The sequence below is a fragment of the Paenibacillus sp. BAC0078 genome (assembly GCF_054483875.1).
Window position 1 is genome coordinate 518,218 of the sequence record NZ_JBTLRW010000001.1, and the last position, 115,343, is coordinate 633,560.

Sequence of the window (115,343 nt, forward strand, 5' to 3'; positions counted from 1 at the left end):
TTCTTCAGCGTAATGCCGCGTTTGACCATCTTCGACTGCAAAATATCAATGACCGCATTAAGCTTGTATTCGTCCTCTGAAGCAATAATAAGCGCATCCTTCTCCAGCTTCAAGCTGCTCTTGCTGTTCTTGAAATCAAAGCGGTTATCAATCTCTTTCTCTGTTTGGTGAACCGCATTCGTCAACTCCTGCATATCCATCTTGGATACGATATCAAATGAACTTTCCGAACTCATTACTCCACGTCCTTTGCTAACAATTATTCTGTTCCTATTATATGAGAAAGCAGCTCTCAAGTCTAATTATGAACTGGAACCGGTTATATCGTAAAACATATAAAGTCTTATCTTTCCAAACAAAACAGCCCCACAATGTGGAGCCATTCTTGTTAAGCAGGCGGGCTATTGTCTGCTGCGCGCAGGAGCCCGGAACATACCCAGAATCCCAAGCAGAACATGCGCCAGTCCGAACCCTAAAATTCCATAACCCCAGGCACCCGGTATCAAATAGTACCCAAGGAGACTGACGATGATACCCAGTGCTGTTATGATCCAGCTAACGGTCATGAGCGAATGCACCCCGCTTTGGCGTAAGAACTGTAAATCATTCATAGGTTCTCCAAAATACCAAAGCCTATACTTCAAGCGCACTTATGGGGTAGTGACGTTCTCCTGGGTCGGTGTAGCATTGTCCTGTGTTCCTGTACCTTCATCCAGTTCAAGGAGGAGGCGGGAGGAGCTTTTGCCATCAGTGATAACTTGTCCATTAACTGTTATTTCCGTAGCAGGAGAATATCCGGATTTGATATACATCCCTGCACTGTCAAGAGTAAAGGTCAGATTGTCACCGGCTGCCGTATTGCCGAAGCTCAGCTTCTCGCCTTTGGAGTTTACGCCCTTGTAGACCTCAAGCCAGCTCACCCCGGTTGCGGCAATCTGAACCTGCACCGCGCTACCGGCAGGAGCAGTAACCTTGAACACCGTCGTTTTGCCCGATTTCCGGTCCTGCGCAACCGTAATTCCTCCTTGTGCTGAAGGCGACGGAAGCGGCGTTGATGAAGGAGCAACGGTTGTCTCAGGAGTAGCTGTAGCGGTATCCGTCGATGCCGAAGCTGAAGGAATTGCTGCTCCGCCTCCTGCCGCCGTCGGCGATGGCTTCACCGCCGAAGGGTCCTGTGTCGCAGCGGTCAAGTTGGCTGTATCGGTTTTATTGGGATCAGACTTGTTCATATTCGAAGAGGCATACCAATAAATAACCACAATAATCAATACAGGAAAGGTCCACATCAGAAGCGTAGGCAGCCACTTCGCATTCCGTTCGGTTTCAGGCTTGCGGCTGCGCTTCTGAATAACAGTCTCCATTGTGGTATCTTCCGGAGGAGCAGCAGCAGGTACGCTGCCATGTTCCTCTATCAGCTCATCGGGATTGACACCGACCGCCTCTGCATAGGTTTTGATGAATGCCCGGACATAAAAACTTCCCGGGAGCACCTTATAATCCCCCGCTTCGATGGCTTCCAAATATTTTTTGCGAATTTTCGTTACTTCCTGGACATCATCAAGGCTCATCCCTTTCTGCAGACGCGCCTCCTTCAAATGCCGGCCCAGTTCCGACATACCATCACCTCCTAAAAGTTTTGTGAGCATAGCTGCTTGATTCGCTTCGTACAAAACTCGCTTCGTAAGCATAAGCTAAGTTTTGTCAGTATAACTTGTGTTACTATAGATCATCACTGTAGCTCGTCGTAAACGAGTCGTACAATATCTCTTCGCTGGGTGTGTTACGCAGCTCGATAATGATATCAAAATCATCATAGGTGTAGCCGGATTCCCGCACAAAAATATCCGGGTGCTCGATCACCTTCGTGCTGGGCATGTTCATCACATGCTGCAGCAGGTTGTAATGCTTCTCATTGGAGCGGATCGTGCTGACAATACCGTCAATGATGAACACATTATGCGGATTCATCTCATCCTCGGCAAGCTGGCTGCGAACCGTTTGCCGCAGCAGAGTCGAAGAGACAAAGGTCCAGCGTTTCATGGCGCAGACGCTGCCGGCGATAATGGATTCCGTCTTGCCGACACGGGGCATGCCGCGCAGGCCAATGACCTGATTTCCGTCTCTCTTAAAAATCTCACCAAGGAAATCAACCAGCAGCCCAAGCTCATCCCGCGTAAAACGGAAGGTTTTGCGGTCATCCGAATCACGGTCAATATAACGGCCATGCCGGACGGCCAGCTTATCCACAAGCCGTGGCGAACGCAAGGCCGTAACCGTTATATTATCTACTTTTTTGAGCATCTCGCCCATCAGCATGATCTTCTCATCGTCGCTGGTTTCCAGCAGCATCCCACGGGTTTTGCCTTCTACCCCGTTAATGGTCAGGATATTGACCTCCAGCATTCCAAGCATTGAAGCGATATCACCAAGCAGACCGGGTCTGTTCTTATGTATCTTATACTCCATATACCATTGTTTATATTCCACGATTGCACCTCATAGATTCCTTTTCCCATAACTTTGCTATACGTCAAGAAGAAACGGTTATGCCGTCCAAAAGGACGGCATCCGCAAAGTGTTCTGAAACACGGGTCATGTTAATGATATATAAAATGAAATTGAAAGGCAAGTTCACCTCTGTAATAATTGCAGAAAAGCTCCCTCAGAGGGAGCTTATTCCGCATGCTATGCGTTTTTCTTCGCCAGCTTGACCATGAGGGAAGCAATGGTGTGCTTCTCGTCATCCGTGCCGACATCCCACAGCTCTTTGATCGCCCGGTTGGAATAGTTCCCCGGATCAACTTTTTTATCAAGGAATTCCCCGATTTCAAAAGCCAGCTTGGAAATGGTCTCTTCACTCATCCCCATTTTCTCAGCCTGAATGACCCGTTCACCCAAGAAGCTTTTCCAGGTATCAAAGTTTTTCACTACGGAGTCTGTTGACATCTTAAATCCTCCTCAGAATGTTATTGATTACGTGAGATTTAAAAGCAACAGTTATAATATGTCTCGACCCGGACGTTCTTATGCTGGAGCATTTCTCCAAGCAGCACATGGTAAGCTTCAGGTAATCCATCCGCCGTTCGGACTGATGATCTGCCCGGTGATATAGCCGGATTCGGGGAGTGCGAGAAAATACACCAGCGAGGAAATTTCTCCAGGCGTAGCCAGACGTCCCGCCGGAATCTCCTCCTCCAGCATGCGCATTTCATCCTCCTGCAGATTGGCCAGCATCGCCGTATGAACCGCTCCCGGTGCTACGGCATTGACCGTAACCCCTGAAGGGGCCAATTCCTTAGCGAGCGCTTTGGTAAAAGCATTCACACCGCCTTTGCTGGCAGAATAGGCCACTTCGCAGGAAGCGCCGGAGATGCCCCAGACGGAAGAGACATTGATGATCCGTCCGTAGCGCTGGGAGATCATATAGGGCATGAAAATCTGGCTGCACATAAAGGTGCCCTTCAGATTAACTGCCATGATATCATCCCATTCCTCCTCCGTAACATCGGCAAGCATGCCGTAATGCGCCTTTCCGGCATTATTCACCAGAATATCCGGCTGCATGCCGCTGCTCTCAAGTCTTTCCGCCATACGCTCAAGCTGGCTGCGGTCTTTCATATCCGCCGCCACCGTCATTACCTTGGCCCCAAGCGCCATACAGCGCCGGGCAACATCATTCGCCGCTTCATGCGAGTTCATATAATGAATCACAATATTCATTCCTACGGAAGCAAAACGCTCGGCAATCGCACCGCCGATTCCCCCGCTGCCTCCGGTAATAAGCACTGTCATTTCCCCGATTGGCTTGCTGTTCTCTCCCGAAAGCGCCATTAAGGACTCACCACGAGTGACACGGCCAGTTGTTCCCAGTCCACATGCGCGCGCAGGCGGGCATTGACTTCTTCAAGCGTGATCGCTTCGTACAGCGGGAGCACTTCGAACAGATCTCCGCCACGGAACTGGTAACGTGTGAATTCATGGGCGATGCTCTCCGGCGAGTTCAGCATACGGAGATAGCCGCCGATTTTCTTTTTGCGGGCACGCTCGAAATCCTTCTCCGCAAAGCCCGATTCAAGCACAAGATTAATCTCTTCCTTGATCCGCTTGAGCAGCAGGTCCGGGTCCTTGGTATCCCCGCCGATGGCTGAAAATGCATATTGCGGTGAACTGTTGAATTCATGCCCGAAGCTGTCAGAGATGAGTTCCTCGTCATAGAGCTTCTGGTACAGCGACGTACTGCTTCCCAGCAGCAAATCAAGCATCAGCTTGGTCGTCAGATCGCGGCGTACTGCTGCTTCTCCGGTGAGCCCCTCCACCTTCTCCTTAAATCCGAAGAGGAGCTTCGGCATCGACACAGCCAGCTTGGTTTCCTTCACTTTGGTAGCCACCTGAACCGGCTCTTCCTCGAAGAGGCGCTTGATCTCACCCTGCTTGCCGTAGGATTTGGCTTTCTGATTGCTGCGTACCAGCTCGAATACCTTTTCCGGCTCTACGCCGCCAACCACAAACAGCAGCATATTGCTGGGATGGTAAAAGGAATTGTAGCAGGTGTACAATGTTTCTTTGGTGATTGTTGCAATGGACTCGATGGTTCCGGCAATGTCGATATGAACCGGATGTTTGGCGTACATCGCTTCGATCAAGCCGAAGTACACGCGCCAATCCGGATTATCCGCATACATATTGATTTCCTGGCCGATAATCCCCTTTTCCTTTTCCACATTCTCATCGGTGAAATAAGGCCGCTGCACAAAATCCACAAGCGTACTCAGATTGGTCTCGATGTTCTCTGTAGCAGAGAAGAGGTAAACGGTCTGATCAAAGCTGGTAAAAGCATTCGCTGAAGCCCCATTAGAGGCAAAAGTGGCAAAAATATCGCCTTCCGGCTCCTCGAACATTTTGTGCTCCAGAAAGTGGGCTATGCCGTCAGGCACTGTCGTTTCTTCGCCGCCCGCAACCTTGAAGTGATTGTCCACAGAGCCGTATTTGGTGGCAAAGGTCGCATAGGTTTTGAGAAAAGCCGGCTTCGGCAGCACGTACACCTGCAGGCCGTTATCCATAACCTCGTGATAAAGTGTCTCTTGAAGCTTCTCGTAATGGATCTTTTCCACCGCTATTCCCCCTTCCCTGTCAGGAAATAAATCGTATCCAGCTCGAATGTGCCTGCCGCAGCCTTCACATCCTCCGCTCCCATGCCATCCACCTGGGTAAGCAACTCCTGTGCAGAGCGGTCTTTTCCGGACAATTGGCGGTTGAAATCAAAGGAGATCATTTCAAAAGCGGAATCCTGGATTTCGGAAAGCAGATTGCGGATCATGGCTTTGGTCTGGCTAAGCTCCAGATCACTGATATTGCCGGCCTTCAGCTCATCAAGCTGTTTGCGGATAATATCCACCGCTTTGCCGTAATTCTGCGTTTCAATTCCCGATTGGATCGTGCCAATGCCTTTATGCCCGTCATAACGCGAAGAAGCGTAATAAGCCAGACTCTCCTTCTCGCGCACATTGACAAACAGCTTGGAGTGCGGATAGCCGCCCAGAATGCCGTTATATATCAGGGCAGAGGCGTAACGGTCGTCCTTATAAGTGATTGAAGTGCGCAATCCCATATTGAGCTTGCCCTGGTTCACATCGAGCTTCTCTTCGACCGTCCGGACTTCAGCAACCGTTACCGGTGTAAAATCCGCGGAATAGGCGGCAGTTTCTGTATGGGCACGGCCAAAATGGCGGACCACCAGCTTCTCCACTTCCTCCGGCGTTGTGTCACCGACCACATACAAATCCAGTATGGCTCCGTTCAGCCATGAATTATAGGACTTATACAGCGATTCCGGCGTAATTCCGTCAAGATCGGCTCTTTGGCCGAGCGGATGCAGACGGTAAGGCTCCTTGCGGCACATTTCCTCGATGCAGCGCTCCGCTGCATAGCGGATTTTATCATTAACGATTGAATCCAGCTTCTTGCGCACCGTCTCGCGTTCTGTAGCTACATAGGAAGCGCGAAAGCTTCCATCCTCCAGCAGTGGCCGGGTTAATACCTCTCCGAGAAAAGCAAAGGATTCACCAAGAAGGCTCTCCTTGCTCTGCACGAAGGAATCATTGATCGTATCCATGCGGAATTGAACAATCTGGTAATCGCCTCTTTTGTAAATGTCAAAGCCGAATCCGGCACCGTATAACTCCTCCAGCCGTTCACGGAACTGGGTTGTTTCCGGGTAAGCCGATGTGCCTCTTCGCAGCACGAAGGGAACAAGAGCCGTAGAAGTAACCGTACTCTCATCGAGTGGAACGCCGGCATAAAGTGAGATGGCGAATGTCTTAAACGCCTTTGTCGGCAAGACATGAATACGCATGCCTGCAGCGCTGCCATGTTGAAATCCATTATTTGTCAAGTCCAAAACTCCTTTACGGCGTGGATAACTGCAATATAAGCTGATCTTAAGAAGAGGGCAAGCCGAATTCTTAAGTTCACTCTCTATACAACAAGTTTATGAAGTATTATCCATTCTAAACCATTCCAAAGTAAGGAAGCAACCGGAAGGAACATACCGGTTGCTCTAAGGCCCACGTATTCATGGTTACATGCAGAAAATATGCTGTCCAATCGTCTTCACTTGCGGACGGGACCAGATCCATTTGGAGGTGGCCGTCTTCGGATTAAAGTAGTAGATGCAGCCGCCCGAAGGGTCCCAGCCATTGAGTGCCTGCTGCACAGCCTTACGGGCTTGTTCGTTGGGTTCCAGATAAATCTGGCCGTCAGCTACCGCCGTGAAGGCGCCTGGCTGAAAAATCACACCGGAAGGCGTATTTGGAAAGTTGGGCGATTTGACGCGGTTCAGAATTACGGCAGCAACGGCGACCTGACCTTCGAAGGGTTCCCCCCGCGATTCTCCGTACACCGCGTTCGCCATAATCTTCAGATCATTTTCAGACAGCCCCATAGTGTTGCCGGAGCTCAGCTCCGCTGTGTTCGAGGTACCTGCATTAGCATTGTTACCGCCTGTATTATTTGCCGTTTCGGTGGGCGGCTCTGTCGGCCGCCAGGCTTTTGTGGCATTATACAGCTTGAGCTTTGTTTTAGCGCCTACAACGCCATCTGCCGGCATGCCAAATTTCCACTGGAACCAGGTTACCGCATTTTTGGTCTTGCTTCCAAATTCACTGTCTATGGCTCCTGCATAAAATCCGAGATACTTCAGCCTTCCCTGCAGCTCATAAACATCCTTTCCGGAAGAACCCAACTGAAGCGGAGTTGTTCCGAAAGCGGGCAAAACCTGCCCCTCCGGTACAGTATTTTCCTTCATACCAGACGCGTTATTTAGCTGATTTGCGTAGACTACGCCATGTTCCTTAACGAACGTGCCTGCAAACGGCGCTGCCGCCAGCGTAAGGGTTAGCGCGGCAATTACCCACTGCTTATGCTTTTTCATAAGGGATCGCTCTACCTTTCTCTTGTAAGTTCTGCATGGATGGATAAAGTTATTATGACGACTGGCAGGACATCCTATGCATTACTTGTCTGGAATGACGAGATCTAAGGCGCTCTACCCTTGCACCGCAACAAAAAAGCACCCTTTCCGCTTGGGAAAGAGGTGCTCGGTAAAGACGATCCATAACTATTATGAACTGATCCGGTTATGCTGGAATTGCTCCAGGGACATCAGCACCTCACGCGGCTTGCTGCCCTCGTACGGCCCGATGACCCCCCGGGCCTCCATCGAGTCAATGAGTCTGGCCGCGCGCGTGTAACCGACACGCATGCGCCGCTGAAGCAGCGATACGGAGGCCTGCTTCGCTTCCAGCACAATCTGTACCGCCTGATCATACAACTCATCCTGGGGCTCCTCATCCCCCGTCACTGTCTCATCCACTTCAGGCACGATGGATTCATCGTAATTAGCTTCGCCCTGGCTGCTGACATACTGCACAATGGTTTCGACTTCCTGATCGCTCATAAAAGCGCCCTGCACACGTGTAGGCTTGGAGGCGCCCATCGGCAGGAACAGCATGTCCCCACGTCCAAGCAGCTTCTCTGCGCCAGGCATGTCCAGAATTGTCCGTGAATCCACATTCGAAGATACGCCGAAGGCGATGCGTGAAGGAATGTTGGCTTTGATCAGCCCGGTAATAACATCGACAGAAGGACGCTGGGTGGCAATAATCAAGTGAATTCCCGCTGCACGCGCCATCTGTGCAAGCCGGCAGATTGCATCCTCAACATCGTTCGCCGCAACCATCATCAGGTCGGCAAGCTCGTCCACGATAACAACAATATATGGCAGCACCGCCGCCGGATTATCCTTCATGAGATTGTTGTAGCCTTCCACATTGCGAGTGCCTGAATTGGAGAACAGCTCATATCTTTTCTCCATTTCCACCACAATCTTCTTCAAGGCGAGACTCGCACGTTTGGGGTCGGTGACCACCGGTGCAAGCAGATGGGGAATCCCGTTGTACACATTAAGCTCGACCATCTTGGGATCGACCATCAGAAATTTAACCTCATTCGGCTTGGCCTTGTATAAAATACTGGTAATAATGCCGTTGATGCATACCGACTTCCCGGAGCCTGTTGCTCCTGCAACCAGGAGATGGGGCATCTTGGCCAAATTTCCCACAATGGTCTGGCCGGAAATATCACGCCCGAAGGCGATCGACAGCCTGGATTCGGCATCCTGGAAAACCTGCGTCTCCATAACCTCGCGCATCGTTACAATAGAGACCTCGGGATTCGGCACCTCAATCCCGATGGCCGACTTGCCCGGGATCGGCGCTTCCATACGGATATCCTTGGCTGCAAGCGCAAGCGCAATATCATCGGTCAAATTAACGATCCGGCTGACCTTCACCCCAATATCGGGCTGAATTTCATACCGGGTAACCGCCGGTCCTCTTACGACCTCAAGCACCTTGGCCCTTACTCCGAAGCTTTCCAGCGTTGCTTCCAGCTTACGTGCTGTCTGCATGTAATCATTCTGGTCACCGGCTTTGCCTCCGTTGTTAGGCTTCGCCAGAAGGCGGAAAGGAGGCAGCTTGTAGGGCTTAGGCGGCGGAGGAAGCGGCGGAGCGGGAACTTCTTCCCCTTCTGGAGCCGAATCCAGCAGTCCATCCAATTGAACCGTAACCTGCTCCTCCGGCAATTCGTCATCCACAGGCTGAGCATTTGGAGGGCTGCTAACGGGATCAGCGGCTCTGATGCCTCCGTTCCGCGCAGCAGGCGAGAACTCACCCCACTCTTCACGGTCTTCCGCATTCAGTCCTTCCGAGCGGATATGCTCGAAGAAATCGCGGATAATGGGGGATACAGGCTCTGCATCATCACCGAAATAATCATCATCATCGTCAAGCTGGGACAGGTCATCATTACGAATCCCCGAGATAATTGGCATCGAAGGTGCACCTGCCGCCACAACATCAGAATCCGTCTGATCCTCCGGTTCGGTCTCGGCTGCAGGCTGGCCGGTCCGTGGAGCTCCGCTGAACCAGCCCCCGATTCTCTGCAAGAACTGCGGCTGGCTCCGGCGCGGCAGTTGCTCATCATCCTCTTCATCCTCATCGTCATCCTGCACAGGCTGCGGAGCAGGCGCCCGGCTTGCTCTAGCAGCTCTGGAGGTCACCGGTACCGCAGCAGGCCGGTTGGCAGCTCTCCGCCGGATGCCCTCCACCAGCTTCACCGCCCGGCTCCGCAGCAAGGCGAACAGCTCAACATAAGAGAGGTTCGTAATCAGCATGAAGCTGATCGCCAGCATGACAATCATCAGGAGCTTGGCTCCAAGACTGCCGAACAGCCACAGCAATACCGCATACTCCAATGCTCCGAGATATCCTCCGCTGATATCCTTGCCCAGCATGTACACATTGCTGTCGCTGGAGCCTGGCGAGAGCGCACCCGACAGGTCGTTATGTATTTGCGCAAGCACATTGCCTGGATGCAGCATCGACAATGGCCCCAGCTTCTGCTCCATTGCCGATATCGTGCTCATCAGGCACATGGACAGCACTAGCAGCAGCACGCCGGAATGGCGGCTGTTCCAGGAGGAAGGCCACCTTCTGTGAATCATCACCATCAAGCCGTAAAATATGCCGGTCAGCGGCAGCACAAAATAAAATCTCCCGAGTAAATACCCTGCCATGCTGGAAAGGGAGCGCCCTACCGCCGCCTCACCGGATAAAGCAATGACGGATAATGTAATAAGCATAATCCCGTAGATTTCATATTTTAAAACGCTGCCGAGCAGCGCTTTTTTCTTCTTCTTTCTTCTTCGTTTAGCCACACCAGCCACCCCCGGAACACTATTATACCATATAATGGCGTGGCGTACCTATGTTCTCTTTTGTAAAAAAATGCATCTTCCTGGCACTCTGTTCGCCTTTTCTTATAGGCTCCGGGATGAACTGAATTATTTATCGTAGCTGATAATCGCTCCCGGGGAGAACGCCGGGTCGAGATATTTCTGCAGCGGGCAATCCAGCAGTCTGACGATCCGCGCCTGGCCCCGTTCCAGCGGCTCCACCTGCATCAGCATACCCTGGATGCTCACCTCCTGCAGCGGCTGGACAAAGCTGATCGCACCCTCAAACACCTGCTCCACCGGTACCACAGAATACAAGGTCATTGAGTCAACCCTCCCTGTATCAAAGGCTCCGAAGCCGAAGAAATATTTCCGGCGATCATACCATTCAGCCGGTTCAGCGCGGCGCCGATGCCGCCAACCTCATCCATCAGGCCGTATTTGACAGCATCCGCTCCGCCCACAGCCGTACCAATATCGCGGTTCAGCTCGCCGGTCTGGAACATCAGATCCTTGAACTGCTTCTCGGAAATCCGTGAATGTGAGGTTACAAACCGCACCATCCGCTCCTGCATCCGCTCCATATATTCGAACGTCTGCGGCACTCCGATCACGAGACCGTTCATTCGGATGGGATGTATGGTCATCGTTGCGCTCTCGGCAATAATGGAGTAGCTGGAGGATACCGCAATCGGAACGCCAATGCTGTGGCCGCCGCCGATCACTACCGTTACTGTCGGCTTCGATAAAGAAGCGATCATCTCCGCAATTGCCAACCCGGCTTCTACATCACCACCAACTGTATTGAGGATAATCAGCAGGCCTTTAATATTTTTGTTCTGTTCAGCGGCCACCAACTGAGGAATAATGTGTTCGTATTTGGTCGTTTTGTTATGCGGAGGCAGGACGAAATGCCCTTCAATCTGCCCGATAATTGTCATGCAAAAGATATCCGGTTCTCCGGCTGGAACCGCCGCCACGCCAAGCTCCTTCACAGTGCCCGCCGCTTCCGGGAGAACAGGCTCAATGCTTCCCGGTTTCCCCTCGTCAGGAAGAGTCTCCTCGTTTAAGGCGTTATTAATTCCTTTTGTTACATCCATCGTTCGCAGCACTCCCTTTCCGCCTGCAGCACTTTTTAGCTGGAGGCATGCTAATCTTCATTAGTATGACATTCCAAGTGACTCCGTTATGCACTCCTTAACATACAAAAACCCCTTCTCCCCTGGAAACCGTCCAATATTTCCGGGGAGAAGGGGCCTTGGCCCTGCTTATTTATTTGTTAATCGTTAGCTTCTTAAATTACACTTCCATGATAATGGGAAGGATCATCGGTCTGCGGCGGGTTTGCTCATAGAGGAAACGTCCAAGCGAATCCTTGACGCTTGTCTTGAGCGATGCCCATTCATTAACCTTCTCGCTCATCAGGCGCTGGAGCGTGCCGGATACGATACGGTTGGCTTCGTCAAGGAGTCCTTCGGATTCCCGTACATAGACGAACCCGCGGGAGATGATATCCGGTCCGGAGACGATAGCGCCATTCTGCTTGCTAAGCGTAACAACCACTACCAGGATACCGTCCTGGGACAGCAGCTTGCGGTCGCGCAATACAATGTTGCCTACATCGCCTACACCTAATCCGTCGATCAGTACATTGCCTGCAGTCACCTTACCGGCTCTGCGTGCCGCACCGCCGGAAATCTCAATCACTTCACCCAGCTCTGTGATGAAAATATTGCTTGGATCTACACCAACGGATTCTGCAAGCAGTCCATGCTTGCGCTGCATCCGGTATTCACCGTGAATAGGAATGAAATACTTCGGCTTCATCAGGTTGAGCATCAGCTTCAGCTCTTCCTGGCTGCCGTGGCCGGAGACGTGAACGCCGGAATTGGAGCCGCTGTAAATTACGTTGGCGCCAAGGCGGAACAGCTCATCAATCGTACGGCCGACATATTTCTCATTGCCCGGTACCGGTGTTGCGGCAATAATTACCGTATCGCCCGGCAGAATATCCACCTTGCGGTGGCTGGAGCGCGCCATGCGGGTAAGCGCCGACATCGGCTCTCCTTGGCTGCCTGTGCACAGTACTACTACACGGTTGGCGGCCATTCTGTTCATTTCCTCAGGTTCGATCAGCATGCCGTCCGGCACGTTCAGGTATCCCAGCTCGGAAGCGATGGATACTACGTTAACCATACTGCGGCCGATTACAGTAATCTTGCGTCCCGTTGATTCCGCAGCATTAACCACCTGCTGGATACGGTGCACGTTGGAGGCGAAGGTTGCCACAACCACCCGCTGATCTGCCTTGCGGAAAATATCCTCCAGAACGATGCCGACATTCTTCTCCGAAGGAGTGAATCCGGGCTTCTCAGCATTGGTACTGTCCGAGAGGAGCGCAAGCACGCCCTTCTGCCCGATTTCAGCCATGCGGTGCAGGTTGGCATATTGACCATTGACTGGGGTGTGGTCAAATTTGAAGTCGCCTGTATGAACGACACTGCCTTCCGGTGTATCGATGCAAATGCCGACTGAGTCAGGAATGCTGTGATTTGTTCTGAAGAAAGTCACTTTGAGCGAAGTGCCCAGCTCAATTTCCGAATCTTCATTGATAAGAATACGTTTTGTTTCACCGAGCAGGTTCGCTTCCTTGAGCTTATTCTCTACAAGCCCCAGGGTAAGTCTTGTGCCGTAAACCGGAACATTCAGGTTCTTGAGCACATACGACAAGCCGCCGATGTGATCCTCATGGCCGTGGGTAAGCACAATCCCTCTTACCTTGTCACGGTTCTCTGTCAAATATGAGATGTCAGGGATAACAATATCAATACCGAGCATATCCTCTTCCGGGAACTTAAGCCCCGCATCCACGACTACAATGTCGTTTCCGTATTGAACCACATACATGTTTTTCCCGATCTCGCCGACTCCGCCCAAAGCGAAAATCGTCAATTTATCGTTGTTGTTTTTTTTGGACAAATGAATCTAACCCTCCTATGATGTTGGACGTCATACTTTTTATTTGCAAAACAATAAGCTTCATTATTTCAGCGGCGCTGAACACATTTTCAAATTGCTAATAACTTCCATAAAAAACAGAAATTCCATAAGTCTATACAATTCCGCACTGCAAATAGCTCCCGAATCGGGCAGTGAATACATTGAATGAAGCGGACAAACGCCGTCAAAATTCACCGTCCGCGCCCCTTGCGCGGAAATCTGGCATCATTAGCGCAGACTTAATCAAGGACCTATCCTGTCTCACAATGTAAAATCCATTGACGGAAGATTACCGCATATTTAATTTTAACCGCACCCAGTCACTTAAGGACATTATACATGATTTTTTTGGCAAAAGACAAGTCATCAACTTCGAATGCCTATTCTTTCCTTAGGGCTCGGACTTTCCGGGCGAAAAAAAACTACAGAAACCTGGGGTCCAGCGTTAATGCAGCGTTTACGATTTTGACATTGAACAAACATAAAAAAGGCCGGCGCTCCTAGAATAGGAATGCCAGCCTTTGAATTCAAACCCCGTCTTATTTCAGCAGCCCCGCGATAAATACCGCCTCTTCTTCAGTGGGTGGAATGAGCGGAAGCCGTACAGAGCCGACATTCTGCCCGCGCAGCCCCAGCGCATATTTCACCGCCGATGGATTCGGCAGCGGCTGCGGACATTCAAATAAGCCCTTGAACACAGGAAACAGCTTGCGGTGAAGCTCACCAGCCCGCTGTACATTTCCTGAGATAAAGGCGTTAATCATCTCTGCCATCTCCGCCCCGACTACGTGGCTGGCTACACTGATGATTCCGTACCCTCCGACAGCAAGCGCAGCAAGACCTGCAGAATCATCCCCGGAATAGACGCGGAAATCAGGCGGACAAGCAGCAGCAATCAATGTAACCTGGTCAACGGAAGCACATTCTTTGGTAGCCACAATGTTCGGGATTTCAGCCAGCCGCAAAGTGGTCTTCGCACTCATGCTTACACCGGTACGGCTGGGCACATTGTACAAAATAACCGGCAACGAAGTCTCACCGGCTATGGCTGCAAAATGCTGGTATAGTCCTTCCTGGTTCGGTTTGTTGTAATATGGAACGACTAAAAGCACGCCGTCCACACCGATTTTCTCCGCTTCCTTCGTCAAATGTATAGAATGTCTGGTATTGTTGCTGCCGGTTCCGGCAATGATTTTGCAGCGTCCAGCAGCCTTCTCCAGTACAAAAGCAAACAGCTCAAGCTTCTCTTCATCGCTTAAGGTGGGGGATTCTCCGGTCGTTCCGCAAACTACGAGCGCTTCGGATTTCTGCTCCTCTATGAGGTAATCGACAAGCCGTGAGGCGGCTTCCCAGTTGATCTCTCCAGCCCCGTCAAAGGGGGTCACCATGGCGGTTATTAATCTTCCGAAGTCCACTTTGAATTCCTCCTTGTCAGCGGTGTAATTCAAATTTGGCATGCAATGCGCGCAGCGACTGCACCATGTCTTCCTTTTTGACCAGAACCCAAATGGTTGTATTGGAGTCCGCTGACTGCAGGATTTGAATATTCTGCGAGCTTAGCGCTTCAACGATGCGGGCCATGATGCCGGGAACGCCATTGATGCCGCCGCCGATGACAGAGACCTTAGCGCAGCCGGACAGGCTTGAAGGACGCAGCCCCAGCTCCTGCAACGCGGCAATCGCTTGCTCCGACTTGTCGTCATTTACGGTATATAGAGCCTCGCTTGGCGTCACATTGATGAAGTCCACGCTGATGCCGTTGTCGGCCATGCTTTTGAAAATTTGCAGCTGCACGCCGGTTCCGTTGCCTTCCGGACACTCCACCGAAATCTGGGTAACATTGCTGACATAGGCGATCCCTGTGACATACCGGTCCACAACCCCATTCGAAACATCGCTAAATCCTTCAGGATGGGTTACAAGTGTACCTTCGGCTTCGGAAAATGTAGACCGTACGCGCACTGGGATCTGAGCCTGCATCGCAATCTCAACGGCGCGGGGGTGAATCACCTTGGCCCCTTGATAAGCCATGTTGCAGATCTCCGTGTAGCTGACATAGGTCAGCTGCTTGGCATCCTCGACAATCCGCGGATCGGCGGTAAGAATTCCATCGACATCCGTATAAATGTCAACCATGTCCGCACGCAGTGCAGCGCCGAGCGCAGTTGCTGACGTATCGCTTCCGCCGCGTCCAAGGGTCGTGAAATCACCGGCTTCGGTCTGACCCTGGAACCCGGTTACAATAACTACCTTTTGTTCGCGCAATTCACGCAGAATGCGTTCGGTCCGCACATCGAGAATTCTTGCATTGCCGAAGCTGTTATCCGTGAGAAATCCCGCCTGTGCACCTGTCAGCACTGTCGAGCGGATGCCCTCCTGCTCCAGCAGCCCGCACAAGGTTGTTGCCGAGATGATCTCTCCGCAGCACATCAGCAGGTCCTTCTCCCGGTCCGGCAGTGAATTTCCGTTCTGCACCGCCCAGTCCAGCAGTGTATCAGTCGCATAAGGCTCACCTTTGCGGCCCATGGCCGACACTACAACAACCAGGCTGAAGCCGCTGGCCAGCTCCCGTTTGACATGACGGATAACGTGTTCTCTGGCCGCAGGTGTGGAGAGTGAGGTTCCGCCGAATTTTTGCACCAAAATACCCATGAATAATTCCTCCATTACTTCTCTAAGCAAGCACACTAATATGTACGCAACCCATTATTCCATGAATGGAATAAATCAGCTTGCGCCTGGTCTTTTAAAGTGTTGAACCGCCCTCAGGTTGAGGACGGCTTATATGAGCCTTATAATCGGAGTGCCTGCATAAAACGAATCTGTTGTCTATGCTGAATGAAACCGTTCGATAATCATGGGCTGCAGCTGATTGCCCTGCAGCGCCGCATAACAGGCCTCGGGAATGAGATCCATCTGCGCCACAAGTGAATTAGGCTTGCCCTGCGGGTTATCCTGGCCGAACGGCACAAAATAAATATTCTTGGTTACCAGCAGCTTCGCAATGTTCGCCGCGTTCAGGCCCAGCCCATCGTTGGTCGAGATCGCCAGCACCAGCGGACGCCCATTGCGCATTTGTGACTTGGCAGCCATAAGCACAGGGCTGTCTGTCATGGCGTTAGCCAGCTTGCTCGTCGTATTCCCTGTGCAGGGAGCGATAGTCAAGACATCCAGCAGCTTGGAAGGACCCAGCGGTTCCGCTTCAACAATTGTAGAAATGATATCATTCCCTGTTATTTCTTTCAACTGTTTTAGCCAATTTTCCGATGTGCCGAAGCGGGTATCCGTATTTAGCACGGATGCGGACACAATCGGGACCACTTTGGCTCCGCCATCCATAAAACGCTGAATCTGCGGCATGACCTCCGCAAACGTGCAGTGGGAGCCGGTAATCGCATAACCTACTGTTTTTCCATGCCAATCCATTTATTCGTCCCCCCTGTTCAAACTCTCGTCAGATATCGACTGTACCAGCGCACCTGCCATAATGATGCCGGCGCTTTTGGGAGCAACGATCCCGGGCAAGCCCGGTGCCAGCATAGCCTTGATCCCGCGTTTTTCCGCATAGCGGAAATCGCACCCGCCCGGAGCGGAAGCCAGATCAATAATTACACAGTGCTTGGGAAGACGCGAAAGCACCTGTGCCGTGATGATCATACTTGGAATTGTATTGAAGATGAGATCCACCTCAGCCACATGAGCCAGCAGCTCTCCGGTCATAAAAGGCTTCCAGCCCATCTCCTCGGCGCGTGCGTAATGCTCCTGTTTTCTTACCCCTACCTTCACGCTTGAACCTAAGCCCTGCAGCGCCCTTGCCATTGTAAATCCGGTTCTGCCCATGCCCAGCACCATAGAGGTAGAGCCGTGAATAGTAAAATCCGTATTCTGAATGGCCATGACCAGCGCACCTTCCGCTGTAGGGATAGAGTTGTATATAGCCACATCGTCCCGGTTCAGCAGCTCCACCAGCTTAATTGAATTCTTAGCGCACAAACCGCGCAAATAACCTTTGGCCATGCCGGTATAAACCGTACAGCGCGCCGGCAGCGCCGCAATATGCTCCTCCCGCAGCTGTAAACGGTGATTGGAGAACAGCGCATTGATATTCCCTTCGTCATCACAGCCTACCGTAGGCAGCACCAGCACATCCGCACTGCTTAGCAGCTCTGCCGACATCTGTTCCAGGCTCACCCCTGGGCTTGGGGCATCCCACTTTTCGAACCCGGCAGCGCTTACCGTCGCATCCATTTCCACACATTTCCGAATCACTTCAATCTGTCTCGCGTCCCCGCCCAGGAACACGATCCTGATGCCAGTAAGCATAGGGATGACGCTCCTTTCAACATGCACACTATTGACTATAGAGCATCTTATGCCGCAGGCTGCGGATGGGTGATGAGCGGAGAAGAAATACTGGGCACTCCAAAAAGATCACAGAAATCTTACCGGGATCATTCTATAGTTAACTAAAAATGTAAAAGGAAGGATTCCGGTGCACAACATGAAAAACAAATGGACAACCTATGCGCTTCCGCTGCTGGCGGTGATCATGATTGCAGCCGCTGTGTTTTTCACCACCAAAAAAGAAAAAGCCCTTCCCCCTTTGCCGTCTTCAGCTCCAACTGCCCAAGCCGTATCCAGTCCTCAGCCAAGTGCTGCATCTACTCCCGTACCTGACGAAAAGAAGCTGACCCCTGAACAAATGAAAGCGGATCTGAACTTTCTGGTGCAGACGCTGGCGGAAATGCATCCGCGGCTGATTAACGGCTGGAATGTCGGAGAGAAAAAAGTGATTGCGGAAGCCTACTCCAAAATCCGGCAGCCACAGACACCGGGAGAGTTCTATTTCATTGCCGATGAGATTGTGTCTCTGCTGCACGACGGACATACATACATTTACAGCTTCTCAGCACGGCGCCTGCTGGATTTGCCCTTGTACTGGAGCCGGGAGGGATTGGTGGTGACTGAGGATAGAGGCGTCCTCAAAACCGGCGATATTGTGACAGCCATAGGAAACCGCAGTATTAATGAGCTGGAGCAGGAACTGGCCAAAGCCATACCGGCGGAAAATAAACAATGGGTGCGGGAGCAAGGCACAACCTTTGTAATATCCGATATTTTTCTGAACCATTTAGGGCTTACCCGCGACAATCAGGCCACAGTTCAAGTAAAACGGGGAGTTCAAAACGTAGAAGGCACCTTTACATTTACAAGCGACAACTCCGGGAAGTTCTATAATCCATATCCGGGCGCCGAGACTGATGTGAATTATTATTTTGATAAAAAGCTGCCTTTGGGTGTTTTTGAATTAACGACGTGCAATTACGATGATCACTATGTTCAGATGGTTAAGGATTTTTTCGCTGAGGTTAACAAACGGGGAATACGATACATAGCGGTCGATTTGCGAAACAACGGGGGCGGAGACTCCAGAGTAGTGGATGAGTTCATGTCCTATCTGAAGGTGAAGTCTTATCGTACTTACGGCGCAATATTACGCTTTTCACCACAGGTTCATGCGGCATACGGCGGGCAGGAAAGCGGTACTGCAAAATATGCTCCCAGTGTGACTGATAACCCGCTGAAAACGGCGCAGCCCTTCAAAGGAAAGCTGTACATTCTAACCTCACCGCGAAGCTTCAGCTCCGCCAATATGTTCGCCGTGACGGTTCAGGATAATCAATTGGGCCTGATTCTCGGGGAAGCCACCGGAAATAAGCCTTCCTCCTATGGCGACGTCCTTCCTTTCAAGCTGCCATCATCAGGCCTTGAATTTCAGGTTTCCTTTAAAAACTTCACCCGTCCCAATCCGAAGCTCGATCCTGCGGATGCAGTCTTTCCGGATATTGAAGCTTATACCACCGTCAAAGATATCATCAAGCGGCGGGATGCCCAGATGGAGAAGTTGCGCGAGGTAGTTGAAGAGAATCTGCAGACGAAAGTGTCAAAATAGAAAAAAGCTTGCGGACAATGCCGTTACCGGCGTTCTTCCGCAAGCTTAGTGTGTAGTGTACGATGAAACGGTACAGCTTCTTATTTGCCCGTATGCCCGAAGCCGCCTGCTCCACGCTCTGTTGCGGACAGCTCCTCCACTTCGACCATTGTTACGGACGGCACCGCCTGGAAAACCATTTGGGCAATCCGCTCATTGCGGGCAATGGCAAATGGCTCCTGCCCCAGGTTGATCAGGAGCACCTTGATTTCGCCCCGGTAATCGGCGTCGATGGTACCCGGTGTGTTCAGGCAGGTGATGCCGTGCTTCAGCGCCAGGCCGCTGCGCGGACGGATCTGCGCCTCCAGGCCGTCCGGCATGGCCAGCGATATACCGGTAGGGATAAGTGTGCGCTCTCCCGGAGCAAGCACGACAGGCTCGCCTACAGCAGCGTACAGGTCATAGCCTGAGGCTTGCTCCGACATTTTGCGAGGCAGCAGCACATCCTCATTTCCCGGAAGCTTGTTAATTTGAACGTAATAAGACAAGATCATCTCTCCTAACATTGGCTATAGCTTTGTCTGTAGAACCTACCATCGCCAGCGCGAGCGGCTCGGCAAACATATGGTCCAGCAATTGATTGACGTCATCCATGGTCACCTGCTGGATTTTGGCGATCATCTCATCCAGTGTATCATGTCTTCCAAGCATCAGCTCATTTTTGCCGAGACGGTTCATCCGGCTGCTTGTGCTCTCCAGGCTGAGGATCAGACTGCCTTTGAGCTGCTCCTTGCCCTTTCTCAGCTCGTCCTCGCTCAGTCCCTTGACCGCAAGCTCATACATCATCTCTTTGATCAGCTCAGTCACCGCTTTGGTCTGTTTCGGCGCAGTCCCGGCATATATAGTGAACATCCCGCTGTCTGTCTGTGAGCTGTGGTAGGAGTACACCGAATAGGCCAATCCGCGTTTCTCGCGGATTTCCTGGAACATCCGTGAGCTCATCCCGCCGCCGATGGCATTGTTCAGCAGCACCATTGGATATTGCAGCGGACCACCGCTTTGGACGCCCGGCAAGGAAAGGCAAATGTGGTTTTGCTCGGTTTTCTTGCGGTGAAACAGCAGCCCGCCATGAAAATCAGGTGCTGTCAGCGTGGAGGTTTCTCCGTGATTGTCGAAAGATCCGAAATGCTGCTCCAGCAGCTCGATTAATCCGTCATTGATATTGCCGGCTACGCTGATGACCGTATTCTCTATCGTATACTGCTGCTTCATATAAGCGCGCAGATCGTCGGGTGTCATCTCCAGCAGCCGTTCCTTCAAGCCCAGGATAGTATAAGCAAGCGGGTGTTCCCCGTAGGCGGCGGCACACATCAGATCATGCACCAGATCATCCGGCGTGTCCTCGCACATGGCAATTTCCTCAAGGATGACGTTTTTTTCCTTCGCCAGCTCTTCTGCATCCATCCGTGAACGGAAAAACATGTCCGCCAGCACGTCGACGGCAATCGGCAGATGCTCATCGAGCACTTTTGCATAATAGCATGTATATTCCTTGGAGGTAAATGCATTGACGTTGCCGCCAATGGCATCGAACTGTTCAGCAATATCCTTGGCGCTATAGCGGTCGGTTCCTTTAAAAAGCATATGTTCGATAAAATGTGAAATCCCGTTATTAAGCGGGTTCTCGTTCCGGGAGCCTGTTTTGACCCAGATTCCGAAGGAAACGGACCGGCCGGTGGGAATGGTTTCGGTAACCACCCGCAGACCGTTTGATAATACTATTTTTTCCACTTCTAAGTCCTCCTGGCATAGACCTGTTTCTATCTGTATTTGGTATTCGCGCCTCTTATCCTACCAGAAATAAGCGGCTCACTCAACATCTGCGGGGATCAGGCGCTCCGCTGAGAGCGTTTGACTGACTGTCCCAAGCTGCAGGCCTTTGGCTCTAATCCCCCGTATCATGCCCCGGAGCGCCTTAGAGGAAGAGTCTGTCGGATGCATCAGGATCAGAGTTCCCGGCTCCACCTTGCTGCTGATTTTGGCTATAACCGATTCCGGTGAAGGATTGCGCCAATCGACCGTATCGAGCGTCCACAGCACTGTTTTCAGCCCCAAGGAAGCGGCGATGTCCACCGTCTCCTGATCAAAATCTCCCGATGGCGGGGCAAACCAGGTATTGGTGACCCCAAGGCTCTCCTTCAAGAGCTTCTGTGTCTTCTCAATCTCGGCGGTGGCCCGTTCCCGGCTTAAGGTGCTCATATCGGGATGGGTATAAGCGTGATTCTCCATTTCATGCCCGCGCTTCAGCATTTCGGCGGCAAGCTCTTTATTATGGCTCAGCCAGCTTCCGTCCAGAAAAAAGGTAACCTTCACCTTCTCCTGATCAAGAATATCGAGCATCGGCATAATATATTGATTGCCCCATGCCACATTAATCATCAGTGAAACCATCTGCTTGGCCGGGTTGCCCCGGTAAATCGGCTGCGCTCCCAGGTCGTTCAGCGAAACCTTGGGCGGTATTTGCCGGTACAGGAGCTTCACAGGATCTTTTGCCCCCCGAAGCAGTGCCGTCTGGTATGTAGCCTCAATGTCCACCTCAAGCCCGTTATAGCCCGGAATGGCTTTCCATACCCGGTCAACCGTGGCATCCACCGCAGGACTGTTCAGCTTGGCTGCCTTGTTCTCAATCAGTGTGCGCAAAGCATCCCTCGGCTCTGTGGCAGTATTGCTCCATACAGCCAGTCCAGTCTGCGGTTTAAGCTGGGCCAGCATGTCCTTCAGTGGTCCATAGGTGCTGCCGATACCGATTACCACAGCAATGCAGGCTAGAATAATCGCCGCTTTATCCGTCTTCATGACGTCCTTCCTCCCTGGCAGAAACGGTTCGTTGGTCCGTCCCGCACAGGGTGAGTGCACAGGACGCTTTGTCCCAGCCTATGTATCCCCGGAAGAAAATATGCATATAAACGCCCAGCAGCAGCACTCAGCGTGGATCATTGCATTTTCAAATTCCTATTTCCCGCATTTTCTCAGTGACTTTTTTAATCCTGTCGTCAATACTTGTGCCGCTCAATTTCGGAATCCGTATCTCGCTCACAATATTTCCGTCACGCATAAACATAATCCGCTCCGCCCGGGCCGCCACCTTTGCATCGTGAGTTACAAGCATAACCGTGGTGCCTTCCGCGTTGATTTCGGAGAAAATGTCCATAATCTCCTGTGCGGATTTTGAATTAAGCGCGCCAGTCGGCTCATCACCGAAAATAATTTTTGGATTGTTCATAAGCGCACGGCATATACCCACACGCTGAAGCTGCCCTCCCGAAACTTGTGTAATATCACGTTTTTCCAGTTCCGCAATACCTGTCTTTTTCATAAGTGCTTTTGCTTTCCCGGTAATCTTCAGGGCGCTTCTTCTGTTGTCCCGCATTGAAGGAAGTATGATGTTGTCGAGGATATTCAGATTCTTCAGTAAAGTCGGCTGCTGAAATACAAATCCCATTTTTGTTCTCCGTATATCTGAAAGCTCATTTTCCCTCAGTGCAGATAAATCCCTGCCGTCAAATGCAATCTTTCCGCCGTCAATGCCATCCATTCCGCTCAGCGCAAACATCAGCGTCGATTTTCCTGAGCCCGAAGGCCCCATAACCGCAACGAACTCGCCTTCGTCAATTTGGGCAGAGACTCTATCCAGAGCAGTGTATTTTTCCTTGCCCTCGCCAAAAGATTTTACTATATTTTCACCGATAATAATCTTCTTCATAAGCTACTCCTTTATATTTTCGGATATTCTAATTTGCTGCGCACCCGATGTGCCGATTATGGTTGCGATAAGTACAGAACACACCATCATCAGCGGATACAGCAAATACGCCGAAAGCGGATTGACCACAAATTTAAACGACGAGGCTCCAAACGAGGAGATCACCGCACCTGCAAGTATTTCTCCCAGAGTATTTGCGAGTAGCGTACCGATAACAATTCCGGCAATCAGCACGAATACCGAGCGGGAAGCATACTGCGCCATTATATCCGAGCTTCTAAAACCTAATGCTTTCATTATGGCAATGGAATGTCTGTTCTTTACGACAAGCAGCTTCATAAACAACAGCGTAACCAGTACCGTTATTATTAACGCGACGGCAATTGCGACACGGGCGGCTGTCCCGACGGAGTCTATGGTTGAGCCGAAGGTCTGAGCAATATATTCATCAATGCCCGATACCTTTGCAAAATCATATTTTGCCGCATATTCCGAAACCTTGCTGCCCACAACAGATTTATCCGTAAGCTCCGCACAAATCACGCTCCACATCGTATCCGCCGAATTGTCGGCGAAAACAGCTTTTGCAGTTTTGCCGCCATTGGTGATGTCAGAATAAATTCCGCTTACCGTGAGCTTCTTCTCCTTCCCCTGGGCCACCAGTGTCATGCCATCACCGACTTTTTTGCCAAGCTCATCGGCGTTCATGGTTGAAAGGGCAATTTCATCAGCTGCGGCGGGCGCTCTGCCTACGGAATATTGCAAAGGGAAAATCGAATGATCGCCTAGCTCAATTTTGATCCGTTCCTCTAAGCCGCCCTCTGTCCTCACTGTAAATGTCTTAGTCGTAAGCACAGTGAATTTGGAGATGGCCCTGTCGTTCTCCAAGGCCCTTGCAATTTCGGAAACTTTTCCGGGAATATTACCGGTCTGCTGAAGGTCAAAACGCATATCACTTTTTCCCATTCCCATATATGTGATGAAGCCTTTTGAGGAAATCGTGTTGTACAGGTTATGTGGAACAAGCATAATAAAAGCCGAGATAACAAGCACCGCAAGCATTGTGGCGTAAAGTCTTTTACTGGCAAGAACATCTTTGATGCCGAGAAAAATATTCGTGTTAACCAGTCTGTTTCGGCTCAAGCGAAAATGCTTCGCGCCCGCAGATTTTTCCTGTGAAGTACCGAAGCGTATAGCTTCCACTGCGGATATTTTCTGAAAACGCTTCAGCACTCTGCTTACATAGGCAATAATTGTAAGGAAAACCAGCAGGACACCCATGATTCCGATAAACAAGCCAACGAAAGAATTTCTGCTTTCCCCCATATAAAGCCTTATATTCTCTTGAAGATTGCCTCTGAACACAAACGAAAGTGCAAATCCAAGAAAACAGCCAGCAGCCGCAAGCGCAGCGTATTTTGCAAGATATATTTTCTTTATATCGGAGACATGCAGCCCGATTGCCTTCATAACACCTATTTCGCGGTAGTCGTCCTCGATTTTTGCGAGCAGCGTGAAGCGTATGCACATCAGGGCAACTGCAACGACAAGCATGCTTACAAGAAGGATTACGGCGATCATTAGTCCGTCGGAAATTGCGTTAAGCATTTTGAAAAGCGAATATGTAATCGTAGGCCCGCCCGCTTCAAGTCCGGCAGAGGTGTAAGCGGTCTGGAATGCGCCAAGCAGGGACAAGTCTTTTAATCTGAATTCAATCAAATATTCTTTGTTTCCGAAATCCTTGATTTCAGCATAGTCATTCTCACTCACAAGAAACCTCTTTGAGGAAGCGAGCAACGAGTTCATCTGCGAATCGCGTAGAAATCCAGCAACAGTAAATTCCTTACCGGATATCACAGCCTTGTCGCCAATCTGTGCGCTGCCGTTCTTCATGTAGCTGATCGGGACGTAAAGCTCCCCATCGGATACCTGTATAGGCTTTCCGTTAAGGTCAAGAAGATAATCGAATTTTTTGCTTTGCGTGCTGAATCCGTTGTCCTGAACGCTGTCCGCAAGCGATCTTCCGCCAATCACAATCCGCACACTGTCAACGTTAAGAAATTCAAGCACCTGAAATTCAGCGACATTACTATTCTGCTCTGCAAAAGCCGCAAGCCGTGCAGTATCAATTACACCCGAATGCATCTGCATAAAATGCGGGGTTTTCGCCTGAGTGATCAATGAATCTATCGCACTGGATAAATTTACGACAAGCATGGCCACAAGAGAAACAAGCATGGCAGCAGCTGCTACAAATCCCATAGTTATCAGCGTTATCAACTTGCTTTTCGAAAAATCATTACGAAGGATTCTATAATACATAATTCCCTCCATGTTCGAGCTTTGCAACCGATTTTATGTTATATAGAATTACTGAAGTCACACATGCCAGTACTCCGGCGATGAAAATAAGTAATCCGGCGCCCCTGCCGCTGCCCGTGCCGATGATCCTTCCCACACTGTCATCAAACCTTCCGCCGTCAACCAGCAAAGGAGTGAATATATAATCGGTAAGTACACCGGATAGCGCATAAGCGGCAACAAAGCCAAGCTGAGAAATGACACCAATAAGTCCCCACGCTCTACCCTGAACTGAATTATCAATGTTGGTGCGAATCAGAAAATCCAGACATGTATTTATAATGGGGAGCATGGCGAAAAATAAAAATCCGGAAACACAGATGAGCACAATATTTTCACGCAGTCCGAACATCGCCATAAATATCCCGGTGAAAAACATGGATACCGAAAGTATTTTCACATAGCCTTTTTTTATCGTAAAAATTCCTATCAACACGCTGCTCAAGAGCATTCCCAAGGCGATTATGGTTTCAACCGTTCCTAATGCGTAGCTGTCCGAAAAAGCGAGGATCATGGGGGTGGAAAGTGTCTCTATAAAGCCGAGGAAAAAGGTCAAAACCGAAGTCATTATCACAAGAACAAGCACTCCCCTGTTCCCGGAAACGGCGCTCCAGCCTTCTTTGAATTCACGGGTCAGTGATTTTGCCTGTTCATATTTCTTTGCAACAAGACCACTGCGTACAACAAACGTTGAAGCAACCGTTACAAAAAAGGTGCAGATATCGATAACCAGCAGCAGCTTTATATTTGAAACGGTAAGCAGAAATCCCGCAATCACTGGCGAAATCAGATATTTGGCCGACCCGGCCACCTGAACAAAACCGCTTGCCTTGGTATATTGCTCCTCCGTAAGCAGATCTGTAACTGTAGCTTTATATGCGGGATCAAGCAATGATGAAAACACCGAGCTTATGGTAACTCCCACACAAATCTGCCATAACTCAGCTTCTCCACGGAACATACACATCAGAATGAATACAAGCCCCAGGCCGGAAAGACTGTCACCCAGCATCATTAAAAGCCTGCGGTCATAGCGGTCCGCCAGCACTCCCGCCAAAGCACTTAAAAGAAGTGCCGGCAAAAACGCAAGCAAGGTTACAAGCGCCGTTGCCGATGCCTTGCCCGTCTGCTCAAAGACATAAATTCCAAGCCCAAACGATGTAAGCCCACTGCCTACTGCTGAAATAAACTGTCCCGACCACAGAAGAAGGAATTTCCCGAACGATTTACCGGAGTTATTCATGGGCTGTCTCCACTTTCTCCGCCAAACATCTGCATTACGTGCATTAGACTTCCGTTTTCGGCACCGAGCAGCCTTTCTGCGTTGAATGCAAACGCCTGCAGTCGTGAAAGGCGTCCCTCATCCGTCATTTCCACCATGTCGTTATCAAAAATGGTATTTAAATAGATTACAATCATCTCCATGCATTCATGTGGAAACGGTGTTTTGAAGAGGCCCTGCTCAATCCCTTCCTGGATGATCCCCCCCAGAATCGGCGGAACGCCGCTGATGATAACCCTTTGTATTTTCTGATGCATAAGCGCGTTCTGCGGCTTGTGAATATGCTCCATAATTTCCTGAGAGCTATTGCCGCTTATGTTCAGTGCCATTACAACGCGCATAATGCGCTCATATACAGGGATGCTCTTGTCTAAGGCAATTTCCTGCGCTCCACCTATAAGACGGGTATTATATCGTTCAATCAGCGCATCCATAATATCCTCCTTCGACTTGAAGTGGTAATATAGCGTACCCCGCGCAATTCCTACTTTTTCGAGAAGATCATTTGTACTTGTACCGTCAAAGCCCTTCTGCCCAAACAGCTCATCCGCTGCATCGAGGATCTCATTTCTGCGTTCTCCAGCCTCTTTTACTGTTCTCATTTTTCGTACGTCTCCTATTCGTAGACCGACTGTCTGTCGGTAATATATTAGCATACTGCTTTTTAGCTGTCAAAGGGGGGTAAGCTCAATGGACTAAGCTATAAAAAAAGAAGCCGTTCAACGGCCCCCTGTGAAGTAAAAAAAGAGCCAGAACGCAATTGCTTCTGTCTCTTCTCATTCATTCAATTGACTTCGATACTATGCTTATAGCGAAATTACGCTTTGGCTGCACCTTCAGAGGTCAGCACAGCTTTGCGCGACAGGTTGACGCGGCCCTGCTGGTCGATTTCGGTTACTTTAACAGTAATCGTGTCGCCAATGGCTACAACGTCTTCCACTTTGGCTACGCGCTCAGTAGACAGCTGGGAAATATGCACCAATCCGTCTTTGCCGGGAATCAGTTCGACAAAGGCGCCGAACTTCTCAATGCGGCGGACGGTACCCACGTAAATTTCACCGACCTGAACTTCCTTCACAATACCTTCGATAATGCCGCGGGCTTTCTCAATCATCGCTTCGTCGGAAGAGCCGATAAATACGCGTCCATCCTGTTCAATGTCGATCTTTACGCCGGTTTCTTCGATGATTTTGTTGATGATCTTGCCGCCTGCACCGATAACATCGCGGATTTTGTCCGGGTTGATGTTGATGATGATAATCTTAGGCGCGTATTTGGACAGGCTTGCTCTAGGCTCGGAGATGGCTTCCATCATTTTGCCCAAGATGAACATACGTCCTTCTCTAGCCTGCTGCAAGGCTTCCTGAAGAATCTTGCGGTCGATACCGGCGATCTTGATATCCATCTGAATCGCGGTAACGCCTTCAGCCGTACCTGCTACCTTAAAGTCCATATCGCCCAGATGGTCTTCCATACCTTGGATGTCCGTCAGAATCGACACATGCTCGCCGTCCTTGATCAGACCCATCGCTACACCGGCTACAGGCGCTTTAATAGGCACACCTGCATCCATCATTGCCAAGATGCTGGCGCAGATACTGGCTTGAGAGGTAGAACCATTAGATTCAATAGCTTCTGAAACCAGACGAATCGTGTACGGAAATTCAGTTTCACTAGGAATGACTTTGGACAATGCGCGTTCCCCAAGGGCTCCGTGTCCAATCTCACGACGACCCGGTGCTCTAAGCGGACGGGCCTCCCCTACGCTGAACGGCGGGAAGTTATAGTGATGCATGAAGCGTTTGGTTTCAGCCGGATCTATGCCATCCAGAATCTGCACATCTCCAAGCGCGCCAAGCGTACATACGCTAAGAATCTGCGTTTGTCCACGTGTAAAGAGTCCGGAACCATGTGTGCGCGGCAGTAGAGCTGTGTCGCATTCAATTGGACGGATTTCGTCCAACTTGCGTCCATCCGGGCGGATTTTGTCATGAGTAATCAGACGTCTTACTTCATCCTTGACGATATCGTGGAGTACTTCCTTGACATCCTTCAAAAGCTCAGGTGTTTCTATGTATTTCTCAACGAAATACTCCACCGTCTCATTGTTGATCGCGTCGATGGCATCCTGACGGGCATGCTTCTCGGCAATCTTCACTGCTTCAACCAAACGGGTCTGCGCATAGGCACGAACCTCGGTATTAACATCGGCGTTAACCGCATGCAGCTTCACGGCCATTTTTTCCTTACCGGCAACGGCAACCAGTTCTTCGATCACAGCTACAATCTTGCGGATTTCATCATGCCCGAACATAATCGCTTCCAGCATTACATCTTCCGGCACTTCATTGGCTTCTGCTTCCACCATCATGATAGCGTCCTTGGTTCCGGCCACCACAACATAGATGTCGCTGACCGCTTGCTGCGCAACATCAGGGTTAATAATGAATTCACCGTTAATTCGGCCTACAGCCACACCGCCAATAGGTCCATCAAACGGCACATCGGAAATGCTGAGCGCTGCGGAGGTACCGATCATGGAAGCAATGTCAGGAGCGCAATCCTGATCGACGCTCATTACCAGATTAAGCACTTGCACATCGTTGCGGAAGCCTTCCGGAAACAGCGGGCGGATCGGACGGTCCGTCAGCCGGCTGGACAGAATGGCTTTCTCGCTCGGTCTGCCTTCCCGTTTGATAAATCCGCCAGGAATTTTACCTACTGCGTATAATCTTTCCTCATAGTTCACCGTAAGCGGGAAAAAATCCAGATCTTTAGGCTCACTGGAGGCCGTAACCGTACACAATACTGCAGTATCTCCGTAACGGACCATAACAGCGGCGTTGGCCTGCTTGGCGAGACGTCCTGTTTCCAGCACGAGGCGTCTTCCGCCAAGCTGCATTTCTACACGTTTTTCCATAAAATCCCTCCTTGAATCTAAAATGAAACGGAATCCATATTCCCAAAGGAAAATGACCGGTTCTGTATGGTTTACAAGCAAAAACGGCTTGTCCTCTGTGAGGTTAAATAGCCGTTTTTACAAATCATATCTACTTGCCTCTGCCATAGTTTTCCCTAAATTTTCAAAAAGCAACCCGGCTGTCCCGCTGTCGCTCGTAAGAAGGACATACGGTATACAACCAGGCTGCTTTAGGGTCATGCTTATGGAAAATTAGCGACGCAATCCCAGTTTTTCGATCAGGGCGCTGTAACGTCTGATGTCTTTGTTCTTCAAATACGCCAGCAGTTTACGACGTTGTCCAACCATCTTCAGCAGTCCGCGGCGGGAATGGTGATCCTTCTTGTGCGTACGCAAGTGGTCAGTCAAATTAACGATATTCTCCGTAAGGATAGCAACTTGCACCTCAGGGGATCCAGTATCGGATTCATGAGTTTTGTGCTCGTCGATCAATTGGTGTTTACGCTCTTGAGTCAATGCCATCCTGTTCACCTCCTTCAATATAATCGCCAGTAGCCTCGTCACCGTCGGTGAGAACATGCAACCAAGCTAAGGTTATGGTGCTGTCATTCCAGCAACGTTAATCAGTATAGCACCTTCGAACGCAAATGTAAACGGCATGTCCGGGCATAGCTTAGGATTGATAATTCAGCAAGCGTTTTGCTGTCTCTGCATCGTCACCAATTTGCGCGATCAAGGCGCCAATCGAGTCGAACTTCCGCTCAGGACGGATGAATGAGACCAATTCCACCTTAAGCTCCTGCCCATAAATATCCCCTGCAAAATCAAACAGATGAACCTCGAAGCTTGGAGCAACAACTCCCTCGTGGAAGGTTGGCTTCACCCCGACGTTCATTACACCGTAGAGCACTTCAGCTTTATGATAAACTCTAACCGCATACACGCCCTTTGCCGGAATAACATAGCGGTCTTCAAGTTGAATATTCGCAGTAGGGAACCCTATGGTGCGTCCGCGCTTCTCTCCATGCACTACTGTGCCCCGCAGATGATAACAGCGTCCGAACCATGCATTCGCGAGGTCAAGCTCCCCGGTCTGGAGGCTTTTCCGTATGCCGGAGCTACTTACCTTCTGACCTTCAATCAAGAACGGAGCTGTAGTCTCCACAGTCATCACGCCCTGGCCCAGTTCACGAAGCCGGCCAGCATCGCCTTCACCTTTGTACCCGAAACGGAAGTCGAAGCCTACTACAGCTGTAACAATATGCAGCGGAAGCAGCATAACGGAGACAAAATCCTCAGGACTCACCCGGGAAAGCTGCTCATTAAATTCCATGATATACAAAATATCGACGCCCATGCCGGCAAGAATATCTTCCTTGTCCTTCGGCGGGGTTAAGTATCCATCATAATCGCCTTTGCCCATTACATCCTTGGGATGCGGATGGAAGGTCAAAACTGCTGCCGGTACACCCTCTTGGCGGGCCAAAGCTACAGCAGATGCAATGACGCTGGCATGTCCGAGATGCAGTCCGTCAAACTGCCCCAGTGCGACCACTTGCGGCTGAGCCCACTGTGCTGCCGTCTCCGGCGGCATGGGATAGCTTAAGGTTACGGTTCTCACGCTGATTCTCACCTACAATTCACAAATGAAATTAAGAATTACGCTTGTGCAAATACTTTAACAGGTGCAATCGCACCCATCTCATCCAATTCATAAATACCCAGGAACTCGCCAAGAAGATCATAGAGGCGGAAATGTCCGGCCTGCTTCACTTCCGGCGCAACATGGCGGACAGAAAGTCGCTGCCCCTGCAGAGCAGCCTTCTTCTTCTCCTCCATCACCGTGTACCTGGGCAGATGGGAAATAGCTTCATCGGCAGCAATCAAATGCTTTTCAAGCGTTCCAGCTTCCTTATGGGCAGCAATTTGGTCCAGCGTCAGGCAGTGGCTGGCGGTTATTCCGGCGGACATTGTCCGCTCGAGCTTCACCATCACACCCGGAAGTCCAAGCGCCTTGGCAATATCGACACATAGGGTGCGGATATAGGTTCCTTTGGAGCACAGCGCACGAAATGTAATATCGGGATAATTGCCGCTCCAGACCATGTCTGTCATTTCAATCTCATAAATCTCGACCTCACGGCTTTTGCGCTCTACGGTCTTTCCTTCTCTGGCGAGTTCATAGAGACGCTTACCGTCTACCTTCACCGCAGAATACATAGGAGGAACCTGAGAAATCACGCCTTTAAAAGAATGAAGCACAGCGAGTACCTCGGCTTCCGAAACGCGCACCTCATCTACAGATTCCGTAATCGTTCCGGTTAAGTCCTCCGTATCACTGGATAATCCAAGTCTTAAGGTGGCGACATATTCCTTGGGCAGCTCCTGGATATATTCCACGACCCGTGTGGCCCGTCCGAGACAAAGCGGCAATACGCCCGTTACCTGGGGGTCAAGCGTTCCGGTGTGGCCGATCCGCTTCATGCCAAGTATGCGCCGGGCCTTAGCTACTACATCATGCGAAGTGAACCCTGCAGGCTTATAGACAGCGAGAACACCTGTAAGCTCACTCATAGATGGCGTCTAACCTCCTGAAGCACGAGCGGAATCGCTTCTTCAAGTGTTGCATCAATACGCGCACCTGCAGCCCGGGTATGACCGCCCCCGCCAAAAACTTGCGCCAACGCTGCAACATCCACTCTGCCTGCAGAACGCAGGCTGACCTTCACCGCACGCTCATTAATGACCTTGAACAGCATGCCAACCTCTACACCGCGGATGTTGCGCGGATAATTAACAATTCCTTCGAGGTCTTCATTCGCAGCATCACAGTCCAGCATATCCTGCGGCGTCACACTCACCCAGGCAACATCACCTTCCGGGGATAGCTGCAGTGTGCTTAGGGCACGGTTCAGCACCTTGACTTGCCCCAGTGTCAGCTCCTCCAGCAGCGTTTCCGCCAGCTCAGGGCCATTAACACCGAGTGCAAGCAGCTCCGATACAGCTGCCATCACTTTCGGCGAGGTATTGGTGTAGCGGAAGCCGCCGGTATCCGTGAGGAGGCCCGTATAGATTGCCGTGGCAATATCAATATCCCATTCCACCTCAAACGTCTTCAGCAGGTCGAACAATATTTCAGCAGTCGCAGCAGCGTCCGGTTTGATCAGCGTAGCATAGCCATACCCGTTGTTAGTGGGATGATGGTCTATATTCAGAATGAGGGCATCGCTGGCAAAAAAACGCTGGGTCAGTCCAACACGCTGAAAGTCGGCACAGTCGACGCAAATGACATGACGGTACTGGCGGGGCAGATCGCCCTCAGCCAGATTGACAATCTCATCGGCATGCCATAGGTACCTCATACGCTGCGGGATCGGTCCTTCGTTCAGCATAGTATATTTTTTGCCCAGACATGAGAGAAGCCAGCCCACCGCGAGGGTGGAGCTGACTGCATCTCCGTCCGGCTGAACATGCGACACTACAAGATAATCGTCGTGTTCCAGCAGAAACTTACGGGTCTGCTGGAGACTTTGTTCATAGCTCTGCATTCGCCGTCTCCTTTATGTTTCCTAGCTTTCTTCGTGTTTGCCAATTTCACCAAGCAGCTTCTCGATATGACTTCCGTATGCAACGGATTCGTCAATCTTAAAGATCAGCTCAGGGGTATGGCGCAAGCGGATCGCTTTGCCAAGCTCTGTGCGGAGAAAGCCGTTCGCTTTCTCAATCGCTTTGAGAGAACCTGTAACCTGCTCCTCATCCCCGAATACGCTCAGGTATACTTTGGCCTGCGACAAATCGTTTGTCACATCTACGCCGGTTACTGTTACAAACCCGACACGCGGGTCCTTGAGTCCGCTTTGGATGAGCTGGCTCAGTTCTTTTTTGATCTGCTCGCCAACCCGTCCGGCTCTGATTTTAGACATCTATATTCACCTCTTCGCTTAGCGCTCTACCGTTTCCATAATGAACGCTTCGATAATGTCGCCCTCTTGGACGTCATTATAGCGTTCCAAAGTTATGCCGCATTCATAACCCTGCGCCACTTCTTTGGCATCATCTTTGAAACGTTTCAAGGTGTCGATCTTGCCTTGGAAGACAACGATACCGCTGCGGATCAGGCGCATTTCGGCATTGCGGGTAATTTTGCCGTCTGTAACCATACAGCCTGCAATGTTGCCCACTTTGCTGATTTTGAAGACATTGCGCACTTCGGCATGACCGATAACGTTCTCTTTGTAGATGGGATCAAGCATCCCTTTCATGGCACTTTCAATTTCTTCAATTACGTTGTAGATAATATTATGCAGACGAACATCCACTTTCTCCTGCTCGGCAGCCGCTTTGGTCTGGGCATCCGGACGTACGTTGAAGCCGATAACGATAGCATTCGAAGCAGCAGCCAAAGTAATATCGGATTCCGTAATCGCACCGGCACCGCTGTGAATGATCTTCACACGCACGCCTTCGACTTCGATTTTGGCCAAGGAGCCTTTGAGCGCCTCTACCGAACCCTGCACGTCACCTTTGATGATTACGTTCAGGTCTTTGATCTCGCCTTCCTTGATATGCTTGAACAGGTCATCCAGAGTTACACGGGTATTCGTGTTCAGCTCGGATTGGCGCTGTGATGTTGAACGTCTGTCTGCAATCGCACGTGCTTTACGTTCATCTTCGAACGCCATAAACGGATCGCCAGCCTGCGGTACTTCAGTCAGACCGGTAATTTCTACAGGAGTAGAAGGGCCTGCTTCCTTGATCTTGCGTCCTTTGTCATTGACCATAGCGCGTACACGCCCGAAGCAGTTACCTGCGACAAAAGCGTCTCCGACCTTCAGCGTACCGTTCTGTACGAGAACGCGGGCCACCGGTCCACGGTTCTTGTCAAGCTCTGCTTCGATGACGGTACCGCGTGCCCGTTTGTCCGGGTTCGCTTTGTACTCATTCACTTCGGCAACGAGCAGGATCATTTCCAGCAATTCTTCCAGGTTGATGCGCTGTTTGGCCGACAGGTTAACGAAGATGGTATCGCCGCCCCATTCTTCCGGCACCAGCTCATAGTTGGTAAGCTCCTGCTTCACTCTGTCAGGGTCTGCGCCCGGCTTGTCGATCTTGTTGACTGCAACAATGATTGGTAGACCAGCCGCCTTGGCATGGCTGATTGCTTCTACCGTCTGCGGCATTACACCGTCATCGGCAGCTACAACGATAATCGTCATATCTGTAACCTGTGCGCCACGGGCACGCATTGCGGTAAACGCTTCGTGGCCCGGCGTATCCAGGAACGTGATTTTTTTGTGGTTGATTTCAACTTGATACGCACCGATATGCTGTGTAATCCCGCCGGCTTCGCCGCCGGTTACATTCGTTGAACGGATAGCATCAAGCAGCGTTGTCTTACCATGGTCAACGTGACCCATGATGGTTACGACCGGAGGACGCGTCTGCAAATCCTCTTCGGAGTCGTTCTCTTCCACGGTTTCGAAGCTGTCCTCGTCCACAGGAATCTTAACTTCCACTTCCACTCCGAATTCACCGGATAAAAGCAAAATTGTATCAATATCAAGCTCCTGGTTGATTGTCGCCATTACACCCATTAAGATCAGCTTCTTAATAACTTCCGAAGCGTCCTTATGAAGCAGTTTGGCAGTTTCTCCGACAGTCATGTTGCCGCGGACAATAATCTTTTTTGGAGTGTTATCAATCTTTTCACGGCGTTCCACCGGCTGATTGTTTCTGCCACGGTTGTTCTTGTTGCCGCCACGGCCGCGGAAGTTTCCGTTTCCGCCTTTGCCGTCTTCAAAACGTTTTTGATTGCCGTTATTGTTCGGTCTGCCGCCAGTTGCATTCTTCTTAGGACCTCTGTCACCGCCGCGTGAGAAATCTCCGCCGCCTTGTCCTTGCGGACGGCTGTCAGCAGTACGTGCTGCGCCTTGTCCTTGTGGACGGTCGCTGGAGCGCGGTGCACCGCCGCCCTGTCCTTGCGGACGATTGCTTGAGCTGCCCTGCGGGCGATTTCCGCCAGCGGAGCCGCCTTGCGGACGGTTGCCGCCAGTGCTACTGCCTTGCGAGCGGCTACCGCCGCTAGTGCCGCCTTGAGGGCGGTTGCTGCCGCTGGAGCTGCCCTGAGGACGGCTGCCGCTGGAGCTGCTTTGTGAACGATTGCCGCCGGTGCTGCTCTGCGGACGTGAATTTTGTGTGGAGCCTGAAGTTGTTCTGCGGGAATCTTGTCCGCTCTGGGGCCTTGGGGACGTCAACGATTGGTTGTTGTTTTGGTTACTGTTCATACCTACCTGCTTTTCCGGTTGATTTTTGTTGGCATTCTGCGCACTGTGGGGCTCGGCGGTTGCCGTTCCGGCTGGTGCCGGACGGCTGCTGGTGCCGCTGTCCCGCTTGGCTGCAGCGTTTGATTTGATATCCTTGAAAAACTGCTCTACTTTGGTCACGGAGTCATTCTCCATCACACTCATATGATTATTCACAGGGACGTTCAAACGCTTCAGAATGGTGATGATTTCTTTACTGCTCATATTGAGCGATTTCGCGTATTCATAGACGCGCAGTTTATCCTTATTGTCTTCTTTAGTCAATAACTCCACCTCCGACAGTATCTCCAAGCCCTTTGGAGATCATTTCCGCGAATCCTTTATCCGTAACGGCCAGCACCACGCGCTGGTCTTTACCAATACTTGCACCGAGTTCATCCCGGTGAAATGCGATTACTAGTGGAATATCGTAGGTTCCGCACTTGTCGCGGAACTTTTTTTGAGTATTAGCTGAAGCGTCACCCGCCAGGACGACCAGCTTCGCCTCCGAAGACCGCACCACTTTCAGTACAGCCTCGTCGCCGGTGACAATCTTGCCCGCTCTCATGGCAAGCCCTAAATAAGAAAGTGCCTTACTCATTGTCCTCACTATCCTTTGCTGCCAAAAACTGCTCCTCCACGGATGCGAAATCCCTGGCAAGCTGGGCATAGATTTCAGGACTCACCTGACATTTCAATGCACGGTCAAGTGCTTTATTCTTTTGTGCCAGCTTAAAACATTCCAGCTTGCCGCAAATATAAGCGCCCCGGCCCGACTTTTTGCCTGTCAGATCAATCAGCACTTCGCCCTCAGGCGTTCTCACCACGCGAATCAGCTCTTTTTTGGGCATCATCTCCTGGCTGGCAACGCATTTGCGCAGCGGCACCTTGCGCTGTTTCATGTTAATCGCCTCCCCTCTCGAATAGAGCAGGTAAATTAGTCAATGGAGACGGAATCCTGATGCATTTCATCACTGGAGGTTCTTGGTCTGCCGTATTCCTGCTCCGCCTGGCTTTCGCTCTTGATATCAATTTTCCAGCCGGTCAGCTTGGCGGCAAGACGGGCGTTCTGCCCCTTGATGCCGATTGCGAGCGACAATTGATAATCAGGAACGATAACCCGCGCCATTTTCTCCGCTTCAAAGACTTGAACCTCGAGCACCTTGGACGGACTGAGCGCATTCGCCACATATTCCTGTACTGACTCGGAATAACGGACGATATCAATCTTCTCCCCGCGCAGTTCGGTAACGATCGTCTGAACACGGGTGCCTCTTGGGCCTACGCAGGAGCCGACCGGATCTACTTCTTCATTACGCGAGTATACGGCAATCTTGGACCGGAAGCCGGCTTCACGGGCTACAGAACGAATCTCAACCACGCCGTCAAAAATTTCCGGAACCTCAAGCTCGAACAGCCGTTTCAAGAGGCCGGGATGGCTGCGGGACAGCATGATCTGCGGTCCTTTAGTCGTATTCTCAACCTTCGTGATGTACGCCTTGATGCGCTCACTTTGCTTGAACTTCTCGCCAGGCATAAGCTCGCTCAGGGGCAGAACCGCCTCGATTTTGCCAAGGTCAACATAAATGTTGCGCATATCCTGACGCTGTACCAGACCGGTAACAATGTCTTCTTCCTTGTCGATAAAGGCGTTATAGATAAGTCCGCGTTCCGCTTCCCGTATACGCTGGGTTACGACCTGCTTGGCCGTCTGGGCGGCAATGCGGCCGAAATCACGCGGCGTCACTTCAAGCTCAGCGATATCCTCAAGCTGGAAATGAGGGTTGATCTCCCGTGCAGCCGGCAGCGAGATTTCAGTCCGGGTATCCAGAACCTCCTCCACAATCAGCTTGCGGGCAAACACCTTGATTACGCCTGTGTTGCGGTTCATGTCCACACGCACGTTCTGCGCGGCATTGAAGTTGCGTTTATAGCTGGAGATCAGCGCAGCTTCGATGGCTTCAAACAGCACATCCTTGCTGATGCCTTTCTCCCTTTCCAGTTCATTCATAGCTTCGATAAAATCCATACTCATGAAATTCCGGTCCCCCTTTCAAGACGTTAAAAAATAATGGCCAATCTCGCGCTGGCGACTTTGGCATAAGGCACAACATGTTCTTTTTTGCCCGCGGAGATGAGCAGTTCCTCGTTCTCGAACGAGAGCAAACGGCCTTCGAATTCTTTGAGTCCTTGAATCGGCTCATAGACCGTCACATATACGTCCTTGCCTACCGCTTTGGCAACATCCGCAGCTTTTTTGAGCGGACGTTCAGCGCCCGGCGAAGAAACCTCAAGAAAATAAGCTTCAGGTATAGGATCATTCTCATCCAGCTTTTGGCTGAAATATTCGCTGATGGCACCGCAGTCATCAATGTCAATGCCGCCTTCTTTGTCTACGAATATCCGCAAAAACCAGTTGGAGCCTTCCTTCACGTATTCAACGTCCACCAGTTCGAAACCATTGTCCTCAAGATAGGGACCGAGCATCTGCTCTACCGTTTGTTTGATTTTGGATTTGGGTGTGCTCAAAAGAAAATAACCTCCACGAACTTGTCTTTTGCTATATACCAAAGATAAAGAGTGGGTTTCCCCACTCTTTACACAACGGACTTATCTCATTATTACCAAAAAAATTATAACATAGTGCGTGTGCACTGACAAGTGCCAGCCCTTGACTGCCTTATCCGGCAGGCGATAAAAGGCTGTTAAAAAAGGGAAAGCTGGTTACTCTCCGGAAGACCGCGGAAGCAGCCCATGCCGGTCAGCAGCTCAATGACTGTCTTGCTCGCCTTCGATTTCTGCTGGAAATCCTCAATGGACAGGAACTCTCCGGCATCCTTGGCTGCGGCAATATTAATGGCGGCATTCTCGCCGATTCCCGCAAGTGAGGAGAACGGAGGAATCAGGCTGGTGCCATCCACTGTAAATTTGGTAGCATCCGAACGGTACAAGTCAATATTTTTGAAGGTAAAACCGCGCGCAGTCATCTCCAAAGCCATCTCAAGCACCGGGAGCATCGCTTTTTCCTTCGGCAGTGCCTGAAAGCCCTTCTGCTCAATGTCTACAATTTGCCGGCCTATAGCCTCGTAGCCCTTGCAGCATAACTCAATGTCAAAATCCGCCGCCCGCACCGAGAAATATGTCGCATAATATTCAATCGGATGATACAGCTTGAAGTAGGCGGTACGCACTGCAGAAATAACATAAGCGGCCGCATGCGCCTTAGGGAACATGTACTGGATCTTCAGACAGGAATCAATATACCATTGCGGAACCTTGCATTTCTTCATTTCCTCGATCCATTCGTCAGACAAGCCCTTGCCCTTACGCACGCTCTCGGTAATTTTGAAGGCCAGGCCCGCATCCATTCCCGCCTTGTAAATCAGGAAGAGCATGATATCATCACGGCAGCCGATAACCGTCTTGATGTTGCAGGTGTTATTCTTAATCAGCTCCTGGGCATTGCCGAGCCAAACCCCGGTGCCGTGAGACAGTCCCGAAATCTGCAGCAAGTCGGCAAAGCTGGACGGCTTCGACTCCACAAGCATCTGGCGGACAAATTTGGTCCCCATTTCCGGCACCCCGTAGGTTGCCACCGGCGTGCGGATCTGCTCAGGAGTGACCCCCAGCGCCTCTGTAGAGTTGAACATGCTCATGACCTTGGGATCATTCATTGGAATGGTCGTCGGGTCAACTCCGGTCAAATCCTGAAGCATACGCATCATTGTCGGATCATCGTGCCCCAGAATATCGAGCTTCAGCAGATTGGCATCGAAGGCGTGATAATCAAAGTGGGTTGTTTTCCATTCTGCAGTTACATCATCGGCAGGGTACTGCACAGGTGTGATATCCTCAATCTCCATATAATCCGGTAAAACAACGATACCGCCGGGATGCTGGCCCGTGCTCCGCTTGACCCCTGTGCAGCCTGCGGCCAGACGCCCGACCTCGGCTCCGCGCCAGCGCTTCTGATGATGCTCCTCATATTTCTTCGCGAAGCCAAAGGCCGTCTTTTCCGCAACCGTACCGATCGTTCCGGCGCGGAATACGTTGTCTGGACCGAACATCGTCTTCGTAAAGTTATGGGCATTCGGCTGGTATTCACCGGAAAAGTTAAGGTCGATATCGGGAACCTTATCGCCTTTGAAGCCAAGGAATGTTTCAAACGGAATATCCTGGCCTTCTCCTTTAAGCTTGCCGCCGCAGTTCGGACATACCTTGTCCGGAAGGTCGAAGCCGCTCGGCACACTGCCGTCGAGGAACCATTCGCTGTGCTTGCATTCCGGATTTACACAAATGTAATGGGCCGGGAGCGGATTAACCTCGGAGATGCCAAGGAAGGTTGCAACGACTGACGAGCCTACGGAACCACGTGAGCCTACCAGGTAGCCGTCCTTATTCGATTTTTTAACCAGCCGTTCGGAAATCAGATAGTTGGCAGAGAAGCCGTATTTGATGATCGGCGCCAGCTCTTTTTCCAAACGGGCGACGACTACCTCAGGCAGCTCTTCGCCATAGATGGATTTTGCCGTATTATAACAGGTACTGCGGATTTCTTCGTCGGCCCCATCAATGATCGGTGTGAACAGATCGCTTGGGAACAGCGGATAATCCTCGAACCGTTCAGCCAGCGCCACCGTGTTGGTGACAACAACCTCCATCGCTTTTTCCGCGCCAAGAAATTCAAATTCAGCCAGCATTTCGTCCGTAGTCCGGAAATGGGCATCCGGCTTCTGCTGGTCCTTCAGCGGGCTGAAGCCGGTAATTCCATGAATCGTAATATCGCGGAACAGCTTGTCCCTCGGTTCAAGATAATGCACATTGCCTGTGGCGATAACCGGCTTGTTCAACTGTTCGCCGATTTCGCATATTTTACGCACAACACCCCTTAAATCCTCGGGACTGGCCACAAACCCTTTGTCCACCAAGTGCATATACATCGTCAGCGGCTGAATCTCAAGAACATCATAAAATTGTGCGACTTCCATCGCTTCTTCCACAGTCTTGTTCAGAACCGTCTCGAAAAACTCGCCGCGCTCACAACCGGAAATGACAAGCAGACCGTCCCTGTGCTCTTCGAGCTTGGACTTCGGAATGCAGGGCACCCGCTTGTAATATTCGGTGTGCGACATGGAGATCAGCTTGTACAGATTCTTTTTACCCGCTGGATTAAGTGCGTAAATACCGCAGTGAAACGGACGGGTGTTGGAGAGATCATTGCCGACATAATCATTCAGCCGGTCCAGCATGGTAATCCCCTTCAGCTTCTCCGCATCGGCCAGCAGGCCGTTCAGGATGCCGCCCAGCGCAATGGTATCATCCACCGCACGGTGATGGCTTTCCAGCAGCACTTTATATTTATCCGCAAGTGTATTCAGCCGGTGATTCTTCATCGTCGGGAACAGCAGACGCGCCAGCTCCAGGGTATCCAGCGAAGGGTTAGGCAGAATAGGCCTGCCCAGCTTCGCCAGCGAAGCCTGAATAAAGCCCATATCGAATCTGGCATTGTGGGCAACCAGGATGCTCTCCCCAACAAACTCTACGAATTCCTCCAGCACAGGCGCAAGGTCAGGCGCATCCTTAACCATCTCATCGGTAATATTGGTTAGCTGCTGGATATGGTAAGGAATCTTCTCATGCGGATTCACAAACGTCGTATAACGGTCCAGCTCCTTGCCTTCGCACATCTTGATCGCCGCAAGCTCGGTAATGTTGTTGCGCGTAATCGATAGACCGGTGGTTTCGATATCGAATACCACATAGGTAGCTTTTTTCAGCTCCAAAGGCTGCGGATTCTCCACTATATTTACCGAGTCATTGACCACGTTGGCTTCCACACCATAGAGCATTTTGATTTTGTGCTTATGGGCGGCGTGGTTCGCATCAGGAAAGCTCTGCACTACACCGTGATCGCTGACGGCTATCGCCGGATGCCCCCATTTTGCGGCTGTTTTGACATAAGCATCAATCGGTGTCACCGCATCCATCGTACTCATCGTTGTGTGCAGATGGAACTCCACTCTTTTAACCGGAGCGGTATCCTTGCGGGCAGGCGGCGCCTGAACCTCGGATAAATCCGATGGAATCATCACCAGCTCAGGAATTTGCATAAAGCGGTCATATTCCACCTTGCCCCGTGCTCTAACCCACTTGCCGTTAGCCAGCTGGCCCATGATCTTCAGATCCTCTTTGGTCTTCGCGAACATCTTCATCTGCAGCGAATCGGTAAAATCAGTGATACAGAAGGTGAACAGCGTATTGCCGTTGCGAAGCTCCTTGCTATCAAGGCCAAAAATAGTTCCCTGAATCGTGATCTTCTTCTCTTCATCCTGAATCTCAATGATCGGCACAGCCTGCTCCTTGATTTCATAGCCTACCTGGAGCTTAATAACCTCGTTCGGGTCCCCTATATCTTCAGGCTCTTCCGGCTCACTTGCCATCATCATCATTTCTACCAGCTCACGCTGCTCCTGCTGCAGCTTCTGCTGGAATTCCTCCATGACATCTGCTTTGCTCTCATCTTCAGCAATTTGCAGCTTGACCTTCAAGGAAAGACCAAAGAACTTGTCGTAAAATTTAACGATAGCGCCTTCGATCCCTTTTTTGCGGGCCAATTCAAGCGACATGGAATCACTCAGGCTCAGCACCAGCGTACTGTCCTGCAGCTCTTGGCTGGAGCGTGTCAGCCAGCCGTTAACGGAAGGAATCTCCCGCTGCACCCACTCCAGAAAAAGTCCCCAATATTCCTGAACAAGCTCCGCCCGGCTGATTTTCTCGTCATATAGGAACAAGAAGCTGACTTTGGCAATATGCTGCAGCTTCTCACGCATTCTTAGCACAAAGGTCCGGTACGTCTGGGCCGGCACCAAACTTTCTTTGGCAATAACAATATGCCAGTCATGATTCCCGCGGCTGATCTCCACCCGTTCAATATATCCATCCAAAAAGTAGGGATCAATGATCGCGGGAGGTATTTCTCCCTGCTTCATCAAGAGCTCGAACCGCTTTCTTCTCTCGACGTTCTGTTCCATGCTTCCCCCACCTAACTATTAAACAAGATTGTAAAAAGCTTCCGGCTTAAAAAGCATTGGGTTCTTTCGGCCCGCCGACTCCTCTCACCAGAAGCTAGATTTAAGTACCAGAATCTTAATAACAAGCAGAAACGGTTATAGCGTCCATAAAGGGACAGCATCCGTCTCAAATCTGAAGCAAATTAGTAGGCTTTGGCAAAAACAACCGTATGCTCGGCCGGCTTGCCGCAGCAGATGCAGACCTGCTTGGTCTCCGCCGGGTTAAACGGAATGTTGCGGCTGGTTGCGCCGGTTTCTTCCTTCACCTTCGACTCACATTCCTCGGAGCCGCACCAGCCTGCCAGCGCAAAGCCGCGTTTCTCCTCCATCGAGGCCTTCATCTCATCCAAAGTGTCAACCGAATAGAAGTGATCCTCACGGAATTTCAGCGCGCGCTCGAACATTTCATTGTGCACTTGCTCCAGCATGGCCTGTACTTCTTCCACCAGGTTCGCCTGTTGAATGACTTTTTTCTCTCCGCTGATACGGGACACGAGCACACAGACGCCGTTCTCCATATCGCGCGGTCCAAGCTCCAGGCGGACAGGAACACCGCGCATTTCATATTCGTTGAACTTCCAGCCCGGTGTTACGTCCGCACGGTCGTCCACACGTACTCGAACGCCTGCACTTTTGAGTTCTTTGAACAGCTCATCCGTCCGTGCGATGACTGCATCGCGTGTTTTTGGAGGGCCTATCGGGATCATAATGACTTGAGTTGGTGCGACTTTTGGCGGCAATGCAAGTCCGCGGTCATCGCCATGAACCATAATCATCGAACCGATCAGGCGTGTGCTTGTCCCCCACGAAGTGGTGTGCGCATACTCAAGCACGTTGTCGCGGCTCAAATACTGGATTTCAAAAGCAACCGCAAATTTGGTGCCCAGGTAATGCGAGGTTCCCGCTTGTACTGCGCGTCCATCCTTCATCATCGCCTCAATCGAATACGTGTCTACCGCACCGGCAAACCGCTCCGAAGGAGTCTTCTGTCCGGTGATCACCGGAATTGCCAGATGGCCTTCGACAAAATCACGGTAGATTTCCAGCATCTGCATCGTTTCTTCACGTGCTTCCGACTCGTTCTCATGGGCGGTGTGGCCCTCCTGCCAGAGGAACTCACTGGTACGGATGAACGGCAGCGTGCGTTTCTCCCAGCGGACCACGTTGGCCCACTGATTGATCAGAACCGGCAGGTCGCGGTAGGATTGAATCCATTTGGAGTACATATGCCCAATCATTGTTTCCGAGGTCGGACGAATCGCCAGACGTTCTTCCAGTTTATCGCCGCCCGCTTCCGTTACCCAAGGCAGCTCGGGATTGAACCCTTCAATATGATCCTTTTCCTTCTGGAAAAAGCTCTCTGGAATGAACATTGGAAAATATGCGTTCCGGTGGCCGGTTTCCTTGAAACGGCGGTTCATTTCCTCCTGAATATGCTCCCAGATTTCAAAGCCGTCCGGCTTGAAAACGATACAGCCCCGCACCGGAGAGTAGTCCATCAAATCCGCTTTCTTGATTACATCAATGTACCAGCGTGAGAAATCCTCGCCCTGCGGCGTGATCTCTGTAACGAACTGCTTATCTTTGGTCATGTAATGAAACTCCTCCTAATAAATAACCCCACAAAATGTTAAACCAATACAATCAACCGCTGATCAGACGCAAAATATCGTTATAGGTAACAGCAATCATGACCAGGAACAGCATCGCGAAGCCGACAAAATGAACCATCCCTTCATGGTTCGGATCAACCGGCTTGCCGCGCAGCGCTTCAATACCGAGGAACACAAGCCGGCTTCCATCAAGAGCGGGTATCGGCAGCAGATTAAAGATGCCCAGGTACAGGCTGAGTATTGCTGCCCAATAGGTTAAATACTGAATGCCCTGCTGCGCAATCTGGCCAGTCATTTTCGCCGTGCCCACAGGCCCGGAAATATCATTCATGTTAAAATTATTGATCAATTTCTTAAAGCCCTGGAATATCGCCTTGGTTGTATCCACCATAGCTACTCCTGATTTCGTGATCGTCTCGCCAAAACCTGCTTTACGCGTAGGTAGCTCTGGAGTGATACCCACTTTACCACCTTCTTCGCCTTCCATGCTGCGGGGAATCATGGTGACACTATATGTCTCTTCGCCGCGCTGCAGCGTCCATTTCATCTCCTTGCCTTTGGAAGCCGAAGTTAGCGAGATCATCTTCTGATAATCGCCGCCAATGGCCTCCCCGTTCACCGAAACAACGATGTCACCCTTCTTGAGCCCAGCTTCCTGTGCCGGCATGTTTGCACTGACATCACCGATCTTCACATAAGTAGGATTCTTAATAGGGATTCCGGCCATTTGCAAATGAAGGGCGAACAGCACAAAGGCCAGCAGGAAATTCATCACCGGTCCCGCAAAAATCGCTATTGCGCGTTGTCCAACGGTTTTACTGCCAAATTGGCGGTCCTTAGGCGCAATCTGCGTCTGCTGGGTGCCTTTGATCATCATGGCTTGCGGGTGGACATCGTATACCGTTACTTCTCCGTCCACATCAAGCCGGATCTTCAGTTCATCCTCAAGGTCAGTATATTGCGCTTCGCCGCGAATCACATTTCTGCGGGTATCGAGCGAATCCAGATAAATATTCTTAACCTTGTTATCCTGTCCCAGCCTCACGGCGATGGTCTGTCCGGAACCTATCTCAATAATCTCGGGATCTTCACCAGCCATACGCGCATATCCGCCAAAGGGCAGCAGACGAAGCGTGAACTGGGTTTCCCCACGTTTATAAGAAAACAGTTTCGGACCGAAACCGATAGCAAATTCCCGTACAAGAATACCGGCGCGCTTGGCAAAATAATAATGTCCCCATTCATGCACTGTCACCAGAACAAAGAACATGAACACCGTCAAAAAGACGACTCTTACCATTTCCATGCGTAACATTCCCCCTTTAGGTGTAAGACCGAAGTATGTCCTCTTAATTTATCATTATTCTCCGATCAGGCACAAGAGAATCAACAGTCCCAGCCTATTTTCCAGGGTAGAGCAAATATTCCAGTCAAATCACTATATCCATGGATCAAAGCTTAGCCGCAAGCTCGCGGGTCAAACGGTCACACTGCTCTATTTGCTCCAGATTCGGGTAAGCAACCAGCTCATGGCGCTGGAGCACATCCTCAATAATCTCTTCAATCCGCAGGAACGGAATTTCACGGCGCAGGAAACGCGCCACTGCAACTTCGTTGGCAGCATTAAAAGCGGTGGTACTCGTTCCTCCAGCCTTGCCGCATTCGATCGCCAGCCTCAGGGCCGGAAAGCGCACATAATCCATCTCACGGAAGGTTAGCCGCCCGGCTTCAGCCAAAGACAAGCGTTTGGCCGGTGATGCCCACCGTTCCGGGTAGGTAAGCGCATATTGGATAGGAACGCGCATATCAGGGGTGCCCAGCTGGGCTATAATACTGCTGTCCCGGAACTCCACATACGAGTGAATTATGCTCTCCGGATGGAGCAGCACATGAATCTGTTCATAAGGCAAGCCAAACAGCCAATGGGCTTCAATGACCTCTAGCCCTTTATTGACCATGGTCGCCGAATCAATTGTGATTTTGGCCCCCATGCTCCAGTTCGGGTGGCGAAGCGCATCCTCTACTGTAACATTCTGCAGTTGATCACGGGTGTAATCCCGGAAAGAGCCGCCAGAGGCGGTAAGTGTGATGCTGGCAATATCCCCACGGTTCTCTCCGTTCAGGCACTGAAAAATAGCGGAGTGCTCGCTGTCGACAGGCAGCAACCCGACTCCTTTGCGACCCGCAAGCTCAGTCACCAAATGACCGGCTGTAACCAGCGTTTCTTTGTTGGCCAAGCCGATATGCCGGCCCGCTTCAATAGCCGCCAGCGTAGACTGCAGGCCAACGCTGCCCACAACCGCCGTTACAACCGTATGAGCGTCTCCGCCAGCAGCGATTTCAACCAATCCTTCACTGCCGCTGTAAAGCTCAACCCCTGCCGGCAGACTCGATTTAATCTCCTCGGCAAGCGCCTTCGTGGATACAGAAACGCGGCGCGGCTTGAAGCGCTGAACCTGCTCCAGCAGCAGAGCGGTATTGCTTCCCGCCGCCAAGCCCTCCACTTCAAAGGCTTCCGGGTGCATGGCAATCACGTCCAGTGTCTGCGTGCCAATTGAACCGGTAGAGCCGAGAATACTAATTTTCTTCACAGTTGAACCTTCTTCCTGTCGTTAATAGTAAGGCATAAGCATTACGATATGTACGAAAGGAAATACGATAATCCAGCTATCGCAGCGGTCAAGAATACCTCCATGACCGGGCAGCAGCGAGCCTGAATCCTTAATACCGTACACCCGTTTATAGGCTGACTGTACAAGATCTCCAAGCTGACCGAGAACCGCGCAGGAAAGTCCAATTAGCAGCGCACGCCAAAGGGTCAGCAGATCTGGAACAAACAAGTCAAACACAATCGCAATGACAATGGAGATGAGCACCCCACCAAGGGCTCCCTCCACTGTTTTGTTGGGGCTAATCGCCGGCCACAGCTTATTCTTGCCGATGCTTCTGCCTACAAAATAAGCGCCGGCATCACTCCCCCAGATACAGCACAGCAGAAGGAAGGTCCAGACCAAGCCATGCCCATCGCCTGCTGCGCGGGCAATCGCCATATAGGAAAACCCCATTCCTATGTATACAATTCCAGTGAACATAAGAGCAGTGATTTTAATATCCAGCTTATTCTTACTAAATACTGTAACTAAGAGGAACAGCAGCAGCAGCAGCCAAATTCCTTGTTCCCATGACAGAACCTGGGAGACGCCAAGTAATTCCCAAGGTATCATAAAGCATAATACAGATAGATAACCAATTATGGCAGTACCGCTAAAGGGTTGTATCCCCATCATTTTCACAAATTCATAATAGCCGATAAGGGCCATGGCGGTAAGCAGCATCTGATACGGCCAGCCACCCCAAAGACATAAACCCAAAAATACCGCTCCGGCAACTATCCCGGTGATCAATCGCTGCTTCAAAGGCTCCCATCTCCCATCAGGCTACTTCAGTCCGCCATAACGCCGTGTGCGGCGCTGATATTCCGCCACAGCCTGCAGCAAATGCGACTTGTCAAACTCCGGCCAGTAAGCATCTGTAAACCAGAACTCACTGTACGCAATCTGCCAGAGCATAAAATTACTGAGCCGCATCTCCCCGCTAGTACGGATCAGCAGATCCGGATCGGGCAGCCCGGCGGACAACAGCCTGTTGTTAATCAGCTCAGAAGTAATCTCATCCGGAGACAGCAACCCAGCCTGAATATCCCGGCCCATGTCGCGCATACAATCCTCAATCTCTTTACGCGAACCATAATTGAGTGCAAAATTTAAGACAAGTCCAGTGTTGTGCTTCGTCCGGGCAACTGCTTCTTCCATCGCGTTGCGGGTATGTGCAGGCAATGCATCGGTATCCCCCATTACGCGGACTTGTACATTTTTTTCGATAAGCTCATCCAGCTCAAGAGCCAGGAACTCCACAGGCAGACGCATCAAGAAATCCACTTCGTCCTTTGGCCGTTTCCAGTTCTCGGTAGAGAAAGCGTACATGGTCAAAAACTCCACTCCCAAATCATTTGCTGCAATTGTGGTGCGTTTGACCGCCTTCATCCCGTTCTGGTGTCCAACAATGCGCGGCAAGCCACGGCGTTTGGCCCAGCGGCCATTGCCATCCATAATTACAGCCACATGCCGGGGAATGTTATCCGGTGAAATCTCAACTGGCTGCTGCCTGTCTTTACGGCTCAACCACGCTTGAATCCGTTTGATCATTTCCGTTTCCTCCAAGCTCTTATCAGAAAGAGACAAACCCCACCATAAACGGAGGGGCCTGAAGTCTCTTGAATTTCTTTATACTTCCATGATCTCTTTTTCTTTAGCCAAGAGCACTTTATCAACTTCAGCTATGAACTTATCCGTTGACTTCTGAATGTCCTCCTGGTGCCCATGGGATTCATCTTCCGAGATGCCGTTTTTCTCCATCTTTTTGATGTCATCATTCGCATCGCGGCGGATGTTGCGAATCGCCACCTTAGCTTCTTCACCAAATTTTTTGGTAAATTTTACGAGCTCACTGCGGCGCTCTTCGGTAAGCGGCGGGATAGAAAGGCGGATGACGGAACCGTCATTGGCAGGTGTAATCCCAATATCGGATTTCATAATCGCCCGTTCGATGTCGGACATCGAGGTTTTATCCCAAGGCTGGATCAGCAGTGTCCGGGAATCCGGTGTGCTGATGTTAGCCAGCTGATTAATAGGGGTAGGCGCACCGTAGTATTCAACTTGGATGCGGTCGAGCAGCGCCGCAGAAGCGCGTCCTGCTCGCAATGTTGCCAGATCGCGTTTCAGCGATAGAATCGCTTTTTCCATACGCTCTTCGGCATTTTTCTTGACCGATTGTGGCATTAATCTACACTCCCTTTAACAATCGTCCCGATTTTTTCACCCAGAACGACACGTTTGATATTGCCTTGCTCTGTAATGGCAAACACAATGAGCGGTATATTGTTATCCATGCACAGTGAGGAAGCGGTGGAATCCATGACGCCAAGGTTTTTGTTCAGCACTTCCATGTAGGTAAGCTGCTCGTATTTCTCGGCTGTACTGTCTTTGAAAGGATCGGCGGAATATACTCCATCCACTTTATTTTTCGCCATCAGGATGACCTCTGCCTCAATCTCAGCGGCTCTAAGCGCTGCTGTCGTATCGGTCGAAAAGAACGGGTTACCTGTACCTGCGGCAAAAATAACCACACGGCCCTTCTCCAAGTGCCGAATCGCACGGCGGCGAATATAAGGCTCGGCAATCTGCTGCATGGAAATCGAAGTTTGCACCCGTGTCGGCACATCAATTTGCTCAAGCGCATCCTGCAGAGCGAGGGAGTTCATTACTGTTGCCAGCATCCCCATGTAATCGGCTGTTGCCCGGTCGATACCGCTAGCACTGCCCGCGATTCCGCGCCAGATGTTGCCTCCGCCACACACAATAGCAACCTGAACTCCAAGCTCGACAACTTCCTTGACCTGCTCCGCGATGGAAATAATCGTATCGGCATCAATACCATATCCGTTTTGTCCTGCAAGTGATTCACCGCTAACCTTAAGGACTACTCTCTTAAATACCGGCTGTTCCAATTGTATACCCTCACTTTCTTACAAAAGACGGAACACTACGTGTACGTGTTCCGTTCTTTTGATGCTTGCCTTTATTCAATTCTATATGCTATAAGCAGCTATCAATTATTGATTTACTTGTGCCATTACTTCTTCTACGAAGTTGTCGACTTTCTTTTCCAGACCTTCGCCCAGCTCGTAACGGACAAAACGGCGGATGGAGATGTTTTCGCCGATAGTGCTGATTTTTTCGTTCAGCAATTGGGAGATCGTCTTGTCTTGGTCTTTAACGAAAGATTGTTCAAGCAGGCAGTGTTCTTCATAGAACTTGCTGATGCGGCCTTCTACCATTTTTTCAACGATTTTCTCAGGCTTGCCTTCGTTCAGCGCTTGAGCCTTCAGGATTTCTTTTTCTTTCTCTACTGCTTCTGCAGGTACTTCTTCACGACGAACATACAGCGGGTTTGCTGCTGCGATCTGCATAGCAATATCACGTGCGAATTCTTTGAAGGCATCTGTTTTGCCTACGAAGTCAGTTTCGCAGTTGATTTCAACAAGTACGCCGATACGTCCGCCAGCGTGGATGTAAGACTCAACAACGCCTTCAGTGGCAATACGGCCAGCTTTGTTGGCTGCTGCAGAAAGACCTTTCTCACGCAGTAATTCAGCCGCTTTGGTGATATCACCATTAGCTTCTTCCAGCGCCTTTTTGCAATCCAGCATACCTGCGCCTGTTCTTTCACGAAGTTCTTTTACTGCTTTTGCATCTACTGCCATTGTTTATTCCCTCCAGATAATTGTCGTTATGTTGCACGGCTTCAAGTTCATTATCCTAAAAAAAGGGCAGTGAGAGGTTATCCACCTGCCAACCACCCTTTTCATTTAAGTTCTTGTTAAGTTCCGGCTACTGCTTAGGCTGTAGTTGTATCTTCGCCCTGATGAGCTTCCACAACAGCATCAGCCATTTTACCAGTCAGCAATTTCACAGCGCGGATAGCGTCGTCATTGCCTGGGATTACGTAGTCGATTTCATCTGGATCACAGTTGGTATCAACGATAGCTACGATAGGAATACCCAATTTGCGAGCTTCCGCAACAGCGATACGCTCTTTACGCGGGTCAATGATGAACAGCGCGCTAGGCAGACCTTTCATGTTCTTGATACCGCCCAGGAATTTTTCAAGACGATCTTTCTCTTTGCGGAGAAGGATAACTTCTTTCTTAGGCAGTACTGCAAAGGTACCGTCTTCTTCCCACAGCTCCAATTTCTTCAGGCGGTCAATACGCTTCTGAATAGTCTGGAAGTTGGTCAGTGTACCTCCGAGCCAACGTTGGTTAATGAAGAACATACCCGAACGTTCAGCTTCTTCTTTTACGGAATCCTGTGCTTGTTTCTTAGTTCCTACGAACAGGATTGTTCCGTTGTCGGCAGCTACACTCTTTACAAAGTTGTAAGCTTCCTCTACCTTTTTAACCGTTTTTTGCAGGTCAATAATGTAAATTCCGTTTCTTTCAGTGAAGATATAACGATCCATCTTTGGATTCCAACGACGAGTCTGATGACCGAAGTGTACCCCAGCTTCGAGAAGCTGTTTCATGGAGATTACTGCCATCTTCACACACCTCCTAGGTTTGGTTTATTGTGTGTCTCCTCCGCCGAGTGTCATTTCTCTGCAAGACTTTCTTCAGAAGAAAGCACCCCTTACAGAAATCAACCGGCGTGTGTTTTAACACCGTCAACTAATATACCATAATAAAATAACGTATGCAACGCTTCGTGTAAATTTCTTCATTTCCCTGCACAGAACCAATATTTATCTCACAGTGATCAGCTTATCAATGATAGAGTTAATGCTCTCGCCTTTTGCAAAAGAGTAGCTGCCGTACTGAATTCTGGTGTTGGCTTTACGGTCTTTAGCAGTCTTCAGGAACTTCTCCTTTTCCTTAACAACTCCAGCTTCGATCAAAAGATCTGCGGTTTCGGTGAGTGTAATTCCGTTTGGAATCTTTACAGATACCGTTCCGGCAGCCACAGGCTCAGGGGTAGAAGGCGGGCTCACTGGTGAAGCCTTAACTTGAGGTTTGGCCGCAGCAGAGGAGACTGGAGAGCTCGGCGCTGCCGGCTCCGCAGGTGTTGAAGCTGCAGTCGGCTTCGAAGCAGCCTTTGGGGATGCTGCAGGAGACGCTTTCGGCGATGCCGAAGGCTGGGCAGAGCCAGAAGGAAGAGCGGACGCAGAATTATCCTTTGCGGCATCCTGCTTGCCCTGCTCAGCAGCCTGTCCCTCTTCAGCCTGGTCCTCCGCCGCTTTATCGGCTACTGTCAAATTAAGCTTGGCCGCTTCCTTGACCAGCTGTTCTTTGGACATTGGAGCGGCCCCCGCAGAGATCATCAGTTGAAGCAGCAAAGCGCCGATAATCAGCCCGGCGCCAAGACCAAACATGAAGGAACGATTCTTGATCATACGGATTCCTCCTGCTTGGCAAGCTGCAGAATCAGTTGCACTTCACCACGCTGAAGCCCAGCTGTCTTGGCAATAGAGTCAATTGACTTGCCTTGCTCATGAAGCTCGAACAGACGCGGATAGCGCAGCTTAATAGAACTGACTGGTTTCGGCTTCGGTTCAGGCAATTCCACAGCCGTTTCCGCAGTCGCTGTCTTTGCGGCGGCCGAATCTTTGCTGTAAGCAGCCGATAGCTGAAGCAAGCTCTTTTCTTCTGCTGTCAGTCTGGCATCAAGCATCACCGAGCTTTTTTGCAGCTCAGCTATCTGCTCCCGCAAAGCGGCAATCTCTTCCTGCAGTACCTCCCTGTTATTCTGGGATTGTTGTTTGATGCCGCTGACAAGCTGCAGCATTTTATCATTTTCACGCTCGATGTCTGCCATATACAGCTCAAGTGCGGCCTCTGTTTCCTTCAGGCTCTGTTTCTCCGCTGTTTCGTTAGTGCGCGAAGGCAGTCTTAGGGCATAAACGATAGCGACAGCACCTACCAGCACGATATATACCCATGGTTGCAAGTGTCTTATCTCCTTTTGCTGTTCAATTCATTTACAAGCTCTAAAGACTAAGATCAATTCGGTGTCCCTTGTACGGGTGCTCGGCATCATGGCTGGTCTCCGGCTTCTGTTCTTTCTGTGAGGAAGCATGGCCTCCCGCATGTTTCCCCCGGCCGCCATCGTCCCGCAGCGCGGATTCAGCGGACTCATCCACTTCGCTGCTCCGTTGAGCCAGCGCCTCGGCTTGTTTCACATTTTGTCCTGCCAGCTGCTGCTGATCCAGTGCAGGACGATGCTGCAGACCATTCTGAATTTTCCCTGCTTCCGTTGTCCGGGGCAGAGCAATCTGGAGTTCAACTGGCTTCAGACTCATGATAACCCTCTCCTAACTGGAATGGACTTACAACCGAGATTTGCTATCCTAACGCCAAGGAATGGCCGGCCGCTGCCGCTGCCCGCCATTTTATACGTAAGGCGTAATCGTTATATCGCCTTCGCTATAAATAAATATAACACGTTCGGTCGGATCCTTAACGAATCGGGTGTATCTGCCAATTACGATTTTGGAGCCTCCATAAATTGTCTTGATTACCTCAACTCTGGCTCTGCCGGTATCCTCAAGCATTCTCTCAATTTCCAGCACGCGTTCTTTAAGCTTCTTTTCTTCACGCATATGAGATTGCTTGGTAGCATTCAGCTTGACGCGAAGAGCCACCTTGTCGGGTGAGAGCTGACCATTGTTCGCGAGCTGATTGAGCAGATATAACGCTTTGTTGGTCTTGTCCTCATTTTCCAGCAGATGGCGAAGCTCCTGACGAAGCTCGTTAATCTCATTTCTCAGCTCGGGAACAACGCCCACCTCTATTGCCGTTGCGGTTGACATCGTATTGCCGATGGTCCGCGCCACCACCCGTTCACCCGCCTGCACAATTCCACCCACGATCAAACCCTTGGCCCCATTGCACAAAACGTCCCGGCCAGCACGAATGTTGGAGTGCATCACGCTTTGCGACACAATGACATCCTCACCGGCAACCACATTTCCATCCTGGATAAAGGAGACCTTTACATTTTTGCCTGCGCTTACAAGTCCTTTGTTGTAGCCGATGATTCCGCCGGTAATCTCGATGGAACCTCCGGATATCAGCTCCGCTCCTTCAACGCCGCCAACCACACGGATATCTCCGGCAGACTTGACGGTAAACCCGGTCAGTACGTTGCCGCGAATAACCACTGTGCCAACAAAATCAATATTGCCCGTGCTGTAATCGACATCCCCATTGATTTCGTATACCGGGAATACATTAATCTTGCCTTTGTCGGTTAAAGTAACGAGACCGTCAATCGCCGCATACATGGAGGTTTCTTCTTGATCGACAAGCACATTTTTGCCGACTTTGAAATGTGCCTCCCTCCCTGCCTTGAAGGGCAGCTCCGCGCCGGTAACCATTTTGCCGTTTTTTCCTGGCTCGGCCGGGATGATTTTGGCGATCAATTGCCCTTTTAGAACATTATGAAGCCGAACCAGATCCTTATAATCGACTTTCCCATCCGCCTTTTCCAAGGGCTTACGATCCTCTTCCAGATCAACAGTGAGCATTACTCTGCCGTCTTTTCCGTTCACAGAGGGTTCTCCTATGGCTATAGGTACTCTGCTGAAAAAATACTCCTCTGGATTGCTGCTGATGCGTTGAACGATGTCCTGTTGAATACCGTAACGAATCTCGTGACTGTGCAGGAAGCTTTCCAAATCTTCAATTGTACAGGAGAAATTTTCATCCTTCTTAATAAACTGGAGGTAAGCAATCCCCTTATCCTCCGAAAAGCTGATGCTCACATATTGGCTCAAAGCATAATGACCAATCAACTTCTGCTCCCCCTTGTCACCGTCGCCCGGTTAATCATTTTGCATGAGAAGATCGCGGTTTTTCTCAAGCGTCCCTCTCAGCCGCAAAATGGCTTTCGAATGAAGCTGCGAAATCCGTGAAGGCGACAGTGACATCACCTCGGCGATCTCGCTCAAAGACAAATCTTCATAATATAAAAGGGACACTACTGTCCGTTCTTTCACTGTTAGTTTCTCGATGCCTTTGGTCAGGGTATCTCGCAAATAAAACTCATTTACTTTACGATCCGGATTCTTGGCTTTATCGTCCACCAATATGGACATACGGGTCTCTGATTCTTCTTCACGAATAGGATCCTCCAACGAGCAGAGTGACATAACCGCTACATCCTGGAGCATATTTTGAAATTCCGACTCCGTAATATTCAGATATTCGCTCATTTCCTCGTCACTGACAGATCTTAAATATTTCTGTTCCAACTGCTGATACGCATCTTCGATCTTTTTGGCTTTTTCCCGCACGGATCTGGGAACCCAGTCGCTTTGCCGCAAAGAATCAAGAATCGCCCCACGGACACGCCAGGAAGCATAGGTCTGGAATTGAAACCCGCGTTTGTAATCGAACTTCTCCATGGCATCAATCAATCCCATTACACCATTGCTGGCCAAATCTTCCTTTGATACATTTTTGGGCAGTCCCACTGCCAAACGGCTGGATACGTAATCAACGATATGGAGGTAACTCTCAATCAGCTTTTTTTTGGCCTCAGGGTTTCCGTGCACTTTCCACTGTTCCCAGAGCTCGTCAGTTTCCGATTGAGTAGCTTTTTGCTCGTTCAACGGCTTTCACCCTTCCCAAAGTTTAGTCAGCGGGCATATTGCGGTACAAAATAACCGCTTCGCCACAGAACCCGCTTATTCTTCTTTCAGGTGACGAACGGCCTTGGCCAATTCTTCAGGATCCTTCATAGAAACCAGCTTCGGAGGCTGCAGCGGCATAAATCCACCACTGCCCTCGCCCCCTTCTCCCGGAGTCTGCTTCAGCAGGTTTATTAATTCCTCGTCCTCATCCGGAGTAGTGATATCAAGCTTGGCCCCAATTACCTCACCGCTGGGATTTTCCCCGAGGCTTTCCGAAGTACCGGATTGCTTCATAATAAAGCTCACTACCAATATCAAGAGGAAAGCAAGCAGAAACCAGACAATAAACCCAAACATCCCCCGAATCAGGCTGGTCCCAAGTAAATTATGCCCGTAATTCGTAAGAAAAGTAAATACAAAGCCAATCAATCCGACCAACAGACTCAGCAAAATTTTTCGATTCATCGCTATATTTCCTTAGTGCCTTTTTGCACACTGCGGATATAGAGTACTCCGGTGTTGCAGGCGATTTCTATCGTACGGCCAAAATTGCCGCCTGTGTCTTCCGCAATCAGCGGAATTTTCAAAGCCTCCAGAGCAAGCTTGCAGGATTCCACATTTCGAGGCCCGATCCTCATGGTGTCACTCCCCCCGGCAAAAGCAAACATCTGTGAGCCTCCGGCCATCTTGGCCACGATACGGCTCCGGACTGCTCCAAGCGCAAGCAGGCGGGATAAGAGCTCCGGCACGGCGGTATCCGCAAATTTGGCGATATTCATCTGTCCATCCCGGGCGATGTCTGACGAGGGCAGCATTACGTGTGCCATCCCCGCCAGCTTCATTCCAGGATCGAACATTGTAAGGCCTACGCAGGAGCCAAGACCGGTTGTACGGACAAGACTGTCTTGACTGCCTACGTTGAGATCCGCCATGCCTACTTTTATTATGCTTTGTTCTTCAATCATTTTCAAAAGGTACTCCTAAAGATTTGAAGATTTTCGGGAAAGATTCCGGATCGGGAATAAGGAAAAATTGCCCTTCGATTTCATTCTGCCCTTCAAGAAAAGTTGTGTCAATGAGCAAAGCATCATCCCCCATTTGCCCGAACTGCAGCAGACCATAGCTCAGAATCGCTCCAGCCATATCCATAGCCAGTGCAGGAACAGTCGGATACATTGAAAGGGAAGTGAAGTCCGCTAGAGAAGACAGATAGGAGCCTGCCAAAATATTGCCGATTTCGCTCAGTGCAGAAAGCTCCATCTCCCCCAGTTCTCCCTCATTCGAAAGCTCGATGCCTGCTACCCTGCTAAGAAGGTTCATCGCCGCTTCCGGTGTAAGAATGAAAAACAGGTTGCCCGGAGCTTGGCCTTCAACACGCAGGAACACAGCATACACCAACTCCTCTGCTCCGCCTACCTTTTCGGTAATTTCTTCAAAGCTTAGCAGTTGCACCTTAGGAACTGCCATATCAATCGGCTTATTCAGGAGCTGCGATAACGCGGTGGCAGCGTTGCCGGCTCCGATATTCCCCACTTCCTTAAGTACATCCATTTTGAAATCCTTGAAGTTTTTGAATAGCTCCACAGGTTAGCCCTCAAGACTTTCCAACTGCACGATTTCGCTCTTGTTCAACACTTCGGTCAAGTTGAGCATAATCAGCAGACGGTCTTCTCCGATTTTCGCCACCCCGTCCAAGTATTTCGCTTTGATGCCACCTACAACATCCGGAGGTGTATCAATGGAATCCCGGTTCAAGTCAATAACGTCATTTGCTGAATCTACGATGAAGCCTACTTCCATTTCATTCACAGCTACGATGATAATACGTGTCTGATCCGTATGTTCCGCCTCTGCAATGCCGAACCGGCCGCGGAGATCAATAACAGGAATGACCACACCGCGCAAGTTGATAACCCCTTTGATAAATGCATAGGTTTTCGGTACACGGGTAATCGGCATCATACGCTCAATGGTTTGAACTTTTTCGACCTCAATGCCATATTCTTCAGATCCTAGTTTGAACACAATCACCTTGATATCTTCAGCCATGGAATGAACCTCCCTGTTCTATCCTAATTATTTAATAAAAGCATTCGGATCAATAATGAGTGCGACTTGTCCGTCACCAAGAATAGTAGCGCCGGAAATGCCTTGAACCTCCGGCAAATATTTGCCGAGATTCTTAATTACAATTTCGTTCTGGCCGATGAAATCCTGCACCGCCAGGGCTACCAGACGGTCTCCCTTGCGAATGACCACAATTTCGGTTTCCTCTTCGGTGCTTTCATCATAATCCGGTATTGAAAAAATCTTGCTGAGTGAAACGATCGGAATATGACTGTTACGGAATTCCATCATCTTGTTCCCGTGAATGGTGCGAATCTGGGATTGCTTCACAATTCCCGTCTCAACAATGGACGAGAGCGGAATAGCGTACTTCTCGGCGCCAATCCGAACCAGCATTGCCGCGATTATAGACAGGGTCAACGGAAGCTGAACCGAGAAGTTGGTTCCCTTGCCCGGAGTGGAATAGATGGTTACGTTCCCGCCCAGCGAAGCGATCTTCGACTTTACTACGTCCAGTCCCACTCCGCGGCCGGACACGTCGGAGATGACTTCCGCCGTACTGAAGCCCGGGGCGAACAACATCTGATAAGCTTCGTCATCCGACATGGCCGCAGCCTGCTCCTGGGTAATTACACCCTTTTTCACAGCGGACTTCAAGACCTTCTGCGGATAAATGCCTGTCCCGTCTTCTTCAATTTCGATAAAGACGTGGTTGCCGCTATGGAAGGCGCGCAGATTAACCGTACCTGTCTCCGGCTTGCCTGCAGCAATGCGGTCAGGAATGGATTCAATACCGTGATCGACTGCATTGCGCAACAAATGCACCAGCGGGTCTCCGATTTCATCAATGACCGTGCGGTCCAGCTCTGTTTCAGCACCGGTAATGATCAGGTCAACCTTTTTATCCAGCGATTTCGCGAGGTCGCGAATCATCCGCGGGAAACGGTTAAACACGGTATCTACCGGAACCATGCGGAGCTTCATGACGATATTCTGCAGATCGCCGCTGACCCGGCCCATATGCTCAACTGTTTCTGTAAGATCGGTATTTTGCACTTCTGAAGCAAGCTGTTCCAGACGGACACGGTCGATCAGCAGTTCGCTGAACAGGTTCATCAGCACGTCCAGCCGCTCAATATCCACACGAATTGTCCGGGAAGGCGCTGCGCCGGTTCTGGCTGGTGCGGCTTTGGCTGTTTCTTCTTTGGCAGGTGCCGCAGAAGCCGGAGTGCTCGGGGCGGATGCAGAGGCTGCTTCTTTAACTGGAGCGGGCGCCTCGGCGGTTGCCGCTACCGAATCTTGTCCCATTTGACGCAAGGATTCCTGATCGAGAGCCACCGCAGTAACCTTGTCTATCTCTGACAGATTCAGTATCATCGCCTGAATCTCGCTTGCTTCCTTTTGAGTTATGTAATAGAGGGAGAAGCTGTAATCGAACTTCTCCTGCTCAATGTCCTGAACCGAAGGGAAGGATTTGACGACCTCTCCAGAACGCTCCAGGAGATCAAAGACCATATAAGCACGCACGGCCTTAAGCTGGCAATCCGTACGGATGGCCACATCCACGTACAGGACCTTGTGGCCTTCCTGCAACGACTGCTCCAGAACCGAGTATTGGAACTCATCGAGAAATACCGGAGCGCTTGCCGCATTTTGGGGCGCAGCAGCAGTAACCTCGGCAGCAGCTCCAGCAGCGGCAGGAACCTCGCCCCGGACAATGGCCTGCAGAGCAGCTACAATTGCCGAGACATCGGCCTTGCCTGCTCCTCCGCTTGTAATGTCCTGAACCATGGATTCCAGGGCGTCCAGACTTTTGAAAAGCGTGTCAAAAATGAAATCCTGCATCCGCAGCTTGTTGTTGCGCACCAAGTCCAGAACATTCTCCATTTGGTGCGTAAGTGAAGCCAAATCCTCAAAACCCATTGTAGCCGCCATACCCTTTAAGGTATGTGCGGAGCGGAAAATGACCTGTACAATACTTAGATCTTCAGGATTTGCTTCCAGCCCCATCATATTTTCATTCAATGACTGCAGATGATCATTTGACTCATCAATAAACATGGATAAATATTGATTCATGTCCATGAGCGGGCACCTTCCCTTCAAGTTCGCATTTCCATTATTTTACGGCTTGCACCAGCCTTGGAGCAATTTCTTGCAACGGCAGGACATGTCTAACGCACTGCAATTCCACCGCAGACCGCGGCATCCCGTAAACCACACAGGTTTCTTCACTTTCGGCAAAGGTAGATGTAACACCCGAATCGTAGAGTGCTTTCATCATTTTGGCACCGTCACTGCCCATCCCTGTCATAATCACTGCATGGCGCTCCAGTGAAGTAAGCGGCAAAATCGACTCGAACAGCGTGTCCACAGATGGACGATGTCCATTGCGGGCTTCCTCTTTCGTAAGGTCGATGGCATACTGGCCGCCGGCTGACGGAACAACCTTGAGATGATAGCCCCCCGGAGCAATGTAGGCTGCTCCTTGCCGTAAGATCATCCCCTGCTCCGCTTCCGCTACATCAAGCGGACTGAAGGTATTCAGGCGCTGAGCCAGCGATTTGGTGAAATTAGGCGGCATGTGCTGCACAATGACAATCGGAGCCGGGAAATCCGCCGGAATGTTTTCCAGGAATGCCTTTAGGGCACGCGGGCCGCCTGTGGAGCAGCCAACGGCGACCAGTTTGCGCAGCCCTTTACTCGCAGGCTTGCGGTCGGCTGCAACTGCAGGAGGGTCAATAAATGCACCGGATGCCGTTTCAGGCACAGGACGAGCTTCAGGAAATGCCGGCTTAGCTTCGGTTCTGGTGCGATTTCTAAGCTTCTCAGAAGCCGGCGGCGGGGCAGCAGGCGACGCCTTGGTTAAATCTTGAGAAGGAGTCTTATCAGCAGCAATTCTGCCTGGAGTTTTCCCCTTTGTATCCTTCTCAGGAGTGAGCCTCGTCTCCGGTTTTAGCTTCGTTTGCTCAACTGATGACTTACGTGGAAGCTCTGGTGCTTTCTTCGGAGGCTCCAGGGTCCGTCTTACAGATTCGCGAACAGGCTCAGCCGGCACTCTCGTCTCTGCAGCAGGACTCTCAGGCGCTTTAAGGGAAGAAGCTCTGGCTTCACGCTGCTGGCGGGCCAGCATAGCTTCTTTCATTTGCTCTCTGAGCGATTCCCCTACGGCCATTATATCCTGTGAGTTAGAGATGGATGGCTTGCGGATAAAATCAAAAGCCCCCCACTCCAATGCCAGAATCGTTTCCTTCATGCCTTCTTCATTGATGCCAGATAACATAATTACCGGCAATGGACGCTGGGCCATAATGATCTTGAGCGCCTCCAGGCCGTTCATTTCCGGCATCTCCACATCCATGGTTACCAGATCCGGGGAAAGCGCATTTACCTTCTCAATAGCCTCCCGGCCGTTTGATGCCGTTGCCGTCACCTGAAAATTAGCGTCACTTTCAATCAAATCGGAAATGATTTTGCGCATAAATGCAGAATCATCAACGACCAACACTTGATATGGCTTCATATCATTTCCACCTCTGTTCCTCAAATTCAGAACAATTATTGTTTTCGCTTCAACCACTTATTGATGAATCCCTTGATGCCTTGTACTTTAGTGATGTCCGCCGAATCAGCGGCCAGATAGCTAAACGCTAGGCGTTGCACATCTTTGGCTGCCGCACTGTTCGGAAAAGCCACCGAGAATGGAATTTGCTTTTTTACTGCTTGTACTACATGAGTGTCGCTGCTAATAAATCCGAGAAAGGGAATATCCAGATTCAGAAAGCGGCTTGCAGCCATTCGGATTTTTTCACTGGTGCCTCTTGCCTCTCTCTCATCCCCCGCCTGATTGACAATCAGCTTGAATGGAATCTCGGGATGAGAATTATTCACTACCTTCATCAATGCATAAGCATCCGTTATTGCGGTAGGCTCAGGAGTTGTCACCACCAGGCAGTCATCCGCAGAAGTAATGAACTTCATCGTTTCTTTGGAAAGTCCCGCCCCTGTGTCAAACAGGATAAAATCCATCGTGTCAGCAATCCTTGCAATCTGGTCTGTAAAGTAACTTAAATCCGCCTCTGAAAGCGAAAATAACTCATCCATTCCTGAACCGCCTGCGATAAAAGGAAGCCCGTTCGGACCGTTTTGAATGATCTGCCCGATTTCCGCTTCTCTTTTTAACAAATGATAAAGATTGTATTTTGCCGACACACCCATAAGCACGTCTATATTGGCCATTCCAATATCGGCATCGAACAAAAGCACTTTTTTACCCATCGCTTTGAGTGCGAGTGCAAAATTCAGTGTGAAATTCGACTTGCCGACACCACCCTTTCCGCTGCAAACGGTAATAATCCGGGCGGAATTCCCGCCCCCGAGTACGCGTCTGGGATCCTGGCTGGATACAAGCTGCCTTAAGGATTGCGCCTGATCCATCACATGCCCCCTGTTCCCAAAAGCATCCCGCGCAACTGCTCCTTAGTAGCAGTGAGCAAATCGTCGGGAACATTCTGGCCGTTGGTTATATATGAAAGCTTAAGCGGGAAATCATTCAGGACATTGAAAAGCGGTCCATAGCTTCCCGTCTCATCCAGCTTCGTAAAAATCACCTTATCGAGCTGATAACGGCCAAAATGCTCAGCAATCATTTTCATATCACGGCTTTTGGAGGTCAGGCTAAGCACCAGAATAGTTTCACTCTTAAGCTCCTTGGCCAGCAGGCTCTGAAGTTCAGCAACTAGCATTTCATTCCGGTAATTGCGGCCTGCTGTATCCATTAACACAAGATCACAGCTCTCGAGCCGGAACAAAGCTCTCTGCAAATCACCGGGTGACTGAACAACCTCCAAAGGCATATTCAGAATGGCGGCATACGTGCGCAGTTGCTCCACAGCGGAGATGCGGTACGTATCTGACGTAATGAGCCCCACCTTGCGGCCTTGCTTGAACAGTTGCTCTGCAGCCAGCTTGGCAATTGTTGTCGTCTTGCCGACGCCTGTCGGCCCGGCAATATACACAATCCGCGTATCCGGTGCAATGCCATTTACAATGCGTCCAGATAAAAAGCCATCCACCTGCGCTTCCAGCATTTCGCTGAATTTTTCCTCAGTCCAGGTGCGCCCCTCATCGTTCCATTGTTCAAAAATATTGCTGATCCACTCATCCAACAGCACGGTATCCGTCTCCTGCTCAATGAGGCGGTCTTTCAGCTGTTCCAGCCGCTCCGGAAGCTCCACAGCCCCTGCAGAATAGCGGGCAATCCGTTCCATCCAGTGCTTCATATCACGAATTTCCCGGAGTACATCACTATCCGCCTTCGAAACGCTAGCTGAGGCGAATTCTCTTCCCGCAGCTTCATCAGGGACCGGATCGCTTAGCGGGCCTGCCTTGGAAGACGATGGGGGCTGCACATCACTCTTGTCTTCCGCATATTCCGCTGTTACATCCTCTTCGTGAGGCATTGGGAGAACAGCAACAGCCCCGCTTGACTCGGAGGCTTCAGACAAGGCGGCAGCAATCTCGGCAAAAGCCCGTTTAGCCGCTGCCTCATTTGCAGGAGCGGCCCTCACAGTCTCATTTGCACCTGAAGCCGCCGGTGCCGAAGTGCCGGCGGCTTTTTGATAGGCTTGCGGGACCGCACTGCGGGGAATGTTCTGAGGGGCTGCCAGCGGCTTGTCTAACGAACCAGGCTTTTTGGTATTTTCGACTGCGGCGACAACCTCAATTTTTTTCTTTTGAAACATTCCCATAAACCCGCCGACCTTAATCTCCTTTGTGCTCAAGATCACGGCATCGCTTCCCAGCTCGCTGCGGATGGACTGCATGGCGTCAGGCATCGTATCGACCACGTAACGCTTCACTCTCATAAGTTCACCACCCCAACGCTTTGGATTTCAATATTAGGCTCCAGTTCGCTATAAGACAACACCGGAATATCCTGCATTGTCCGCTCTATCACCTGGCGCAAATACATCCGGATGGTCGGCGATGTCAGCACAATCGGCTGCTGTCCTGATTGAAGAAGACGATTGATCTGCTCGGTAAGCCGCTGATAGACCGTCTGTGTTGATACAGGATCAAGCGCCAGATAGCTGCCCTGCTCCGTCTGCTGCACGCTTTCGGAGATTTTCTTTTCCAGATTAGGTCCTACTGTGATTACCCGCAGCGTTTCTCCAGACTGGGAGAATTGCTGGGTAATCTGTCTGGAGAGTGCCTGGCGGACATACTCGGTCAGTATATCAGGGTCTTTGGTATAGGTGCCGTAATCCGCCAATGTCTCGAAAATTGTCACCAGATCGCGAATCGAAATCTTCTCACGCAGAAGCTTGCCAAGCACCTTTTGGACATCTCCAATCGCCAGCACTGAAGGAATAAGCTCGTCCACCAGCACGGGATAATTCTCACGGAGATTATCAACCAGTTGTTTCGTTTCCTGGCGTCCAAGCAGCTCATGTCCATAACGTTTGATGAGCTCTGTCAAATGGGTAGCCACAACAGATGGAGGATCAACTACAGTGTAGCCGGATAGCTCCGCCCGCTCTTTTACCGATTCGTCAATCCATAACGCCGGCAAACCAAAGGATGGCTCCACAGTCTCAATACCGTTAATGGACTCATCATCATACCCAGGACTCATGGCAAGATAGTGATTAAGTAATAATTCACCGCCGCCTACGTTATTTCCTTTAATTTTGATGACATATTCATTCGGTTTTAGTTGAATATTGTCGCGAATGCGAATAACCGGAACAACAAGTCCCATTTCCAGTGCGCATTGCCGCCTGATCATAATGATCCGGTCAAGCAAATCCCCGCCTTGCCCTGTATCGGCCAGAGGGATAAGCCCATATCCGAACTCGAATTCGATAGGATCGACAGTCAGCAAATTGATTACACTCTCTGGACTCCGCACTTCCTCGATCTGCTTCTCTTCGACTAGCTGTTCTTCGGCAATCTGTTTTCGGTTTGCCTTTTGACTCATGCTATAAGCCGCATATGCCATTAGCCCCGCAAGCGGCAGAGTAGACAATACGGTGATAGGAGTGAAGAATCCTAGAAAGGCGATGGTTACTGCAACAATGTAAAGAAGCTTAGGGTAAGATAATAACTGTCCTGTCAAATCCTCTGCCAGATTCCCTTCGGAAGCGGCGCGGGTAACAATCAGCCCTGAAGCTGTTGAAATCAGCAATGCAGGAATTTGGCTGACGAGACCATCCCCGATTGTTAGTACCGAATACGTTGACAAGGCCTCTTGAAAAGGCTTGCCGTGTACAGCAACCCCGATAATAAATCCGCCGATCAGGTTAATCAGCAGGATGATGATGCTGGCGATAGCGTCTCCCTTAACAAACTTACTCGCACCGTCCATGGCCCCGAAAAAGTCCGCTTCACGTTCAACATTGCGCCGGCGTTCCCGGGCCTGCTGTTCATTGATCATTCCGGCGTTCAGATCGGCATCAATACTCATCTGCTTGCCGGGCATTGCATCGAGTGTAAACCGGGCGCCTACCTCGGCAACGCGCTCTGAACCTTTGGTAATAACGATGAACTGCACAACCACTAGTATCAGGAACACGATGAACCCAATGGCAATCTGTCCTCGCGCTATCCAGCTTCCGAACGTCGCTACTACTTCACCTGCATGACCATCAGAAAGAATCAGCTTAGTAGTGGAAATGTTCAGCGCAAGCCGGAACAAGGTTGTGATCAGAAGCAGTGAGGGGAAAATCGAGAACTGAAGCGGGTCCTTCGTATTCATTGCGACCAAAATGATGGTTAGGGCGATTGAAATATTGATAATTAGCAGTACATCCAGAAGCCAAGCCGGGATGGGCAGAATCATCATAAGCACAATGCCGATAACACCCAATAAAACTGTAAGATCTCTAGTCTTCAATGTCCTTAACCTCCCCCGGCTTATCTCCTCTTGCCTTTAAGCTTGTATACATAGGCTAGCACTTCTGCAACCGCCTGGAACAGATCAGCAGGAACTGTATCGCCGATTTCCGCCCTTTGGAATAATGCCCGTGCCAGCGGCTTGTTCTCCATAGTCACAACACCATGCTCCTTAGCCAGCTCCCGGATGCGAAGCGCCACATAGTCCTGGCCCTTGGCTATAATCTGCGGAGCCTCCATTTTGGAACCATCATATTTCAGGGCAACTGCAAAATGCGTCGGGTTGGTAATGATTACATCGGCTTTTGGAACCTCTTGCATCATCCGCTGCATGGCCATTCTGCGTTGGCGCTCCCTGATCTTGCCTTTAATGAGCGGGTCACCCTCCATCTTTTTGTATTCATCCTTGATTTCCTGCTTCGACATCTTCAAGCTTTTCTCATGCTCATACTTTTGATATATGTAGTCAAGAACAGCCATAATCAGCAAAGCTGCTCCAATTTTGATGCCTAGATTCAAGGTCATTTTTGCAGCAAACCGGTATACTCCTTCGGCACTTACGTGAGACAGAGAAGCGAAGCTGTCCTTCTCCCCCCAGAGCGTGCTGTATACCAGATAAGCAATCACAACCAGCTTAAAGATGGATTTCAGGAACTCAACAAATGAACGCATGGAGAAAATATTTTTGAAGCCTTTGATTGGGTTGATCTTGCTGAACTTGGGAGTGATCCCTTCGCCTGTTGCCATAAAGCCCACCTGGGCTAAATTCACTACAAGAGCAAGCACAAAGGTGATGCCGAGCAGCGGCGCCAGGAGAATCAGTATTTGCAAGCCATAATGCTTGAACATCACGGTCACATTCTCGGGAGTCACTTCCATCATCATGCGGTTCTGAAAGACATCCATGTACAGTGTAACGAACCGTTCTTTCATAAAACCGCCGAACAAGGTCAGTGTTATTAAGGCTGATAACAGAACAACCGCCCCGGACAGCTCCGCGCTTTTGGCCACCTGACCCTTTTTACGGGCATCCTGCCGCTTCTTCGGGGTTGCCTTTTCTGTCTTGTCTCCCCCGAAATGCTGAAGATTGAGTTTATAATGTTTCATCTTCGGCATCGCTCTCTCCCTTTACAGTCACCTAAGGACTCTTCCCTACAAGGCCCAGCAAATTGTGCATGGACTCAAACATAATGTCGAAGAGGTTCTGGAACAGCATGGCCAGACCCGGCATCAGTAAAAGAAGCAGCGCAAGGCCTACGATAATTTTGAGGGGTACCCCGATGACGAATACATTATATTGCGGCGCAGTTCTCGCCAGAAAAGCAAGGCCAACATCTGTAAGAAATAAAGCTGTAACTAATGGGGCCGACATTTGAAAGGCCAGAATAAATGACTGTGCAAAGGTGCGTATCAGAAACTCTGAAAGGCTCCCATCTATCATTTTCATAAACAGAGCATTATCAATAGGAATCCAATTGTAGCTGTAAACGATAGCATCCAATAAATAATGATGTCCGTTCATACTCAGAAACATCAGCAGGGCAATCATATATTTGAAGTTGCCGATGATAGGTGCCGATGCGCCGGTCATAGGATCAATAACATTCGCAATCCCGAAGCCGATCTGAATATCAATGAAAGAGCCGGCTGTCTGAATCGCCATGAACATCAGATACCCAATAAACCCTAACAGCAGACCAATTAAGACCTCTCTGGCAATCAGCAAAATATAAGTCAGATCCTGCGGAACAATAACCCCTGCTCCTCTGGAGCTGAAGACGACCAAAGCAACAAAAAAGGAAAGTCCGATTTTGAACGTTGCCGGCACACTTTGCGAAGAGAACACCGGGATTACAACAAAAAAGGCTGATATTCGACAAAAAATCAACAGAAAGACGGGAAAACTTTGCAGCAGGGTCTCCATATCCATAGCTTCAACCGATATACATATTGAGATTGCCCAAAATTTGGCTGGTAAAGTCTACCATTTTTGTGATGATCCACGGCCCAAACAGCAGCAAAGCAAGCAAAACAGCGACAATCTTAGGAACAAACGCCAAGGTCTGCTCTTGAATCTGGGTTGTAGCTTGGAAAATACTGATAATCAAACCTACCACCAGACCAAGAATCAGCATGGGAGCGCTTGTTTCGAGCACTAAATATACGGCTTGGCCTGCCAGACCGATAATAAACTCCGTATTCATCCCTTATGCCTCCTCTTGAATCTCAGGTGTTAAAGCTTAACAGCAGTGATTTAACGACTAAGTACCACCCGTCTACCAGTACAAAGAGCATTATTTTGAAAGGTAATGAAATCATGACCGGAGGCAGCATCATCATCCCCATGGCCATCAGCGTACTCGCTACCACAATATCAATGATCAGAAAAGGAATAAAAATCATAAAGCCCATCATAAAGGCCTTTTTCATCTCTCCGATCGCAAAAGCAGGCACCATCACCGTCAAAGGAATATCGCTGTAGGTTGCAGGCTTGACCGAAGCTTTGTTGCCGGTGTAATTCATAAACAGCAGCAAATCCTTGGTGTTCGTCTGCTTGAACATAAATTCCTTCATGGGGTCCGCCGCTTTGTTAAGCGCCTCGGTTTGAGTAATTGTTCCCTTCATATACGGCTGCAGCGCCGTCTCATTCACCTTCGCAAGCGTCGGAGACATTATGAAAAGAGTCAAGAACAAAGCTAATCCGACAAGCACCTGGTTCGGAGGCATCTGCTGGGTACCTAGCGAGGTTCTGACAAAACCCAGAACGATGACAATCCGGGTGAAGCTGGTCATCAGGATAAGGAATGCCGGAGCAACGCTCAGTACGGTAGTAAGCAGCAGAATGGAAATTGAACTCGTTCCACTGCTGGATCCATCATTATTGCCGACCTGAACGCTTATATTAGGTATAGGATCGGCATGTACGGGGTGCAAAAGCACAACACCGAATACAGCAAGCAGCAGAAATGAAAGAATCAGCTTTTTTTTCATAAATCCCTCGACTCATCCTGAAGCACATCTTCCCGGAGCAGCTCATCCATCTTCTCCTTGCGCTCTGGGGCAAGTGCAAGCTTGGACTGCAAGGTCTCGTAAAAAGAGGATGTTTCATTAAGTTCAATTTCCTGTGATGGTACCTCTCCGCGAAGTTTGGCTCTGATCTTAGCTATAAATTGAGCAAGAAAATTATTTTGTCCTGACGATTGATCCTCAAATGCTGAAATGATCAACGCTACCTCAGCCGGATCGGTGATTTTATCCAACTGGGATATATTCTCACCGACCCCGATCAGGTAGAGGCTGCCTCCGAGTTCAATAATCTGTATTGACTTGTTCGGCCCAAGGCCCAAAGCACCAAGCGTACGGATCGAACGCCCGCTCATCAAGGTCTGATTGCGGCGCCCCAGAAAACGGATGAGCAGCACTATAAGCACGATAATTACCGCAAGGACAAAAATAACGTAAAACAAATTCAGCAGGTTGTTACCCGTTCCTAGCGGTTCTACGCTGGCTGGCATGTATTCTTGTTACACGCCCAGCGTTTTGTTGATAGCTTCGATAACACGGTCTGCCTGGAAAGGCTTAACAATAAAGTCCTTGGCACCCGCTTGGATTGCGTCAATTACCATAGCCTGCTGACCCATGGCAGAACACATGATGACTTTGGCATTGGCATCCACTTTTTTGATTTCTTTCAGGGCGGCGATTCCGTCCATCTCAGGCATGGTGATATCCATCGTGATCAAATCAGGACGCAGTTCCTTAAATTTCTCAATAGCCTGTGACCCGTCTTGGGCTTCACCCACTACCTCAAATCCGTTTTTCGACAAAATGTCACGGATCATCATTCTCATAAATGCTGCATCGTCCACGATTAGAATTCGATTAGCCATTTTTACAAAATCCTCCCTAAGTATGCTTTATTGTAATCTTTGAATTCGGTCCCACTGGCTGACGATATCCGTAACGCGAACTCCGAAGTTTTCGTCGATAACTACGACTTCCCCTTTGGCAATAAGCTTGTTGTTAACCAGGATGTCGACAGGTTCACCGGCCAGCTTGTCCAGCTCGATAATCGAACCTTGCGACATTTCCAGAATATCTTTGATCTGCTTCTGGGTCCTTCCTAATTCTACGGTTACTTTCAGTGGTATGTCCATCAATAAATTCAAATTATTTTCGTCAATATTGCCAAACGCCCCGGCGCTCAGGTTAGCAAATTGTACTGGCTGTACATTTACATTGCGATTTGGAGCTGGCGGCTGAGGCGGAGCCTGCTGGTACGGCGCACCTTGCGGCGGCATACCATATGGCGGCATCCCATAAGGCGGCACTCCTGCAGGGGGATAATAATATCCTCCTTCGGGCATTCCCGGATAAGGCGGCGTTCCCTGCTGCGGATACTGCGGTGGAACTCCTCCAGGCTGTGGTGGAGGCGTCTGCTGAACCGGCGGTGCTGCCGGAGCAGGCGCAGGTGTATGTGCGGCAGGTGCAGCCGCGGGAGGGGCTTCCGTCGCAGTTGCAGCGGTCTCCTGATCACCTTGGCTAACATCTCCCAGCAGCATGGCTACCATATCTTTTGCAAACTGTACAGGCAGCAACTGCATAAGCGTGGAATCAATCAGATCTCCGATTTTCAGCCGGAATGAAATCTGAATCAATGTCTGATCATCCGGAAGACTGCCCACTCCTTCGCCGCTCGACATATTTAGAATATCAATACCCGGAGGAGAGATATTGACAAAACGGTTAAAGATGGTCGACATGGAAGTAGCCGAGGAACCCATCATCTGGTTCATCGCTTCCTGAACGGCGCTGATATGTATTTCATTCAGCTCTTCGTCCTTAGGCTCTCCTTCGCCGCCGAGCATTAGATCAGCAATAACCTGGGCATCTCTAATCTTGATAACGAGAGAGTTGATGCCCTGGAATCCATCCACATATTGTACGTGTACCGCCACATGTGGTTTAGGAAATGCTTCTTCGAATTCTCCGCGGGTGATAATGGATACCTCAGGAGTAGTAATATCAACCTTTTTGCCCAGCAGGGTGGAGAGCGCAGTAGCCGCACTGCCGAAAGTAATGTTTCCGATCTCTCCAAGCGCATCCTGTTCAAAAGGGGTTAAGAAATCAGTCACTTCCTTCGGCGTGGGATCAGCTGACCCTTCCGCTGACTGTCTTAGAAGAGCATCAATTTCTTCTTGGGATAAATAATCTTTACTCGTCAAACTCTTCAACTCCTTCGCTGACAATCTCGTCTATTTGCACAGCCACACGTTCTTTAATCATTCCAGGACTTCCGATGAATTTCAGCTTGTCGCCCACTTTGATTGACAGTCCGGAATCCACAGTCCTGTTGAGTGAAATGACGTCGCCGACGCTGAGTCCGAGAAATTCAGCAATGGATAACCTCGATTCGCCTAGCTCCGCCACAATCGGCAGTTGCGCTCTATGAACCCGCGCCCTGATGGCTTCAAGCTCAATCTCATCACGCACCTTCTTTTCAGAAACAAACCACTGATGAACGGACAGTCTGGACATAATCGGCTCCAGGACGACGTGAGGTATACACAGGTTGATCATTCCGGTCGTATCGCCTATCTTGGTGCTTAAGGAAATGAGCGCTATCGTCTCATTCGGCGATACAATTTGCATGAATTGAGGATTTGTCTCCAAAGCCTCCATCCGGGGATTGATATCAAGCACTGTCTTCCAGGCTTCCTGCAGGCTATCAAAGCATTTGCTAAAAATTCTCTCCATAATAGTCGTTTCAATCTCAGTCAAAGCATTAATCTTGGTTGGTGCCGCTCCAAAACCGCCGAGCAGCCTGTCAAGCATGGCAAAGGCGATATTCGGATGTACTTCCATAACCATTCGGCCTTCAAGCGGTTCCGCTTCGAAAATATTCAATATCGTCATTTTCGGAATGGAGCGGATAAACTCATCATAAGGGAGCTGCTCTACTTGAACGACATTGATCTGCACGAAGGTGCGTAATTGTGCCGAAAAGTACGTTGTAAGATAGCGAGCGAAGTTGTCGTGTATCCGCGTAAGACTGCGGATATGATCTTTCGAAAATCGCACAGCCCGTTTGAAGTCATAGGAGCGAATCTTCTTCTGAGTTTCCTCTTTTTTAAGTTCGTCCGCATCCATTTCACCGGATGAAAGCGCAGCAAGCAGAGCATCAATTTCGTTTTGTGATAGTACATCAACCAATTCAATCACCCCCCTATCAAAGAATTAACCCGCCAGCAGCTAAATGGAAGCCAAAATGAATTTAGTGAATTCGATCTGGGTTATAGTGCCTTCGGTCAAATTCTTATTTAGAATATTCACTAGCTTACTGCTGAATTGATCTTTGCCGTTCGCCCCATTCAATTCCTCAGGCTTGGTATCGGCAATCGCCTTGATAATAAGCGGCGTGATCTTAATAGCTTTTATCTTTTCGAATTCCTCCTTGGACTTCGCTGTATCCAATTGGAACGCGATGTCTACTGAAAGGATGTAATCGGGGTCGGCAAGATTAGTTTTGATGTCGGTAATTTCTGCTGTCATTGCAACAATTTCATCAGCGCTGAGCTTCTTGGCTTCCACATTCTGGACAGCAGCAGTCACATCATTCGTATTGCTCGGAAAGATTTTATCCATTAATAAAAATGCAGCTACTACGATGAGTGTAATCGCCAATAAAATCGTAATGAGCCACGGCAGCATCTTTTTCATGAAAGCTCCTCCATAGACTGGACTTTAATGGTGGCAGCATATGTGCCTATGTCCCTGTTATAATCTCGGATCTTGCGGATGACTTCATCGGCCTTTTCCAGCACGATCAGTCTTTTACCAGTTACTAATGTGATGTACGTATCCGGACTTTCCTCTACCATTTCTACCAGCAGGGCATTAAGAAACATGGGTGCCCCATTCAATCTAGTTACCGCAATCATAACAGGCCTCCTAACAAAAAATAGGGGGAGGAGTTCTCCCCCACGATAGCGCAATAACAAAGCCATTCATAGGCGAAACCTTTTTATTATACAGCGAGTTTATGATTTTGGCTTAAAAAATTAACGCTTGAGGTTAACGACCTCTTGCAGCACTTCATCAGAAGTCGTAATAATACGGGAGTTGGCCTGGAACCCGCGCTGCGAAACAATCATTTCTGTAAATTCATTTGTCAGATCGACATTTGACATTTCGAGCTGACCCGATACAATAGCGCCAGTGCCATCCGCTGTATTATTGGCTGTTGTTGGGTTAAGTTCACCATCAGTGTTGGCATTAAGCGTCATCCGGTAGAGATTTCCGCCGATTTTTTCCAGACCTTGCGGGTTAGTGACTTTGGCTACACCAATTTGTACACCTGGGGTTGTGGTTCCATCAGCCATTGTCTGTATAATCGTGCCATCGCTAGAAATAGAGAATGCTGTTACCGTATCTTCCAACTGGATAGGCTGTCCAGTAGAATCCACCACGTGCAGCCCATCAGAAGTAAGAAGATTGCGGCTGGCATCCATATGAAAATCCCCGGCACGCGTCAGAAAAGGTGTCTCCTGGGCATCCGAGAGCTTGACCAGAAAGAAGCCATCTCCATCAATACGCAGGTCGGTAGGATTGTTAGTGGTCATAGGGCTGCCCTGCAGATGCATTGTATCTACCGAACCAACAGTTACACCAAGTCCGATCTGCTTGGCGTTTACCCCTCCTTGTCCTCCATCCACCGGAGCAGTAACTCCGGATACAGTCTGGCTCATGATGTCTTTAAACATAACGCGTCCAGATTTGAAGCCAACGGTATTAACGTTTGCGATGTTGTTGCCGATAACGTCCAGCTTTGTCTGGAAACCGCGCATACCTGAAACGCCTGCATACATTGATTTAAGCATTAATCGAATTCCTCCCGGATTATGAAGTCTTTGGACTCCGAATTTGAATTACAATAAATCTCGAGCTATGTCCGCGTCAGTCGGTCAGCGGTCATCCGGCTCTCCGTAAGGACCGGCCGGTTTATGAAATAATTACTGCACTGTCAATTTGCGTGAATACATTGTCCTTCATCGAGCTTCCGTCCATAGCTGTAACTACTGTACGGTTTGGCACACTCACAATTAACGCCATATCCTTCATTAAAATCAATGATTCTTTACTTCCTTTAGCCGCTGCTTTGTCCACTGCGGACGAAATCTGATCCAATTGGCGGCTGCCAAGTTCTATCCCTCTTTGCTCCAAGCGTTTTGCCGCATGATTGCTGAACTTCAGCATATTCTTTTGCAGCAAGCTTTCAAACGAAACTTCTGTGTTTACAGGATTCTTGGAAACCTGTGGCCGCTGCAGTGCAGAAGGGTGCACACTTGAGGGATACAATTGGCCGATAGTCAGCCTTTCACTCATAGTGACGCCCCGCTCTCCCCGTCATTCCCAGAAGATTTGCTGTCACTAACTGGAGTGGCTTCCGGTGCAGCGTTCTGAATTTGTGAGATATTGGTTATTTCAATTTTTTCTTTGCCCACAACTGCGTACTGTACATCTTTGCTCACAACAATGGACTCCACATTTCCTGATTTCGGCTGATTTGTAGCTTTATCAGTCCATGTGATATTTTTGCCGATCAGGCTGGATACCGAACCAAGCGACTGACTCATTGCAGTTAGCTGTGTTGAAATATTCGTCAGCTGCTCTACCGAAGTAAATTGGGCCATTTGGGCAATAAGTTCCTTATCCTCCAACGGCTGCGTTGGATCCTGATTCTGCATCTGGACCATCAAGATCTTCAAAAATTGATCCTTACCCAAGACAGAACTGCCTACCGTCTTTTTGGTACTATCGGGTACTGTGTAATTCCATTGATCCTTCGTTGATACTAGGGGTGTTTCTGCCATATCATTTCACCTCACTTATTTTTGGATTACACCTTAGCAGAGAAGCCTTGTGAGCGGGTATCCTGCTGGGCGTTAGCTACCCATTCTTTCCATTCTCCATTAAGCTCTGCAGCAACTACCGCGTCACTGTTCTCCTCGCTGCGTTCTTTGGAGCGTCTTTCCTGCTGCTGTCCGCCAAATCCGGACCCGCGTCCCTGCTGTCCATTAAATTGCGATTGGAGCGGCGTATTGTTCTGTGTAACCTCCAGCTTCTCCACTTGAAGTCCTTGGGACTGCAAAGCCGATCTAAGCTGATTCATCTGCTGCTCCAGCATATCCTTGGCTCCGGCATGCTCAGTCAAGAACTGGGCAACCAAATGGCCGTTTTGCATCGTGATTTTAACATCAACCTGTCCAAGGTTCTCCGGGAAGAGTGAGATAGTAGCCTCAGCCACTCCGCCTTTTTGAACGATCTCAAGTTTACCTGTAATAAATGATGTCATCTCATGAGCGAACTTGTGAACCGGTACTGGAGCTGCCTCTGCCTTTAAAGGTGCAGTGATTCCACCACGCAAGGACAACTGGCCTGCTGTTACGATTTCATGATCGCCTGCGGCAGTCTTTACTTCAGGTAATGCTTCTGCAGTCTCCTTGGTTGTTGGGGCTTCTACCGCTCCCGCACCCTTAACTACCGGAGTGTTGTTGGTTTCTGTTCCTGCATCATCCGTTACGGGTACAACAACATTTACAGGTTTGGCGTTCTCAGTCTTTGCAGCAATGGTAACACCCGGACGAGCTTCCGGTATAACAGGCGCTTTTACTTGGGTGTCATTCTTCATTTCAGTAGTAGAAACTGGTTTCAGTGATACTGCTGAAGCTTCGGCGTTGCCAGTTGTGTTAGCTTTAGGCTTGCTCTGGGGAGCCTGGGTTTCCGCCAAAATTGCCGTGAAATTATTCAGCAAGGTGATGCCTGTGGAAGCTGTTTTTTCATCTCCACTAGCTGCCGCTTGCTGAACCAGTCCCACTAGGCTGTTAAGCTCGTCCTGAACGGCAAACCGCAGTGTCTCCGGGTTCTGTGCGAGAGGAGATAAAGCCGCTAAAGCTGGTGTTGTCCCGCTGCCGTTGTCCACAGATATCGCATCAGCCTGAGTGTTGCCGGATAGCAATGCAGATACTTGGACAAGCCATCCTTGAAGTGCAGACAGCAAAGCAGGATCGCTGCTGATGCTTTCATCCAGCTTCTCAATATTCTCCACAAGACCTTGCAAAGGATCGGCATTCTTGGCTGTATCTGCTTTTCCCGTCTCTCCCCCCGTTGCTTGCACGGCATTCAGAAGTCCTTGCAGCAATGAAGCCAGGTTGCCCAAAAGAGGAGTCTCAGCACCCTTCGTTTCTGTCCCTACCATGCTCTGCACAAGGGTTTGGGCGAAAGGCATTACAGTTGCTGCATTACCGGCAGTCGCCGCCGTGGTACCCGTTGTAGCTCCAGTTGTCGCCGGTGTTTTAGCGCTAATTAAAGATTGAGCAACTAAACTCATTATTTTTCACCTCCTTTCAAGTGTTATTTGCCCATCAGCCGATTTACGACTTTAGCAGTCTGGGCGCTGTCTTTCTTCGTCATCTCTCCAAGTATTGAGGAGCGGACACTGTCGCTTACCGTGCTCAGAATCTTGACAACCCTGTCCGGGCTGACCTTATACATGGAATCGAGCAGTGAAGCAGCGTCGGCCGCAGGCATGGTCGTAAATGTCTGGCTGACCTTTGCTAAGTCCAGGGTGCTGGTTGATGCCGCAGGAGTTGGTGAAGCTGCAGCAGCATCTTGCTTGAGCCTGGATTGCAGGGCTGCAATAGCCATATCGGTCGAATTGGTGGTTTCCTTTAGCTTAACCGAGACATCGGCGGCTTTTTTGGGGTCCATCTTTTCCAATATCGCCGTTTTGCTCGCATTATTCATGACACTGAAAATTTGCACCATCTCATCCGTAGTCAAATTCTCCATAATCGGCGCAGCTTTGGAAGCTTTCATTCCCGAGTACAGCTTGGCTAATTCAGTCACCTGCTTCACATAAGGATCTTCCGTTTGCGCATTCTTGCTTGCTTCTGCCGCAGCAGCCTCCGCCTTCATCCCGTCAATTTGCTTCTGAAGCGCATCTGTCTTCGTTGCCTGGGCAGCTTTGTCTTCAGAGGCTTTTCTGAGCTGCTCTGCCTGCTTTGCAAGCTGGGATTTCAGTTCCTTGATCGTTGTCTCCGAGCTTGCAGCCTGCTCTTCACTTTTCTTTTTCGCATCAGTCGAAGTATCTCCGGTTTCGTCTTGCGGCGGGTCAGGGACCCATTTTTCCACAATGGGAATCTTGTTTGCAATCTCCAGGACATTTTTTCGAATATCCATATTAAAAAGAGTCAGCAATACCCCAAGCAGCACGAGAGTAAAGATAATAGGTATCATCAAAAATAGAAACCGTTCAAACTTGCTCGCTGACCCTTCGTTTTCAATATCCATTTCATTATTAGCCACTAGCGGAAACCTCCTGGGTTAGAGGGATTTCATCGCGAAGCGGACGGTAGCCATCTCATCCAGTTCGTTTTGTTCCCGTAAACTCATATTCTGCAGAAATGCGGTCTGAGCCTTGTCTCTGGCTTTCAGCCATACCTTCTCATCAAGCACCTTCGTGCTAAGGTGATCCTGCTTGTGCTGCACTTCCAAATGCGCCCGGCTGATATCCAGGTGCTTGCGGGCAATACATTGATCCAGATAATCTACGTAATCCTGCATCTCGCGAAGCTTGGACATAGGTGTCTTTTGTTCAGCCGCTTGTTGCAATGACAGCATCAGTGCAGTACGCCCAGCAATTAATTCATCAAGACTTTTTTCCTGGGCTTGGAGTTCTCCGAGTGCGCTTGAGAGCATCCACTCTGCTTGTGTTTTTTCATTACCCTTCAAATCCACCACTTTTTGAAAAGTATAATGGAACCTCACTACCAATCAACTCCTTGAGAACTGAGAAATTAGAGACTCTTGAACCTCGGCCAGCGTGACTTTTTCATTCACCTTCTGCTTAGTGAAATCCCAGATGCTATCAATATAATGCATGGACTCGTCAATCTGGGCATTAGAGCCTCTCTGGTAGGCTCCAATGTTGATCAGATCCTCAGAATCCTTGTACACTGCCATTAGCCGTTTCACGTTCTCGGCTGCGGCGATCTGTTCCTCAGGAGCGATATCCTTCATGACACGGCTGATACTGGACAACACATCAATTGCGGGAAAATGCCCTTTGTTGGCAATACTCCGGTTGAGCACAATGTGTCCGTCAAGTATTCCCCGCACCGCATCGGCAATCGGCTCGTTCATATCGTCACCGTCTACCAACACTGTATAAAAAGCGGTTATAGAACCGGTCGGCCCCGTTCCGGCCCGTTCAAGCAGTTTAGGCAGGCTGGCAAATACGGAAGGTGTATAGCCTCTCATTGCGGGAGGCTCACCAACGGCAAGCCCAACCTCGCGCTGCGCCATGGCATAACGGGTAACGGAATCCATCATCAGCATGACGTTTAAGCCCCGGTCGCGAAAATATTCCGCAATTGTTGTAGCGATAAGCGCCCCTTTGATCCGAATGAGTGCAGGCTGGTCTGAAGTAGCAACCACGACTACTGAACGCTGCAGACCTTCAGGCCCGAGATCGCGTTCAATGAAATCCAGCACCTCTCTGCCCCGTTCACCGATCAGGGCAATCACATTCACGTCGGCTGACGTATTGCGGGCAATCATCCCCATGAGCGTACTCTTGCCTACCCCTGACCCGGCAAATATCCCGACGCGTTGTCCTTTGCCGATGGTCAAAAGCCCGTCAATTGCCCTAACCCCGATACTGATCGGCTCATGCACGCGCGGACGGTTCAGCGGGTTAGATGGAATATTGAAGGTAGAGCTATGCGGCATACGCGCCGGGATTAGCGAGCCGTCGAGCGGCTGGCCCAGTCCATCGAGTACCTTGCCCAACAATTCCGATCCTACTTGAACGCTCAGCGGCTTGCCTGTACCTACAACATCACAGCCCGGGCCAATTGCCTGCAGCTCTCCAAGCGGCATCAGCAGCACTTTATTGTCACGGAAGCCGACAACCTCAGCCTGGAGCGGCTTATTGCCTTTTGACGGATAAATGTAGCATACGTCTCCGATGCTGGCGTCCGGCCCTTCCGACTCAACCATCAGCCCGATAACTTGTGTAACCTTCCCGTTGATTCTTACCGGGTCGAAATTACGCAATTGCTCTTTATATCGTCTGCTGTCAAGCATCGTCTTCCCCATTTCTGTGCTCATCAGTGTCCAGTGCGATTCTTACCAGCTCTTTTTTGATTTCCGTAAGCTGTGTATCAATACGTGCATCAATGCTGCCAAAGGAAGAGCGGATTACACAGCCGAGATCCTTAACGGTTGAATCGGGCAGTATCTGCAGCTCAGCCTGTGAATCCACCGCCAGTGCTAATTCTTCTCTCGCTGCATTCACAAAAGCGAATTGCCCCGGTGACACACACAATGAAATCAAACCTTGTTCTCGTTTGCGGGCAAGATTATTGCGGATCAAATCAATGGCGAATTGCGGCTCTATTGTGAGCTGCTTGTCCACAATTTTCTCGGCGATATCACAGCTTAGCTCTACCAGGAATGGCTCGGCCTCCTGGATAATAACATCTTTGGCCCGATAGGCTTCCTGAAGCACATTGCTTGCTTCCTCCATCATCTCGGCCAGCTTCAACGCCATTTCTTGCTCAGCCTGTGCCAATCCTTCCTGATATCCCTGCTGATAGGCCTCGGATTTGAGAGCCTCCACAAGATGCTCATCCTGCTCCCGTTGCTGCCGCCACCATTCTTCGGCTTCTGTCCGTGCTGATTCCACAATATTCTCAGCTTCCTTCGCCGCATTCCGGACCTGATCTTCGGCAAACTCCTGGGCATCCTTGAGCATTTGCTTGCGGGCCTGCTCCGCCTCTTCCCTGGCGGTATCCTGATAATGCACCTCATGTGCTGATTCCTCTGAAGCAGCAGGCTCCTCGGTCAGTCCAGCATGCTGCCTGGCTTGTTCCAGCCGTTTCAGAACATCTACCGGAACATATTGAGAATGTTTGATCAGCTTAGACAATAATGTCATCTCCTCCGCCACGGGCGATGATTATTTCACCTGATTCTTCGAGTCTGCGGATCGTGCCTACGATACGGGTCTGAGCTTCCTCGACATCACGCAGCCGCACCGGACCCATGTATTCCATTTCTTCGCGGAAGGATTCTGCCATCCGTTTGGACATATTGCGGAAGATAACGTCACGCACTTCCTCACTGGCCACTTTAAGTGCAAGCTGCAAATCGGCATTTTCGATATCGCGGATAATGCGCTGAATCGAACGGTTGTCCACATTGACGATATCTTCGAAGACGAACATCCGCTTCTTGATTTCTTCGGCCAGCTCGGGATCTTGAATTTCCAGTGAATCCAAGATTGTGCGTTCTGTACCGCGGTCAACACCATTCAGAATCTGTACAATCGACTCAATGCCGCCGGCATTCGTATAATCCTGAGTTACAGTTGCAGACAGCTTCTGCTCCAGCACCCGTTCAATTTGTGTAACAACCTCCGGCGAAGTACTGTCCATGATCGCTATTCTTCTGGCTACTTCTGCTTGCTTCTCCTGCGGAAGTGAAGACAGAATCGAAGAAGCCTGTTCAAATTGCAGGTAAGACAGTACAAGGGCAATAGTCTGTACATTTTCATTTTGAATAAAGTTCAGAATCTGGCTTGGATCAGCCTTCCGGGCAAAATCGAAAGGTCGAACCTGCAAGGTTGCCGTCAGACGATTGATGACCTCCATCGCCTTGCTCGAACCGAGCGCTTTCTCCAGAATCTCCTTGGCGTAGTTGATACCGCCTTGCGATATATATTCCTGAGCGAGACAGATCTGATGGAATTCCGACATGATTGCCTCTTTCTCCGCGCTGTCCACCTTGCGGACATTTGCGATTTCCAGAGTCAACTGTTCGATTTCCTCATCTCTTAAATGCTTAAAAATTTGCGCCGATACCTCGGGCCCTAGTGTGATGAGCAGGATTGCCGCCTTTTGACGGCCGCTAAGCACCTGCTGCTGGGTGGCTTTTGCCATTTGTTCACCTCTGTTCGTCTGCAAGCCATGTACGCAGCAGATTTACGAATTCGTCCGGTTTCTTCTTGGCCAGACTTTCCAGTTGTTTGCGAACCTGGCTTTCGTTCGTTACGCTCTCCAAGTTGATAGACGGGAACTCTGTAGGAACCTGGAGTGGAATATCTTCTTCCACTTCTTCTTCCTTCTTTTTGCGGCTGCGGTAAATGAAGTATCCACCACCTGCGCCAGCAAGCAATGCAGCCGCCCCTATCGCCCAAATCATCCATGTTGCAAGTCCGCCTGAAGCGGCATTTGCAGCAGTACTTCCGAATTGTTGCGAATACACCGAAACTTTTTTCGTTAAATCTGCGTCTGTATAGGTAACACCTGAATCTGCAAGAGAAGCGCGTACGATATTCACCAAAATGTTCTGAATTGCCGCTGAAGTTGTTGCATCTAAAGTTGTTTGTCCATTAGGTGGTTCAACTGCAACATTTATGGTTAAGTCTTTAACAGTATAAGGACTTGCAATAATATCCTTGGTGATTCGATTCACTTCATAGTTTCTTGTCTCCGAAGATTCCTCAGATGTAGAAGTGCCCGAGCCTGTAGACGAAGGATAACCCGAAACATCTTGCGAGCCTGTACCCGCAACCCCCCCGGTAGTGTTTCCCTGACCCGAATAGGAATTGCTGATAATCTGCGAGCTGATCTCAATCCCTTTCATATTCTCCGCATCTACCGGTGTGACCAGATTTTCTTTGCGGTTCTCTTTGTCAAAATTAAGTTTGGAGAACACAAGAACATCCACTTTATCCGGACCTGTGAGCGTACTAAGGAATTGTTTCACATTTTTCTTGACTTCCTCTTCAAATTTCTTTTGCAGAGCGAAGTTCTCTTCAACCTGGCTCGATACACCGGCTTGTCCGCCTTTAGCCGTCGGCATTAATTCGATTTCATTGTTAGCAATCGTAATGTTGTCAATCGGCAAGTTCGGAACAGCCGTCTTCACTAGATTGAAGTAACCGTCTATGTTGTCCTGAGTAGGTCTGAAGCCAGGATCGAAGGTGAGTACTACCGAAGCAGAAGCCTGCTCCTGATCCTGTTGTGATGCAAATACCGTTTCTTTGGGCAGATTGACCAGAACCTTAGCATCCTTGATGCCCTGCATCCGTCTCATCAACTGCTCCACTTCACCATTCAAGGCATTGTTGTATTTAACATTAAATTCGCTGTCCGTAGTACCGATCATCGAAGAAGACTGGTCGAATACTTTGTATCCGATGGAACCGCCTTGCACAATCCCCTTCGAACCAATGTCTACTTTGACACGGGCGGCATCCGTACTTGGCACAGAGATGCTTTTGCCGTCAGGACTTAAGCGGTAAGAAATACCAGCCGAATCCAGATATGTCATTACTCCGGCTGAATCCGTGCTGTCCAAATCCTGAAATGCCACTTCATACTCCGTCTTCGATAACTGCATCGTTAAAACCACAATAATGAGTATGATGATAAACAATGTTGAGAAAAATAGTATTTTCTGTTTACCGCTGAATCTGTTCCAATACTGGGTAAGCTTCTCCCGGTACTGGGCAAATCTTTCATTCACAGTGTCACCCCATCCGAAACTAAGCTAGGATTATTTAGATTTGAGTTCTCATAATTTCCTGATAGGCTTCAATCACTTTGTTCCGGACTTGTGTAGTCAACTGCAAACTCAGCAACGCCTGTGAGGCAGAAATCATGGTATCTTCGAGACCGACCTCTCCCAGGACAAACTTATTATTCATATCCTTCGCCTGCTGTTCTTGATTAGCTACTTGATTCAAAGCATCTTGCAGATATGCGCCAAAGCTTTGACCAGAACCATCAACAGTTGCAGTTTCAGCAGTTGACGTTTTCATAGCGAGCGGCTTAATGGCTTGGGCTCCAATACTTAAATTCTGTATCAACTGTTTTCCTCCCGGTGTGTTGCAATTTTATCGTCCTATCGTCCAATTTCGAGTGCCTTGACTACCATGGCCTTCGATGCGTTCAGCATCGTAACATTCGCATCAAAGGAGCGTGATGCTGACAGCATGTCCACCATTTCTTTTGCCATATCCACATTGGGCATATACACATATCCGTTAGCATCCGCATCCGGATGACTCGGATTATACACAGGCTTCAGTGGAGATGAATCATCAATAATCGACTGAACCTTAACTCCCGCGGCATCTCCGCCGTTCATCTTGGAACTAAGTACATCAGAAAAGCTATCGTTCTTCGCCGTTTCCAGCACAACCAGCTTTCGCCGGTAAGGTACCGCTTTGCCGTCAACTACAGAGGCTCTTGTTGTCTCCGCATTGGCGATATTGGAGGAGATTACATCCATTCTGAGCCGTTGGGCGGTTAATGCCGAAGCGCTTATTCCAAAGCTGCTGCCAAAGTTCATTTACACTCTACCTCCCTTCAACGACAGTACGCATCATTGTTATTTGGCTGTTTAGCTGCTCTACATATGAATCGTGCCTAAGTTGGTTCTCAGCGCTTAGCGCCTGCTCCCGTTCCATGTCCACATTGTTGCCGTTATTATTCATCGACGTGGTTTCATCTGTGCTGACAACTGCGGCTGGTACAATAGTACTGGTGCCAAATTGAAAGTGGCGAGAATCCGTCACCTTTGCATTAAGCGTTGGCTTAAGTCCGCTCTCCTGTTGCTGAAGGATACTCTCAAAATTAACATAAGAGCGCTTGAAATTCGGAGTGTCGACGTTCGCTACATTATTCGCCAAAACACTTTGTCGTTTGCTGGCGGCATCTAGGCCTCCTTGTAATCTTTGAAAACTGACACTGTTCAACAAACCCAATGCTAATCCCTCCTCCAAAGCTATCGTGATGAAAAGAATTCCACAGACTCTTTGCGAATTCCTGCTTGATTCGACAGAAAAAGCTAAAAAACTTCCTGATATGCCGAAAAAAGGTCGAAAATTGTCGGTGGGCAGTTTTTATGTCAATCTCACATACATTGATTCTCTTAGAATTTGTATATTATTACAATAAGAAATAAGCCCTATCTTTTCTGAAAAGAGAGGGCTTAAAGCATGTTTTTTCAATTTTCTTCCTTTTTATTTACAAATTATGTCATCGCGTAACAGTATATTACACTTTATGCTCCGTATCCGCTGAATTACGGTATACCACTAATTCTATTTACCTAATTTTTAAGTTCCGATAGCTGTCGCACTATAGGATATACTGGCTTAAATCGCGGTTCTGGGCGATTCCTGCCAATTTTTCCCGAACATACTCCGGAGTGATCACCATTGTATCCAAAGTTAACTCTGGCGCTTCAAAAGACAGGTCCTCCAGCAACTTCTCCAAAATCGTATGCAGACGGCGCGCACCAATATTCTCCATATTTTGATTCACCGAGGCCGCTATCCGGGCAATTTCATAAATAGCCTCTTGTTGAAACTGGATTTCGAGATTCTCAGTTTGCAGCAGATTGACATACTGTTTGGTGAGCGCGTTCTCCGGTTCGGTAAGGATGGAGACAAAATCCTCAAGCGAAAGACTGCTCAGCTCCACGCGGATCGGAAACCGGCCCTGCAGCTCTGGAATGAGGTCGGAAGGCTTAGCGATATGAAAGGCTCCTGCAGCGATGAATAGCACGTAGTCCGTCTTCACAGGGCCATATTTAGTCATTACCGTAGATCCCTCTACAATCGGCAGAATATCGCGCTGAACACCCTCACGGGATACATCCGGGCCGGAGCCTTTGCCTTGACTTGCCACTTTGTCGATCTCATCAATGAAAATGATGCCTGACTGCTCGGCACGGGCAACCGATTCCTGGATCACATCATCCATATCAATCAGCTTGGCCGCTTCGTCCTGGATCAACACCTTACGGGCTTCCCGAATCGGAAGCTTGCGCTTCTTAGTCCGCTTCGGCAGGAGGCTGCCGAACATTTCCTGCATGTTCATGCCCATCTGGTCATTACCCTGTCCAGCGAACATATCCAGCATTGTAGGGGCAGTATCTTCTACATCAATCTCAATGATGTCGTCCTCCAGCTGCCCTGCCAGCAGCTTGAACTTGACTCCGCGGCGGCGCTCGCTCAGACTTCCGTCCTCGGCTTCTTCCTTGGTGTCCTCCGCCCCTGCATTGTTCCCGCCAAAGATCATTTCAAAAGGATTACGCTGTGACTTGTTCTTTGAGGATGCCGGCACCAGGATCGAAACAATGCGCTCGTTAGCCAGCTCTTCGGCACGATCCTTTACTTTTTCGGTCCGTTCCAGCTTTACCATGCGAATCGAGGTTTCAACCAAATCGCGGACCATTGACTCCACGTCGCGCCCTACATAACCGACCTCCGTAAACTTGGTTGCTTCCACCTTGATGAATGGAGCGTTGACCAGCTTGGCCAGACGCCGGGCAATCTCGGTTTTTCCGACACCGGTCGGTCCGATCATCAGAATATTCTTGGGTACAACCTCATCCCTCAGCTCTTCAGACAGCAGACTGCGGCGATACCGGTTGCGAAGTGCGACAGCTACCGATTTTTTGGCCTGCTTCTGGCCAACGATATATTTATCAAGCTCTGCGACGATTTGCCGGGGTGTAAGCGATTGATTCACCATTGTGACTTCCTCCCTTTTTCTGAGGCACCGTGCCTATAATTGTTCAACGATGATATTGGAATTGGTATATACGCATATCTCGGAAGCGATTTTCAGCGCCTCTCCGGCAATTTCTGCAGCGCTCAAACTTGGAGCATGACGCTTGAGCGCCCGTCCGGAAGCAAGGGCAAAGTTGCCGCCCGAGCCAATCGCCAGCACATCATCATCCGGTTCAATAATCTCGCCATTGCCGGAAATCAGCAGCATGCCTTCCTTATCCATTACAATCATCAGCGCTTCCAGCTTGCGCAGGATACGGTCCTGCCGCCAATCCTTGGCGAGCTCGACAGCAGCCCGCTGCAGATTGCCATGATGCTCCTCCAGCTTGCCCTCGAACTTCTCGAATAACGTGATCGCATCAGAAACAGAACCTGCAAAGCCCGCAATGACTTGTCCCCTATACAGGCGGCGGACCTTTCTGGCCGTCGTCTTCATAATGACACTTTCTCCGAAAGTAACCTGACCGTCCCCTGCTATCGCAGCCTGGCCGTTATGTCTTACCGCACAAATCGTAGTCGCATGAAAGCTTGGCAACATAATAAGCATCCTCCCAAAAGTTTTGTTAGCAATCTAAGATGGATCAGACTCAGCGGTCACTGGCTCTTTATAAGCAAGACCGGTAGAGGCCGCAAAATTGGCGAGACTGTCCAAAGCGCGATGTGCAAGCAGTTCATTTTTTTCTTTTTTATTACGGATTTTCTTCTCCAGCTTTGGCAGCAGGCCAAAATTGGCGTTCATCGGCTGAAAATGGTCTGGATCGGCAGAAGTAATGTAAGCCGGCATGCTGCCAAGCACACTATCCTCAGGAAAAACCAGCATTTCCTCGCCAAGCGCCGCTCTCGCTGCATTCACGCCTGCAATCAGCCCCGATGCCGCGGATTCAACATATCCTTCGACCCCGGTCATCTGACCGGCAAAAAACAGCCTTTCCCGGCCCTTCATTTGATAGGTGGGATGCAGAAGCTTCGGAGAGTTAATAAATGTATTGCGGTGCATTACGCCATAGCGGACGTACTCGGCATTCTCAAGTCCCGGTATCAACGAAAATACCCGCTTCTGTTCGCCCCATTTAAGATGCGTCTGGAAGCCGACCAGATTATAAAGTGTTCCTGCAGCATTATCCTGACGCAATTGCACAACCGCGTAAGGCAGCTTGCCCGTATGGGGGTTTAGTAGACCTACCGGTTTCATCGGGCCGAACAAAGCCGTCTGTTTGCCGCGCTTCATCATAATTTCAATCGGCATGCAGCCCTCAAAGTAAATCTCTTTCTCAAAATCCTTGAGCGCGGCTGTCTCCGCTGAAATGAGCGCATCGTAAAAACAGTCAAATTCCTCCTCTGTCATCGGACAGTTCAAATATGCCGCTTCTCCTTTGTCATAACGGGAGGCCAGATATACTTTATTCATGTCGATCGTATCTTTCTCCACTATCGGCGCGGCGGCATCATAAAAGTAGAAATACTCTTCGCCCAGCAGCCCTTTGATCTCAGCAGACAGGGCTGGTGAAGTGAGTGGACCGGTAGCAATAACTACAATCCCTTCCTCCGGTATATGCGTAAGTTCTTCATTTATGACTTCCACAAGGGGATGATTATGCAGCATTGTTGTAATTTCACCGGAGAATCCGTCCCGGTCAACGGCAAGCGCCCCGCCAGCGGGAACCGCATGACGGTCGGCTGCGCCCAGCACCAATGAATCCAGACGGCGCATTTCCTCCTTCAACACGCCTACAGCATTGCCAAGCCCGTTGGCACGCAGCGAGTTGCTGCATACCAGCTCGGCGAACTGATCCGTATGATGTGCAGGCGTCTTCACGGCAGGTCTCATTTCATATAACCTGACCGGCACTCCCCGCGAAGCAATCTGCCAGGCAGCCTCGCTACCGGCGAGACCTGCCCCAATTACTGTTACTTTTGCTATATCAGTCAATTTCATTTCCTCCTGTAAAGCGTTTATTCTGCTATTTCTTCGTTGTCAAGAACCGCCTCTGTATGGTCACATGAAGTACATTGCAGCTTCGTTCCCTGCTTGCTGCGCTTCTCAATCATCCAGGAGCCGCAGACCGGACACGGCTTAATCGACGGTCTGTCCCAGGAGACAAAGTCACAGCCCGGATACTGATCACAGCCATAGAAGACACGCCCCTTCTTGCTGCGGCGTTCTACAACCTTCCCTTCATGGCACTTCGGACAGGTCACCCCGATGTCCTTAACAATCGGCTTGGTGTTACGGCAATCCGGAAACCCTGAGCAGGCCAGAAACTTACCGAAACGCCCCAGCTTATAGACCATAGGCTTGCCGCATTTCTCGCACAGCTCATCCGAGACTTCATCCTCAATCTCGATCTCTTTCATTTCTTCCTCAGCAAATACAAGCCGCTTCTCAAAGGATTCATAGAATTCCGCGAGTACCTTGACCCAATCCTCTGCGCCTTCCTCTACATGGTCAAGGTCCCCTTCCATGTGCGCGGTAAATTCCACATCAAGAATCTCCGGGAAAAACTGTTCCATTTGTTCTATGATCAGCTCTCCGAGCTCTGTCGGCATAAATTTCTTTTCTTCAATCGCCACATAGCCGCGTTTCTGGATGGTTTCCAGGGTCGGGGCGTATGTACTTGGCCGCCCTATGCCCAGCTCCTCCAGCGTCTTCACCAGCCGTGCTTCCGTATAGCGTGGAGGCGGCTGGGTAAAATGCTGCTTAGGGTCGATTTCATGCTTAACGAGGTCGTCTCCGGCCTTCAGCGGCGGCAAAAACTTCTCCTCATCCGTCGTACCGTCATCATTGCCTTCCACATAGACCTTCATAAATCCCGGAAAGGAAACCTTGGAGCCAACAGCTCTGAATACGGCAGTGCCTGCATTTATATCTACCGAGAGCGTATCCAAGAGCGCCGAGGACATTTGGCTGGAGACAAAACGCTCCCAGATCAGCTTATACAGCCTGAATTGGTCGCGGCTCATGAACTCCTTGACCATTTCAGGTTCACGAAGTGCTGAGGTGGGACGAATAGCTTCATGCGCATCCTGTGCTCCAGCAGCTTTTTTTGAATATTGTCTAGGGGCTTCAGGAACAAATTTCTCCCCGTATTTGGCCAGGATCAGTTCTTTGGCTTCTTCCTGCGCTGTGGTCGACAGCCGCGTGGAGTCGGTACGCATATAGGTAATCAAACCGACGGTGCCTTCTTTTCCAAGCTCAACACCTTCATAGAGCTGTTGCGCCACAGACATCGTCTTGGCTGCACGGAAGCCGAGCTTACGGGCCGCCTCCTGCTGCAGGGAGCTGGTCGTGAACGGCGCCGAGGGATGACGCTGCCGTTCCTTCTCTTTAACCTCACTTACTTTAAAGGCGGCATTCTTGATCGCTTCAAGCACTTCCTGAACATCGCTTTCCTGGCCAAGCTCTTTCTTCTCGCCGTTCAGCTTGTGAAACTTGGCTTCAAAAATTGAATCCCGGATACCCAGCTTCGCCGTAATACTCCAATATTCAGTTGGCACAAACGCAGAGATTTCATTCTCGCGGTCCATGATAATCTTAACGGCAACGGACTGTACCCGGCCGGCAGACAAGCCCTTCTTCACTTTCTTCCATAATAATGGGCTAATCTTGTAGCCAACCAGACGATCCAGAATCCGGCGGGCCTGCTGGGCATTCACGAGATCCATATTAATTTTGCGCGGTGTCTTGAAGGCATCCTTAACAGCCTGTTTGGTAATCTCATTAAAAACCACCCGGCACTCCTGCGTATTGTCCAGTTCCAGCGCATGCGCCAGATGCCAGGCGATTGCTTCTCCTTCGCGATCCGGGTCAGCCGCCAGATATACTTTTTTCACTTTTTTGCTGGCATCCTTGAGTTCCTTCAGAATAGAACCCTTGCCGCGGATCGTGATGTATTTGGGACTAAAATGATTCTCTACTTCTACACCGATCTGGCTCTTCGGCAGATCCCGAATATGTCCCATTGAAGCCTTTACGATATATTTACTGCCTAAATATTTACCAATTGTCTTCGCTTTTGCCGGCGACTCGACAATAACTAACGCATCCGCCATAGGTTGTTCCCCCTAAAATTTTGTAAGCATATGCTTTGTTTGACACAGTTTTCGAACAAAACTCGTATCGAAAGCATCACTTAACCCTGTTACTTCTATATTAAATTACCTTATAGATTGCCCCTGGTAATTGTGATACCGCTTTTTTTATGATTAAAGATAACAGAACTGAATGCAAATGTCCAAAATCCCATCCCGTTCTGAGCAGCAGCTCATCCAGTGTAAAAGGGCCTTGATGCAGTATATGGTATAGGTGAGACTCCTCACTTGTCAATTTCTTTTCCGTCAGCGTCCCTTGGACTTCACGCAAATTAGCCGCTGCATCCCCTTGTTCCGAGAGCGTTGCGGGCAGGTAGGATATGTATTCTTCAACAATGTCGGCAGCTCCGGTTACCAGTTTTGCCCCTTGCTTAATCAGGTCAAGCGCTCCCCGGCTCTTTGGAGATGTTATTGGCCCGGGCACGGCAAAAACATCTCTTCCAGCTTCAAGTGCGGCATCGGCGGTAATCAGCGATCCGCTGCGGCTGTCAGCCTCGACAACAAGCGTTCCGAGCGACAGTCCGGCGATAATCCGGTTGCGCTGCGGGAATAGGCCGGGATGGCTCTTGGTACCCAGCGGATATTCACTAAGCACAAGCCCCTCACGTGAAATCTGCAGCTCAAGCTCCCGGTTCTCAGGCGGATAGACCTTGTCAAGCCCTGTAGCAACAACCGCAATTGTACTGCCCCTGCTCCCCAGCGCAGCTTCATGACAAACGCTGTCAATGCCCCGGGCCAAGCCGCTGACTACAGCAAAACCTGCAGCACTCAGCTCCTGCGCCAGCAGCTCGCCTACCTTGCGTCCATAGGCAGTCGGCACCCGGGTACCGACCATAGCAATGGCAGGACTGGATGCCAGCTCCAGACGCCCGCGATAATACAGCACCCAAGGTGGCTGAGGCGCTTCTTTCAACAATTCAGGATACCCTTCATCTAGGATAGTTACCATCGCTACTCCGCTTTCCTTCATTAAAAGGTGACGTGCATTAATCCACTCTTCATTAAAATTATCAGCAAGCCGGGCGGCTGCTTTCGCGTTTATCCCTCTTTTTTCCCAATCCTCTGCACTACAGAAAAATACATTTTCCGTCAAAAGTCCCGCTTGGTGTATTTTTTCTATAGTCTTCCATCCAACTCCCTCGATTTCATTTAGCCCAAACAGCAAGTCGCGTGTTTCCAAGTCTATCTCTCCTTTAAATGGAAGGATGAGCCTCCCTAGTTTATAAGCCTTCGCAAAAATGCAAGATTATGCAGTACATACCAGATGGAGTTATGCCTGAACGCCAAAAAAGCAACCTTTTATCCCCATTAGAGAATAAAAGGTTGCTTACCTTTAAGTTGATTATACCTGATATTGACGCAAATGTATTCCAATTATTAATGCGCAGTAAAAGCATTCAGAATGCCGCGTTCTTCCAGGACGCTTACAAGCGTAGAGCCCATTTCTGCAGGAGTTGGCGCCACTTTAATGCCACAGGACTCCAGCACGGCAATCTTTTCGCTGGCCGTACCTTTTCCTCCCGAAATAATGGCTCCGGCATGCCCCATCCGTTTGCCGGGTGGCGCGGTGACCCCGCCTATAAACCCGACTACAGGCTTTGTCATATTCTCTTTGATCCAGACAGCCGCTTCTTCTTCAGCCGTGCCGCCAATCTCACCGATCATAATGACGGCTTTGGTTCCCGGATCTTCATTGAACAGCTTCAGAATGTCGATAAATTCCGAGCCTTTAACCGGGTCGCCGCCAATACCCACGGCCGAGGATTGCCCGATGCCGCGCTCAGTAAGCTGATGAACCGCCTCATAGGTCAAGGTTCCGCTGCGGGAGACAACTCCTACATAACCAGGCATATGAATATATCCCGGCATAATGCCAATCTTGCACTCGCCTGGCGTTATAACCCCCGGACAGTTGGGACCGATCAGCACAGTGGAACGCCCTTCCATGTACCGCGAGACTTTCACCATATCAAGCACCGGAATTCCTTCGGTAATGCAAATAACCAGCTCAAGCTCTGCATCCACCGCTTCCATGATCGAGTCGGCAGCAAAGGCCGGCGGAACATATATGACACTGGCGGTTGCTCCGGTTGCCGCTTTGGCAGCGGCCACAGTGTCAAATACAGGCAGACTGACCTCATTCCCGTTCTCCAGCGTGATGTTAACAAAGGTCCCACCTTTGCCCGGCGTCACCCCTCCAACCATCTGTGTTCCGTAATCTAGTGCCCCTTTGGTATGAAATAAGCCCGTTGAGCCCGTAATTCCCTGCGTGATGACTTTCGTATTTTTATCTACAAGAATGCTCATGCCTTGGTCACATCCCCACTTAAATTGTCGAATACGAGAACTGGCACCTTCTATTTCTAGCCATTATTACACAAGAGAAACAATCTTACGGGCCCCGTCCGCCATGGAATCTGCTGCAACGATATTTAGTCCCGATCCGGCCAGAATCTGTTTGCCAAGCGCTACATTGGTGCCTTCAAGGCGCACAACAAGCGGTTTGGTGAGTCCAAGCTGTCTGGCCGCTTCCACCACTCCGCTGGCAATGACATCACAACGCATAATCCCGCCAAAAATATTAACAAAAATCCCGTTTACCTTATCATCGGATAAAATAATTTTGAATGCTTCAGTAACCTTCTCGGTCGTGGCGCCGCCCCCTACATCCAGGAAGTTGGCCGGCTCTCCGCCGTAATATTTAATAATATCCATAGTAGCCATTGCCAGACCGGCGCCGTTCACCATACAGCCGATATTGCCGTCCAAGGCGATGTAGCTGAGATCAAATTTGGACGCTTCAATCTCCTTGGCATCCTCTTCATCGAGATCGCGCAGCTCCTGAATATCCTTATGCCGGAATAACGCATTGGAGTCAAAATTCAGCTTGGCATCCAGCGCCATCACATTTCCGTCTGCCGTCACAACAAGCGGATTAATCTCGGCAATAGAGCAATCTTTATCCACAAAAGCCAAATACAGCGCTTGCATGAACTTGACAGCTTTATTTACCAGCTCAGTTGGAATAGCAATGCTGTACGCTAATTTCCGGGCCTGAAATGTCTGCAGCCCTACTGCCGGATCAATGATTTCCTTGAAAATCTTCTCCGGATGTGTCGCTGCAACCTCTTCAATCTCCGTCCCGCCTTCTTCCGATGCCATCATGACAACTCGGCCGGTGCCACGGTCCACAACGAGTCCGATATAGTATTCCTTAACAATCTGGCAGCCTTCTTCGATTAGCAGCCGCTTCACTACTTTGCCTTCAGGTCCGGTCTGATGGGTAACCAGCGTTTTGCCGAGAATCTCTCCGGCGTAGGCACGCACCTCATCACTTGACTTGGCAACCTTCACGCCTCCGGCTTTCCCTCGTCCTCCCGCATGAATCTGCGCTTTGACCACTACCACCGGTGTACCCAGTGATGCTGCGGCTTCTACCGCTTCCTCCACTGAATAAGCTACTTTTCCGTTCGGTACGGCAACGCCGTACTTCTTAAGTACTTCTTTTCCCTGATACTCGTGGATATTCATACCGGAAGCCTCCTAAAGTGTTGCGGTGGCATAAGCAGGCAGCCTGCTCCCATTCCGCTTTCCGTTTGATTGTCCAAAGCCGGGTCCAGACCGGTGAAATGCACAATATCCCGGTACAAACAGAATACCTGTGCCGCCTTCTGCATGAAAACGGCACAATCTTCCGTAAGTAGGCATCCAAGCTTAATTACAGATAAACATCCGCAACCGCCAAGATGCCATCATGTGAAACCCAGAATATTGTAACATGTTTTAAAAACGCTTTCCTTAAAAACTTTCACGATTTATACATACATTTTCGCTAAATTTCATGCCGAAATGCGAACGATTGCATTGACACCACTTGAACAAGCTATTTCGACGCACTGATGTTAGCCTCATGAACACGGGCAAGCAGGCCCTTAAATTGTCCAAGCAGACCCACAAATTCATCGGCAGACAGCATCGTACCTTCCACCATTCTGCCGGGAATACAGGCTGCCTCACTGCGAAGCGCCCAGCCCTGTTCAGTCAATGATATCAGCACCTTCCGTTCATCCTGCAAAGAGCGCTCGCGCACAATCAAGCCGGCGGCTTGCAGCCGTTTCAGCAGTGGTGTCAATGTGCCTGAATCCAGAAAAAGCGCTTCGCCCAGCTCTTTAACCGTGCATTGGCGTCTTTCCCATAGCACCAGCATGACAAGATACTGGGAATACGTTAATCCAATCTTGTCCAAATGCGGCTGATACAGCTTCGTAAACTCACGTGAACAAGCATAAATGGTAAAACAAAGCTGGTTCTCAAGCAACAGCTCGGGAGTTGTATGATTTGTTTCTTGCATATCTTCTTCACCTGCCTTCATGTCATTAGTTTATCACAATTCTAATCTAATATCATGTTAATAGCAAAAAATATATTGACTATTATTTTTATTGTGTTAAATTAAATTGTGTACAATACATTATGAAATGAACGGGAGCGATTTTATTATGATGACTATTCAACAAAAAATGTATGAAACTACGGTTAAAGCCGTTGGCGGCAGAAACGGTTATATCGAATCCGAAAGTCCAAAGCTGAACCTTACCATAAGCACTCCACGGGAAATGGGCGGCGCCGGCGGCGAAGGCACTAACCCTGAACAATTGTTTGCAGCCGGCTATTCCGCTTGCTTCGACAGCGCACTTAACATGGTAGCCCGTATGGGTAAAGTGAAAATCGAAGGCAGCGAAGTTACGGCTACCGTAAGCTTCGGTAAAGTTGAAGACGGCGGATTCGGCATTGCCGTGCGGCTCGATGTTCTCGTTAAAGGCGTTGACAAAGAAACCGCTGCACAACTGGTGGAAGCAGCCCACGGAGCATGCCCTTACTCCCGGGCTACCCGCGGCAATATTCAAGTTGAGCTGAATGTGCTGTAAGCACGGGTTAGAATTCGCTTAGAAGCATGCAAGCCGTCCGGAAATTCCGGGCGGTTTGTTTTTTGTAGGATTAAGAAAACCATTAATAATATGAACTCGGCACCATAAATGTATTATTCCTCTGCTACGGCCTGCCGATCCAGATTGCGGTACTGCACAGCCTCCGCCAGATGGGCGGAAGTAATGTCAGGCGCTGCTTCCAAATCAGCTATTGTGCGGGCTAGCTTGATGATCCGGTCATGGGCCCGCATGCTCAGGCCGAGACTCTCCAGAATGTCATTAAGCAGCAGCCTGCTCTCTTTGTTAAGCCCGGCGTAGCGCCGCAGGGCAGCCCCCGAAAGCTCACTATTCCAGGAAATCGGCAGATTCTTGTAGCGTTCTGCCTGAATGGCCTGAACCTTCAATACCTCAGAACGCATCTCTGCTGAAGATAATGAAGTCCCCTGCTCCCCCCATTCCTTAGGACGTGGAACATCAACCTGCATGTCAATCCGGTCCAGCAGAGGACCAGAGATCTTGCTCCGATACTGTGCGATTTTGGCCGGGGAGCAGGTGCATCTTTGCTGCATGCCCCCGCTTCCCAGATATCCGCAACTGCACGGATTCATCGAACAAGCGAGTAAAAATTGTGCCGGGAATGTAAAAGCAGCACGGGCGCGGCTGATTGTCACCACACTGTCCTCCAGCGGCTGACGCAGAACCTCAAGCACATTGCGGGAGAATTCGGGCAGCTCATCCAGGAAAAGAATGCCGCGATGTGCCAAGCTCACCTCTCCAGGCCTCGGGATTCCCCCGCCTCCGATTAGTCCTGCCGCTGAAATGGTATGGTGCGGGGACCGAAAAGGACGGCTGCGCAGCAGCCCGCGATGAGCATCCTTCAGCTTGCCGGCAGCACTGAAAATCCGGGTCACCTCCAGCGATTCGGTATCGCTCAGATCAGGTAGTATCCCCGGCAGACGTTTGATCAGCATCGTTTTGCCGGTGCCCGGCGGGCCCATCAGAATAATGTTGTGCATTCCTGCTGCAGCAATTGTCAGTGCCCGCTTCACATGATTCTGCCCGAGCACATCACTGTAATCCTCAGTCATCATATTCTCTGCTGCAGCAGCCGCACCTGAAAGCTTATATGACGGAACATATCTCAGGTGCTCCAAAGATAGCACCGTGACCGGAGGGCGTTCCGGCGCAGCCAAGCCTGTACTGACAGAGACAGGGAAGGGAAGCTGATTCGTCTGTAAAGAAGACGCCGGTTCTGAATTAGAATCTGCCGATTGGATTATTGCCGGATAGCCGGCGGCTTTCGCATCAGTCAGCCCACTCTCATCCTGCAATTTCGGTTGGATCGGACGCAGCTCAGTGTCCCTCCTTTCCTTGCCTCCCCGCTGCTTACTGACCGCTACGATCTTATCTGTTTCTTGCATCGGCAGTGGCAACTGCCGCAGATGATCGGCAGCATACACCTTCATGCCACTGATCAGCGAGGCTTCAGCGGCATTCTCTGCAGGTACCAGAACGGCCCGCAAGCCCGCCCGCCGTGCAGCTTCAACCATCGACAGCACGCCGGTAACCGGGTGCAGACTTCCATCCAGTGCCAGCTCGCCAATCAGCAGCATGTTCTCCACTTCAGGCATGACAAGCTGGCCGCTGGTCGTCAGGATGCCGAGGGCGATCGCCAGATCGAACGCTGACCCCTCCTTGCGCAGGTCGGCCGGAGCAAGATTGATTGTGACGCGCTGCTGGGGATAACGGTAGCCGCAATTTTTGACGGCAGCACGCACTCTTTCCACAGCTTCGCGAATTGCAGAGTCGGGAAGCCCAATTATATTCGTTTGGGGGAGACCATTGGCCAGATCTACTTCCACACCGATCATTACGCCGTCAATACCGTACAAGCACGCACTGTGCATTTTTCCATACATAACAAAAAACACCTCTTCTCCCGAAATACGCTCACAGCAGAGCGGTATAAGTTCAAGAAAAAGGGTGCTTCCTCAATTTTCCGAAAATTCTATTCTCTTAAGTATACAGAGCTTACCTTGATATAATCAATACCTATAGGCAATAATACTCATAATCCTCGGAACTTTGCATATTTATGCAACTCAACAATGAAGGGAAATTCGATTAACCTTCCTCACTGACCACTACCGCATCCCTTATCTGCTCAAAAGATAACGGGGTATAGTCCCAGTGCTCCACACAAAGGTTGAAGTGATTTTTTCCTTCATATTTCTGTCCATGGATATGACCGTGCACATTCACGTAAGGCATATGCTTATTCATATACATCGGTTCATGTGAAAGAAAAAAGAAGTCTTTGTAAATAAGGGGGTATTCACTAACCTCATTAAACCCGGCTTCCAGCCACCAGCTCCGGCCGCGCCCGCGGTCGTGATTGCCGAGGATCAGTATTTTGTAGCCGTTCAGCGCGGACACAATACTGCGGGTGTCTTCCAGCTTCAGAAATGAGAAATCCCCCAAGTGAAATACGGTATCCTGCGTGCTCACAACGGAATTCCAGCGTTCGATCATCACCCGGTCCATCTCCTCGACATTCTTGAACGGGCGAGATTCAAAATCAATAATCAGCTTATGTCCAAAATGATGATCTGAGGTAAAAAAAACGTTAGACATCTCCGTCCCCCCTTACTTGATAAAAGACTCCGATGCCCCATTCCGCCGGATGCTTCGGAGTCTTAGATAATAGCTTCAGTATCGCTTAGTGGAACGCCGGTTATTCTCATCCAGATTAATCAATTCAGCAAGTGGCGGAACTTCATCATGCTCAATGAGCCAATTACGCATTTCCTTGATCGCTTCCACCTGTCCGTTGCCTTTATCCCGCCAGGTCAGCAGCTCTATAACCCGGATTAAAAGCGACAGCAGACTGTCATTACTGCTCTGGGTTTTTTCTGCCCGGATTTTTTGGAATAAGGCTTCATTCTTCCAATCAATCAATATTTCATCGGCGATAGCTGGCTGCATGACGGTAAAGGTCTTGCTGCATTTGCTGCAGCAGACAACGGATACAGGCTCCGCACCCAGTTCCACTGAAACTTTGTTACCGCAGTATTGGCAAGTAAAACTCACCTGTATATCAAATGGCTGATTTATCACGCAGACAGCCCTCCTCATGGCGGCTATGAACAATAACTTTAACAAGCGGAAGCGGCTACGCCGTCCTTAAAAAGCTTCACGGATATGACTGAGCGAAGCAACGCTCATATCGTCATTCAACATTACGGAGATAACGTCAAATGAAATCCGCCGCTCATATTGGCCTTTCATATGCAAATATACCTGGGCGGTGGACCGCACCTGACGAATTTTCCGTTCATCTACTGACTCCTCGGGAGTTCCCTGCAGACTGCTGCCGCCGCGGCTGCGGACTTCAACAAAGATGAGAGCCTCTCCATATTCAGCAACAATATCCAGCTCACCGCTGCGGCAGCGCCAATTACGGTCCACAATCCTGTAGCCTTGGGCAGACAAATACTGGACAGCAGCCGTTTCCCCGGCAGCTCCCTTTTGCTTGCGGTTATAATGCTCTCCGGCCGGCGTTACGCTCACTTCTGCCTCCGTTCCCCGGCAGAACGGTCGCTCTGGTAGACATAGCTTAGAATCTCCGCCACTAACTGATACAGCTGCGGAGGAATTTGCTGGTCAAGATCCAGCTTGGAGAGCACTTCCACCAGTGCGGCATCCTCTTGGACAGCCACTCCGTTTTCTTTGGCCGTCTGCAGGATTTTATCTGCTATTGCACCGTGTCCCTTGGCTACAACGACCGGTGCTTCGTTCTGGCCGGGAGTATATTTAAGCGCCACCGCTTTTTTGCGACTTGGTGTAACTTCGTTAACGGGTTCGCTCATATGCGGTAATCTACTCCTTTGTATGAATCCGGCACATAGTCAGCCAGCCTGGCTACATTTTTGGCGAGGGAAGCCGCTGCTGATGCAGGCTCAGGCAAGGGTTCGGTCCGCAGGCTAAGCAGCTGATATCCTATAGATTCCACTGCTGTTTTAATCTCCTCACGCCGCTCTTCCAGCAGCTCCAGTACCCATGGCGTATCGTTATGCAGCTTCAGGCTGACTATCCGGTCAACGACCTGAACATCCACCAGCGTCTGGCCGAGCTGCTTCATATCCAGATCAAACCAGAGCCGGCAGTTCGCCGCATCCAGCTCGCCTTTACGGCCCCGGCGCGACTGGATATGAACGGAGGCCGTCTCCTGTCCGTCGGGCCCCTTCAGCGGCAGGAACATCGTAACCTGCGCAAACGGCGCTGTACGGTCCGTATTCAGCAGCAGTTGCTGCCCGGTGAGCTGCTGCACCAGTTGGCCCGCGGCTTCCTTAACCGCGGGCGGCGCCTCGCTGCTGCCCAGAACCTGCAGCAGCAGGCCCTTCAGCGTGTCGGCGGCGTTATCGCCTCCGCCACCCACACTCGCCAGCGCCGCCTGCGGCAGCGCTGCCTCACGCCCTGCCGCGGCCGCCGGCACCGCCGCGCCCCGCGCCTCAGCGGCGGCATTCCCGCCGTCGCCGCGCACGGCCTGCTGCTCGTGCTCCGCACCGAGCAGCTTCAGCACCCGCCCCACCCACGACTCCGTCTCGTGGGTAGGGGCGGTGCCCGTCTGCGGCGCCGCGGCCGCAGACGGATTGTCCCCGCGCGGCTGCGCAGCCGCGGGGGCTTGCTCTTGCCCCGCCGCCGCTGGCGGGGCTGTGGTGCCCTGCGGCTGCGCAGCCGCAGGGGCAGGGCCAGCGCCCGCCGCGTCAGCGGGCGGGGCTGTGGCGAGCTGCGGCAGCGTGCCGCGCAGCTCGGTGAGCACGCCCTGCAGCTTCGCTAGCAGGGCGGCCCCGGACGGTGCCGCAGGCGAAGCTGCGGCACCTTTGCCAGCGGCAGCGGTTGCTGCCGCTGGCTCTGCGCGTTCCGGCTCCGCCCCGGAACGCCCAGCAGCCTCTTCTGCAACCGCAGCAGAAGCATTAGAAGCAGCAGCAGAACTGCCCGCAGCAGCCACACCTGCAGATGCAGCAGGCCTTGAGGCTGCACTAGGTTCACCATTTGCCGCTCTAGGCAAAGCCCCGTTTTCTATAGTTTCGCCGCCTTCAACTTGCTGGGCAGCAGCCGTTCCGCCTTTCCCCAAGGAAGCTGCAGCCGGAGACTGATCCTCATCAGCAACCAAATTGCCGGCAAGAGCTGCAGCCGGATTACCGGCAGCATTCTCGGTTTTCCCGGTAGCAGCCGTTTGTGTCCCGGACGATGGAGCAGTAGCTTTGGCAGCTTGAGACTCATCCGGAACTGTACGAGCCTGGCCTGCAGCGGTACCTTCCGCCGTATCAGCAGCATCGGCAACCTGCGCCGCAGCCTCAGGGGCCACCTTTCCTCCCGCCAGAGGAGCAGCAGGACCCGGAGCGGATGTACCAGGTATAACAGCAGCAGGCTTTCCGGCGCCAGAAGCACTTGAGCTTCCATTGCCGCCAGCTTCCTGCTCCTGCTGCATCCATAGACCAATTTCCGTTTCCAGAGCAGCCAATAGCTGATGAAGCTTTGGCCCGAATACCGCCTGCTGCAGCCCCTTCACACTTTCAGCCGTAACCGGCAGCCCACGTTTTACCGAAATCACTGCGGCCTCCAGCCATTCGGATACCGGTACGTTTACCGGTTTGGCATTTATTATTGCATCCAGCTTTGCCGCCGTTTCTTTAGTCAAGGCTACTCCACCGGATACCATAGCTTGAATAATTTCCCGGCCCGCTTTGGAATCTGTCAGTCCCAGTGATTCCAGCGCTTCTCCCATGCTCTGCGGAGAAGCCAGCGCCGCCTCGCCAAGGGAGACCGGCTTCAACACAGGCAAGCCGCCTTCTCCTGGCGGCGCAACCTGCAAATTCAATGTTTGTCCCGGCTGCAGCGGCGTTTCGAGTTCCGCCCGGACCGGAGTGCCCTGTATTTGCACCACAGCCTCTTTACCGGAATCGGATACGCTCAGCACTACACCACGGACAACCTGGCCTTCCTTCAGCTCTACTGTCTTGGCTTCTCCCGCTTTAGTGTCGCCAAGCAATCCGCGTATAACAGATCCGATATTCATCCCGTTTCCCCTCCCTTCCAGTTTCCCTTTCCATTTATATCGGCAATTTTGACCTTTTTATAAGAATCCTTCGCGCACGCTGATAACAACCTAGAACAAAGTCATTTGGTCCGCCAGAATTTTGCCTATGAAGCTGCGGCGATGCATAGGGGTTGGTCCCAGAGCGAGTATTTGTTCACGGTGAAGCTTGGTGGCATACCCTTTATGTATTTTAATGCCGTAGTCGGGGTATAATTCCTCCCATAAACCTTCACACAGACGGTCACGCGTCACCTTGGCTACAATCGACGCCGCGGCGATGGACTGGCTGTTCGCATCACCTTTGATGATCGCACGCTGCGGCAGCGGAAGATCCACATTCTCGGCATCAATCAGCATGTAATCCGGAGTGTGGACCAGGCCCTCCACCGCTTTTCTCATCGCCAGACGTGAAGCCTGCTTAATATTAATTTCATCTATAACGGCCGAATCCACATGACCGACACCAACGGCCAGCGCCTGCTCCATAATGATCTCGAACAGAGCATCCCGCTTCTTCGCCGTCAGCTTCTTGGAATCATCCACACCCTCTATAATCAGGCCTTCCGGCAAAATAACTGCCGCTGCGACAACATCGCCGAACAGACAGCCTCTGCCCACCTCGTCAACGCCGGCAATGCGGCGGTAATCCTGCTCCCACCCAGCTTTTTCATAGTACAACATATCCGTAGCACTCACTATTTCTCCACCGCCAATTCAAATTTCCCAGCATCCTGTACAAGCCAGCTTATCACAATAATAGCCGTGGGGTCATCCCTCTTTTTGCTCATAATATTTAGCAACAGCCGTTGATCCATTTAAGTTGAACTTTGCCCCGTTTTATGTATTCAACTTACATAGTTTACTCTGGGTGCTTATACTCCCTCAAAATGCTGCCTGATGTTTCCACGTTGTCTCACAAAACCTCAACGCAAAAAGCCACCCAATACCATTGGATGGCTCTTCTGCGTTCGATTTGACGATTATGGCGTTTCCAGCGTGAAGCGGCCAAGCTTGCCCGCCCGCAGATCATGCAGCAGGAGGCGGGAAGCCTTCTCCAGATCCACCCGTCCGCCGCTGATAAGGCAACCGCGTTTGCGGCCTACCTCTTCCATCACCGCAACGATCTCGTCTGGGTTCTCCAGATCCTCGGGAAGCTTCCCGATTCCGAATCGCTCCTGAAAGCTCCCGCCGTAATCCCTGACCAGATACTTGACTGCGAAAAAAGCGATATCCTCAACGTTCAGGATCTCCTCTTTAATCGCTCCGGTTACCGCCAGGCGGTAACCTACCTCCTGATCCTCGAATTTCGGCCACAGAATTCCCGGAGTATCCAGCAGCTCCAGATTACCGCCCGTTTTGATCCATTGCTGACCCTTGGTGACACCCGGGCGGTCGCCGGTGGCGGCGATATTTTTACCGGCCATCCGGTTGATGAGCGTGGATTTGCCCACATTGGGAATCCCGACGATCAGCGCCCGGCTGGCCCGCGGATTGATTCCCTTGGCAATTTGCCGGTCGATCTTGTCCTTCAGCAGCAGCTTGACCTGCTCAGGAATTTCCTTGATGCCCGTACCGGTAGCCGCATCAACAGGATGGGCAACATGCCCTTCCGCTTTGAAATACGCCAGCCACTTCCGGGTCGCCTCGGGATCAGCCAGGTCTGCTTTATTAAGAATAATCAGCCTTGGCTTGTCCCGCAGAATATCATCAATCATCGGATTGCGGCTGGAAAACGGCAGACGGGAATCGAGCAGTTCTATTGCAACATCAATCAGCTTCAGCTTATCCTCGATTTGCCGCCTAGCCTTCGTCATATGACCAGGAAACCATTGAATGGCCATCGCCGTCACCTCCTTTGACTTCCGTCAACTTAATGGTTAATTACCGAAATATCTTTGACTGGCCAGAAGATCAGGTCTGCACGGCCGACAATTTCCTTCAGCGACACATAGCCAATCATCCGGCTGTCTGTACTATCTGAGCGGTTATCCCCCATGACAAACACATGTCCTTCCGGCACTTTGCCGTCGGTGAACTTTTCATTAGGGAAATTCTTATCGTTGTACAGCTCGTTGTTCTTATGCGATTCATCAATCGCACCTTGAATATAAGTCTCGTTCACCGGCTCGCCGTTAACCGTAACGACATCCCCTTCAACCTTAACCGTATCTCCGGCCACACCAATTACACGCTTAATGAAATCTCTGCCCTCTGAAGGTACATGGAACACAATGACCTCACCGCGCTTAGGAGAGCGGATGTCATACAATATTTCATTCACAATCACCCGTTCACCGGTATGAAAGTTCGGCTGCATCGACGGTCCGTCAACAATAAATGGTTTGAACAAAAGCCAGCGTATCAACACCACCAGAACTAACGCGATGGCAATGGCCTTGATCCATTCCAATACTTCATTTTTGGGCTTACGGGGATTCTTGCCATCAGGCTGGGCAACCTCATCTTGTCCCTGCTGCAAATCCTGCTGCATGGCTCACCGTCCTCTCTATATATGCTACTCTCACTATACAACAAAAAAGCTCCTGCCAAAAACTCCTCCACGAATACTCCGTCAGGAGGCCTTTTCGGAGAAGCTGATCCTAAGGCGTATATATTCCAGGTCCATTCTATTCCTCAAGGATAAACGAAAGGGGCTTGAACTCAAGCCCCTCTCCTTTGCCGCTATACTAGCGACGGATTTCTTTAATTCTTGCAGCTTTACCGCGCAGGTCACGAAGATAATAAAGCTTAGCACGACGCACTTTACCACGGCGAGCCACTTCAATTTTCTCGATCTTAGGCGAGTTGATTGGGAAAGTTCTTTCCACACCAACACCGTAAGAGATTTTACGAACTGTAAAAGTCTCACTGATTCCACCGCCGCGGCGTTTAACTACAACGCCTTCGAACAACTGGATCCGTTCACGAGTTCCTTCGATAACTTTTACGTGCACCTTCAAAGTGTCACCCGGGCGAAAACTCGGGATGTCTTTACGAAGCTGCTCTTGCGTAATCGCTTGTAGGATATTCATTCAGGACTTCCTCCTTCCGTACAGGTGTTCTTGCCTCTTCCGGAGAGACCCTCGCTCTCCCTCATCATCCGCAGCGGACCACCGTATTCCACACAACAGAAATAATAATATCACAACTGAATAATAAAGACAACTTATTTCTTAGGAGCTACAGCGGCAGCATATCCCGTTTTTTCGCCTTGCTCTGGCAATCCTTGCAAAGTCCCACGACAGTTCCATTATCCTGTGCATAAAAGATCAGCTTGCCGTTTTTCTTTTTACACGAAGAACATAGCTGATCTGCAGAGCTTTGCTTGGCTTTCCGGTGCCTATCCATAGAGATCACATTGCTGGTGGGTCCCGTCTTGGGGCCTGAGGGCTTGCTCTTCCGGCTGCGGGATACAAAATATAGAACCGCACCAACCAACAACACAGCTAGAACTGCTGTATATGTCATTTGCTCATCCGCTCCCCTGCTTTTTAGTCCAAGCGTATTTCAACCCGAAACGCGTTCCGTTAAAATGTAAATTCTACTGTTATTTTAGCATACCCCTTCATTAAAATGTAGCCGGGTATCTCCCCTGGACTTTAGTCCAGTACAGCAACCCGTCTGCGGCCTGTTCTTCAATTTTTTCCATAATATATAATATTGCTTATACATAAGCAGGAAGATTACCTTTGGGAGGGTCTGTAAATTGAAAAGAAATCATAATACCGCTATTATCGCGGCGATTGCCGTTGTCTCTATTGCACTCTTGGCTGGCTGCCGGGAACTGCCGGGCAAGGAAGCAGCTGACGCTCAGCTTGAACAGCGCTTGTCCGGAAAAAGCCATGAAGAGATAGTGGAGACAGCGAAGCAGGAGCTTGGCCAGATTACTGCAAATGTAGAGCAGGCCGTTCAAAATACTGCAGTTAAAGTGAGCCAGGAGATAAATTCGAAGAGCATCAGCAAAGAGCTTACAACCTCACTGAAATCCGGATCAGCCTCAGTGCTCAGTCTTGACAACGCAATCGGAGAAGTGCAGGTGACGTCCACTAAGGATGATTCCCTCACTGTAAAAGCAACGGTTGCCACGCATAATGTTTCAAACCATGAGACTAGCCTTAAAATTCTGGATAATGCCGAGGTATCCATCGAAGCCAGCGGTGACAAGCTGATCGTCTCCACACACGCAAAAGATAATCCCCAAAAGGATCTCTGGACTTGGGCACAAAAAAAATTCGGCTCCTCAGACATCAGCATCGACTATGAAATCGGAGTTCCGGCCAATATCACTGAATATCAGATCAACAATAATATTGGAGCGATCGGGCTGCAAGACCTAAAGGGTACCTTTCATATTGTAAGCAATGTCGGATCAATTCATCTGGAGAATGCCCAAGTCAGCGGCAAATCTGCAATAAAGTCCGACACCGGAAGCATCAGAGTTGATATCAATGGAATGGAGCCCGGCAGCAGCCTTAACGTCAAGAGCGAAATAGGTAAAATCACCGCCTCTCTCGCCAGTAATCTGAAATGCACCGTGGAAGCATCAAGCGAGCTTGGACAAATTACAGGCACCTCAAAAGGAAAAAAGGAGTTTAACGGAGGCGGCCCCCTGCTCTCACTCTCTACGCAAATCGGTTCCATTGCCGTACAGAATTAGAATAGGATGCAGCCCCCCAAACTCTACACTATAAAAAATGGGCCACCCCACAAAACTGAGGATGGTCCATTTTCTGTGCCTTTAGCCTCAAATAAGCGCAATTGCCAGCAGGGTGAATAAACTCAGTGTCAAGATTTCACTGCCATAGCCGTAAAACCCGCCATAATAATTGCCATAAGGATTATATCCCGAGGTTGTTACTCTGCCATTGCCCTTCGTTCTCAAATAGACATTGTTTCTGTCCACATCTACAATAACCCCTTCATGACGCTTGCCATCAGTGGTCAGGATGCGCACTCTTTTATTTTTGCATTTCAGACAATTATAATAAGCTTCCACCAGCGAACCCTCCTTATTCGAATTGCTGTATTTTATGCGGAAGGGGATAAGCCGGCAACGGCGAAAGCCACTAAAATAAATAACTATGACAAAAACACCTGTGAAACAAAGAACTTGTGAACATTGTGTATCATTTTTGAAGGAAAGGAGTTATTATTAATATAATAGACACAATTAAAAGCGCTTACGATGTGCTTTGTATTTCAATAATATTTAAGGAGGCAGGAATCATGAGTACAGCAGGCAGAAGATTTATTAATGAAGGGGTGCTGCGCATCGCCTGGTTTATCATTCTCGCCTCGCTCACCTATACGGTGCGCAACTACACATGGGCAGTTGTATTGCTTGCGGTTGTTTCCCTTTACGCGCTTGGTTCAGGAATCGTGATGCTGGTCCGCGACCGCCGGGGCAGAGCCTAGAGCCAGTTAAATGGAATATCCTTCAAAAACACTTCTAGCGGACAGCACCGCTTAGAAGTGTTTTTTTGTGCAACAAAAAAGAACCATTTTCTCCGGGACACTCCCCGGCCGAACGTGGTTCCTTTGTAAAAATGTCCTTCTTAAATCGGAGTAACAGGATTTGAACCTGCGACCTCACCCACCCCAAGGGTGCGCGCTACCAGGCTGCGCTATACCCCGCAATTATGTACAGTAGAAGCCAAGGTGATATTTTACCTACATTTTATATATACCGCAGATTAGTATTAGATTCAAGTAAAAATTGGATAGCAAGAATTATCAAAACTCAATTGCACAGGTGAGGTATGCTAATTTCAGAGCACAGGAGGCTGGATTCTCCAAATTTCATTTTCACCGCATCTTTCAAAAATATGTCGGTAAAAGTGTGGCTGAATTCATCCGCTTGCGCAGGTTAAGCTCATCTGCCCAGCTGCTCCTCTACTCCGACGAACGTATTTTGGATATTGCACTGCATTACGGCTTTGAGAGCCAGGAAGCTTTTACAAGAGCATTAAGGGACTTTATTGATTCAAGAAAGAGAGGAATTTACGAAAAAAGGATGCGGTTTGCCGGCTTTGTCCGAACCGAGGAGGTCAGCGGCTGGTGCGGATTATGGATGCGTATTGATGACAAGCTCCAGAACATGCTGGGCTTTGACAATATGCAGTACAGAAGCATTAAGGGAACGACTGACTGGAATTATTACGCCTGTGTGCTGGATATCCCGGCAGAGGCAAACTGTCTTAACATCGGCATTATTCTCTCAGGAGCCGGAAAGGCTTGGCTGGATGACTGCACCTTTGAAGAAGTAGGAATGGACATTCCGGTCACCGATACCGACCTTCCAATGGAGCGCAGAATCTGAAGTTTGAAGAGTGACACCATTGACCAGGCTCAAAAATTTCCATTTCTTATGCTTTAAAATAGTATGGTTTTTTCGTATAGGCTGTGCTATACTCTTGGCACAAGGAAAGGAGGTGCGTTCACATCAAGCATGACATGTTGAACGTATCCCTTACCCGGACCAACGGCTGAACAACTGGCCTTGGTGGCGCGGGATACGGATCAAAGTTTCAAATTAGCGCCTCGGGTAGAGAGACCGTCTTCGGACGGTCTTTTTTCATGTGCACACTTGGTCATATGATTTCCGGTTCTTATAAAAATCAATAATATCACTTACGGTGCGGAGCGGCTCCGCTTCCTTGTGGACAGTGTCCACGTCTGGCTTGAGTTCTTCGTGCGGCTTCGTAGTCACTAATGTTCATTCCTTTCAATAGTAGAGAAGCTTGCGGCTATTGCTGCAGAATAATTTCCTCTCTCTCTCTATTTACCCTAAATACAGGATGATTACGCACACTTGCTCGTATTTTTTCAGCGCACAGATTTTTCAGTACACAGCAAAAAACGCCTCCTCAACGTAGTATACGTTAAAGAGACGCAATAAATTCCATCTAATGGTAAATTTCCGCGAATTAGCTTTCTTACTTCTCCTGCTTCAGACGTGCAAGTATTGCTTTATCCTTGTCTGACAGATCAGCGGTGTCCAGCAAATCCGGCCGGCGTTCCAAGGTTCGCTGCAGCGCCTGTTCACGCCGCCACACCTCAATATTGGCATGATGGCCGCTTAGCAGAATATCCGGTACCTTCCAGCCGCGGAATTCCGCCGGACGTGTATAGTGGGGATACTCCAGCAGCCCGGTGCTGAACGAATCGGTAACCGCGGAGGTCTCGTTGCCCAGCGCCCCGGGCTGCAGCCGCACCACAGAATCAATGACTGTGAGAGCAGGCAGCTCTCCGCCGGTCAAAACATAATCCCCGACAGACAGCTCATCCGTGACCAAATGCGCTCTGATCCGCTCGTCATAACCTTCATAGTGCCCACAGATAAAAATCAGGTGCTGCTCCTGGGCTAATTCCTCGGCGATACGCTGATTATAAGGCTGCCCCTGCGGACACATCAGAATGATTCGCGGCTTCACCGGCTCCACATTGCCGGATGCGTCAAGCACATGCTCCACTGCGGCAAAAATCGGGTCTGGCTTAAGCACCATCCCTCCGCCTCCACCATAAGGCGTATCATCCACACTGTTATGCTTGTTCCCTGAGAAGTCACGGAAGTTGACCGCGTTCAGATAGACGATCCCTTTTTCACGGGCTTTGCCAAGAATGCTTGTACTGAACACGCCCTCGCACATTTCCGGAAAAAGTGTCAGCACATCAATCCGCATCATGGCAGCAGTCCTTCCATTAGGTGCACTGTGATTTTCTTAGCCTTTATATCCACATTCAGCACTACGTCGTCGATGACCGGGATCAGAATATCTGCTCCTTTGGCGGGCTTCAACACCCAGACATCGTTGGCTCCGGGCTGTAAAATCTCCTTGATCGTGCCGAGCGGCTGGCTGGCATTCTCATCGGTGTACACCTCACAGCCGACGATCTGGTGGAAGTAATATTCATTCTCCGGCAGATCTACCAGATCATCACTTGGAACCTTCAGCATGCTTCCTTTATATTTCTCGATCTGATTAATATTGGTATATCCCTTCAGCTTGACGATATACACTCCCTTATGCTCCCGGGCGGATTCCACTGTAACCTCAAATTTCGGGCTTCCGTCAGCGGGGACCACAAGCAGCTTTTTGCCAGGTGCAAAACGGACCTCTGGAAAATCGGTTGAGGACAATATTTTGATCTCTCCGCGGATTCCGTGTGTATTAATCAGCTTGCCTACGTTCAGCTCTTCCGTCATTTAACCCTCTCCTTTACCTGCCCTGCGCGTAATGAACAACTTCCTTAGCTATATATTTGAACAAAAAGGAGCCGGGATATACTATCCCTAGCCCCTCATTGAACGCATTTTTTAAGATAAAATATCCACGGTAACGCGTTTATCGCTCTTGACTGCTGCAGATGTGACTACGGTTCGAAGCGCTTTGGCGATCCGCCCCTGCTTGCCGATAACCTTGCCGACATCATCTGGATGTACGGAAAGCTCATATACAATCAGGTGATCCTTCTCCACGGTCCGTACGGCCACATCCTCTGGGTGATCCACTAAAGCCTTAGCAATTACTCCAACTAATTCTTCCATAGAGGACCCTCGCAATCAGTCATTATTTCTGTTGCTTCAGCTCATGGAACTTCTTCATCACGCCTGCTTTGGAAAGCAGATTGCGCACGGTGTCAGATGCTTGCGCACCTGTTTGAAGCCATTTAAGAGCTTTTTCCTCATCAATCTTAACCACTGCCGGCACTTCAATCGGATTATAATAACCGATTTCCTCGATAAAACGACCGTCACGAGGGGACCGGGAATCGGAAACCACTACACGATAGAAAGGAGCTTTATGTGCACCCATTCTTTTCAGACGAATACGTACTGCCACGAAATTTCACCTCCTTAAAATAGTTTCGATCCCTCCCAAACCCTCCCTTAGCCAAGGGAGGGCCCCAAGGGCTCTCTGCCCTCTGGACACCCGTCTAAGTGCAATTAGCGTAAGTGTTCAGACTGGCTGGACTTGGGGAGTTAGGAGTAGGAGCGCTTGCCGTCCCTGCGGGACACGCTTAACTGCGGCGTGACCTAGAGACGGGAGAAAGATTAAGGTCAAAAGACTAAGATCAAGACCGATTGATCATCTGATGTTGTACTATGTCTGATCTTTTAATAAATGATGGAGGTCAAAAGATCAGCGGAATGGGAACTTCATTCCTTTGCCGGCAAGGCCTTTAAGCTGCTTCATGGCGTTTTTCTTGCCGCCCTTGCCTCCGCCGCCCATCATGCCGGAGAACTGCTTCATCATCTTGCGCATTTCATCGAACTGCTTGATGAGGCGGTTGACTTCGGCCACGTTGGTTCCGCTGCCGGCGGCAATGCGCTTGCGGCGGTTGTGGTTGATGATCTCGGGCTGGGCCTTCTCTTCCTTGGTCATGGAATGAACAATGGCTTCGACGCGACCCATCTGCTTGTCATCGACCTTGAGGTCCTTCATGCCCTTGGCTTTGTTCATGCCAGGCAGCATGTCGAGGATCTGGTCGATTGGACCAAGCTTCTTCACCTGATCCATCTGCTCCAGGAAATCATCGAACGTAAATTCTGCGTTGCGCATTTTACGTTCCATTTCCTTGGCTTTTTCCGTATCAATGTTGGCCTGGGCCTTCTCGATCAGCGACAGCATGTCGCCCATTCCGAGAATCCGGGAGGCCATACGCTCCGGATGGAAAGGCTCCAGTGCATCAATCTTCTCGCCCAGTGCGGCGAATTTGATGGGGCAGCCGGTTACAGCCTTGACAGACAACGCGGCACCACCGCGAGTGTCGCCATCCAGCTTAGTCAGCACTACGCCGGTAAGCTCAAGCTGCTTATTGAAGCTGTCGGCGACGTTGACGGCATCCTGACCGGTCATCGCATCCACGACAAGCAGCACTTCGTCTGGATTTACAACGGTATGGATCTGCTTCAGCTCTTCCATCAGCTCTTCATCAATATGCAGGCGGCCTGCGGTATCAATAATCACATAATCCAGGCTGTTGTCCTTCGCATGCTGCAGAGCTTGTCTGGCGATTTCCACCGGACTCGTCTGATCACCCAGCGCAAAGACAGGAACCTTGATCTGTTCGCCCAGTATTTGCAGCTGCTTGATCGCAGCCGGACGGTAAATATCGGCCGCTACGAGCAACGGGCGGTGATTTCCTTTTTGCAGCAGCTTCGCAAGCTTCCCTGAAGTGGTCGTCTTACCGGCCCCTTGCAGACCGGCCATCATGATCACAGTCGGCGGCTTGTTCGACTTGGCCAGCTTCGCCTGGCTTCCGCCCATCAGCTCGGTCAGTTCCTTGTTAACGATGTCGATAATTACCATGCCGGGAGTAAAGCTGTCCATTACTTCCTTGCCAATGGATTTCTCCTTCACCTTGGACACGAAGTCCTTGACTACTTTGAAGTTAACATCGGCTTCCAGAAGGGCCAGCCGCACTTCGCGCATGGCTTCATTTACATCATCTTCAGATACTTTCCCTTTGCCACGCAGCTTGCTGAACACATTCTGCAATCTTCCGGTTAAACCTTCAAACGCCATATGCAGCTTCTCCCTTCATGCTACTCTAACCTCTGCAAACGATCCACAATTTCCGTGAAACGCAGTTTATATTGCTCAGGCAGCATCCCAGTCTCCGGCAGTCTGCGCAGTTCATCTAAGTATTTGTTGCGGCTCTCATGCTTCTTAAGCAAGCCTAGCTTCTCTTCGTAATTCTCCAGCACCTGCTCCGCCCGTTTGACATGCTCATACACGGCTTGGCGGCTGATATCAAACTCTGCGGCGATTTCTCCCAGGGAGAAGTCATCGTGAAAATAATATTTAAGGAACGTCTGCTGCTTGTCAGTAAGCAGGCGTTCATAGAAAGCAAATAACAGGTTGATCCGGTTGGTTTTCTCGAGCCTATTCTCCTGACTCATTAAGGGCACTCCCTTCGTCAAGGAAAAACACTTTACAGCTTCACAACGTCCCTTATGATACCTAAAACAAAGAAAGATGTCAAGCTTTTTTGCTTGTCATCTTTTTCTTTGTTCATCAGAGTAAAATTTCCCGGTACAGAGCGCGATTCAGCGTATCGGCAGCACGTACAGCAGCACTGCAAAAAAGTGAACTATACTACCGCCAAGCACGAATAAATGCCAGATCGCGTGATGGTAAGGAAAGCCCCGCCACACATAAAAAACCGTTCCAAGTGTATACAGCAGCCCGCCTGCAAGCAGCAGATTCATGCCCCCATCCGCCATCACCGCCGAGAGCGGATTCCAGGCGATCACAATCAGCCAGCCCATGGCAATATAGAAGATGGTTGACATGAACAGGAATCTTTTGACGAAGAAGGCTTTGAAGAAAACACCAAACACCGCTATCCCCCAAACTACACCGAACAGGGTCCAGCCCAGTGTTCCCCGTATCGCTACCAGCAGAAAAGGAGTATAAGTACCGGCAATGAACAAATAGATGGAGGAATGGTCCATGAATTCAAAAAAGTCCTTGGCCCTTCCATCCCTGAGACTATGCACCAACGTTGAATTAATATACAGCAGCAGCATGGTAGCACCGTAAACGGAGAAGCTGACTACATGCCAGGCAGTGCCGCTCTGAGCGGCGTAGACTACCAGCAGCACAAGTGCAGCTACGCTTAATAATGCTCCAATTCCATGCGTAATTGCATTCGCAACCTCTTCCTTGCGGCTGTATGTGTGTGTGTTTGCCATCCTACGATTCCTTCCATTGTACGCTTTTCTTCTATTATATCCTCTTCAGTGATGTCCTTCCACTTTACAGCAGGCTGCGCGGGCCAATAAATTAGTTACAGCTTGTAGAGCTCCTTATACTTTGCTTCCAGATAATCGGCCAGATAATCGGGGTTCAGCGGCTCGCCAGTCACCTGCTCGATAATCTGTGAAGGCGTAAGACTCTGTCCGTGGCGATAGATTTTGTCTGTGAGCCATTCCTTGATCGGCAGCAGATTCCCGGCGGCAATCAGCTCCTCGAACTCCGGCAGCTCTTTGCGCAGCGTATTCAGAATTTGTGCGGCATACATATTCCCCAGTGAGTAGGAGGCAAAATAACCAAAGTCCCCGCCCGACCAGTGAACATCCTGCAGCACGCCAAGCGCATTGGTCGGAGGTGTGATTCCCAGGTATTCCTGATACTTGGCATTCCAAACCTTAGGCAGATCCTTAACCTCCAGCCCTTCATTAAAGATCAGCTTCTCAATCTCATAACGGACAATAATATGCAGATTGTAGGTCAGCTCATCCGCTTCAATACGAATGAAGGAGTTCTCCACGCTATTGATTGCACGGTAGAAATCCTCGACCTCTACACCGGCAAGCTGCTCAGGAAAATGCTGCTGCAGATCGCCGTAATAACGCTGCCAGAAGGAGCGGCTGCGGCCGATCATATTTTCCCATAATCTGGACTGGGATTCATGTATACCCATGGAAGCGCCTTGAGCAAGCGTTGTGCCAACGAGGTCTTTGCTGATATTTTGCTCATACAGGGCATGTCCGCCTTCGTGAAGCGAGCTGAAAATAGCACTCGGGACGTTGTCCAGCAAGTAGTTCGTCGTGATGCGCACATCCCCCGGATTCAAGCCGGAAGCGAACGGATGCACACTCTCATCCAGACGGCCTGCCTCGAAGTCAAAGCCCATTTGCTCCAGAATGAACAAACTGAACTTCTTCTGCTGCTCCTTGGGGAAAATCTGGTCCAGAAACTTCGTATCCGGCTTGTGGGATGACGCAGAAATGGCTTCCACAAGCGGCACCAGGCGGCTGCGCAGGCGGCCGAAGATTGCATCCAGCTTTTCTACCGTTAAATCAGGCTCGTACATATCCAGAAGCGTATCATAACGTGAGTCTTTAACTCCCCAGTAATTGATGAACTCCTGTTTATACGCAACAATTTTGCTTAGGAAAGGTTCGAAAGAAGCAAAATCATCGGCTTCCTTCGCTTCCTCCCAGATGGTTTGCGCATGGGCGGCGAGGACGGAATATTCCTCGAAGCTTTTGGCGGGGATGCTTTGGCTGCGCTCGTATTCCTTGCGGCGGTCCTTGACGATTTTATTCTGAATCTCGCTCAATTGGCTCTTGATTTCCGGGCGGCTGAAATATTCGGTGAATGCCCCCATTTCCGGTGAAGTCTCCAGTCTGAAGATCTCCCCGCTGATCATCCCGATTGTGTTCGAGCGGATCTCTACACCCTTACGCGGCGCACCAGTACGCAGATCCCAATGAAGAAGCCCCATCGTTTCTATGTACCCGCAAATTTTGGATAATAGCTCTTGAAATTTCTCCCATTCTTCCTTAACTAACTGTTCCATTCTCCAAACACCCGCTTTCTCTGTTTTTACCAGCTCCTCTTGATGATACTTTTTTAAATCCGTATAATCAACTTCAGAGCCTATATCTCTAATTTGAAATACTTTCAGAGCGGCATCAAGCGATATCTAATGTAAAGGAGTGTGAGCAATCCATGAAGATTCAGGTTACATCTGTAGCCGGGAACAAGCTTAGAGCAGGTCTTAACAATAAACCGGGAATGTTCAAGCTCGGGTAACACGTTAAAGCGTAAAATATCTTTTCAAGCGAAACTGTGGCCTAGGGAGTATAATATATAGCAATCTAAGGCGGGCCGTTTGCAAGCTGTATGGAGAATATTCAAGAAATCTAAATACACATTACTTTTTGGGAGGCTGTATGGTCATGAGTCAAATTACTGATATTTTGGAGTTTAATAAGAACTTTGTAGAAAAAAAAGAATACGAAGCCTATCTGACCAGCCGTTTTCCTGACAAAAAAATGCTAATCATCACCTGTATGGATACACGTCTTGTTGAGCTATTGCCTAAGGCTATGAACTTCAAGAACGGCGATGTCAAAATCATTAAAAATGCCGGCGCAGTCATTTCACAGCCCTTCGGCAGCGTTATGCGCAGTGTCATGGTCGCTTTATATGAGCTTGATGCGGACGAGGTCATTGTCGTGGGTCACTACGAATGCGGGATGGCCTCCCTTAACGCGGACAGAATGATCAACTCGATCAAAGAACGCGGTGTTTCCGAAGAAGTGCTGTCCACGCTCGAGAATTCTGGTATCAAACTGACGAAATGGCTGCGCGGGTTCGATAATGTGGAAGAAGGGGTTATTCAGACTGTGGAGCTGATTAAGCGCCATCCTCTGCTCCCTCCAAACATCCCTGTTCACGGCATGATCATTGATCCGGCAACCGGAGCGCTTGAGCTTGTGTCGGACGGGTATGCTGAGAATCAATAATTGTGATATTTAAAAATTGAAACCTCCTTGGATGTGCTGCGTATTACCGTGCAGATACACAAATTCCATGTGAGCACTGCTCACAGAACCTTTAGGAGGGTACTTGTACTCGATGAAACCAATGAAACGCGTAATGATGATTCTCATGGCTTTTACTCTGTTCTTCGCCGTAACCGTTCCTGACTTTGCAGATGCGCGGCGCGGAGGCGGAGGCTTCAAATCCGGAACCCGGGGATTTACCACGACGCCGAAGAAATCAACCACAGATAATGTGAAACAAAGCGATAGCACCAAAGGAACGGCTGCCGGTACAGCAGCCAAGACGAACCGTGGATTTTTCAGCGGCGGCAGCTTAATGAAAGGCCTGATGATCGGCGGAATCGCCGGCCTCCTCTTCGGCGGAATGTTCGCCGGGATGGGTGCCTTCGGGAACATTCTCGGATTCGCCATCAACATGCTCGCCATCTATCTCGTGGTGATGATGATCATGTCCTTCTTCCGCCGCAGACAGCAGCGGCGCAGACTTGAAGAGCGGGATGGACGTTACTAATATGCAGAC

The 115,343-nt window shown here is 50.1% G+C and carries 117 protein-coding genes, 1 tRNA gene and 1 pseudogene (2 of these 119 only partly in view); 8 read left to right on the forward strand and 111 right to left on the reverse strand.

The features are described 5' to 3' along the window. The 17 genes from ACX1DY_RS02325 to dpsA form a co-directional block, all read right to left on the reverse strand. Positions 1-236: the start of a YajQ family cyclic di-GMP-binding protein gene (locus tag ACX1DY_RS02325; RefSeq protein ID WP_458962581.1), read on the reverse strand. 256 nt of this gene lie to the left of the window's left edge; the window shows 236 of its 492 coding nt (coding positions 1-236); its start codon is at positions 234-236; its stop codon lies off the left edge, out of view. Positions 237-401: 165 nt separating this feature from the next. After that, positions 402-611: a hypothetical protein gene (locus tag ACX1DY_RS02330; RefSeq protein ID WP_458962832.1), complete on the reverse strand. Its 210-nt coding sequence runs from the start codon at positions 609-611 to the stop codon at positions 402-404. Between the two features lie 39 nt (positions 612-650). After that, positions 651-1,616, reverse strand: coding sequence for a RodZ domain-containing protein (locus ACX1DY_RS02335; RefSeq protein ID WP_458962582.1), 966 nt, complete (start codon positions 1,614-1,616; stop codon positions 651-653). 103 nt (positions 1,617-1,719) lie between these two features. Further along, a complete protein-coding gene (locus ACX1DY_RS02340; RefSeq protein WP_458962583.1) occupies positions 1,720-2,487 on the reverse strand; it encodes a DUF3388 domain-containing protein in 768 nt (255 codons plus the stop codon). Positions 2,488-2,685: 198 nt separating this feature from the next. Continuing rightward, positions 2,686-2,946 (reverse strand): DUF3243 domain-containing protein, encoded by a 261-nt coding sequence (locus tag ACX1DY_RS02345; protein WP_019910483.1) that lies wholly within the window; start codon positions 2,944-2,946, stop codon positions 2,686-2,688. Positions 2,947-3,063: 117 nt separating this feature from the next. Next, positions 3,064-3,831, reverse strand: coding sequence for an elongation factor P 5-aminopentanone reductase (gene ymfI / locus ACX1DY_RS02350; RefSeq protein WP_458962584.1), 768 nt, complete (start codon positions 3,829-3,831; stop codon positions 3,064-3,066). Next, complete coding sequence (yfmH, locus tag ACX1DY_RS02355) at positions 3,831-5,111, reverse strand: EF-P 5-aminopentanol modification-associated protein YfmH (RefSeq protein WP_458962585.1); 1,281 nt, start codon at positions 5,109-5,111, stop codon at positions 3,831-3,833. The genes ymfI and yfmH overlap by 1 nt, the downstream gene beginning before the upstream one ends. A 2-nt stretch (positions 5,112-5,113) precedes the next feature. Continuing rightward, the gene (yfmF, locus tag ACX1DY_RS02360; RefSeq protein ID WP_458962819.1) at positions 5,114-6,352 is read right to left on the reverse strand and encodes an EF-P 5-aminopentanol modification-associated protein YfmF; all 1,239 of its coding nucleotides are present in this window, start codon (positions 6,350-6,352) and stop codon (positions 5,114-5,116) included. 225 nt (positions 6,353-6,577) lie between these two features. Beyond that, the gene (gene sleB, locus ACX1DY_RS02365) at positions 6,578-7,429 is read right to left on the reverse strand and encodes a spore cortex-lytic enzyme (protein WP_458962586.1); all 852 of its coding nucleotides are present in this window, start codon (positions 7,427-7,429) and stop codon (positions 6,578-6,580) included. Between the two features lie 189 nt (positions 7,430-7,618). Beyond that, complete coding sequence (locus tag ACX1DY_RS02370; protein ID WP_458962587.1) at positions 7,619-10,273, reverse strand: FtsK/SpoIIIE family DNA translocase; 2,655 nt, start codon at positions 10,271-10,273, stop codon at positions 7,619-7,621. A gap of 126 nt (positions 10,274-10,399) precedes the next feature. Next, complete coding sequence (locus tag ACX1DY_RS02375) at positions 10,400-10,615, reverse strand: YlzJ-like family protein (protein WP_458962588.1); 216 nt, start codon at positions 10,613-10,615, stop codon at positions 10,400-10,402. Then, positions 10,612-11,391: a ClpP family protease gene (locus ACX1DY_RS02380; RefSeq protein WP_458962589.1), complete on the reverse strand. Its 780-nt coding sequence runs from the start codon at positions 11,389-11,391 to the stop codon at positions 10,612-10,614. The genes ACX1DY_RS02375 and ACX1DY_RS02380 overlap by 4 nt, the downstream gene beginning before the upstream one ends. A 199-nt stretch (positions 11,392-11,590) precedes the next feature. Next, a complete protein-coding gene (locus tag ACX1DY_RS02385; protein WP_458962590.1) occupies positions 11,591-13,270 on the reverse strand; it encodes a ribonuclease J in 1,680 nt (559 codons plus the stop codon). A 560-nt stretch (positions 13,271-13,830) separates the two neighbouring features. Further along, the gene (gene dapA, locus ACX1DY_RS02390) at positions 13,831-14,706 is read right to left on the reverse strand and encodes a 4-hydroxy-tetrahydrodipicolinate synthase (protein ID WP_458962591.1); all 876 of its coding nucleotides are present in this window, start codon (positions 14,704-14,706) and stop codon (positions 13,831-13,833) included. A gap of 16 nt (positions 14,707-14,722) precedes the next feature. Continuing rightward, positions 14,723-15,943, reverse strand: a complete 1,221-nt coding sequence (dapG, locus tag ACX1DY_RS02395; RefSeq protein WP_458962592.1) for an aspartate kinase — start codon at positions 15,941-15,943, stop codon at positions 14,723-14,725. A gap of 177 nt (positions 15,944-16,120) precedes the next feature. Beyond that, a complete protein-coding gene (locus ACX1DY_RS02400; protein ID WP_458962593.1) occupies positions 16,121-16,717 on the reverse strand; it encodes a dipicolinate synthase subunit B in 597 nt (198 codons plus the stop codon). Further along, positions 16,718-17,614, reverse strand: a complete 897-nt coding sequence (gene dpsA / locus ACX1DY_RS02405) for a dipicolinate synthase subunit DpsA (RefSeq protein WP_458962594.1) — start codon at positions 17,612-17,614, stop codon at positions 16,718-16,720. It lies immediately after the preceding gene. A 178-nt stretch (positions 17,615-17,792) separates the two neighbouring features. Between dpsA and ACX1DY_RS02410 the strand changes: the two genes are divergently transcribed. Continuing rightward, positions 17,793-19,244, forward strand: coding sequence for a S41 family peptidase (locus ACX1DY_RS02410; RefSeq protein ID WP_458962820.1), 1,452 nt, complete (start codon positions 17,793-17,795; stop codon positions 19,242-19,244). 80 nt (positions 19,245-19,324) lie between these two features. Here ACX1DY_RS02410 and dut read toward each other — a convergent pair whose 3' ends face one another. The 73 genes and pseudogenes from dut to ACX1DY_RS02775 form a co-directional block, all read right to left on the reverse strand. After that, positions 19,325-19,771 carry a dUTP diphosphatase gene (gene dut, locus ACX1DY_RS02415; RefSeq protein ID WP_458962595.1) on the reverse strand — a complete coding sequence of 149 codons (447 nt, stop codon included), beginning with the start codon at positions 19,769-19,771 and terminating at the stop codon, positions 19,325-19,327. Then, the gene (locus tag ACX1DY_RS02420; protein ID WP_458962596.1) at positions 19,749-21,014 is read right to left on the reverse strand and encodes a M16 family metallopeptidase; all 1,266 of its coding nucleotides are present in this window, start codon (positions 21,012-21,014) and stop codon (positions 19,749-19,751) included. The genes dut and ACX1DY_RS02420 overlap by 23 nt, the downstream gene beginning before the upstream one ends. A gap of 78 nt (positions 21,015-21,092) precedes the next feature. Next, a complete protein-coding gene (locus ACX1DY_RS02425; protein WP_458962597.1) occupies positions 21,093-22,079 on the reverse strand; it encodes a polysaccharide deacetylase family protein in 987 nt (328 codons plus the stop codon). Between the two features lie 148 nt (positions 22,080-22,227). Continuing rightward, entirely contained in the window at positions 22,228-22,986 is a 759-nt protein-coding gene (locus ACX1DY_RS02430; protein WP_458962598.1) for an ABC transporter ATP-binding protein, read from the reverse strand. Positions 22,987-22,989: 3 nt separating this feature from the next. Further along, positions 22,990-25,308 (reverse strand): ABC transporter permease, encoded by a 2,319-nt coding sequence (locus ACX1DY_RS02435; RefSeq protein WP_458962599.1) that lies wholly within the window; start codon positions 25,306-25,308, stop codon positions 22,990-22,992. Continuing rightward, entirely contained in the window at positions 25,298-26,590 is a 1,293-nt protein-coding gene (locus tag ACX1DY_RS02440; RefSeq protein ID WP_458962600.1) for an MFS transporter, read from the reverse strand. Before ACX1DY_RS02440 ends, ACX1DY_RS02435 begins: the two co-directional genes overlap by 11 nt. Further along, on the reverse strand, positions 26,587-27,231 hold the full coding sequence (locus tag ACX1DY_RS02445) for a TetR/AcrR family transcriptional regulator (RefSeq protein WP_458962601.1): 645 nt from the start codon (positions 27,229-27,231) through the stop codon (positions 26,587-26,589). The genes ACX1DY_RS02440 and ACX1DY_RS02445 overlap by 4 nt, the downstream gene beginning before the upstream one ends. A 215-nt stretch (positions 27,232-27,446) precedes the next feature. Next, complete coding sequence (pnp, locus tag ACX1DY_RS02450; RefSeq protein WP_458962602.1) at positions 27,447-29,549, reverse strand: polyribonucleotide nucleotidyltransferase; 2,103 nt, start codon at positions 29,547-29,549, stop codon at positions 27,447-27,449. Positions 29,550-29,801: 252 nt separating this feature from the next. Further along, positions 29,802-30,071 carry a 30S ribosomal protein S15 gene (gene rpsO, locus ACX1DY_RS02455; RefSeq protein ID WP_019910460.1) on the reverse strand — a complete coding sequence of 90 codons (270 nt, stop codon included), beginning with the start codon at positions 30,069-30,071 and terminating at the stop codon, positions 29,802-29,804. Positions 30,072-30,222: 151 nt separating this feature from the next. Further along, on the reverse strand, positions 30,223-31,170 hold the full coding sequence (locus tag ACX1DY_RS02460; RefSeq protein WP_458962603.1) for a bifunctional riboflavin kinase/FAD synthetase: 948 nt from the start codon (positions 31,168-31,170) through the stop codon (positions 30,223-30,225). A gap of 38 nt (positions 31,171-31,208) precedes the next feature. Then, positions 31,209-32,123: a tRNA pseudouridine(55) synthase TruB gene (truB, locus tag ACX1DY_RS02465; RefSeq protein ID WP_458962604.1), complete on the reverse strand. Its 915-nt coding sequence runs from the start codon at positions 32,121-32,123 to the stop codon at positions 31,209-31,211. Continuing rightward, on the reverse strand, positions 32,120-33,097 hold the full coding sequence (locus tag ACX1DY_RS02470) for a DHH family phosphoesterase (RefSeq protein WP_458962605.1): 978 nt from the start codon (positions 33,095-33,097) through the stop codon (positions 32,120-32,122). Before ACX1DY_RS02470 ends, truB begins: the two co-directional genes overlap by 4 nt. 21 nt (positions 33,098-33,118) lie before the next feature. Continuing rightward, complete coding sequence (gene rbfA, locus ACX1DY_RS02475; RefSeq protein ID WP_458962606.1) at positions 33,119-33,472, reverse strand: 30S ribosome-binding factor RbfA; 354 nt, start codon at positions 33,470-33,472, stop codon at positions 33,119-33,121. Between the two features lie 18 nt (positions 33,473-33,490). Beyond that, a complete protein-coding gene (gene infB / locus ACX1DY_RS02480) occupies positions 33,491-36,136 on the reverse strand; it encodes a translation initiation factor IF-2 (protein WP_458962821.1) in 2,646 nt (881 codons plus the stop codon). Continuing rightward, positions 36,134-36,452: pseudogene (locus ACX1DY_RS02485) on the reverse strand (YlxQ family RNA-binding protein); the annotation flags it as partial. The pseudogene ACX1DY_RS02485 and the gene infB, both read right to left, overlap by 3 nt. Beyond that, complete coding sequence (gene rnpM / locus ACX1DY_RS02490; protein WP_019910454.1) at positions 36,445-36,753, reverse strand: RNase P modulator RnpM; 309 nt, start codon at positions 36,751-36,753, stop codon at positions 36,445-36,447. The pseudogene ACX1DY_RS02485 and the gene rnpM, both read right to left, overlap by 8 nt. Positions 36,754-36,788: 35 nt before the next feature. Next, positions 36,789-37,886 (reverse strand): transcription termination factor NusA, encoded by a 1,098-nt coding sequence (gene nusA, locus ACX1DY_RS02495; RefSeq protein ID WP_458962607.1) that lies wholly within the window; start codon positions 37,884-37,886, stop codon positions 36,789-36,791. Between the two features lie 26 nt (positions 37,887-37,912). Beyond that, positions 37,913-38,380 (reverse strand): ribosome maturation factor RimP, encoded by a 468-nt coding sequence (gene rimP / locus ACX1DY_RS02500; RefSeq protein ID WP_019910451.1) that lies wholly within the window; start codon positions 38,378-38,380, stop codon positions 37,913-37,915. Between the two features lie 176 nt (positions 38,381-38,556). Continuing rightward, positions 38,557-42,882 carry a PolC-type DNA polymerase III gene (locus ACX1DY_RS02505; protein ID WP_458962608.1) on the reverse strand — a complete coding sequence of 1,442 codons (4,326 nt, stop codon included), beginning with the start codon at positions 42,880-42,882 and terminating at the stop codon, positions 38,557-38,559. 182 nt (positions 42,883-43,064) lie between these two features. After that, a complete protein-coding gene (proS, locus tag ACX1DY_RS02510; RefSeq protein ID WP_458962609.1) occupies positions 43,065-44,513 on the reverse strand; it encodes a proline--tRNA ligase in 1,449 nt (482 codons plus the stop codon). Between the two features lie 52 nt (positions 44,514-44,565). Beyond that, positions 44,566-45,840: an RIP metalloprotease RseP gene (rseP, locus tag ACX1DY_RS02515; protein WP_458962610.1), complete on the reverse strand. Its 1,275-nt coding sequence runs from the start codon at positions 45,838-45,840 to the stop codon at positions 44,566-44,568. 145 nt (positions 45,841-45,985) lie between these two features. Continuing rightward, on the reverse strand, positions 45,986-47,125 hold the full coding sequence (locus ACX1DY_RS02520; RefSeq protein ID WP_458962611.1) for a 1-deoxy-D-xylulose-5-phosphate reductoisomerase: 1,140 nt from the start codon (positions 47,123-47,125) through the stop codon (positions 45,986-45,988). Between the two features lie 21 nt (positions 47,126-47,146). Beyond that, positions 47,147-47,950, reverse strand: a complete 804-nt coding sequence (locus tag ACX1DY_RS02525) for a phosphatidate cytidylyltransferase (protein WP_458962612.1) — start codon at positions 47,948-47,950, stop codon at positions 47,147-47,149. Positions 47,951-47,971: 21 nt separating this feature from the next. Further along, the gene (locus tag ACX1DY_RS02530) at positions 47,972-48,739 is read right to left on the reverse strand and encodes an isoprenyl transferase (protein WP_458962613.1); all 768 of its coding nucleotides are present in this window, start codon (positions 48,737-48,739) and stop codon (positions 47,972-47,974) included. A 78-nt stretch (positions 48,740-48,817) separates the two neighbouring features. After that, entirely contained in the window at positions 48,818-49,372 is a 555-nt protein-coding gene (gene frr / locus ACX1DY_RS02535; RefSeq protein WP_458962614.1) for a ribosome recycling factor, read from the reverse strand. Continuing rightward, positions 49,372-50,100: a UMP kinase gene (pyrH, locus tag ACX1DY_RS02540; protein ID WP_025705355.1), complete on the reverse strand. Its 729-nt coding sequence runs from the start codon at positions 50,098-50,100 to the stop codon at positions 49,372-49,374. Before pyrH ends, frr begins: the two co-directional genes overlap by 1 nt. Positions 50,101-50,205: 105 nt before the next feature. Further along, the gene (gene tsf, locus ACX1DY_RS02545; protein ID WP_458962615.1) at positions 50,206-50,856 is read right to left on the reverse strand and encodes a translation elongation factor Ts; all 651 of its coding nucleotides are present in this window, start codon (positions 50,854-50,856) and stop codon (positions 50,206-50,208) included. Positions 50,857-50,990: 134 nt separating this feature from the next. Further along, entirely contained in the window at positions 50,991-51,692 is a 702-nt protein-coding gene (rpsB, locus tag ACX1DY_RS02550) for a 30S ribosomal protein S2 (RefSeq protein ID WP_019910439.1), read from the reverse strand. Positions 51,693-51,893: 201 nt separating this feature from the next. After that, positions 51,894-52,541 (reverse strand): hypothetical protein, encoded by a 648-nt coding sequence (locus ACX1DY_RS02555; protein WP_458962616.1) that lies wholly within the window; start codon positions 52,539-52,541, stop codon positions 51,894-51,896. Further along, entirely contained in the window at positions 52,538-53,095 is a 558-nt protein-coding gene (locus ACX1DY_RS02560) for a hypothetical protein (protein ID WP_458962617.1), read from the reverse strand. The genes ACX1DY_RS02555 and ACX1DY_RS02560 overlap by 4 nt, the downstream gene beginning before the upstream one ends. Before the next feature lie 40 nt (positions 53,096-53,135). Continuing rightward, positions 53,136-53,447 (reverse strand): hypothetical protein, encoded by a 312-nt coding sequence (locus ACX1DY_RS02565; RefSeq protein WP_458962618.1) that lies wholly within the window; start codon positions 53,445-53,447, stop codon positions 53,136-53,138. A gap of 90 nt (positions 53,448-53,537) precedes the next feature. Further along, positions 53,538-54,941 carry a DUF342 domain-containing protein gene (locus ACX1DY_RS02570; protein ID WP_458962619.1) on the reverse strand — a complete coding sequence of 468 codons (1,404 nt, stop codon included), beginning with the start codon at positions 54,939-54,941 and terminating at the stop codon, positions 53,538-53,540. Between the two features lie 30 nt (positions 54,942-54,971). Beyond that, a complete protein-coding gene (locus tag ACX1DY_RS02575; protein WP_458962620.1) occupies positions 54,972-55,760 on the reverse strand; it encodes a FliA/WhiG family RNA polymerase sigma factor in 789 nt (262 codons plus the stop codon). Between the two features lie 75 nt (positions 55,761-55,835). Further along, complete coding sequence (locus tag ACX1DY_RS02580; protein WP_458962621.1) at positions 55,836-56,246, reverse strand: hypothetical protein; 411 nt, start codon at positions 56,244-56,246, stop codon at positions 55,836-55,838. Positions 56,247-56,248: 2 nt separating this feature from the next. Then, positions 56,249-56,746 carry a chemotaxis protein CheD gene (locus tag ACX1DY_RS02585; RefSeq protein WP_458962622.1) on the reverse strand — a complete coding sequence of 166 codons (498 nt, stop codon included), beginning with the start codon at positions 56,744-56,746 and terminating at the stop codon, positions 56,249-56,251. Next, positions 56,739-57,332 carry a chemotaxis protein CheC gene (locus tag ACX1DY_RS02590; protein WP_458962822.1) on the reverse strand — a complete coding sequence of 198 codons (594 nt, stop codon included), beginning with the start codon at positions 57,330-57,332 and terminating at the stop codon, positions 56,739-56,741. Before ACX1DY_RS02590 ends, ACX1DY_RS02585 begins: the two co-directional genes overlap by 8 nt. Before the next feature lie 36 nt (positions 57,333-57,368). Continuing rightward, positions 57,369-57,830: a chemotaxis protein CheW gene (locus ACX1DY_RS02595; protein WP_019910429.1), complete on the reverse strand. Its 462-nt coding sequence runs from the start codon at positions 57,828-57,830 to the stop codon at positions 57,369-57,371. A 27-nt stretch (positions 57,831-57,857) separates the two neighbouring features. Continuing rightward, a complete protein-coding gene (locus tag ACX1DY_RS02600; protein WP_458962623.1) occupies positions 57,858-59,933 on the reverse strand; it encodes a chemotaxis protein CheW in 2,076 nt (691 codons plus the stop codon). Between the two features lie 34 nt (positions 59,934-59,967). Next, positions 59,968-61,371: a protein-glutamate methylesterase/protein-glutamine glutaminase gene (locus tag ACX1DY_RS02605; protein ID WP_458962624.1), complete on the reverse strand. Its 1,404-nt coding sequence runs from the start codon at positions 61,369-61,371 to the stop codon at positions 59,968-59,970. A 35-nt stretch (positions 61,372-61,406) separates the two neighbouring features. Next, entirely contained in the window at positions 61,407-62,288 is an 882-nt protein-coding gene (locus ACX1DY_RS02610; RefSeq protein WP_458962625.1) for a MinD/ParA family protein, read from the reverse strand. Further along, on the reverse strand, positions 62,285-63,715 hold the full coding sequence (gene flhF / locus ACX1DY_RS02615; RefSeq protein ID WP_458962626.1) for a flagellar biosynthesis protein FlhF: 1,431 nt from the start codon (positions 63,713-63,715) through the stop codon (positions 62,285-62,287). The genes ACX1DY_RS02610 and flhF overlap by 4 nt, the downstream gene beginning before the upstream one ends. Continuing rightward, positions 63,712-65,745 carry a flagellar biosynthesis protein FlhA gene (gene flhA / locus ACX1DY_RS02620; RefSeq protein ID WP_458962627.1) on the reverse strand — a complete coding sequence of 678 codons (2,034 nt, stop codon included), beginning with the start codon at positions 65,743-65,745 and terminating at the stop codon, positions 63,712-63,714. The genes flhF and flhA overlap by 4 nt, the downstream gene beginning before the upstream one ends. Before the next feature lie 20 nt (positions 65,746-65,765). Beyond that, positions 65,766-66,860, reverse strand: a complete 1,095-nt coding sequence (gene flhB / locus ACX1DY_RS02625) for a flagellar biosynthesis protein FlhB (protein ID WP_458962628.1) — start codon at positions 66,858-66,860, stop codon at positions 65,766-65,768. Positions 66,861-66,882: 22 nt separating this feature from the next. Then, positions 66,883-67,668: a flagellar biosynthetic protein FliR gene (fliR, locus tag ACX1DY_RS02630; protein ID WP_458962823.1), complete on the reverse strand. Its 786-nt coding sequence runs from the start codon at positions 67,666-67,668 to the stop codon at positions 66,883-66,885. Between the two features lie 10 nt (positions 67,669-67,678). Then, a complete protein-coding gene (fliQ, locus tag ACX1DY_RS02635; protein ID WP_019910420.1) occupies positions 67,679-67,948 on the reverse strand; it encodes a flagellar biosynthesis protein FliQ in 270 nt (89 codons plus the stop codon). 22 nt (positions 67,949-67,970) lie between these two features. After that, positions 67,971-68,735, reverse strand: a complete 765-nt coding sequence (fliP, locus tag ACX1DY_RS02640; protein ID WP_458962629.1) for a flagellar type III secretion system pore protein FliP — start codon at positions 68,733-68,735, stop codon at positions 67,971-67,973. Continuing rightward, positions 68,732-69,259 (reverse strand): flagellar biosynthetic protein FliO, encoded by a 528-nt coding sequence (locus ACX1DY_RS02645; RefSeq protein ID WP_458962630.1) that lies wholly within the window; start codon positions 69,257-69,259, stop codon positions 68,732-68,734. Before ACX1DY_RS02645 ends, fliP begins: the two co-directional genes overlap by 4 nt. 9 nt (positions 69,260-69,268) lie before the next feature. Next, entirely contained in the window at positions 69,269-69,634 is a 366-nt protein-coding gene (locus ACX1DY_RS02650) for a response regulator (protein WP_019910416.1), read from the reverse strand. Between the two features lie 27 nt (positions 69,635-69,661). Continuing rightward, positions 69,662-70,969, reverse strand: coding sequence for a flagellar motor switch phosphatase FliY (gene fliY / locus ACX1DY_RS02655; protein WP_458962631.1), 1,308 nt, complete (start codon positions 70,967-70,969; stop codon positions 69,662-69,664). Next, positions 70,959-71,957, reverse strand: coding sequence for a flagellar motor switch protein FliM (gene fliM / locus ACX1DY_RS02660; protein ID WP_458962632.1), 999 nt, complete (start codon positions 71,955-71,957; stop codon positions 70,959-70,961). Before fliM ends, fliY begins: the two co-directional genes overlap by 11 nt. Before the next feature lie 39 nt (positions 71,958-71,996). After that, positions 71,997-72,464 carry a flagellar basal body-associated FliL family protein gene (locus ACX1DY_RS02665; protein ID WP_458962633.1) on the reverse strand — a complete coding sequence of 156 codons (468 nt, stop codon included), beginning with the start codon at positions 72,462-72,464 and terminating at the stop codon, positions 71,997-71,999. Then, positions 72,461-72,685 carry a flagellar FlbD family protein gene (locus ACX1DY_RS02670; protein ID WP_019910412.1) on the reverse strand — a complete coding sequence of 75 codons (225 nt, stop codon included), beginning with the start codon at positions 72,683-72,685 and terminating at the stop codon, positions 72,461-72,463. Before ACX1DY_RS02670 ends, ACX1DY_RS02665 begins: the two co-directional genes overlap by 4 nt. A gap of 120 nt (positions 72,686-72,805) precedes the next feature. Next, positions 72,806-73,624, reverse strand: a complete 819-nt coding sequence (gene flgG / locus ACX1DY_RS02675; RefSeq protein ID WP_458962634.1) for a flagellar basal body rod protein FlgG — start codon at positions 73,622-73,624, stop codon at positions 72,806-72,808. A gap of 121 nt (positions 73,625-73,745) precedes the next feature. Beyond that, on the reverse strand, positions 73,746-74,129 hold the full coding sequence (locus ACX1DY_RS02680; protein WP_458962635.1) for a TIGR02530 family flagellar biosynthesis protein: 384 nt from the start codon (positions 74,127-74,129) through the stop codon (positions 73,746-73,748). Beyond that, complete coding sequence (locus tag ACX1DY_RS02685; protein WP_458962636.1) at positions 74,126-74,617, reverse strand: flagellar hook capping FlgD N-terminal domain-containing protein; 492 nt, start codon at positions 74,615-74,617, stop codon at positions 74,126-74,128. Before ACX1DY_RS02685 ends, ACX1DY_RS02680 begins: the two co-directional genes overlap by 4 nt. Before the next feature lie 26 nt (positions 74,618-74,643). Further along, complete coding sequence (locus ACX1DY_RS02690) at positions 74,644-76,134, reverse strand: flagellar hook-length control protein FliK (protein ID WP_458962637.1); 1,491 nt, start codon at positions 76,132-76,134, stop codon at positions 74,644-74,646. 23 nt (positions 76,135-76,157) lie between these two features. Next, complete coding sequence (locus ACX1DY_RS02695; protein ID WP_458962638.1) at positions 76,158-77,111, reverse strand: MotE family protein; 954 nt, start codon at positions 77,109-77,111, stop codon at positions 76,158-76,160. Positions 77,112-77,129: 18 nt separating this feature from the next. Next, a complete protein-coding gene (gene fliJ / locus ACX1DY_RS02700) occupies positions 77,130-77,573 on the reverse strand; it encodes a flagellar export protein FliJ (protein WP_458962639.1) in 444 nt (147 codons plus the stop codon). Between the two features lie 6 nt (positions 77,574-77,579). Next, positions 77,580-78,893, reverse strand: a complete 1,314-nt coding sequence (gene fliI / locus ACX1DY_RS02705) for a flagellar protein export ATPase FliI (protein WP_019910403.1) — start codon at positions 78,891-78,893, stop codon at positions 77,580-77,582. Next, a complete protein-coding gene (locus ACX1DY_RS02710; protein WP_458962640.1) occupies positions 78,886-79,737 on the reverse strand; it encodes a FliH/SctL family protein in 852 nt (283 codons plus the stop codon). The genes fliI and ACX1DY_RS02710 overlap by 8 nt, the downstream gene beginning before the upstream one ends. Further along, a complete protein-coding gene (gene fliG / locus ACX1DY_RS02715; RefSeq protein ID WP_458962641.1) occupies positions 79,730-80,749 on the reverse strand; it encodes a flagellar motor switch protein FliG in 1,020 nt (339 codons plus the stop codon). Before fliG ends, ACX1DY_RS02710 begins: the two co-directional genes overlap by 8 nt. Positions 80,750-80,753: 4 nt before the next feature. Beyond that, complete coding sequence (fliF, locus tag ACX1DY_RS02720) at positions 80,754-82,340, reverse strand: flagellar basal-body MS-ring/collar protein FliF (protein ID WP_458962642.1); 1,587 nt, start codon at positions 82,338-82,340, stop codon at positions 80,754-80,756. Positions 82,341-82,374: 34 nt separating this feature from the next. Then, entirely contained in the window at positions 82,375-82,683 is a 309-nt protein-coding gene (gene fliE / locus ACX1DY_RS02725) for a flagellar hook-basal body complex protein FliE (RefSeq protein WP_458962643.1), read from the reverse strand. Between the two features lie 35 nt (positions 82,684-82,718). Further along, positions 82,719-83,168 carry a flagellar basal body rod protein FlgC gene (flgC, locus tag ACX1DY_RS02730; protein ID WP_458962644.1) on the reverse strand — a complete coding sequence of 150 codons (450 nt, stop codon included), beginning with the start codon at positions 83,166-83,168 and terminating at the stop codon, positions 82,719-82,721. Between the two features lie 7 nt (positions 83,169-83,175). After that, a complete protein-coding gene (gene flgB / locus ACX1DY_RS02735) occupies positions 83,176-83,583 on the reverse strand; it encodes a flagellar basal body rod protein FlgB (protein ID WP_458962645.1) in 408 nt (135 codons plus the stop codon). A gap of 376 nt (positions 83,584-83,959) precedes the next feature. Further along, entirely contained in the window at positions 83,960-85,360 is a 1,401-nt protein-coding gene (gene hslU, locus ACX1DY_RS02740; protein WP_458962646.1) for an ATP-dependent protease ATPase subunit HslU, read from the reverse strand. A 33-nt stretch (positions 85,361-85,393) separates the two neighbouring features. Next, positions 85,394-85,936, reverse strand: coding sequence for an ATP-dependent protease subunit HslV (gene hslV / locus ACX1DY_RS02745; RefSeq protein WP_458962647.1), 543 nt, complete (start codon positions 85,934-85,936; stop codon positions 85,394-85,396). A gap of 33 nt (positions 85,937-85,969) precedes the next feature. Continuing rightward, positions 85,970-87,334 carry an FADH(2)-oxidizing methylenetetrahydrofolate--tRNA-(uracil(54)-C(5))-methyltransferase TrmFO gene (gene trmFO / locus ACX1DY_RS02750; protein WP_458962648.1) on the reverse strand — a complete coding sequence of 455 codons (1,365 nt, stop codon included), beginning with the start codon at positions 87,332-87,334 and terminating at the stop codon, positions 85,970-85,972. A gap of 17 nt (positions 87,335-87,351) precedes the next feature. Further along, the gene (gene topA / locus ACX1DY_RS02755; protein WP_458962649.1) at positions 87,352-89,448 is read right to left on the reverse strand and encodes a type I DNA topoisomerase; all 2,097 of its coding nucleotides are present in this window, start codon (positions 89,446-89,448) and stop codon (positions 87,352-87,354) included. A gap of 100 nt (positions 89,449-89,548) precedes the next feature. Next, positions 89,549-90,667 (reverse strand): DNA-processing protein DprA, encoded by a 1,119-nt coding sequence (dprA, locus tag ACX1DY_RS02760; protein WP_458962650.1) that lies wholly within the window; start codon positions 90,665-90,667, stop codon positions 89,549-89,551. Positions 90,668-90,864: 197 nt separating this feature from the next. After that, the gene (sucD, locus tag ACX1DY_RS02765; RefSeq protein WP_458962651.1) at positions 90,865-91,794 is read right to left on the reverse strand and encodes a succinate--CoA ligase subunit alpha; all 930 of its coding nucleotides are present in this window, start codon (positions 91,792-91,794) and stop codon (positions 90,865-90,867) included. Between the two features lie 66 nt (positions 91,795-91,860). Further along, a complete protein-coding gene (sucC, locus tag ACX1DY_RS02770; RefSeq protein WP_458962652.1) occupies positions 91,861-93,018 on the reverse strand; it encodes an ADP-forming succinate--CoA ligase subunit beta in 1,158 nt (385 codons plus the stop codon). A gap of 352 nt (positions 93,019-93,370) precedes the next feature. Continuing rightward, complete coding sequence (locus ACX1DY_RS02775; RefSeq protein WP_458962653.1) at positions 93,371-93,838, reverse strand: MarR family winged helix-turn-helix transcriptional regulator; 468 nt, start codon at positions 93,836-93,838, stop codon at positions 93,371-93,373. 148 nt (positions 93,839-93,986) lie between these two features. Between ACX1DY_RS02775 and ACX1DY_RS02780 the strand changes: the two genes are divergently transcribed. After that, positions 93,987-94,415: an organic hydroperoxide resistance protein gene (locus ACX1DY_RS02780; RefSeq protein WP_019910385.1), complete on the forward strand. Its 429-nt coding sequence runs from the start codon at positions 93,987-93,989 to the stop codon at positions 94,413-94,415. A 113-nt stretch (positions 94,416-94,528) separates the two neighbouring features. Here the strand turns inward: ACX1DY_RS02780 and ACX1DY_RS02785 are convergent, their stop codons facing one another. From ACX1DY_RS02785 to ACX1DY_RS02835, 11 genes are all read right to left on the reverse strand, one after another. Next, a complete protein-coding gene (locus ACX1DY_RS02785) occupies positions 94,529-96,334 on the reverse strand; it encodes a YifB family Mg chelatase-like AAA ATPase (protein ID WP_458962654.1) in 1,806 nt (601 codons plus the stop codon). A 205-nt stretch (positions 96,335-96,539) separates the two neighbouring features. Beyond that, entirely contained in the window at positions 96,540-97,049 is a 510-nt protein-coding gene (locus tag ACX1DY_RS02790) for a phosphoesterase (protein ID WP_458962655.1), read from the reverse strand. A gap of 75 nt (positions 97,050-97,124) precedes the next feature. Next, positions 97,125-97,532 (reverse strand): hypothetical protein, encoded by a 408-nt coding sequence (locus ACX1DY_RS02795; RefSeq protein ID WP_458962656.1) that lies wholly within the window; start codon positions 97,530-97,532, stop codon positions 97,125-97,127. Between the two features lie 66 nt (positions 97,533-97,598). Further along, the gene (locus ACX1DY_RS02800; RefSeq protein WP_458962657.1) at positions 97,599-97,985 is read right to left on the reverse strand and encodes a YraN family protein; all 387 of its coding nucleotides are present in this window, start codon (positions 97,983-97,985) and stop codon (positions 97,599-97,601) included. Beyond that, the gene (locus ACX1DY_RS02805; RefSeq protein ID WP_458962658.1) at positions 97,982-98,284 is read right to left on the reverse strand and encodes an EscU/YscU/HrcU family type III secretion system export apparatus switch protein; all 303 of its coding nucleotides are present in this window, start codon (positions 98,282-98,284) and stop codon (positions 97,982-97,984) included. Before ACX1DY_RS02805 ends, ACX1DY_RS02800 begins: the two co-directional genes overlap by 4 nt. Then, complete coding sequence (locus ACX1DY_RS02810; protein WP_458962659.1) at positions 98,281-100,497, reverse strand: DNA ligase; 2,217 nt, start codon at positions 100,495-100,497, stop codon at positions 98,281-98,283. Before ACX1DY_RS02810 ends, ACX1DY_RS02805 begins: the two co-directional genes overlap by 4 nt. Positions 100,498-100,587: 90 nt before the next feature. Beyond that, positions 100,588-101,199 carry a ribonuclease HII gene (locus ACX1DY_RS02815; RefSeq protein WP_458962824.1) on the reverse strand — a complete coding sequence of 204 codons (612 nt, stop codon included), beginning with the start codon at positions 101,197-101,199 and terminating at the stop codon, positions 100,588-100,590. Between the two features lie 299 nt (positions 101,200-101,498). Next, positions 101,499-102,359 (reverse strand): ribosome biogenesis GTPase YlqF, encoded by an 861-nt coding sequence (gene ylqF, locus ACX1DY_RS02820; protein WP_458962660.1) that lies wholly within the window; start codon positions 102,357-102,359, stop codon positions 101,499-101,501. Positions 102,360-102,388: 29 nt separating this feature from the next. Then, positions 102,389-103,009 (reverse strand): signal peptidase I, encoded by a 621-nt coding sequence (lepB, locus tag ACX1DY_RS02825; protein ID WP_458962661.1) that lies wholly within the window; start codon positions 103,007-103,009, stop codon positions 102,389-102,391. 196 nt (positions 103,010-103,205) lie between these two features. Next, entirely contained in the window at positions 103,206-103,550 is a 345-nt protein-coding gene (rplS, locus tag ACX1DY_RS02830; RefSeq protein WP_458962662.1) for a 50S ribosomal protein L19, read from the reverse strand. 148 nt (positions 103,551-103,698) lie between these two features. Continuing rightward, positions 103,699-103,986 carry a hypothetical protein gene (locus ACX1DY_RS02835; protein ID WP_458962663.1) on the reverse strand — a complete coding sequence of 96 codons (288 nt, stop codon included), beginning with the start codon at positions 103,984-103,986 and terminating at the stop codon, positions 103,699-103,701. A 238-nt stretch (positions 103,987-104,224) separates the two neighbouring features. Between ACX1DY_RS02835 and ACX1DY_RS02840 the strand changes: the two genes are divergently transcribed. Beyond that, positions 104,225-105,175 (forward strand): hypothetical protein, encoded by a 951-nt coding sequence (locus tag ACX1DY_RS02840; protein WP_458962664.1) that lies wholly within the window; start codon positions 104,225-104,227, stop codon positions 105,173-105,175. 87 nt (positions 105,176-105,262) lie between these two features. Here the strand turns inward: ACX1DY_RS02840 and ACX1DY_RS02845 are convergent, their stop codons facing one another. Then, a complete protein-coding gene (locus tag ACX1DY_RS02845) occupies positions 105,263-105,514 on the reverse strand; it encodes a hypothetical protein (RefSeq protein WP_458962665.1) in 252 nt (83 codons plus the stop codon). Positions 105,515-105,744: 230 nt separating this feature from the next. Here ACX1DY_RS02845 and ACX1DY_RS02850 point away from each other — a divergent pair, with 230 nt between their 5' ends. Further along, on the forward strand, positions 105,745-105,933 hold the full coding sequence (locus ACX1DY_RS02850; protein WP_458962666.1) for a hypothetical protein: 189 nt from the start codon (positions 105,745-105,747) through the stop codon (positions 105,931-105,933). A 145-nt stretch (positions 105,934-106,078) separates the two neighbouring features. Here ACX1DY_RS02850 and ACX1DY_RS02855 read toward each other — a convergent pair. Beyond that, a tRNA-Pro gene (locus ACX1DY_RS02855) sits at positions 106,079-106,152 on the reverse strand. A gap of 118 nt (positions 106,153-106,270) precedes the next feature. Between ACX1DY_RS02855 and ACX1DY_RS02860 the strand changes: the two genes are divergently transcribed. Further along, complete coding sequence (locus tag ACX1DY_RS02860) at positions 106,271-106,837, forward strand: helix-turn-helix transcriptional regulator (protein ID WP_458962825.1); 567 nt, start codon at positions 106,271-106,273, stop codon at positions 106,835-106,837. A 616-nt stretch (positions 106,838-107,453) separates the two neighbouring features. Here the strand turns inward: ACX1DY_RS02860 and trmD are convergent. The 8 genes from trmD to ACX1DY_RS02900 all read right to left on the reverse strand — a co-directional run bounded on the left by trmD (position 107,454) and on the right by ACX1DY_RS02900 (position 113,832). Further along, complete coding sequence (gene trmD, locus ACX1DY_RS02865) at positions 107,454-108,200, reverse strand: tRNA (guanosine(37)-N1)-methyltransferase TrmD (protein ID WP_458962826.1); 747 nt, start codon at positions 108,198-108,200, stop codon at positions 107,454-107,456. Beyond that, the gene (gene rimM / locus ACX1DY_RS02870) at positions 108,200-108,724 is read right to left on the reverse strand and encodes a ribosome maturation factor RimM (protein ID WP_458962667.1); all 525 of its coding nucleotides are present in this window, start codon (positions 108,722-108,724) and stop codon (positions 108,200-108,202) included. Before rimM ends, trmD begins: the two co-directional genes overlap by 1 nt. A gap of 111 nt (positions 108,725-108,835) precedes the next feature. Continuing rightward, positions 108,836-109,066, reverse strand: a complete 231-nt coding sequence (locus ACX1DY_RS02875) for a KH domain-containing protein (RefSeq protein ID WP_020432321.1) — start codon at positions 109,064-109,066, stop codon at positions 108,836-108,838. A 22-nt stretch (positions 109,067-109,088) separates the two neighbouring features. Next, the gene (gene rpsP / locus ACX1DY_RS02880) at positions 109,089-109,361 is read right to left on the reverse strand and encodes a 30S ribosomal protein S16 (RefSeq protein WP_019910363.1); all 273 of its coding nucleotides are present in this window, start codon (positions 109,359-109,361) and stop codon (positions 109,089-109,091) included. Between the two features lie 300 nt (positions 109,362-109,661). Next, complete coding sequence (gene ffh, locus ACX1DY_RS02885) at positions 109,662-111,047, reverse strand: signal recognition particle protein (protein ID WP_458962668.1); 1,386 nt, start codon at positions 111,045-111,047, stop codon at positions 109,662-109,664. Positions 111,048-111,067: 20 nt separating this feature from the next. Further along, on the reverse strand, positions 111,068-111,424 hold the full coding sequence (gene ylxM / locus ACX1DY_RS02890) for a YlxM family DNA-binding protein (RefSeq protein ID WP_458962669.1): 357 nt from the start codon (positions 111,422-111,424) through the stop codon (positions 111,068-111,070). Between the two features lie 147 nt (positions 111,425-111,571). Then, a complete protein-coding gene (trhA, locus tag ACX1DY_RS02895; protein ID WP_458962670.1) occupies positions 111,572-112,219 on the reverse strand; it encodes a PAQR family membrane homeostasis protein TrhA in 648 nt (215 codons plus the stop codon). Between the two features lie 95 nt (positions 112,220-112,314). Then, positions 112,315-113,832, reverse strand: a complete 1,518-nt coding sequence (locus ACX1DY_RS02900) for a carboxypeptidase M32 (RefSeq protein WP_458962671.1) — start codon at positions 113,830-113,832, stop codon at positions 112,315-112,317. Positions 113,833-114,214: 382 nt separating this feature from the next. Between ACX1DY_RS02900 and ACX1DY_RS02905 the strand changes: the two genes are divergently transcribed. The 3 genes from ACX1DY_RS02905 to ACX1DY_RS02915 form a co-directional block, all read left to right on the forward strand. After that, on the forward strand, positions 114,215-114,784 hold the full coding sequence (locus tag ACX1DY_RS02905; protein WP_458962672.1) for a beta-class carbonic anhydrase: 570 nt from the start codon (positions 114,215-114,217) through the stop codon (positions 114,782-114,784). 121 nt (positions 114,785-114,905) lie between these two features. Further along, positions 114,906-115,334: a hypothetical protein gene (locus ACX1DY_RS02910; RefSeq protein WP_458962827.1), complete on the forward strand. Its 429-nt coding sequence runs from the start codon at positions 114,906-114,908 to the stop codon at positions 115,332-115,334. Further along, positions 115,321-115,343, forward strand: the beginning of a protein-coding gene (locus ACX1DY_RS02915) for a YxcD family protein (RefSeq protein ID WP_458962673.1). The gene runs 280 nt beyond the window's last position; 23 of the gene's 303 nt are visible here — the first part of the coding sequence; it begins with the start codon at positions 115,321-115,323; the stop codon falls past the right edge of the window. The genes ACX1DY_RS02910 and ACX1DY_RS02915 overlap by 14 nt, the downstream gene beginning before the upstream one ends.

Coding starts and splice junctions, on each gene's coding strand:
- ACX1DY_RS02330 (WP_458962832.1), bottom strand. CDS start 611: ATGAATGATTTACAGTTCTTACGCCAAAGCGGGGTGCATTCGCTCATG.
- ACX1DY_RS02335 (WP_458962582.1), bottom strand. CDS start 1,616: ATGTCGGAACTGGGCCGGCATTTGAAGGAGGCGCGTCTGCAGAAAGGG.
- ACX1DY_RS02345 (WP_019910483.1), bottom strand. CDS start 2,946: ATGTCAACAGACTCCGTAGTGAAAAACTTTGATACCTGGAAAAGCTTC.
- ymfI (WP_458962584.1), bottom strand. CDS start 3,831: ATGGCGCTTTCGGGAGAGAACAGCAAGCCAATCGGGGAAATGACAGTG.
- yfmF (WP_458962819.1), bottom strand. CDS start 6,352: ATGCGTATTCATGTCTTGCCGACAAAGGCGTTTAAGACATTCGCCATC.
- sleB (WP_458962586.1), bottom strand. CDS start 7,429: ATGAAAAAGCATAAGCAGTGGGTAATTGCCGCGCTAACCCTTACGCTG.
- ACX1DY_RS02375 (WP_458962588.1), bottom strand. CDS start 10,615: ATGACCTTGTATTCTGTGGTACCGGTGGAGCAGGTGTTTGAGGGTGCG.
- ACX1DY_RS02380 (WP_458962589.1), bottom strand. CDS start 11,391: ATGGATGTAACAAAAGGAATTAATAACGCCTTAAACGAGGAGACTCTT.
- dapG (WP_458962592.1), bottom strand. CDS start 15,943: ATGGGTATTTTGGTGCAAAAATTCGGCGGAACCTCACTCTCCACACCT.
- ACX1DY_RS02400 (WP_458962593.1), bottom strand. CDS start 16,717: ATGGATTGGCATGGAAAAACAGTAGGTTATGCGATTACCGGCTCCCAC.
- dpsA (WP_458962594.1), bottom strand. CDS start 17,614: ATGCTTACTGGCATCAGGATCGTGTTCCTGGGCGGGGACGCGAGACAG.
- ACX1DY_RS02410 (WP_458962820.1), top strand. CDS start 17,793: ATGAAAAACAAATGGACAACCTATGCGCTTCCGCTGCTGGCGGTGATC.
- ACX1DY_RS02425 (WP_458962597.1), bottom strand. CDS start 22,079: ATGAAGACGGATAAAGCGGCGATTATTCTAGCCTGCATTGCTGTGGTA.
- ACX1DY_RS02430 (WP_458962598.1), bottom strand. CDS start 22,986: ATGAAGAAGATTATTATCGGTGAAAATATAGTAAAATCTTTTGGCGAG.
- ACX1DY_RS02435 (WP_458962599.1), bottom strand. CDS start 25,308: ATGTATTATAGAATCCTTCGTAATGATTTTTCGAAAAGCAAGTTGATA.
- ACX1DY_RS02440 (WP_458962600.1), bottom strand. CDS start 26,590: ATGAATAACTCCGGTAAATCGTTCGGGAAATTCCTTCTTCTGTGGTCG.
- ACX1DY_RS02445 (WP_458962601.1), bottom strand. CDS start 27,231: ATGAGAACAGTAAAAGAGGCTGGAGAACGCAGAAATGAGATCCTCGAT.
- pnp (WP_458962602.1), bottom strand. CDS start 29,549: ATGGAAAAACGTGTAGAAATGCAGCTTGGCGGAAGACGCCTCGTGCTG.
- rpsO (WP_019910460.1), bottom strand. CDS start 30,071: ATGGCATTGACTCAAGAGCGTAAACACCAATTGATCGACGAGCACAAA.
- truB (WP_458962604.1), bottom strand. CDS start 32,123: ATGAGTGAGCTTACAGGTGTTCTCGCTGTCTATAAGCCTGCAGGGTTC.
- ACX1DY_RS02470 (WP_458962605.1), bottom strand. CDS start 33,097: ATGCAGAGCTATGAACAAAGTCTCCAGCAGACCCGTAAGTTTCTGCTG.
- rbfA (WP_458962606.1), bottom strand. CDS start 33,472: ATGTCTAAAATCAGAGCCGGACGGGTTGGCGAGCAGATCAAAAAAGAA.
- rnpM (WP_019910454.1), bottom strand. CDS start 36,753: ATGAAACAGCGCAAGGTGCCGCTGCGCAAATGCGTTGCCAGCCAGGAG.
- nusA (WP_458962607.1), bottom strand. CDS start 37,886: ATGAGTATGGATTTTATCGAAGCTATGAATGAACTGGAAAGGGAGAAA.
- ACX1DY_RS02505 (WP_458962608.1), bottom strand. CDS start 42,882: ATGGAACAGAACGTCGAGAGAAGAAAGCGGTTCGAGCTCTTGATGAAG.
- proS (WP_458962609.1), bottom strand. CDS start 44,513: ATGACCAAAGATAAGCAGTTCGTTACAGAGATCACGCCGCAGGGCGAG.
- rseP (WP_458962610.1), bottom strand. CDS start 45,840: ATGGAAATGGTAAGAGTCGTCTTTTTGACGGTGTTCATGTTCTTTGTT.
- ACX1DY_RS02530 (WP_458962613.1), bottom strand. CDS start 48,739: ATGATCAAACGGATTCAAGCGTGGTTGAGCCGTAAAGACAGGCAGCAG.
- frr (WP_458962614.1), bottom strand. CDS start 49,372: ATGCCACAATCGGTCAAGAAAAATGCCGAAGAGCGTATGGAAAAAGCG.
- tsf (WP_458962615.1), bottom strand. CDS start 50,856: ATGGCAGTAGATGCAAAAGCAGTAAAAGAACTTCGTGAAAGAACAGGC.
- rpsB (WP_019910439.1), bottom strand. CDS start 51,692: ATGGCAGTAATCTCCATGAAACAGCTTCTCGAAGCTGGGGTACACTTC.
- ACX1DY_RS02555 (WP_458962616.1), bottom strand. CDS start 52,541: ATGATCAAGAATCGTTCCTTCATGTTTGGTCTTGGCGCCGGGCTGATT.
- ACX1DY_RS02565 (WP_458962618.1), bottom strand. CDS start 53,447: ATGAGTCTGAAGCCAGTTGAACTCCAGATTGCTCTGCCCCGGACAACG.
- ACX1DY_RS02580 (WP_458962621.1), bottom strand. CDS start 56,246: ATGAATCGAAAAATTTTGCTGAGTCTGTTGGTCGGATTGATTGGCTTT.
- ACX1DY_RS02585 (WP_458962622.1), bottom strand. CDS start 56,746: ATGATTGAAGAACAAAGCATAATAAAAGTAGGCATGGCGGATCTCAAC.
- ACX1DY_RS02590 (WP_458962822.1), bottom strand. CDS start 57,332: ATGGATGTACTTAAGGAAGTGGGGAATATCGGAGCCGGCAACGCTGCC.
- ACX1DY_RS02595 (WP_019910429.1), bottom strand. CDS start 57,830: ATGGCTGAAGATATCAAGGTGATTGTGTTCAAACTAGGATCTGAAGAA.
- ACX1DY_RS02600 (WP_458962623.1), bottom strand. CDS start 59,933: ATGGACATGAATCAATATTTATCCATGTTTATTGATGAGTCAAATGAT.
- ACX1DY_RS02605 (WP_458962624.1), bottom strand. CDS start 61,371: ATGAAGCCATATCAAGTGTTGGTCGTTGATGATTCTGCATTTATGCGC.
- flhF (WP_458962626.1), bottom strand. CDS start 63,715: ATGAGAGTGAAGCGTTACGTGGTCGATACGATGCCTGACGCCATGCAG.
- flhB (WP_458962628.1), bottom strand. CDS start 66,860: ATGCCGAAGATGAAACATTATAAACTCAATCTTCAGCATTTCGGGGGA.
- fliR (WP_458962823.1), bottom strand. CDS start 67,668: ATGGAGACCCTGCTGCAAAGTTTTCCCGTCTTTCTGTTGATTTTTTGT.
- fliQ (WP_019910420.1), bottom strand. CDS start 67,948: ATGAATACGGAGTTTATTATCGGTCTGGCAGGCCAAGCCGTATATTTA.
- fliP (WP_458962629.1), bottom strand. CDS start 68,735: ATGAAAAAAAAGCTGATTCTTTCATTTCTGCTGCTTGCTGTATTCGGT.
- ACX1DY_RS02645 (WP_458962630.1), bottom strand. CDS start 69,259: ATGCCAGCCAGCGTAGAACCGCTAGGAACGGGTAACAACCTGCTGAAT.
- ACX1DY_RS02650 (WP_019910416.1), bottom strand. CDS start 69,634: ATGGCTAATCGAATTCTAATCGTGGACGATGCAGCATTTATGAGAATG.
- ACX1DY_RS02665 (WP_458962633.1), bottom strand. CDS start 72,464: ATGAAAAAGATGCTGCCGTGGCTCATTACGATTTTATTGGCGATTACA.
- ACX1DY_RS02670 (WP_019910412.1), bottom strand. CDS start 72,685: ATGATTGCGGTAACTAGATTGAATGGGGCACCCATGTTTCTTAATGCC.
- flgG (WP_458962634.1), bottom strand. CDS start 73,624: ATGCTTAAATCAATGTATGCAGGCGTTTCAGGTATGCGCGGTTTCCAG.
- ACX1DY_RS02680 (WP_458962635.1), bottom strand. CDS start 74,129: ATGAGTGAAAGGCTGACTATCGGCCAATTGTATCCCTCAAGTGTGCAC.
- ACX1DY_RS02685 (WP_458962636.1), bottom strand. CDS start 74,617: ATGGCAGAAACACCCCTAGTATCAACGAAGGATCAATGGAATTACACA.
- ACX1DY_RS02690 (WP_458962637.1), bottom strand. CDS start 76,134: ATGAGTTTAGTTGCTCAATCTTTAATTAGCGCTAAAACACCGGCGACA.
- fliI (WP_019910403.1), bottom strand. CDS start 78,893: ATGCTTGACAGCAGACGATATAAAGAGCAATTGCGTAATTTCGACCCG.
- fliG (WP_458962641.1), bottom strand. CDS start 80,749: ATGGCAAAAGCCACCCAGCAGCAGGTGCTTAGCGGCCGTCAAAAGGCG.
- flgC (WP_458962644.1), bottom strand. CDS start 83,168: ATGAACTTTGGCAGCAGCTTTGGAATAAGCGCTTCGGCATTAACCGCC.
- hslU (WP_458962646.1), bottom strand. CDS start 85,360: ATGGTGAATCAATCGCTTACACCCCGGCAAATCGTCGCAGAGCTTGAT.
- hslV (WP_458962647.1), bottom strand. CDS start 85,936: ATGTTGCCAAGCTTTCATGCGACTACGATTTGTGCGGTAAGACATAAC.
- trmFO (WP_458962648.1), bottom strand. CDS start 87,334: ATGAAATTGACTGATATAGCAAAAGTAACAGTAATTGGGGCAGGTCTC.
- topA (WP_458962649.1), bottom strand. CDS start 89,448: ATGGCGGATGCGTTAGTTATTGTCGAGTCGCCGGCAAAAGCGAAGACA.
- sucD (WP_458962651.1), bottom strand. CDS start 91,794: ATGAGCATTCTTGTAGATAAAAATACGAAAGTCATCACGCAGGGAATT.
- sucC (WP_458962652.1), bottom strand. CDS start 93,018: ATGAATATCCACGAGTATCAGGGAAAAGAAGTACTTAAGAAGTACGGC.
- ACX1DY_RS02775 (WP_458962653.1), bottom strand. CDS start 93,838: ATGCAAGAAACAAATCATACAACTCCCGAGCTGTTGCTTGAGAACCAG.
- ACX1DY_RS02780 (WP_019910385.1), top strand. CDS start 93,987: ATGATGACTATTCAACAAAAAATGTATGAAACTACGGTTAAAGCCGTT.
- ACX1DY_RS02785 (WP_458962654.1), bottom strand. CDS start 96,334: ATGTATGGAAAAATGCACAGTGCGTGCTTGTACGGTATTGACGGCGTA.
- ACX1DY_RS02790 (WP_458962655.1), bottom strand. CDS start 97,049: ATGTCTAACGTTTTTTTTACCTCAGATCATCATTTTGGACATAAGCTG.
- ACX1DY_RS02805 (WP_458962658.1), bottom strand. CDS start 98,284: ATGAGCGAACCCGTTAACGAAGTTACACCAAGTCGCAAAAAAGCGGTG.
- ACX1DY_RS02810 (WP_458962659.1), bottom strand. CDS start 100,497: ATGAATATCGGATCTGTTATACGCGGATTGCTTGGCGACACTAAAGCG.
- ACX1DY_RS02815 (WP_458962824.1), bottom strand. CDS start 101,199: ATGTTGTACTATGAAAAAGCTGGGTGGGAGCAGGATTACCGCCGCATT.
- ylqF (WP_458962660.1), bottom strand. CDS start 102,359: ATGGCCATTCAATGGTTTCCTGGTCATATGACGAAGGCTAGGCGGCAA.
- lepB (WP_458962661.1), bottom strand. CDS start 103,009: ATGCAGCAGGATTTGCAGCAGGGACAAGATGAGGTTGCCCAGCCTGAT.
- rplS (WP_458962662.1), bottom strand. CDS start 103,550: ATGAATATCCTACAAGCGATTACGCAAGAGCAGCTTCGTAAAGACATC.
- ACX1DY_RS02835 (WP_458962663.1), bottom strand. CDS start 103,986: ATGACATATACAGCAGTTCTAGCTGTGTTGTTGGTTGGTGCGGTTCTA.
- ACX1DY_RS02850 (WP_458962666.1), top strand. CDS start 105,745: ATGAGTACAGCAGGCAGAAGATTTATTAATGAAGGGGTGCTGCGCATC.
- trmD (WP_458962826.1), bottom strand. CDS start 108,200: ATGCGGATTGATGTGCTGACACTTTTTCCGGAAATGTGCGAGGGCGTG.
- rimM (WP_458962667.1), bottom strand. CDS start 108,724: ATGACGGAAGAGCTGAACGTAGGCAAGCTGATTAATACACACGGAATC.
- ACX1DY_RS02875 (WP_020432321.1), bottom strand. CDS start 109,066: ATGGAAGAATTAGTTGGAGTAATTGCTAAGGCTTTAGTGGATCACCCA.
- ffh (WP_458962668.1), bottom strand. CDS start 111,047: ATGGCGTTTGAAGGTTTAACCGGAAGATTGCAGAATGTGTTCAGCAAG.
- ylxM (WP_458962669.1), bottom strand. CDS start 111,424: ATGAGTCAGGAGAATAGGCTCGAGAAAACCAACCGGATCAACCTGTTA.
- trhA (WP_458962670.1), bottom strand. CDS start 112,219: ATGGCAAACACACACACATACAGCCGCAAGGAAGAGGTTGCGAATGCA.
- ACX1DY_RS02900 (WP_458962671.1), bottom strand. CDS start 113,832: ATGGAACAGTTAGTTAAGGAAGAATGGGAGAAATTTCAAGAGCTATTA.
- ACX1DY_RS02905 (WP_458962672.1), top strand. CDS start 114,215: ATGAGTCAAATTACTGATATTTTGGAGTTTAATAAGAACTTTGTAGAA.
- ACX1DY_RS02910 (WP_458962827.1), top strand. CDS start 114,906: ATGAAACGCGTAATGATGATTCTCATGGCTTTTACTCTGTTCTTCGCC.